The sequence below is a fragment of the Streptomyces sp. NPDC005017 genome, assembly GCF_042873115.1.
GTDB lineage: Bacteria > Actinomycetota > Actinomycetes > Streptomycetales > Streptomycetaceae > Streptomyces.
The window spans coordinates 1-115,343 of sequence record NZ_JBIALD010000014.1 but is presented as its reverse complement, the minus strand read 5'-3'; the positions used below and the strand labels follow the sequence as shown (position 1 = coordinate 115,343).

The 115,343-nt window shown below is 71.6% G+C and carries 85 protein-coding genes and 4 pseudogenes; 49 read left to right on the top strand and 40 right to left on the bottom strand.

The annotated features are described in order from the left end of the window. Nucleotides 1-73 precede the first annotated feature (73 nt). The 8 genes from ACFYR0_RS22250 to ACFYR0_RS22215 all read left to right on the top strand — a co-directional run bounded on the left by ACFYR0_RS22250 (nucleotide 74) and on the right by ACFYR0_RS22215 (nucleotide 9,007). Complete coding sequence (locus tag ACFYR0_RS22250; RefSeq protein ID WP_389330615.1) at nucleotides 74-1,270, top strand: radical SAM protein; 1,197 nt, start codon at nucleotides 74-76, stop codon at nucleotides 1,268-1,270. Then, nucleotides 1,267-2,058: an iron-containing redox enzyme family protein gene (locus ACFYR0_RS22245; RefSeq protein WP_389330612.1), complete on the top strand. Its 792-nt coding sequence runs from the start codon at nucleotides 1,267-1,269 to the stop codon at nucleotides 2,056-2,058. Before ACFYR0_RS22250 ends, ACFYR0_RS22245 begins: the two co-directional genes overlap by 4 nt. Nucleotides 2,059-2,071: 13 nt before the next feature. Then, the gene (locus tag ACFYR0_RS22240; protein ID WP_386380242.1) at nucleotides 2,072-2,281 is read left to right on the top strand and encodes an aroma-sacti cluster domain-containing protein; all 210 of its coding nucleotides are present in this window, start codon (nucleotides 2,072-2,074) and stop codon (nucleotides 2,279-2,281) included. A gap of 31 nt (nucleotides 2,282-2,312) precedes the next feature. Next, nucleotides 2,313-5,441: an adenylate/guanylate cyclase domain-containing protein gene (locus ACFYR0_RS22235; protein ID WP_389330609.1), complete on the top strand. Its 3,129-nt coding sequence runs from the start codon at nucleotides 2,313-2,315 to the stop codon at nucleotides 5,439-5,441. Beyond that, a complete protein-coding gene (locus tag ACFYR0_RS22230; protein ID WP_386380240.1) occupies nucleotides 5,438-6,271 on the top strand; it encodes a S8 family serine peptidase in 834 nt (277 codons plus the stop codon). Before ACFYR0_RS22235 ends, ACFYR0_RS22230 begins: the two co-directional genes overlap by 4 nt. Before the next feature lie 26 nt (nucleotides 6,272-6,297). Continuing rightward, entirely contained in the window at nucleotides 6,298-6,873 is a 576-nt protein-coding gene (locus ACFYR0_RS22225; RefSeq protein WP_389330606.1) for a GAF domain-containing protein, read from the top strand. A 96-nt stretch (nucleotides 6,874-6,969) separates the two neighbouring features. After that, on the top strand, nucleotides 6,970-8,400 hold the full coding sequence (locus tag ACFYR0_RS22220) for a hypothetical protein (protein ID WP_389330603.1): 1,431 nt from the start codon (nucleotides 6,970-6,972) through the stop codon (nucleotides 8,398-8,400). 19 nt (nucleotides 8,401-8,419) lie between these two features. Beyond that, complete coding sequence (locus ACFYR0_RS22215; RefSeq protein WP_389330600.1) at nucleotides 8,420-9,007, top strand: hypothetical protein; 588 nt, start codon at nucleotides 8,420-8,422, stop codon at nucleotides 9,005-9,007. Nucleotides 9,008-9,175: 168 nt separating this feature from the next. Here ACFYR0_RS22215 and ACFYR0_RS22210 read toward each other — a convergent pair whose 3' ends face one another. Continuing rightward, on the bottom strand, nucleotides 9,176-11,200 hold the full coding sequence (locus ACFYR0_RS22210) for a fibronectin type III domain-containing protein (protein WP_389330597.1): 2,025 nt from the start codon (nucleotides 11,198-11,200) through the stop codon (nucleotides 9,176-9,178). A 229-nt stretch (nucleotides 11,201-11,429) separates the two neighbouring features. After that, nucleotides 11,430-11,810 (bottom strand): HGxxPAAW family protein, encoded by a 381-nt coding sequence (locus tag ACFYR0_RS22205; RefSeq protein WP_389330594.1) that lies wholly within the window; start codon nucleotides 11,808-11,810, stop codon nucleotides 11,430-11,432. 155 nt (nucleotides 11,811-11,965) lie between these two features. Between ACFYR0_RS22205 and ACFYR0_RS22200 the strand changes: the two genes are divergently transcribed. Next, entirely contained in the window at nucleotides 11,966-12,463 is a 498-nt protein-coding gene (locus ACFYR0_RS22200; RefSeq protein WP_389330877.1) for a MarR family transcriptional regulator, read from the top strand. A gap of 245 nt (nucleotides 12,464-12,708) precedes the next feature. Continuing rightward, nucleotides 12,709-13,803, top strand: a complete 1,095-nt coding sequence (locus ACFYR0_RS22195) for a glutamate--cysteine ligase (protein ID WP_389330591.1) — start codon at nucleotides 12,709-12,711, stop codon at nucleotides 13,801-13,803. Nucleotides 13,804-13,986: 183 nt separating this feature from the next. On the opposite strand, the gene ACFYR0_RS22190 is transcribed toward ACFYR0_RS22195, so the two are convergent. From ACFYR0_RS22190 to ACFYR0_RS22165, 6 genes are all read right to left on the bottom strand, one after another. Beyond that, nucleotides 13,987-14,373, bottom strand: coding sequence for an STAS domain-containing protein (locus ACFYR0_RS22190; protein ID WP_389330588.1), 387 nt, complete (start codon nucleotides 14,371-14,373; stop codon nucleotides 13,987-13,989). After that, nucleotides 14,370-15,455: a B12-binding domain-containing protein gene (locus ACFYR0_RS22185; protein ID WP_389330585.1), complete on the bottom strand. Its 1,086-nt coding sequence runs from the start codon at nucleotides 15,453-15,455 to the stop codon at nucleotides 14,370-14,372. The genes ACFYR0_RS22190 and ACFYR0_RS22185 overlap by 4 nt, the downstream gene beginning before the upstream one ends. After that, the gene (locus tag ACFYR0_RS22180) at nucleotides 15,452-17,128 is read right to left on the bottom strand and encodes a SpoIIE family protein phosphatase (RefSeq protein WP_389330582.1); all 1,677 of its coding nucleotides are present in this window, start codon (nucleotides 17,126-17,128) and stop codon (nucleotides 15,452-15,454) included. Before ACFYR0_RS22180 ends, ACFYR0_RS22185 begins: the two co-directional genes overlap by 4 nt. A 606-nt stretch (nucleotides 17,129-17,734) precedes the next feature. Further along, nucleotides 17,735-18,169: a VOC family protein gene (locus ACFYR0_RS22175; protein WP_389330579.1), complete on the bottom strand. Its 435-nt coding sequence runs from the start codon at nucleotides 18,167-18,169 to the stop codon at nucleotides 17,735-17,737. 64 nt (nucleotides 18,170-18,233) lie between these two features. Continuing rightward, nucleotides 18,234-18,467, bottom strand: a complete 234-nt coding sequence (locus ACFYR0_RS22170) for a hypothetical protein (RefSeq protein ID WP_389330576.1) — start codon at nucleotides 18,465-18,467, stop codon at nucleotides 18,234-18,236. A gap of 178 nt (nucleotides 18,468-18,645) precedes the next feature. Then, complete coding sequence (locus ACFYR0_RS22165; RefSeq protein WP_389330573.1) at nucleotides 18,646-19,275, bottom strand: type III effector protein; 630 nt, start codon at nucleotides 19,273-19,275, stop codon at nucleotides 18,646-18,648. A 128-nt stretch (nucleotides 19,276-19,403) separates the two neighbouring features. Here ACFYR0_RS22165 and ACFYR0_RS22160 point away from each other — a divergent pair, with 128 nt between their 5' ends. The 4 genes from ACFYR0_RS22160 to ACFYR0_RS22145 all read left to right on the top strand — a co-directional run bounded on the left by ACFYR0_RS22160 (nucleotide 19,404) and on the right by ACFYR0_RS22145 (nucleotide 21,660). Continuing rightward, the gene (locus ACFYR0_RS22160) at nucleotides 19,404-19,835 is read left to right on the top strand and encodes an Hsp20/alpha crystallin family protein (protein WP_389330570.1); all 432 of its coding nucleotides are present in this window, start codon (nucleotides 19,404-19,406) and stop codon (nucleotides 19,833-19,835) included. 376 nt (nucleotides 19,836-20,211) lie between these two features. Then, nucleotides 20,212-20,655, top strand: coding sequence for a DUF2267 domain-containing protein (locus ACFYR0_RS22155; RefSeq protein ID WP_389330874.1), 444 nt, complete (start codon nucleotides 20,212-20,214; stop codon nucleotides 20,653-20,655). 240 nt (nucleotides 20,656-20,895) lie between these two features. Then, complete coding sequence (locus tag ACFYR0_RS22150) at nucleotides 20,896-21,258, top strand: STAS domain-containing protein (protein ID WP_389330567.1); 363 nt, start codon at nucleotides 20,896-20,898, stop codon at nucleotides 21,256-21,258. A 69-nt stretch (nucleotides 21,259-21,327) separates the two neighbouring features. Beyond that, the gene (locus ACFYR0_RS22145) at nucleotides 21,328-21,660 is read left to right on the top strand and encodes an ANTAR domain-containing protein (protein WP_386380263.1); all 333 of its coding nucleotides are present in this window, start codon (nucleotides 21,328-21,330) and stop codon (nucleotides 21,658-21,660) included. A 308-nt stretch (nucleotides 21,661-21,968) separates the two neighbouring features. Here the strand turns inward: ACFYR0_RS22145 and ACFYR0_RS22140 are convergent, their stop codons facing one another. Both ACFYR0_RS22140 and ACFYR0_RS22135 read right to left on the bottom strand, forming a co-directional pair. After that, nucleotides 21,969-23,645: a hypothetical protein gene (locus tag ACFYR0_RS22140; RefSeq protein WP_389330564.1), complete on the bottom strand. Its 1,677-nt coding sequence runs from the start codon at nucleotides 23,643-23,645 to the stop codon at nucleotides 21,969-21,971. 619 nt (nucleotides 23,646-24,264) lie between these two features. Then, entirely contained in the window at nucleotides 24,265-24,735 is a 471-nt protein-coding gene (locus ACFYR0_RS22135) for a hypothetical protein (protein WP_389330561.1), read from the bottom strand. A 535-nt stretch (nucleotides 24,736-25,270) separates the two neighbouring features. On the opposite strand from ACFYR0_RS22135, the gene ACFYR0_RS22130 reads away from it, so the two are divergent. Beyond that, the gene (locus tag ACFYR0_RS22130; RefSeq protein ID WP_389330558.1) at nucleotides 25,271-25,666 is read left to right on the top strand and encodes a hypothetical protein; all 396 of its coding nucleotides are present in this window, start codon (nucleotides 25,271-25,273) and stop codon (nucleotides 25,664-25,666) included. A 267-nt stretch (nucleotides 25,667-25,933) separates the two neighbouring features. Then, a complete protein-coding gene (locus tag ACFYR0_RS22125) occupies nucleotides 25,934-27,310 on the top strand; it encodes a DUF5685 family protein (protein WP_389330555.1) in 1,377 nt (458 codons plus the stop codon). Nucleotides 27,311-27,488: 178 nt separating this feature from the next. Here the strand turns inward: ACFYR0_RS22125 and ACFYR0_RS22120 are convergent, their stop codons facing one another. The 3 genes from ACFYR0_RS22120 to ACFYR0_RS22110 form a co-directional block, all read right to left on the bottom strand. Beyond that, nucleotides 27,489-28,499, bottom strand: coding sequence for a DUF2278 family protein (locus ACFYR0_RS22120; protein ID WP_389330552.1), 1,011 nt, complete (start codon nucleotides 28,497-28,499; stop codon nucleotides 27,489-27,491). 61 nt (nucleotides 28,500-28,560) lie between these two features. After that, on the bottom strand, nucleotides 28,561-29,541 hold the full coding sequence (locus ACFYR0_RS22115) for an endonuclease/exonuclease/phosphatase family protein (RefSeq protein WP_389330549.1): 981 nt from the start codon (nucleotides 29,539-29,541) through the stop codon (nucleotides 28,561-28,563). Between the two features lie 217 nt (nucleotides 29,542-29,758). Next, a complete protein-coding gene (locus ACFYR0_RS22110) occupies nucleotides 29,759-32,311 on the bottom strand; it encodes a hypothetical protein (RefSeq protein WP_389330546.1) in 2,553 nt (850 codons plus the stop codon). Nucleotides 32,312-33,822: 1,511 nt separating this feature from the next. Here ACFYR0_RS22110 and ACFYR0_RS22105 point away from each other — a divergent pair. Next, complete coding sequence (locus ACFYR0_RS22105; RefSeq protein ID WP_389330544.1) at nucleotides 33,823-35,025, top strand: NAD(P)/FAD-dependent oxidoreductase; 1,203 nt, start codon at nucleotides 33,823-33,825, stop codon at nucleotides 35,023-35,025. Nucleotides 35,026-35,108: 83 nt separating this feature from the next. Beyond that, on the top strand, nucleotides 35,109-36,005 hold the full coding sequence (locus ACFYR0_RS22100) for an RNA polymerase sigma-70 factor (protein WP_389330541.1): 897 nt from the start codon (nucleotides 35,109-35,111) through the stop codon (nucleotides 36,003-36,005). A 53-nt stretch (nucleotides 36,006-36,058) separates the two neighbouring features. Here the strand turns inward: ACFYR0_RS22100 and ACFYR0_RS22095 are convergent, their stop codons facing one another. After that, entirely contained in the window at nucleotides 36,059-37,957 is a 1,899-nt protein-coding gene (locus ACFYR0_RS22095) for an ABC transporter ATP-binding protein (protein ID WP_389330538.1), read from the bottom strand. A gap of 208 nt (nucleotides 37,958-38,165) precedes the next feature. Here ACFYR0_RS22095 and ACFYR0_RS22090 point away from each other — a divergent pair, with 208 nt between their 5' ends. Next, nucleotides 38,166-38,441, top strand: coding sequence for a hypothetical protein (locus ACFYR0_RS22090; protein ID WP_389330535.1), 276 nt, complete (start codon nucleotides 38,166-38,168; stop codon nucleotides 38,439-38,441). Nucleotides 38,442-38,512: 71 nt separating this feature from the next. Next, nucleotides 38,513-41,293, top strand: a complete 2,781-nt coding sequence (locus tag ACFYR0_RS22085) for a SpoIIE family protein phosphatase (RefSeq protein WP_389330532.1) — start codon at nucleotides 38,513-38,515, stop codon at nucleotides 41,291-41,293. A gap of 178 nt (nucleotides 41,294-41,471) precedes the next feature. Here the strand turns inward: ACFYR0_RS22085 and ACFYR0_RS22080 are convergent, their stop codons facing one another. The 3 genes from ACFYR0_RS22080 to ACFYR0_RS22070 all read right to left on the bottom strand — a co-directional run bounded on the left by ACFYR0_RS22080 (nucleotide 41,472) and on the right by ACFYR0_RS22070 (nucleotide 48,746). Beyond that, entirely contained in the window at nucleotides 41,472-42,350 is an 879-nt protein-coding gene (locus tag ACFYR0_RS22080) for an ABC transporter substrate-binding protein (RefSeq protein ID WP_389330529.1), read from the bottom strand. Nucleotides 42,351-42,924: 574 nt separating this feature from the next. Continuing rightward, entirely contained in the window at nucleotides 42,925-47,895 is a 4,971-nt protein-coding gene (locus ACFYR0_RS22075) for a hypothetical protein (protein ID WP_389330526.1), read from the bottom strand. Beyond that, the gene (locus ACFYR0_RS22070) at nucleotides 47,892-48,746 is read right to left on the bottom strand and encodes a DUF4132 domain-containing protein (RefSeq protein ID WP_389330523.1); all 855 of its coding nucleotides are present in this window, start codon (nucleotides 48,744-48,746) and stop codon (nucleotides 47,892-47,894) included. Before ACFYR0_RS22070 ends, ACFYR0_RS22075 begins: the two co-directional genes overlap by 4 nt. A 485-nt stretch (nucleotides 48,747-49,231) precedes the next feature. On the opposite strand from ACFYR0_RS22070, the gene ACFYR0_RS22065 reads away from it, so the two are divergent. Beyond that, complete coding sequence (locus ACFYR0_RS22065; protein ID WP_389330520.1) at nucleotides 49,232-53,500, top strand: HEAT repeat domain-containing protein; 4,269 nt, start codon at nucleotides 49,232-49,234, stop codon at nucleotides 53,498-53,500. Between the two features lie 58 nt (nucleotides 53,501-53,558). Here the strand turns inward: ACFYR0_RS22065 and ACFYR0_RS22060 are convergent, their stop codons facing one another. The 5 genes from ACFYR0_RS22060 to ACFYR0_RS22040 form a co-directional block, all read right to left on the bottom strand. Beyond that, on the bottom strand, nucleotides 53,559-54,200 hold the full coding sequence (locus ACFYR0_RS22060; protein WP_389330517.1) for a hypothetical protein: 642 nt from the start codon (nucleotides 54,198-54,200) through the stop codon (nucleotides 53,559-53,561). Nucleotides 54,201-54,392: 192 nt separating this feature from the next. Then, a complete protein-coding gene (locus ACFYR0_RS22055; protein WP_389330514.1) occupies nucleotides 54,393-55,775 on the bottom strand; it encodes an FAD-binding protein in 1,383 nt (460 codons plus the stop codon). Nucleotides 55,776-56,249: 474 nt separating this feature from the next. Further along, the gene (locus ACFYR0_RS22050) at nucleotides 56,250-56,705 is read right to left on the bottom strand and encodes a (2Fe-2S)-binding protein (protein ID WP_389330511.1); all 456 of its coding nucleotides are present in this window, start codon (nucleotides 56,703-56,705) and stop codon (nucleotides 56,250-56,252) included. Nucleotides 56,706-56,738: 33 nt separating this feature from the next. Beyond that, nucleotides 56,739-58,820: a molybdopterin cofactor-binding domain-containing protein gene (locus ACFYR0_RS22045; RefSeq protein ID WP_389330871.1), complete on the bottom strand. Its 2,082-nt coding sequence runs from the start codon at nucleotides 58,818-58,820 to the stop codon at nucleotides 56,739-56,741. Further along, nucleotides 58,790-59,629 (bottom strand): carboxylesterase family protein, encoded by an 840-nt coding sequence (locus ACFYR0_RS22040; protein WP_389330508.1) that lies wholly within the window; start codon nucleotides 59,627-59,629, stop codon nucleotides 58,790-58,792. The genes ACFYR0_RS22045 and ACFYR0_RS22040 overlap by 31 nt, the downstream gene beginning before the upstream one ends. 429 nt (nucleotides 59,630-60,058) lie before the next feature. On the opposite strand from ACFYR0_RS22040, the gene ACFYR0_RS22035 reads away from it, so the two are divergent. The 4 genes from ACFYR0_RS22035 to ACFYR0_RS22020 all read left to right on the top strand — a co-directional run bounded on the left by ACFYR0_RS22035 (nucleotide 60,059) and on the right by ACFYR0_RS22020 (nucleotide 66,260). Continuing rightward, nucleotides 60,059-60,928, top strand: coding sequence for an arpA protein (locus ACFYR0_RS22035; protein WP_389330868.1), 870 nt, complete (start codon nucleotides 60,059-60,061; stop codon nucleotides 60,926-60,928). 72 nt (nucleotides 60,929-61,000) lie between these two features. Further along, nucleotides 61,001-61,816 carry a class I SAM-dependent methyltransferase gene (locus tag ACFYR0_RS22030; protein WP_389330504.1) on the top strand — a complete coding sequence of 272 codons (816 nt, stop codon included), beginning with the start codon at nucleotides 61,001-61,003 and terminating at the stop codon, nucleotides 61,814-61,816. A gap of 122 nt (nucleotides 61,817-61,938) precedes the next feature. After that, the gene (locus ACFYR0_RS22025; RefSeq protein ID WP_389330501.1) at nucleotides 61,939-63,774 is read left to right on the top strand and encodes a choline/carnitine O-acyltransferase; all 1,836 of its coding nucleotides are present in this window, start codon (nucleotides 61,939-61,941) and stop codon (nucleotides 63,772-63,774) included. Nucleotides 63,775-64,097: 323 nt separating this feature from the next. Beyond that, nucleotides 64,098-66,260, top strand: coding sequence for a SpoIIE family protein phosphatase (locus ACFYR0_RS22020; protein ID WP_389330498.1), 2,163 nt, complete (start codon nucleotides 64,098-64,100; stop codon nucleotides 66,258-66,260). A gap of 75 nt (nucleotides 66,261-66,335) precedes the next feature. Here the strand turns inward: ACFYR0_RS22020 and ACFYR0_RS22015 are convergent, their stop codons facing one another. Further along, nucleotides 66,336-67,520 (bottom strand): type III polyketide synthase, encoded by a 1,185-nt coding sequence (locus ACFYR0_RS22015; RefSeq protein ID WP_389330495.1) that lies wholly within the window; start codon nucleotides 67,518-67,520, stop codon nucleotides 66,336-66,338. 347 nt (nucleotides 67,521-67,867) lie between these two features. On the opposite strand from ACFYR0_RS22015, the pseudogene ACFYR0_RS22010 reads away from it, so the two are divergent. Then, nucleotides 67,868-68,098: pseudogene (locus ACFYR0_RS22010) on the top strand (MFS transporter); the annotation flags it as partial. A gap of 86 nt (nucleotides 68,099-68,184) precedes the next feature. Here the strand turns inward: ACFYR0_RS22010 and ACFYR0_RS22005 are convergent. From ACFYR0_RS22005 to ACFYR0_RS21990, 4 genes are read right to left on the bottom strand one after another with little or no spacing between them, the layout of a single operon-like run. Then, on the bottom strand, nucleotides 68,185-68,493 hold the full coding sequence (locus ACFYR0_RS22005) for a hypothetical protein (protein ID WP_389330492.1): 309 nt from the start codon (nucleotides 68,491-68,493) through the stop codon (nucleotides 68,185-68,187). Nucleotides 68,494-68,497: 4 nt separating this feature from the next. Then, nucleotides 68,498-69,415: a RimK family alpha-L-glutamate ligase gene (locus ACFYR0_RS22000; protein WP_389330489.1), complete on the bottom strand. Its 918-nt coding sequence runs from the start codon at nucleotides 69,413-69,415 to the stop codon at nucleotides 68,498-68,500. Continuing rightward, nucleotides 69,412-70,248, bottom strand: a complete 837-nt coding sequence (locus ACFYR0_RS21995; protein ID WP_389330486.1) for a hypothetical protein — start codon at nucleotides 70,246-70,248, stop codon at nucleotides 69,412-69,414. The genes ACFYR0_RS22000 and ACFYR0_RS21995 overlap by 4 nt, the downstream gene beginning before the upstream one ends. Continuing rightward, nucleotides 70,245-72,083, bottom strand: a complete 1,839-nt coding sequence (locus tag ACFYR0_RS21990; protein WP_389330483.1) for a M6 family metalloprotease domain-containing protein — start codon at nucleotides 72,081-72,083, stop codon at nucleotides 70,245-70,247. Before ACFYR0_RS21990 ends, ACFYR0_RS21995 begins: the two co-directional genes overlap by 4 nt. Nucleotides 72,084-73,080: 997 nt before the next feature. On the opposite strand from ACFYR0_RS21990, the gene ACFYR0_RS21985 reads away from it, so the two are divergent. From ACFYR0_RS21985 to ACFYR0_RS21945, 9 genes are all read left to right on the top strand, one after another. After that, nucleotides 73,081-74,934 (top strand): hypothetical protein, encoded by a 1,854-nt coding sequence (locus ACFYR0_RS21985; protein WP_389330480.1) that lies wholly within the window; start codon nucleotides 73,081-73,083, stop codon nucleotides 74,932-74,934. Between the two features lie 98 nt (nucleotides 74,935-75,032). Further along, a complete protein-coding gene (locus ACFYR0_RS21980; RefSeq protein WP_389330477.1) occupies nucleotides 75,033-76,433 on the top strand; it encodes a hypothetical protein in 1,401 nt (466 codons plus the stop codon). A gap of 35 nt (nucleotides 76,434-76,468) precedes the next feature. Then, nucleotides 76,469-79,084 (top strand): hypothetical protein, encoded by a 2,616-nt coding sequence (locus ACFYR0_RS21975; protein ID WP_389330474.1) that lies wholly within the window; start codon nucleotides 76,469-76,471, stop codon nucleotides 79,082-79,084. A 31-nt stretch (nucleotides 79,085-79,115) separates the two neighbouring features. Continuing rightward, nucleotides 79,116-80,699, top strand: coding sequence for a VWA domain-containing protein (locus ACFYR0_RS21970; protein ID WP_389330471.1), 1,584 nt, complete (start codon nucleotides 79,116-79,118; stop codon nucleotides 80,697-80,699). A 312-nt stretch (nucleotides 80,700-81,011) separates the two neighbouring features. Then, nucleotides 81,012-83,576, top strand: coding sequence for a hypothetical protein (locus tag ACFYR0_RS21965; RefSeq protein WP_389330468.1), 2,565 nt, complete (start codon nucleotides 81,012-81,014; stop codon nucleotides 83,574-83,576). A 90-nt stretch (nucleotides 83,577-83,666) separates the two neighbouring features. Then, nucleotides 83,667-85,616: a PQQ-binding-like beta-propeller repeat protein gene (locus ACFYR0_RS21960; protein WP_389330466.1), complete on the top strand. Its 1,950-nt coding sequence runs from the start codon at nucleotides 83,667-83,669 to the stop codon at nucleotides 85,614-85,616. A gap of 826 nt (nucleotides 85,617-86,442) precedes the next feature. Continuing rightward, nucleotides 86,443-87,054, top strand: a complete 612-nt coding sequence (locus tag ACFYR0_RS21955) for a hypothetical protein (protein ID WP_389330463.1) — start codon at nucleotides 86,443-86,445, stop codon at nucleotides 87,052-87,054. Next, entirely contained in the window at nucleotides 87,054-89,318 is a 2,265-nt protein-coding gene (locus ACFYR0_RS21950; RefSeq protein ID WP_389330460.1) for an ABC transporter substrate-binding protein, read from the top strand. Before ACFYR0_RS21955 ends, ACFYR0_RS21950 begins: the two co-directional genes overlap by 1 nt. Next, nucleotides 89,318-91,546, top strand: coding sequence for a bifunctional serine/threonine-protein kinase/ABC transporter substrate-binding protein (locus ACFYR0_RS21945; RefSeq protein WP_389330457.1), 2,229 nt, complete (start codon nucleotides 89,318-89,320; stop codon nucleotides 91,544-91,546). Before ACFYR0_RS21950 ends, ACFYR0_RS21945 begins: the two co-directional genes overlap by 1 nt. A 51-nt stretch (nucleotides 91,547-91,597) precedes the next feature. Here the strand turns inward: ACFYR0_RS21945 and ACFYR0_RS21940 are convergent, their stop codons facing one another. From ACFYR0_RS21940 to ACFYR0_RS21930, 3 genes are all read right to left on the bottom strand, one after another. Next, on the bottom strand, nucleotides 91,598-91,885 hold the full coding sequence (locus tag ACFYR0_RS21940; protein WP_389330454.1) for a hypothetical protein: 288 nt from the start codon (nucleotides 91,883-91,885) through the stop codon (nucleotides 91,598-91,600). A gap of 265 nt (nucleotides 91,886-92,150) precedes the next feature. Then, on the bottom strand, nucleotides 92,151-93,077 hold the full coding sequence (locus tag ACFYR0_RS21935; protein ID WP_389330451.1) for a hypothetical protein: 927 nt from the start codon (nucleotides 93,075-93,077) through the stop codon (nucleotides 92,151-92,153). Then, entirely contained in the window at nucleotides 93,074-93,622 is a 549-nt protein-coding gene (locus tag ACFYR0_RS21930) for a GNAT family N-acetyltransferase (RefSeq protein WP_389330448.1), read from the bottom strand. The genes ACFYR0_RS21935 and ACFYR0_RS21930 overlap by 4 nt, the downstream gene beginning before the upstream one ends. Nucleotides 93,623-93,678: 56 nt before the next feature. Here ACFYR0_RS21930 and ACFYR0_RS21925 point away from each other — a divergent pair, with 56 nt between their 5' ends. Further along, complete coding sequence (locus tag ACFYR0_RS21925; RefSeq protein ID WP_389330445.1) at nucleotides 93,679-94,206, top strand: ferredoxin; 528 nt, start codon at nucleotides 93,679-93,681, stop codon at nucleotides 94,204-94,206. 207 nt (nucleotides 94,207-94,413) lie between these two features. On the opposite strand, the pseudogene ACFYR0_RS21920 reads toward ACFYR0_RS21925, so the two are convergent. From ACFYR0_RS21920 to ACFYR0_RS21895, 6 genes and pseudogenes are all read right to left on the bottom strand, one after another. After that, nucleotides 94,414-94,704, bottom strand: a pseudogene (locus tag ACFYR0_RS21920) (M23 family metallopeptidase); the annotation flags it as partial. Between the two features lie 111 nt (nucleotides 94,705-94,815). Beyond that, a pseudogene (locus ACFYR0_RS21915) lies at nucleotides 94,816-95,061 on the bottom strand (peptidoglycan-binding protein); the annotation flags it as partial. A gap of 15 nt (nucleotides 95,062-95,076) precedes the next feature. Continuing rightward, the gene (locus ACFYR0_RS21910) at nucleotides 95,077-95,769 is read right to left on the bottom strand and encodes a transglycosylase SLT domain-containing protein (RefSeq protein ID WP_389330442.1); all 693 of its coding nucleotides are present in this window, start codon (nucleotides 95,767-95,769) and stop codon (nucleotides 95,077-95,079) included. A 74-nt stretch (nucleotides 95,770-95,843) separates the two neighbouring features. Further along, entirely contained in the window at nucleotides 95,844-96,713 is an 870-nt protein-coding gene (locus ACFYR0_RS21905; RefSeq protein ID WP_389330438.1) for a peptidoglycan-binding protein, read from the bottom strand. Nucleotides 96,714-96,973: 260 nt separating this feature from the next. Next, complete coding sequence (locus tag ACFYR0_RS21900) at nucleotides 96,974-98,023, bottom strand: aminotransferase class I/II-fold pyridoxal phosphate-dependent enzyme (RefSeq protein ID WP_389330435.1); 1,050 nt, start codon at nucleotides 98,021-98,023, stop codon at nucleotides 96,974-96,976. Continuing rightward, nucleotides 98,020-99,360, bottom strand: a complete 1,341-nt coding sequence (locus ACFYR0_RS21895; protein ID WP_389330432.1) for a radical SAM protein — start codon at nucleotides 99,358-99,360, stop codon at nucleotides 98,020-98,022. The genes ACFYR0_RS21900 and ACFYR0_RS21895 overlap by 4 nt, the downstream gene beginning before the upstream one ends. A gap of 174 nt (nucleotides 99,361-99,534) precedes the next feature. Between ACFYR0_RS21895 and ACFYR0_RS21890 the strand changes: the two genes are divergently transcribed. The 7 genes from ACFYR0_RS21890 to ACFYR0_RS21860 all read left to right on the top strand — a co-directional run bounded on the left by ACFYR0_RS21890 (nucleotide 99,535) and on the right by ACFYR0_RS21860 (nucleotide 105,193). Beyond that, entirely contained in the window at nucleotides 99,535-99,888 is a 354-nt protein-coding gene (locus ACFYR0_RS21890; protein WP_389330429.1) for a hypothetical protein, read from the top strand. A gap of 955 nt (nucleotides 99,889-100,843) precedes the next feature. Beyond that, nucleotides 100,844-101,302: an SRPBCC domain-containing protein gene (locus ACFYR0_RS21885; RefSeq protein ID WP_389330426.1), complete on the top strand. Its 459-nt coding sequence runs from the start codon at nucleotides 100,844-100,846 to the stop codon at nucleotides 101,300-101,302. Continuing rightward, nucleotides 101,299-101,649 carry an ArsR/SmtB family transcription factor gene (locus ACFYR0_RS21880; RefSeq protein ID WP_389330423.1) on the top strand — a complete coding sequence of 117 codons (351 nt, stop codon included), beginning with the start codon at nucleotides 101,299-101,301 and terminating at the stop codon, nucleotides 101,647-101,649. Before ACFYR0_RS21885 ends, ACFYR0_RS21880 begins: the two co-directional genes overlap by 4 nt. A 2-nt stretch (nucleotides 101,650-101,651) precedes the next feature. Continuing rightward, complete coding sequence (locus tag ACFYR0_RS21875; protein WP_389330420.1) at nucleotides 101,652-102,095, top strand: SRPBCC domain-containing protein; 444 nt, start codon at nucleotides 101,652-101,654, stop codon at nucleotides 102,093-102,095. A 126-nt stretch (nucleotides 102,096-102,221) separates the two neighbouring features. Further along, nucleotides 102,222-102,800 (top strand): suppressor of fused domain protein, encoded by a 579-nt coding sequence (locus tag ACFYR0_RS21870; RefSeq protein ID WP_389330417.1) that lies wholly within the window; start codon nucleotides 102,222-102,224, stop codon nucleotides 102,798-102,800. An 80-nt stretch (nucleotides 102,801-102,880) separates the two neighbouring features. Then, the gene (locus ACFYR0_RS21865; RefSeq protein WP_389330414.1) at nucleotides 102,881-103,285 is read left to right on the top strand and encodes a hypothetical protein; all 405 of its coding nucleotides are present in this window, start codon (nucleotides 102,881-102,883) and stop codon (nucleotides 103,283-103,285) included. A 354-nt stretch (nucleotides 103,286-103,639) separates the two neighbouring features. Further along, nucleotides 103,640-105,193 (top strand): M28 family peptidase, encoded by a 1,554-nt coding sequence (locus tag ACFYR0_RS21860; protein ID WP_389330411.1) that lies wholly within the window; start codon nucleotides 103,640-103,642, stop codon nucleotides 105,191-105,193. Nucleotides 105,194-105,691: 498 nt separating this feature from the next. Here the strand turns inward: ACFYR0_RS21860 and ACFYR0_RS21855 are convergent, their stop codons facing one another. Continuing rightward, the gene (locus tag ACFYR0_RS21855; protein WP_389330408.1) at nucleotides 105,692-106,150 is read right to left on the bottom strand and encodes a DUF5707 domain-containing protein; all 459 of its coding nucleotides are present in this window, start codon (nucleotides 106,148-106,150) and stop codon (nucleotides 105,692-105,694) included. Between the two features lie 119 nt (nucleotides 106,151-106,269). Between ACFYR0_RS21855 and ACFYR0_RS21850 the strand changes: the two are divergent. Both ACFYR0_RS21850 and ACFYR0_RS21845 read left to right on the top strand, forming a co-directional pair. Further along, nucleotides 106,270-106,470 (top strand): annotated as a pseudogene (locus ACFYR0_RS21850) (hypothetical protein); the annotation flags it as partial. A gap of 38 nt (nucleotides 106,471-106,508) precedes the next feature. Next, nucleotides 106,509-106,778 carry a DUF5959 family protein gene (locus ACFYR0_RS21845; protein ID WP_389330865.1) on the top strand — a complete coding sequence of 90 codons (270 nt, stop codon included), beginning with the start codon at nucleotides 106,509-106,511 and terminating at the stop codon, nucleotides 106,776-106,778. A 95-nt stretch (nucleotides 106,779-106,873) separates the two neighbouring features. Here the strand turns inward: ACFYR0_RS21845 and ACFYR0_RS21840 are convergent, their stop codons facing one another. Then, on the bottom strand, nucleotides 106,874-110,074 hold the full coding sequence (locus tag ACFYR0_RS21840; protein WP_389330405.1) for an ATP-binding protein: 3,201 nt from the start codon (nucleotides 110,072-110,074) through the stop codon (nucleotides 106,874-106,876). Nucleotides 110,075-110,380: 306 nt separating this feature from the next. Here ACFYR0_RS21840 and ACFYR0_RS21835 point away from each other — a divergent pair, with 306 nt between their 5' ends. The 4 genes from ACFYR0_RS21835 (at nucleotide 110,381) to ACFYR0_RS21820 (ending at nucleotide 113,284) form a co-directional block, all read left to right on the top strand. Further along, nucleotides 110,381-111,856, top strand: coding sequence for a DUF6777 domain-containing protein (locus tag ACFYR0_RS21835; RefSeq protein WP_389330402.1), 1,476 nt, complete (start codon nucleotides 110,381-110,383; stop codon nucleotides 111,854-111,856). A 22-nt stretch (nucleotides 111,857-111,878) separates the two neighbouring features. Next, the gene (locus ACFYR0_RS21830; RefSeq protein ID WP_389330399.1) at nucleotides 111,879-112,400 is read left to right on the top strand and encodes a hypothetical protein; all 522 of its coding nucleotides are present in this window, start codon (nucleotides 111,879-111,881) and stop codon (nucleotides 112,398-112,400) included. A 135-nt stretch (nucleotides 112,401-112,535) separates the two neighbouring features. Beyond that, a complete protein-coding gene (locus tag ACFYR0_RS21825; RefSeq protein ID WP_389330396.1) occupies nucleotides 112,536-113,027 on the top strand; it encodes a DUF2975 domain-containing protein in 492 nt (163 codons plus the stop codon). Continuing rightward, nucleotides 113,027-113,284: a helix-turn-helix domain-containing protein gene (locus tag ACFYR0_RS21820; RefSeq protein WP_389330393.1), complete on the top strand. Its 258-nt coding sequence runs from the start codon at nucleotides 113,027-113,029 to the stop codon at nucleotides 113,282-113,284. Before ACFYR0_RS21825 ends, ACFYR0_RS21820 begins: the two co-directional genes overlap by 1 nt. A gap of 661 nt (nucleotides 113,285-113,945) precedes the next feature. Here ACFYR0_RS21820 and ACFYR0_RS21815 read toward each other — a convergent pair. Continuing rightward, nucleotides 113,946-114,848 (bottom strand): LLM class flavin-dependent oxidoreductase, encoded by a 903-nt coding sequence (locus tag ACFYR0_RS21815; RefSeq protein ID WP_389330390.1) that lies wholly within the window; start codon nucleotides 114,846-114,848, stop codon nucleotides 113,946-113,948. Between the two features lie 141 nt (nucleotides 114,849-114,989). Continuing rightward, entirely contained in the window at nucleotides 114,990-115,139 is a 150-nt protein-coding gene (locus tag ACFYR0_RS21810) for a hypothetical protein (protein WP_389330387.1), read from the bottom strand. Between the last annotated feature and the right edge of the window lie 204 nt (nucleotides 115,140-115,343).

Here is a 115,343-nt window from a genome sequence, read left to right as displayed (position 1 = left end):
CGCGCCCGGGCACGCTTCGGGCCATGCCCCGCGCGCGGCACGAGCACGCGGCGGTCGACCCTGAGGAGGCGCCGTGGAACTGGCGGAGCTCATCGGACTGCGCCCCGTCCCGTGCGGCGGCCTCCTGGTGGCGCTGACCCGCCGCTGCCCCATGAGCTGCGCGCACTGCTCCACCGGATCCTCGCCGTCGGCCTCCGAACGGCCCGACCAGGAGCAACTGCTGCGCTTCGTCGACTCGTTCGGCACCGACGACCGCCCCGAAGCGGTCATGCTCACGGGGGGCGAACCCCTGCTTCTGCCCGGCCTCGCCGCCCGGCTCGCTCGCCTAGCCCGGGCGAAGGGGTCGAGGGTGGCCCTGCTCAGCGGGATGTTCTTCGCCCGCGACGGACGCGTCCCGGAGCGGATCATGCGGGCGATCACCGCCCTCGACCACTTCTCGGCGAGCATGGACGTCCACCACGAGCGGGAGATCCCGCGCCCGCACGTACTGAGCGCCCTGCGCGCCGTGCTCGACGCCGGGACACCCGTCAGCGTCCACCTCACCGGCGACGGCCCCGACGACCCGTACACGGCGGACGTCGTCGCGGACGTCCGCCGCGCCTTCGACGGCCGGGTCCCGCTGCTGGTCAACGAGATACGGCCGCTGGGCCGCGCGGCCGCCGCCGGCCTCGCGCGGGCGACACCGCCGGGCCCCGCGGGCTCCGGCCCGGCACCGTGCACCCTCGCCGCCTGGCCGGTGATCGCCTTCGACGGCACCGTCACCGCCTGCTGCAACCAGTGGACGGTGGACCGGCGGCCCGTGCCCCCGCACCTGCGCCTCGGGCACATCGCCGACGACGACTGGCAGACCGTCCGCGCGCGTTCCCTCGCCTCCCCGGTGCTGCGCATGCTGCGCGCCGCCGGACCGCTGCGGCTGCACGCCCGCTCCGGCGCCCCGGCCCCGGCGGGCTACTGCCGCGCCTGCCACGCGCTCGCCGACCGGCCGGACCTGCTCGCCGGCACAGCCCGGGACGCGAGCGGCCCCGTCGGGGAACTCCTCGACCGGCTCAGCGCCCAGCAACAGCTCGCCGCCGGACCCGCCGCCCTGGTGCGCCGCATGGGCTGCGCCCCGTACGCGCACCTGGTCGAGTCGTCGGCCGATGTCGGGTCACCAGGCGACGTCGTGTCATCGGCCGTGGTCGAGTCTCCGGCCTCGGTCGAGTCTCCGGCCTCGGTCAAGTCTCCGGTCGCGGTCGAGTCTCCGGCCGTGCGGGAGGCGATCGGTCGATGACCGTCACCGCGTCCCAGGCGCCGAGCACCGAACCCACGCCCGAGGCCGAGGCCGCGCCCACCGTCGCCGCCTCCCTCGCGCCGAACACCAGGCCCGCGCCCACCGTCGCCGCCTCCCTCGCGCCGAACACGAGGCCCGCGCCCACCGTCGCCGCCTCCCTCGCGCTGAACACCAAGCTCGCGCCCGTGACTCCCGTGCTGCGGGCCGCGACCGCGGCCTTGTGGCGACCGGAGGGCCTGCGCCGGCGCTACCCCCGCTACCTGGCCGCCATGCACGCGCTCGTACGGGCCTCCGTACCGCTGCTGGAACGTGCCGCCGAGCGGTCCGCCGAGCTGGACGACCCGGCCGCGCGGCGCCTCGCCGCCTACAGCCTCCGGCACGCCGAGGAGGAGCGCGACCACGACACCTGGCTGCTGGAGGACCTCGCCGCCATCGGCGCCGCTCCCGCCCTCGTGCCCCACCCGGTCGTCGTCGAACTCGCAGGGGCGCAGTACTACCGCATCGAGCACGAGCACCCCGTCGCCCTGCTCGGCTACATCGCGGTCCTGGAGGGCAACGCGCCCGGTCCCCGGCTCGCGGACCGGCTCGCCGAGGCCACCGGACTGCCGCCCGCCGCGTTCCGCACCGTCAGGGAACACGCCGAGCTGGACGGCGGCCACGTCGACGACCTGCTCCGGGAGCTCGACGCCCTCGAACTGCCCGCGCACCGGCAGACCGCCGTCTGTGTCAGCGCGCTGCACACCGCCGCTCTGCTCACCCGTCTCTTCCTCGCCCTCGCCGCCGACTGACCTAAGGACACCCATGACCGACCACGCCGCGCCCCGGCCCACCCTGGAGGCTCTCACCGCCGCCGGATTCGACGTCCACGCCCTCAGCGAGGAGCAGTTGGAGGTGGTGGCGGCGCTGACCCCCGAGGAACTCGCCCTGCTCGTGGACATCAGGGGCCGGCTCGACGCGGCGGCCCCCGAGGTGCAGGCCCACGCCGACGTGGCGGGCGGCGCCCTCTTCTGACCCTCGCCGTCCCCGTCCCCCGGAGGAACCCATGACCTGCGCCTCGTGCCGCGGCGCCACTCCGCCCGGCGCCCGGTTCTGCCCCTCCTGCGGCAGCCCCTGCGCGCCGGCCCCCGCCCCGGCCAGACCGACCGGCCGCAAGGTGGTGACCCTCCTCTTCAGCGACCTGGTGGGCTCCACCGCGCTGTCCGGGGCCCTGGACGCCGAGACCCTGCGCTCGGTGACACTGCGCTGGTTCGACCTGATGCGGCAGCGGATCGAGGAGCAGGGCGGCACGGTGGAGAAGTTCATCGGGGACGCCGTGATGGCCGTCTTCGGCGTGCCGACGGTGCGCGAGGACGACGCCCGCCGCGCGGTCGCCGCCGCGCTCGCCATGCGGGAGGCCCTGGACGGGTTCAACGCCCGGCTGGAAGGCGCCGTGGGCGTACGGCTGGAGATGCGCATCGGCGTCAACACCGGTCAGGTGGTGACGGGTTCGGCCAGCGAACGGCAGGCCATGGTCTCCGGCGAGGCCGTCAACATCGCCGCGCGGCTCGAACAGAACGCCGCCGCGGGCGAGATCCTCCTCGGTCCCGGCACCCTCGCGGCCGCGGGCCCCGGGGTCCGCACCACGCCGACCGGCCCGCTGCTGCTCAAGGGCAAGCGCGACCGGGTCACAGCCCACCGCCTGCTCGGCCTCGACGAGGAGGACGGCCCCGAGGCGCTGCGCCGCTTCGACGTCGCCTTCGTCGGACGCTCCCGTGAACTCGGCCTCCTCGACGCGGCGTTGGACCGCGCGGCCCGCACCGGCCGGGCGGCCCGGGTGGTGGTGGGCGGCGAGGCCGGACAGGGCAAGACCCGGCTGGTGCGCGAATGGCTGCACCGCACGGCCGCGGGCGCCGGCGGTCTCCGCCACGGCGTCGGACGCTGCCGCGCCCGAGGCGAACAGCCCAGCCTCGGACCGCTCGCCGCCGCCGTGACCGATTTGCTCGAGACCGGCCCGGCCCCGCCGTCACCCGAACTGGAGCTGCTCCGCAAGGGACTGCTCCTGGACGGCACGCCCAACCCGTCGCCGGCCGACACATTCGCCGCGCTCGCCAAGGTCCTCGCCGACCTGGGCGAGCAGGGGCCCGTCGTGCTCGTCCTCGACGACTGCCACTGGGCGGCGCAGCCCCTGTTCGACGCCCTCGACCGGCTGCTGCGCGCGCTGACCGACACGCCCGTGCTGATCGTCCTGCTCACCCGCCCCCAACTGTTCGACACACGGCCCGAGTCGGCCCCGGACGCCGTCCTGCTCGGGGGTCTGTCCGACGCCGAGGCACAGCGGCTGGCGGCCGGGCTGACCGGACGCGAGGGCGACGACGAGCCACTCGCTCCCGCGGTCCTGGCCCGGGTGGGCGGGAACCCCCTGCATCTGGAGCAGCTGCTGCTCGCCGGCGGGCCCGTCGACGCCGACAGCGTGCCGCTCCCGCTCCAGGCGCTGATCGGCGCCCGCATCGACGCGCTCGACCCGCCCGAACACCGCGCGCTGGGCCTGGCGTCCGTCCTCGGCGGCGAGTTCACCGCCGGGGAAGTGACCGCGCTCGCCGGACCCGCCGAACAGTCGTGGACCGAGGCCGGACTCCGCCCCGTCCTGCACCGTCTGGTCCGGCACCGGCTGATCCGCCCGGACGGCGAGGCCTTCCGCTTCGCCGGAGGACTGATCCAGGAGGTCGTCTACGCCAGCCAGTCCAAGCAGGACCGGGCCGACCGGCACGAACGGGCGGTGCGCCTGCCGTCGGTCCGGGCGCGCGGCACGGCGGCGGTCGGCGCCCACCTGGAACAGGCGTACCGCTACCGCGCCGAACTGGGCGCCCAGGACGCGCACACCGACGCGCTGCGGCTGCGCGCCGCGGACGCCCTCGCGGAGGCCGGCCGGCTGGCGCTCGCGCACGCCGACCCGGTGTGGGCCGCCGACCTGCTCGCCAGGGCCGCCGACCGCTACAACACGGGCGAGCCCGGCGGCACGGCGACCCGGCGGCGGCTCGGACAGACCCTGCTGGACCTCGGCCGCGCACCCGAGGGCCGGGCACTGCTGGAAGAAGTGCTGAGCGACGACGCGCACCCGGTCGAACAGGCCCATGCGCGCCTCGCCCTGGCCTTCGCCGGGGGACACCCGGGACAGGCCGGGTCACCCGCCGACACCGCCGGTGCCGCCCTCCCCGTCTTCGCGGCCGCGGGCGACGAGCTCGGCCAGGCCAGAGCCTGTCTGCGGCTGGCGCAGCGCGCCCAGGAGCAGGGCCGGCACGGGGCGGCCGAGCAACTGCTGGCCCGGGCCACGGACCACGCCGTACGCGCCGACGCCGAACCGGAGCGGGCCGCGGCCCTCGGCGCGCTGGGCGTGTCCCTGTGGCGCGGCCCGCTGCCGGTCCCGGAGGCCCTCACCCGCTGCCGGGCACTCCTCGCCGAGCAGGGCCCCGACCGCAGGGCGGTCCGGCTGACGCTCAACTGCCCGCTCGCGGTGCTGCTGGCCCTGCACGACGACACGGCCGGCGCCATGGCCCGCCTCGCGGAGGCCGGACACCTCGCGCGGCGGCTCGGGTACGCGGAGGCCGAGGCCTTCCTGCCGATCTTCGCGGCGACCGTGGCCGACCTGGCGGGCCGCCCGGAGGACGCCCTGGACGGCCTGGAGCGTGCCGCCGGTGCCGCCCGCGACCTGGGTGCGACGGCCCTGCTGCGCGGCGCCCTGCTCGACATGGCCCGCATCCGGCTGGACCTCGGCGAGCCGGGCGCCGCGCTCGACGCCCTCACCGAACTGGACCCGGAACGCGCGGAACCGGCCCGGCCGCACGCGGAGTCGGCCGACCTGGACGGTCTGCGCGCCCGGCTGGCCGCCGCGCGCGGGGACGCCGCGACCGCCGGGCGGCTCTGCGCCCGGGCGCTCGCCACCGCGGCCGGCACCGACTCGCCGATCGTCCAGGGCCTCGCCGCCCTCGACCACGCCCGCGCGACCCTCGACCTGGGACGGCCGGCCGAGGCGGCCGAGGCGGCGGCACGGGCCCGCCGGTACTTCGACGCCAAGGGCCATCTGCCCGCCGTACGCCGGGCCGAGGCCGTGGCCGCGCGCTGCCGGGGCCGATCGCCGGGGCCCCGCCCCGTCGCCGTACGGGCCACCGGAGCCGGACAGGAGGCACCCCGATGACCGCCGCGCGACCACCCGCGCCCGCCCTCACCTGGGGCCTGCGGGGCAGGGGCATCGCGGACGTGCCCGTGGAGGCCGACGGCCCTCCGGACGCGCCCGAGGGAGGACTCGTCGGCGGCACCGGCCGGGGTGTCCGCGTCTGCGTGGTCGACTCGGGCGTCGAACGGGACCACCCGATGATCGGCCCGCTGGACGGCGCGTGGCGGGTCGTCAAGGACGACGAAGGGGTCCGCGTCGAGGAGACGGACGAGGGCGACGCCTGCGGGCACGGCACCGCCTGCGCCGGAATCATCCGCCGCACCGCGCCGGACTGCGAACTGACCAGCGTACGGGTCCTCGGTGAACGTTTCTCCGGCAGCGGGGACGTCCTGCTCGAGGGGATCCGCTGGGCGGTGCGGCAGCGGTTCGACGTGGTGAACCTCAGCCTGTCCACCAGCCATGAGCGTTTCGCGGCGGAGCTGCGCCGCCTGGCCGACGAGGCGTACTTCCAGCGCACGGTGATCGTCGCCGCCGCGCACAACACGCATGTGGAGAGCTTCCCCTGGCGGTTCTCCTCGGTGATCTCCGTCGGCAGCCACCAGGAGGACGACCCGGACCTCCACCTCTACAACCCCGAGCCGCCGGTGGAGTTCTTCGCCCCCGGGCAGCGCGTCGAGGTGGCCTGGCTCGGCGGCACGTCGATCCGCAGCTCCGGGAACAGCTTCGCCACGCCGTTCGTCGCGGGCCTGTGCGCACGCATCCTGTCCAGCCGCCCGCGGCTGACACCGTTCCAGCTCAAGAACGCCCTGTACCTGTCCGCAGCCAACGTCCGTGTCCACGGACGCCGGTGACGACCGGCGCCGGAAGGGAACCCCACATGGCCCAGACGATCACCCCCGCCGCGTCACCGACCTCCCGGCCGGACCCGGCCATGGCGGAGCTGCTCCAGTCGGTGGTCGACACCGCCCGTGCCCTCTTCGGCGCCCAGGCCAGTTCCATCCTGCTGCTGGACGACGCCGCGGACGAGCTGGTCTTCGAGGCCGTCTCCGGACAGGGCCAGGAGTTCCTCGTGGGCCGGCGGTTCGCGGCGGGCCGGGGCATCGCCGGATGGGTCGCCGCCTCGGGAGAGCCCATGGTGGTCGACGACCTCCACCGCAGCACCGCCTTCGACCGCGACATCGCCGAGTCCACCGGCTACGTCCCCGACGCCCTGATGGCCGCCCCCCTCGTGCGCGGCAGCCGCGTCCTCGGCGTCCTGGAGGTGCTCGACCCCTCCCCGCAGGCCCGGTCCGGCCTCCCCGAGCTGGATCTGCTGTGCCTGTTCGCCCGCCAGGCCGCCGTCGCCCTGCACGTCCTCACCACCCACTCCCCGCGCACACCCGCCCCGCCCGACCCGTCCCGCACCGAACTGCTCGACCTCCTCTCCCAGGCCCGTCGCCTGCTGGAGGAGTGAGCGCCGCCGCCAGGCCTTTGATCGCTTAGACTCCAGCAACTCGACCCCGTGTAAACCGGGGCAGCTCCACCGCCCCACCTCCTGAGTGAGCCCGCCTTGACCGACCGCACCACCCCGACGCTGGACGGGATCACCCCCGTCCCGCAGTCCCCGGCAGGCATACGCGCCGGGCGCCGCCGCATCATCGAGTCGATACGCGCCCTGCGCCGGCTGCTGAACAAGCGCGGCGCCTTCGAGACGGCCGACCGCCGCCGGCTGAACCGAGAGGCACGTGACCGCGACCGCGCGGAAACCGCCCACACCGGGGAACTGCACCGCATCGAGGCACAGCGAGCGCGCCAACAGCACTCGCTCACACTCGACTTGAACAGCCTCGACGGCAAGCGAGAACAGCAGGAGACCCAGGCCCTCGCCGTCCTGCGCCGCGGGTTCATCGAGCGGCGCCTCAGGAACACGCCACTCACCGTCAGCGAACTGAACGGCTTCGGCACCGGCCTGATCCGCGACCTCGCCGCCCAGGGCATCCGCACCGCCGCCGACTTCACCGGCGTGACCTGGGACAGATCACCGAACGGCGAGGGCGGCAACGTCCTCTACATCCACCGCGCGGACGGCCACCGGATCCACGTCAACGGCATCGGACAGCATCGCGGCCGCCCCCTGACGGAGTGGCGGCAGGCCGCTTTGGCCCGCGCCGAGGCCCGCGCACCCCACACCCTCCCCCCGGACGAACGTCACCGCGTCTCCGAGATCATCGAGGCGGAACGCACCCGTCTGCGCGAGGAGTCGGCCAAGGCCACCCGCGCCGCCGAGACCGCCCGCGCCGAGGCAGACCGGCACCACGCCGAGGCCCTCGAACGCCTCACCACGACCGAACGCGACGCCGCCCGCCTCGCCGCGGAACGCCGGGCCGAGTTCGACACGATGGCGGAACAACTCCTCGCCCTCCAGAGGGAACTGTCCGCCCACATCGACCGCCACGGCGACGCCGGCCTGCGCGTCCGCCGCGCCCAGCGCCGCGCGCTCCGGCCGATCCCCGCCGCCCCCACCCTCTCCGCGGTCCCCTCGCCCCGCTCCCCGGTCGACCCCGCGAGGACGGCAGGCGTCGCAGCCCCCTCTCCCTCACTCGGTGACCGCGCACGCCTCGGCTGGCTGCTGCCGATCCTCTACTTCGGCTTCACCACCGTCGTCGGCGTGGGTGAACTCGGCGACAACACCGCACCTCTCGCGGTGATGATCGCCTCACGGCTCCTCGCCCTCGCGATCACCCTGGAACTCCTCCGTCTGTGGCTCCCCCGCGTACGCCGACGATCTCCGGGCCCGATGCCCGCGGGGATCGGCTGGCAGAGCACCGGCGTGTTCCTCACGCTGGCCGCCGCCGGCATGTTCGCCGACGAGAAGTCCGACGTGTTCGCGGCGGCCTGCGCCGTCTCCGTACTCGCGGCGCTGCTGCTCCTGGCCGGGACCGGCCACCGCATCGGCAAGGCACAGGGTGGGCAGGACACCGACACCACACCTTCCGCGTGACCACAGAAGGAGCCGGCCCATGACCGACAACACGCCCGAACGAACCGAACCGACGCCCGCGCCCCCGTATCCGTCCGCGCCGCCGCCCGGTCCTCCCCTGGACATCCTCGCGTCGCCGAAGACCGCACCCTTACGCCGTCCCGGCAAGGGCGCTCTCGTGGCCGCGGCCGCCGTCGTCGTGCTCCTCGCCGGTGGTGGCCTCGCCTGGTGGGCGCTGGCGGGCGACGGCGACCCGATCGACCATGTCGAGGTCTCGGGCGGCAAGCTCACCTCGGACGACAACGAGGACTGCGACGACACCGACGAGTTCACGTACAACGACTGCGACTCGTACAGCGAGTCGGACGACACGGTGTACGGGTTCCACTACAAGATCACCAACAAGGGCGACGAACCCGCCAACTACTCCGTCATCGTCAACGCCTTCGACGAGGACGGCGACTTCGTCAGTCAGACCTACATCGGCTCGGTGCACCTGGCGGCCGGAAAGACCGACTCCGACGAGAGCGAGTTCGACGAGTACGCCACCCTCGAGGACGGCCATGAGCTGTCCGACATCGAGTCCGTGAAGGTCGCGTGGGTGGAGCGCATGGCCCTGGCCAACTGATCCCGGCGTGGCCGGTGTCCCCGCAACCGGCGCCTCCAGTCGGGAGATGCGTGGTTCTTCGCCGCCATGGTGGGGGTGGAGCCGTGGCGGGAGGACCGCCGGCCGGGCCGGGCGCGGCGGCGGTCGCCGTCCCGCCCGTCCGGCCGGCGGTCGTGGGCCTCACTGGTGTCAGGCTCCGCTCGGTGCGGTCGCGACCGAGGTGTAGCGGGCGGCGATCTCGGAGCCGTCCGCGGCGACCGCGGTGATCGTGTAGTGGCTGGTGGTGCCGCGCGGGGTGGCGGCGTCCGTGTACGCCCTGGTGGTGGCGGACAGGGGCTGCTGGGTCAGCCGTACCCACTCCTCCGTGACGCGGTCCCAGCGGTAGACGTGGAAGCCGGTGGCCGGGCAGGAGCCGGTGGTGCAGTTCCACGACAGCTGCGCCCGGGAGGACTCGTCCACGGTGGCGGACAGGGCCCAGTCGTAGGTGAAGGGGAGGTTGTACGCCGGGCCGAGGTGGTACTCGTTGGTCTCGACGTGGGCGACGTCCGACGGGGAGCCCGTCAGCCAGACGGAGTTGCCGGAGGTGTCGACCGCGTCGACGTAGTAGATCCAGGACTGGTCGTCGGCGACCTGGACGTCGGCGTAGCCGGTGGTGCCGGGTGCGACCTCCGCGATCCGCTCGATGGTGGCGAACGGGTCGTCGGCGGGGGCGCGGTAGACCACGTAGCGGGCGAGGTCGGCGGCGGGGCTCGCGTCCCAGCGCAGGACCGTGCCGTACTCCGTGGTCGTGTAGTCGAGGCCGGTGACGGCGGGCGGCGCGACGCGGTCCGCGCGGGTGATGCTGCTCGGCTGCGACGGCTCGGACTCGCGGCCCTGGGCGTCGACGGTGTGGACGCGGTACCAGTACGCCACGCCGAACTCGGCGGTGGTGTCGGTGCACGCGTACTGCGGCTTCGGGTCCTCGGGGTTGCCGGTGCGGCGGGGCTCGCAGGTGACCGGCTCCGGGACGGCGTTCTCGTCGAAGCGGTCCCAGCGGTAGACGCGGAACGTGGACGGGCCGGACGCGGGTGAGGTCCAGGCGACCTCGACGCCGCTGTCGTCGTCCGCGATCCGGGTGCCGTCCATGGCGGGCACCGCGAGCGGCCGGGTGAACTCCACCACCGGGGAGGTGGTGCTGTTCCCGGCGGCGTCGGTCGCGGTGACGCGGTAGTAGGAGGTCTCGCCGTAGGGCGCCGTCTCGTCCCGGTAGCCGGGCGTGCGGACCGTGCCCAGTGCGGTGAACTCGCCGTCGGGGGCGGACGCCCGCTGGACGTCGTACGTCAGGCCCTCCTCCTCGGCGGTCCAGGCCAGCGAGACGCCCAGCCAGTTGTCGTGGGTCGCCGTCGGCGCCGAGAGTCCCGGGGCGGTGCGGTCGGCGGTGGTGACGGTCGGCTCGGCGCCGCCCGTCGACTCGTTGCCGGCCAGGTCGACGGCCCGCACCTGGTAGGCGTACGCGGCTCCGGTGGCCGGCAGGTCCTGGGTGAAGGACGTCTCGGTCAGCAGGTTCGCGCCGCTCACCGGCAGGAGGTCGCCGCCTTCCGCGGCCCGCCGGTAGACGCGGTACCCGGCGAGGTCCATCTCCTCGTTCCGTGCCCAGGTCACCGAGGCGCGGCCGGCGCCCTCGTCGTACGACGCGGCGACACCGGCGGGGGCGAGCGGCGCGACCTGGTCGTCCGCCGGGGAGGTGCGCGGGGTGTAGGCGAACTGGACGGCCGCGGGACCGGACCAGTTGACGTAGTCGACGCGGAGGCTGTGCCGCCCGGAGGGGACGGTGACGTCGACGGTCCGCGAGACCGTCGTCGAGGTGTTCCGCCAGAGGTCGATCCGGAGCTCGCCGTCGAGGTAGACGCGAATGCCGTCCTGCCCGGAGGCGCTCAGGGCGAAGGGGCCGCCGGAGCCGAAGTCGCGGGTCACCGACCAGCGCACCCCGAACCGGTTCGACGGCAGTCCGGACGCTGGAGCCCCCGCGCCCCAGTTCTCGGCGATCGCGTCGTCGCAGTCGGTCTTCGCCGGGGTGCCGGAGAAGGTGGTGTTGGCGAAGAACTGCCGCTCGAACGCCGGCGCGGCGCAGTCGGCGGCGGAGGCGGGCGCGGCGGCGACCGTCAGCAGGCCACCGGCGGTGGCGAGTACGACGGAGGCCGCGGCGGCGGCTGTGGTGCGTCTGGGTCGGTACATGGGTTCCTCTCTCGGAGCGGTACAGCGATGACCGGGGTTCACTTCAGGGATCCATGGAGCCCTGAAGTGAAACCTTCGTGATCATGACTCTCGGAGAGACCCATTGGTTGTGCGGGATGGTACGGAACCTTCACACCGTCAGCAGTGCTTCCAGAAGGGCCCGTTGTCCGACACGGACCGGCCTGCCGTTGGACCGATCGGCGAACTTCCGTGCCCGGCGGGGCGGGTGTCACCCTGCGGGCTGTACGTCCGGACGCACTCGGGCGTCCGGCGCGGCGGGCTCGGCAAGACGCCGCGGCGTGGTGGCCGCTCGCCGCCCGGCGAGACGACAGCCGAGGCAGTCCGGGTGGCCGCTTCGCGCCGCGCGGTCCCGGACGCGCCAGTCCCATTGGTCTGCGGGGCGCGGCCCACTCGGCTTCCCCCATCCGGCCAGATGCAGCATCCAGGTGACCGGCAGCGCCCCCAGCACGACCGCGGCGCCCGCCACCGCGAGGTGCGCCGAGCCGGCGACCACGGCGGTTCCGGACAGGGCGAAGCCGGCCAGGGCGGTCGCCGAGCCCGTCCAGCCGGCAACGGTGTGACCCATGTCTACTTCCTCATGCACGAACATGGATGTCTCCCCTTCGATGGGTGGAACACCGAGATGACTGTCCGTGGTCGAGTCGAGCAGTTATCTCGCGAGCTAAGATACTTAGATGCTAAGGGAATATCGTGGAACGAGGCAAGAACCGCCCCGCGGCCGACGCCGACCAGGCCTTGCACGCCATGGACCGGATGATCGCGACCGCGCAGTTCGGGCAGCAGGACATCGCGCGAAGCCTCGGCCTCAACGTCACCGACGCCACATGCCTCGGCTTCCTCATCGAGGCTTCGCTGGCCGGCCGCTCGCTCGTGGCGGGAGATCTGGCCGAGCGTGCACGGCTGACCACGGGCGCGGTCACCGGCGTGATCAACCGCCTGGAAAGGGCGGGCTACGTACGCCGCGAGCCCGACCCCCAGGACCGCCGCCGCGTGCACGTCGCCATGGACGACAGCGCGCAGCAGCGCCTGATCGAGGTGTACGCCCCTCTCTACGGACGTCTGACCGCGCTGTTCGCCGACTACGAGGCCGAGGAACTCGCCGTACTGACGGACTGGTTCACCCGGGCCCGGAGCCTGTTCCTGGAAGCTCTGGAGGAGATGCGCCAGGGAGTCGGCTCGCCGCGCACGACCGCGCAGGCGGCGGGCGACGGGGATGCTGACGACGGTGCCCGACGCCGTTGACAGACGGCAGGCCGAGGGGAACGTCGCACGCCTTCCACAGGCTGCGTCGCTCGTGCCCGCAACCGGATGTCGCCGACGGGTCCGGCGTGCCGCCTCGAAGGTGATCGCCCGAGGTCCTCCGTTTCCGCACCGGTCGGCGGGGGACTCGGATGCTCGACAAGGCGCGGCCTCGACGAGCACCCGGGCCACGTGTTGACACCGGTCCGGCACCCGCGGGCCGGGACGGAGCCGACCAAGGGCGGGCCATGACGACGATCGGCGTCGAAGAGGAATACATGCTGGTCCATCCGGTCACAGGCCTGCCCGTGCCCTACGCGGAGAAGGTACGGAAGGCCGCCGGCCTGGAGCGTCTCACCGGCGGGCAGGAAGTACAGGGCGAACTGCTGCAGTCGCAGGTCGAGGTCGCCACCCCGGTGTGTCACAGCCTGGACGAGGTCGGAGGACACCTGCTGCGCCTGCGGCACGCCCTGGCTTCGGCAGCCGAGACGCACGGCTGCCGTATCGCGGCCGCCGGGACGCCCGCGCTACGCGACACACTGCACGCCGTGCCCGTCACCGACCACGCGCGCTACCGGGCCATGGCCGCTCAGGCGCCCCAACTCGTGGCGGAGCAACTGGTGAACGGCATGCATGTCCATGTCGCCGTGCCGAGCCGTGACGCGGGCGTGCAGGTGCTCAACAGACTGCGGCTGTGGCTGCCGACCCTGACGGCCATGGCGGCGAACTCCCCGCTGTGGGACGGCCGTGACACCGGTTTCGCCAGCTGGCGCACCGTCGTGTTCAGCCGCTGGACCGTGGCGGGCCTGCCCCCGGTCTTCGAGGACAGCGACGACTACGACCAGCGGGTACAACACCTCGTGGACTGCGGACTCGTGGCCGACAGGGGCCAGCTCTACTGGCTGGCGCGGCTCTCGGAGCGGTACCCCACCGTCGAAGTGCGCTGTACCGACGTTCAGCTGCTCGCCGACGACGCGGTCATGCTCGCCGGTGTCGTGCGGGCGCTGGTGCAGACCGCTCTCGCCGAGGCCTCCGCGGGTGCTCCCGTGCCGGACTGCGCCCCTGAGCTGCTGCAGGCGTCCCTGTGGCATGCCGCCCGCTACGGCCTCAGCGGCAGCCTGATGGATCCCGGCGGCGCGGCTCGCCGGGCGGGCGATGTGCTCTGGGAGCTTTTCCGGCACACGGCCGCGGCACTGGAGGAGTCCGGCGACACACGCGAGGTGAGCGCTCTGGTCCATCGTCTTCTGCGACGGGGCACCGGTGCGGACCGCCAGCGTGCCGCCTTCGCCGCGGGCGGTCCTCTCGCTGCCGTCGAACTCGTGGTCCGCGAGAGCAGCCCCTGACGCACGATGACGACGGGTGGGTGGCGTGCGGCGGCCGGGTCCGGCAGGCGCGCCGGTCGCCCGTCGGCGGCGGGAGCGCTCCTCCGTCGGTCCCGGGGCCGGGGACTGCGCGGCCGTGACGTGCGAGTGCCCCTGCCGGCTCGGCGAGGGCCCTCAGGGAGCCGGGCGCGGGTGAGGGGATTCCTACGTCGGCCACGCCTCTTCCTCGTCCGCCGGTTGAACCGTCACAGGGGGCGGCGGAGCGGTGAGATGGCCGAGGACGTTGGTGAGCCGGAGCAGTCGTTCGAGGTGAGCGGGCCGATTGTCCAGGTGCAGTGTGGCGCCGAGGGCACTGGTGCGGCGGTGGATCATCAGCAGGGTCGTCAGTCCCGAGGAGTCGATGTACGCCAGATCGTGGAAGTCGAGTCGGACGTCTCCGGGCGGCGTACGGCCCGCCGTGAGTTGTTCGCCGGCCATGCTGAGCAGGTCGTCGCTGGTGTCGTGGTCGAGTTCACCGCCGATCGTGATGGTCAGCACCGCGGGCTCGCGGCGGACGTTCAGGGTGAATTCGACGGGTGGCAGGTGGGTCATACGCTCGGGCGGGTGTCGGGGACGGGGCGGACGGTGTGCTCGGTCACGGCGGTGGCCGCCCGCTCGAGCAGCTTCTGGGTGCGGGGGAAGTCGTGCAGTTGGTCGGCCAGGGTGTCGAGGCCGGCCAGCAGCGAGCGGACGGGGACGCCTCGGGCTGTGAGGATGTCCGCGGTCCAGGTCGTGAAGGCGGTGAGGATCTCGGGGTCGGCGACGTAGAGCGCGGTGGTCAGGAAGTCGATGATGTGGGCGATGTCCTCGGCGGTGCGGTCCCGCTGGGCGATGCTGTAGCCGCTCATGGCCGGGAAACGGTGTTCCAGGTCGGCGAGAGTCCGTTTGACGAGCCGGGGCCGCGATTGGACGACCATGGTGTATTCCTGGTCGGCCAGATGCGGCAGGTCGTCCACGGCGTGCCGGACCGCCGGGGCGTCCGGTCGCGGGATGCCCGTTTCCAGCACGTCGGCCGCGGCCCGTGCGTCGGCCGCCCACCGGTCGGCGCCCAGAGCCTTCGCGTAACGGCCCGCAGGACCGAAGGCACGGCCGCCGACCAGCACGGGGACACCGATGGCCTGGCTCGCGGTGACGGCCGCGTGCGCGGCGGGCAGATGGGTGGTGATCGATCCGGACAGCAGCACGGCGTCGGGGTTGGTCAGATGCAGGTGGGCGACCAGGTGCGGGGTGGGCGTCTGGGCCCCCAGGTAGTCCACCCGCCAGCCGCGGAGGGTCAGGACCTCGGCGACCAGGCGAGCGGGCAGCGCGTGCCATTCCCCGTCCACGCAGCTCACCGTCACCCGGCCGCGATCGGCCGCGGGCCGGCTGCTGCCGGGGTGGTGGGTGAGCGTGGCGATGACCCGCTCGTTGATCGCGGTGGCGGCATGCTCCTGGGCGACGCTGAGACGGTCGGCCGCCCACTCCGTGCCGACCTTCTCCTGAACCGGTGCGATGACCTCGAGCAGAATCGATTCCTCACTCACCCCCCGGGCCAGTGCGGCGTGGACGGCCGCGGCAGCCCCGCGCTCGTCGCCGTCAGCCACGGCCAGCCACAGTTGCTGCACCGCGCGGGTGGTCGCGGTGGGCTCGCTCATGCGCCGCACCCGCCCGCCGGTCCGCTGTCCGCCTGCCCGTCGGGGACGGCGTACGCGTCGGATTTCGGGACTGTGATGGCTATGACGGCCATGTCGTCGTGGCGGCCGCTGCCCAGCCACTGGGCTGCCAGCATCTGCACCCGCTCGACCACGGCTTCCGCCGGGATGGCCGCGCACTCGGCGAGCACCTGCTTCAGCCGGTCCTCGCCGAAGAGCTCGTCGCCCAGCGGGCCGCCGCGTGCTTCGGTGATCCCGTCCGTGTACAGCAGGCAGGACTCCCCCGGGTCGAGGACTGTCGTCGCGGTGTGCGCTGTGACGGTCGGCAGGGCACCGACCAGGGTGCCGCGGGTGTCCGCTTCCTCCACGGTGCCGTCGGTGCGCACGATGAGGGGTGGCATGTGCCCGGCGCTGGTCAGCCGCAGCTGCGTCCGGCCGCCGTGGCGGCGCACGGAAGCCAGGGCGAGGGTGACGAAACGTGCGTGATGAGAGGTCAGCAGGGCGCTGTTGAGCAGGTTGAGGATGTGTTCATGGTCTTCGGCCAGGGGCAGCAGGGCGTGCAAGGTGTTGCGGATCTTGCCGGTCAGGACCGCCGCTTCGAGGCCCTTGCCCGCCACATCGCCCAGAACGGCGAGCGTCTCCTCGGAGGGGCCTGCACCGGGGTGGATGTCGTAGAAGTCGCCGCCGACGTGTTCGTGGTCCTTGGAGGCCCGGTAGCTGCCTGCGTACTCGACCCCGTGCACCGTGTGCAGCCTGGGTGGCAGGAGGTCTCGCATCAGTGTGGCGGTGATCGCGGCCTGCTCGGTGTACAGGCGAGCGGCGGACAGGGCCGCGCCGGCTCGGGCGGCGAACAGGCGGGCGAAGAGCTCCTCGCCCTCGGTGAACGCCTGCTCGGTACTGGAACGCAGCAGGATGAGTGCCCCGGCCGGGACGCCGTGGCCGGGCAGCGGAGCGACGATGACGGATCCGACAGGTCCCGCGAAACCGTCCGGGATCGCCCAGTCGGGGATGTCGGCGGAGTTGATCCAGCGGGCCGGCACCGGAGGAAAGCCCTGCAACGCCTCCCTCAGCCCCGGCACACCGGTCACGTCGATCTGACGGGTGCTCTGCACGACGGAGCCGCCCCGGCGCGCGTAGGTGAGTGAGCAGCGCCGCCCCTGGGGCGGCGCGACGAGGACGGCGGCCTCGGCCAGATGCTCCGCGGCCATGGAAGCGGTCACCTCCAGGCAACGCGGCACATTCAGCGTGGACAGCAGCGTGCTGGACGCCTCGGCCAGCACCTCAGAGCGTTTTCGCGCTTCCGCGAGCGCGTTCTCGGCCAGGCGGCGGGCGGTCTCGTCAACCAGCCACCACACGACCTGGCCCTCGGCGTCGAGAGTGGGGTGCGCCTCGAAGAAGCGGTCGTCGATGGCTCCGTGCGGGGCTTCGGCAGTCCCGCCCGGACCGGCACCGCCGATGATCTGCTGGTGGGCCTGGTCGAGCCACGCCGGTACCTGCTCGTGGAACCGGGCGCCGCTCGCGGCATTCGGCAGTATCAGCCGGGCGGCGTCGTTGAGGTGTACGAAACGGCCGTGCCGGTCGGCGACCAGGACGGGCCAGGGGGCCTCAGTCCACGTGGCGTCGACCGGATGGCCCGCCTCGGGCTGCGGGGCGGAACAGCTGCGGGGAGCAGTCACAAATGGAGGTACGCACGGTGCGCACCTCACCACCTTCCTGCCATGAGGGAACAGTTGTCTTTCGGCAACCGTCCCGCATGGCCCCCGCCGTTGCAACCCGCCCTGAAAACACGCACGTAAACGTCACAAACAGCTCGTCGACAGGACGGGCGTCCGGCGCGGAAATCACCGCATATCCGCATCTTTCGCCTCTGCCGCGAGAACCTTGTCACCTGGCTCGGCGACAGATCGCTGACGTGTTCTCATCAGCGCGGCGGCGAATTCGCAGCAGCCGTCACGGAGCTCCGCCGGCTCGCGCCGGACAGCTTCACGCGGAAGGCGGCGGACGCCACGAGGTCCGGGACACGCAGAGCGAGTCGCACAGGGGGCGGCCCGTCCTTGCGCGGGCCTCCAGGACCGTCATGCAAGGACTCGACGCCGACAGCGACGGTGGGGGGCTGGAGACGCGACACGTGCCGCTTCGGGCCGGGCGGACCGGCAGCCGAGGTCGGTGCGACCGGACTCAGCGCCGGCTGCCGCCCACCAGGGCAGGGCCACCAGGCGGTCACTCGGCAGAGGGCTCACCGGACCGCGGTGAGGCCCTTCATCGCACCGCCTGGAGCGCTCTCAGTCGAGGCAGAACTCGTTGCCCTCGATGTCCTGCATCACGATGCACGACTCGTTCTCGCCGTCGGCACGCAGCGTCCGTACGTGTACCGCGCCGAGTGCCACCAGCCGCGCGCATTCGGCCTCCAGCGTGGACAGGCGCTCCTCGCCCACGAGTCCGGTGCCGGCCCGTACGTCGAGATGCACCCGGTTCTTCACGACCTTCCCCTCGGGAACGCGCTGGAAGAGCAGCCGCGGTCCGACACCCGAGGGATCACTGCACGCGAAGTAGACGACCTGGTCCTCGGGCGGCAGCGAGCGGTGGTAGTCCTCCCAGGTGGCGAACCCCTCCGGGACGGGCGGTACGACGTATCCCAGCACCTCGCACCAGAAGCCGGCGAGGCGCGCGGGTTCCGCGCAGTCGAAGGTCACCTGGAACTGCTTGATCGAAGACATCGGCGCACCCTAGCAGGGGACTTCGCCGGCCGTCTCCTGGCGTGGACCGGCATGTTGGCGAAGGTCAGCGCCCTGACGGTCGGTCCATGCGGTGGAGGGTGACGCCGTGGTCGGCGAGCGCCTCCGGCAGGCGGGCCAGGGCGGGCAGTTGCTCGATGTGGTGGACGCCGGGCGGCAGGGGCCCGGTGAGCGGTTCCCGGGTGGCGTGGGCGGCGGCGAGGCCGGTGACGCGGCTCTGGGCCCGCCCGGTGAGCGCGTATGCCGCGTGGTGCGCGCCGCGGTGTGCGTCGGCGCGCACGGCGAAGCGGGCGCCGCCGAGGTGGATCCGGCGGAAGGAGGCCGCCAGGAGGCGCCGTACGACGGGGTGACGGGCGGCCGGGCGCAGGGCCAGCCCGCAGGAGGGCGGTACCGCTGACGGGCCCGTTCACGGCCGGGAACCCGGAACGCCACCGCCTGAGGTCGCTCCGAGCGGAGCGTCAGGGCGGTGTGAGCACGTCGAGCTGCGCGGCGATATCGGGGTGGCGGACGCCCAGGTGAGGGCGGGTGGCGGCCAGAGGCGCGATGAGGGCGGCGGGGTCGTCGTGGGCGAGGGCCGCGTGGAGCTCGCCGAGCGGGAGGCGGGCGGCGGGCGGAAGGTCGGTGAGCGCGGTGATCCGGCCGGCGAGGCGGCGCAGGTCGGCGGCGTTGCTGCGGGCCCAGGCGGCGGTGGTGCGGTCCGCGGCTCGGGCCTGGCGGGTGGCCCGGACGCGCTGTTCGCCGGTCGTTCCGGTCTCGCCGGGGCGGCCGCGCAGATAGCGGCGCTCGGCGGCCTGGCGGCTGGCGACCCCGAGGGGGCGGGCGAGGTCGGCCCAGCTGGCGCCCGCGTCGCGGGCCGTTTCGATCAGGGCCGTCTCCCAGCCGGCGAGTTGCTCACGGATCTGCCGCAGCAGCAACAGCGAGGCCAGGGCCTGATCCGGGGCCGGAGCGGCAGCGGGCTTGTCGGGAGCCGTGCGCAGGGCGGCGCGAAGGGCGTCGTCCATGGCGTGCAGGGCCGTGGTGGCGGCGAGGAACGACGCCGGGCTCGGAGCGTTCGCGCCGGCCGTGAGCGGCTGATCGGCCGAGGTCACGGGTACCTCCTTCCTGCTGTCATCCAGTGGATGACACCGTGTTTGTCATCCATTGGATGACATGCTACAACGGTAGCAGTGAGGCGCATTGGCAGTAACTGCCTGAACCTGCTGGAGGTGTTTTCACGATGTTGATGCGCACTGACCCCTTCCGTGAGCTGGACCGGCTGGCACAGCAGCTGATCGGACCGGGCACCTGGTCGAGGCCGTCGACCATGCCGATGGACGCCCACCGCGAGGGTGACACTTACGTCGTGGCCTTCGACCTGCCCGGTGTCACCCCGGACGCCATCGACGTCGACGTCGAACGCAACATGCTGACGGTCAGGGCCGAGCGCCGGCCGGCGACGAAGGCCGACGACGTGCAGATGGAACTGTCCGAGCGGCCGATGGGCGTCTTCTCCCGCCAGATCGTGCTCGCCGACACCCTCGACACCGAACACATCGACGCCGACTACGACGCGGGCGTGCTCACCCTGCGCATTCCGATCGCCGAACGTGCGAAGCCCCGCAAGATCTCCGTCGGCGTCGGACCCGGCCGCAGGGAGATCTCCGGCTGACACGGGCCGGACAGGTGCGGAGGACGGACACCCCAACTCTCCCTCCCCCGCCCTCCGCACCCCCTGCGGGGCAGTTCGGAGAAAGGGTGGCGGCCGAGATGACTCGGCGACGCGAGGCCTTCCCCGATCCCGTGAAGCGACGCTGCCGGTAAGGCACCGTGATCGAGCGGCACCGCGCGCCAGACCGTGACCGGGACGTCATCGCCGTTTCGTCCGCACTCGCCGACACCCGGGGCAACGACCGGCTGGCCGGATCCTGCCCCGGCTCCCCCGGCTACGGCCTGCGCTTCGCCCGCCGTCAGTCCGCCTGCCCCCTACATCGATGCCACCCGACGGCAGCACCATCCCGACTGGCTCCATGAAAGGCATGCACCACATGATCACCGATGTGCGCGCACCGCTCGAGCACCAGCAGCCCTACGGGACGGCGTACGAGCAGATGCTGGAGAAGGTCCGCTACGACGGCGCCTACCCCACCCGCGAGAAGGCCGACCAAGCCGTTCACCTGGTCCTTTCGGGGCTGGGACGCCAGCTGACCGGCGACGAACGCGTCGACCTGGCCGCCCGACTGCCCCTGGAGGCCGCACGACTGCTGACCGCACAGATTCCCGACCCCCGGCCACTCACCGGCTGGGCCTTCGTCAAGGACCTCGCCGCCCGCGCCGACGCCTCCCTGGCCACCACCCGCTGGGACACCGGCTCCGTGTTCGGGGCCGTCGCCGCCTGCGCCGGCCCCGACCTGATCACCCGCATCCTCCACCGGCTCCCCTCCGGCTACGCCCTGCTGTTCGGCCGCGCCGAACTCAACCCCGCCGCCTGAACGGGCCGTGACCTCCCGACGCCGACGGGGCCGGAGGCGGTGCCACCGGCAGGGTCGTCGAGACTCAACAGCCTCGCGCCGCTGCCGGGGTCGGCACCGCTACGGGCCCGGTCGGCTCCCTCCAGCCGGGTCCGCACCCGCCATGGCAGGCCAAGTGGCCCGCACAGGCGGCGGGTTGGACACCGCACCGCCGGGTAGCCGGGAAAGTCACCAGCCTGCCCCACATGAGGGAGGACCTCCGTGTCGCGTCACGATCCGGGGCAGTCCAGCCCGCCGTCGATCTTCCGCCGTACCACCGACGGCATCACCGTCGTCACCCTCCGCGGCGAGATCGACTACAGCAGCCGAGACCAGCTCCACGAACACCTCCTTCCGCCGCACAAGGCGGAAAGGCCGCGAACCGTCGTCGACTTCGCCAAGGCCACCTTCATCGACTCCGCAACCATCAACGCGCTCCTCGCAGCCCACCAAGCAGCCGACCGCGCACACGGATGGCTCAGGCTCGCAGGCCTGCAGCCGCCTACCCGCCGTGTCGTGGAGATCACCGGCCTCGACACGCTCATCCCCTGCTACCCGGACCTCGACCAGGCGCTACGCGCTTGAGCGCCCAAGCCGCCGCGCCCGGCGAGACTCCCTCGGCGCTCCGCCCCCACCGAACAAGGAGATCTGAAAGTGAGCGAGGAGCGTGGGGCCCAGAGACGCGCGACAGACCGGATCGTGGAACTCCAGGCGGAGGTCGAGCAGCTCAAGGAGGCCGTCGTCTCGCACGCCGTGGTCGACCAGGCCATCGGCATGATGGTCGCACTCGGACGCGTAACCCCCGATCAGGGCTGGACCGTGCTCCGCGAGGTGTCCCAGCACACCAACATCAAACTCCGCACCGTCGCCGAACTCGTACTGCAGTGGGGCCGCAGCGGAAATCTTCCGTCCGGTATCGGCGCCGAACTCGAGGGCGCCCTGGACCGCCACAGCCCCTCCCAGATCCCCGGCACGGACCACGCATAGCTCGCCACCCACCCCCGAACCCGGCATCGGCATCGGCATCGGCATCGGCATCGGCATCGGCAGGGAGCCTCACGCCGGCGTCGGGGACAGATCCTCCCGTGCAACTCCTGCCCTCGAGGACCACAGGCTTGCCGAGGCCACGAGTTTCCTCACGCCAGAGACCTGGAGAGACGCTCCGAAAAGAAGCGACCCGATCCGCCCCTCAGGCGCGACACGTCTCGTGCCGCGCCTGAAGAGCATGCTCCGGTGCCGCTCAAGCCACTCTCACTGACGGCCCCCGGCAAGCGACACCCACGTCACTGCGCTGTTCAGCGGGTCTTCTTCAGAGTGATCTTGCCGGCCTTCTTCGTGATCAGCGAGCCGCCCGTGCTCATGGAGACGTACAGGCTGTACCGCCCGGCCGGGACCTTCGAGACGTCGAGGCCCTCGTCCCCGGTGGTGAAGTATCCGGCGTCGTAGATGCCGAAGTCGTCCTCCGGCACGAGAGGCCGCACGCGTGCGGGGTCCTTCTTCGCCCCCAGCAGGAACGAGTACGACGAGGACCTGTCCTGGAGGACGAGGTAGTAGGCGGCGTGCGACTCCCGCTCGGCGTTGCGGCCCGGCAGGAAGAAGACACCCTCCGCGTGGAGCTTGCGGCCGTCCGCCTCGGCCTTCACCAGGGAGTAGCGCGCGCCCGGGGAGTCGGCTCCGACGATGTTCCTCTTGATGACCTTGAGGCCCGCCCTGCCTCCGCGGAAGATGACCTCCGAGTCGCCGAAGGGCAGACGCCGGTCGATCACCTTGTCCGAGGTCAGCCGGGTGCGTCGCTCGATTCCCTCGGCCTCGCTGGCCACGCACACCGACACGTCGAAGGTGCCGCGGGGCAGGGAGGTGAAGTCCAGGCCGCCGTCCGTCGCGAATTCACCGTCGGCGTACTCGCAGAAGTACTCGTCGTAGTACTCGCGGTAGAGCTTCTTGCCCGGCCTGTTGTCCAGGGGGTAGTCGAAGCTTCGGCCCTTCTCTTCCAGAATGATCCGCTTTGTCTCCGCGGTCGGCCCGTCGGGAGAGACGCCGGGCAGGAAGGCGTGGCCCTTGAGGTGCAGCTTGCCGTCGATACGCACAGCGCCGGCGAGGGCGGCCGCGACGGTGTCCCGCTGCCGGAGCTCGGCCAGGTACGCGGAGGCCTTCTCCGGGTCCTCGGTGCCCGCACCGATCCGGACCTCGCCGAAGCGCGGCGTGAGGCCCTCCGACAGCGCGTGGACGAGGCTCCACACCGACGGCAGCGCCTGCCGGGTCACCTGGTAGTGCTCCTGGACGGTGGGCGAGTCCAGGAAGAGGAAGTTGAAGTTCTCGTAGGCGCGCAGTCCGGGGAGGTAGTGCTTCACCTCCTGCTCGTACTGATAGTCGTTCGGGGAGGAGATGACGTAGATGTTCCGGTTGAAGTCCACCTCCTTCTCGATGAGGTCCTTCATCACGGAGTCCATGACGGCGACGTTCTCGTCCGACTGGCCTTCACCGAGGACGGCGTCACCGAGCTGGCCGTGGCCCTTGGAATAGCTGCCCAGGAAATACTGCGGCGTCGACGACACAATGTTCTTGTAGTCGTACTTCAGCCCGTAATAGAGCGCGGCGGCACCGCCCTTGGAGGTGCCGAGCAGGGTGACCTCTTCCCGGGTCACGCCCAGGCGCTGCATGTAATCCTGTATGAGGTCATGAATGGAGTCCGAAACACTGAAATCCATGTTCCGGGCGACGTAGTAAGAGGCGCCTTCGTCGAAATGGTCGCGAATCCTGAGGACATTGCACAGAACGCCGTCGAGTGCCGCGCCGAAACCGTACTTGCTGTCCACCGAGGAGAACACGACCAGCAGATGCCGGTGGTCACCGTGTGCAGGACGGAACTGGAACTGGACGGGCCACTTCCCGTAGACCTCCACATGCTCCTTGGCGACACGGGACCTTTCCGTGACGTAATTCGGAGACAGCGCGGGGAGCGTGGTGTTCATCGAGAGACAGACCTTCGAGCCGGGGGTAGTGCGGGGGGTGGCTCCGCAGTATACGTATGGTTAAAGGTTTGACAATAGAGGGCATGCCACACACCAAGCCGCGACCGCGTCCACGGCTCCAGCGAGGCGCTGCACCATGTCGAAACTTTCGACCATCCGGAGCAGATGCGGTGATGGTTGCGTGTGGAAACTAGAAACTTCGGCGCAACAATTCCACGGCGGGGAGGTGCTCTTGGCGTGCGCCGGCCACGACCCCGGTACGCCCGGGGACAGTTGCCGCCGCGCTCCGACGCCTGAGCCTTCGGGGCCTACATCCGAGGGTCTCGCCACCCTTGAAAACCGGACCAACCACCCCATGGATGCACATGGTTACGCCGAGTGCGGGGACATCTCGCGCAGGGCCAGGGGCACTCAGGGCCGAACCGCGGCAGCCCGCCACGACCGCCGGGGACGACATCCAAGCGCGGAGGCGGCGCCGGTCGACACCGAGCGCCACGGACGCTGACGCAAAGCATCCGCCGGTGAGCGGGGAGTGCCGTCGTCGGCCCTCCTCCAGGAACGCCGACGCCCGGCGGGCCGGGCTGCCCCTGCCTCTCCGCCCGCCGGGCACGGCCACAGCTCACACACACGCGGGCCAAAGCCGCACGAGATAGTGCTCCACGCCCTCGGGTACCTCGACCGGAGCACGACGGGCGACCTCCGCCCGGCCCCAGCGGTACGCCCTCACCGACCACGAAGAGTCCGCCACCCCGAGCTCGACACGGCCACCGCCCGCGCCTGACATGGTCTCCACCGTCAGGGCCCCGCTGGTGGAGTGGATCCCGGCTTCCCCCTCAGCCTCCCAGCATTCTGTGTCGTCGAGTGGCGGCTCTGCGGTCCACAGCTCGAAGACGAGAGTGGCCTCGTGCGTATGCCCGGCGCTCTCGAAGTCCAGACGCTTGTCGAAGACCGAAAGAAACGGACGCTGCCGACTCTCGTCCCTCGCCCCCGGGAAGGGGACGGGAACCTGAGTGTCGTCCTCTTCCTGCAGCGCGAACCCGTAGAAGCTCACCATCACTTCAACGGTCTCCCGCTTGACCAACTCCGCCATGGCAGCTCTCGCCCTCTCCACAGGTTCGCCAATCGCGCTCGACCCGGGATCCCTCGCACTCGGAGTCGGGCACAGACAGGCTGAGTCGATAGGTGGTTGGCTGTATCAGTCGCCCACAGAGAGTGTCGATTCGGGTCAGAGACCAGTCGACCGGCTTGTCCGAGGAACACAGACGGTGGATGTGAGCATGCCAACCCTGCTCGTCCTGGGTCTCGTACAGCACCTCCCAAAAGCCGGAGCCATGAATGGCAGGAACGGTGGCCCGCTGACTCCCGTCCCGCTGCTGACGCTTCCTCTTCTGCTGTCCTGGCACCGGCCAAGCATCACTGGGCCTGTGGCCGTTCGGCAAGGCCGTTGTGGGGGCTGGGCGCTTCGCGTCGCATGACGCGGATCGCGGCAGGGTGGAGTTGGCCGGGCAGGCCGCAGCGGGTGTGCAAGGTCGCATGGTCGGGCAGCCGGGACGACGTGGCGTGACTCATCTGGCCTGTAGCGCATGCATCAGCCACGGAGGCGTGACCGGCGGCCGGCTCGCCGCGTGCCGGCGGAGCCGGTTCAGCGTCAGGCGTTCCGTCTCCCGGCCGCGGGCGCTGCTGTGGTCCTGGTCGGCTACTTCTCTGCGAAGCAGAAGGACCACGAAGCGCTCATGGCTTCCGCAGCCGCGGAACTCGAGGCGCGTGGCGCTCGGGTAGTCGGGCGGATCGTGCAGCGGCAAAGCGTCTCGGCCGGCGGGGTCGGGAAGATGGGCCTGCCCCACTCGTCGCGGACTCTGCTCAGCTACGGAAAGGTCCACGAGGTGGCCCGGGCCTCGGACCGGGTCGACGCCGACGCCGTGATCTTCGTTGCCACGTTGACCGATCGCCGGCAGCGCACACTGACGGACATGCTCGGCCGCCCCGCCGTGAGTCTTGCCGACATCCTCGCCGCCGGGTGACCGCTCCTCGACGCCGTTGCCGACAGGCGGCATCGGGACCGGAGCCCACGCGGCCGTCGTCACCAACGGCGTGGGCCCCTGTGAAAGCACCGTTGCCAAACCGCAGCTCACACCCCGTACGGCACAGGCCTTAGCATGTCGCCCGTTGAGTGACGGGCGGTCCTGCGTATCACGCGGTCGTGCCTCGTGTGCGGCCGGGCTTCATGTGCGACGTCGCCGCCCGTCCGGCTGCGTGCCGGCAGCCGTGTCTACGGGGGGAGAACGCCGATGTTCGGAATCATCAGGCCGTGCCGTCATCGCCTGGGCGAGGGCATGCGTACCGAGTGGATGGCGCACCTGTGCGGGCTGTGTCTGGCGCTGCGCGGCGAGTACGGGCAGTTCGCCCGGGTGGCCACCAACTACGACGGTCTGATCGTCTCGGTGCTGACCGAGGCGCAGTCGGAGCGTACCGGCGACTGGCGGCGAGGTGCCGGACCGTGTCCGCTGCGCGGTATGCGGTCGGCGGACGTGGCGCAGGGTGAGGGTGCCCGGCTGGCGGCGACGGTGTCGCTGGTGCTGGCCGCGGCGAAGATACGCGACCACGTCGCCGACGGCGACGGCCTGTTGGGCCGCCGCCCGGTGACGCTGGCGGCGCGCCGGATCGCCCACGGCTGGGACCGCGCGGGTGCGGCGGGCGGCGAACGGCTCGGCTTCGACACCGCGGTGCTGCTCGGCGCGGTCGAACGGCAGTCGGACATCGAGCGGCTCACCGGCCCCGGCGACTCGCTTCTGACGGTCACGGAGCCTACGGAAACCGCGACCGCCGCCGCCTTCGCGCACACCGCGGTGCTCGCCGACCGCCCGGGGAACGCCGAGCCGCTGGCGGAGGCCGGCCGGCTGTTCGGGCGGCTGGCGCATCTGCTCGACGCGGTGGAGGACCTGGACGCGGACGAGGCGACCGGCGCGTGGAACCCGATCGCGGTGACCGGCGCCAGCCGCGCCGAAGTGCGCAGGCTTTGCGACGACGCGGTGCATGGGATCCGGCTCGCCCTGTCCGACGCCGAGTTCGTCGACGGGCGGTTGGCACAGGCGCTGCTGGGCGGCGAGCTGGAGCGTGCTGTGGACCGCGTCTTCGACCCGCGGCACCGTCACCACCAGCACCGTCACCAGGCTCGGGGCCCTCGCGTGCTTCCGTGGCTGGGACGCCGTACCGCGACCGAACCGCTCCCGGGGGCCGGCACGGGGACGGAATGCGGGGTCGGAGCGCTTGCGGGCGTGGCCCCGGAGGGCGCGAGGGCGTCGGGTCGGCCCTCGGAGGGACGGTGTCGGCGGTGTGAGCAGTGGCGCCAGCTGTGCCGTCATTGCGGGTTGTGCTTCAACTGCTGCAGCTGCGACGACGCCGGCGACGACGGAGAGGGCTGGCAGTTCGGCGAAGGCAACGGCGGCGGGGACTCTCGTCAGGGCGGTTCGGGCAGGGACGGTTCCGGCGGCGACGGCTGGTTCGGCGGCGGGGGCGGGGGCGGGGGCAACTCGGGTGGCGGCTTCGGTGGTTCCGGCGGGGGCGGCCGGGGGTCGGGGGGCTCCGGTGGTGGCTCGGGGGACGGCTGCTGCGATGGTGGGGGTTGCTGCAACCCGTGCAAGTGCTGTTGCGATTGCTGCGACTGAGCGCGGGTGACGCCCCCCGCTTGTAGGGGGATTCCGCCGGACGGCCGCGTTGTACGCGGCGGCCGGGCCCCCTTCCTGGTTCCGGCGGGGCGAGACCGTGCCTCGTCCCGTCGGCCACGGGGGCCCGGCCTCCCGGCGTCGGCGGTCTGTGTGGGGTGGTGGGTCGGGAGGGATCCGCTCAGAAGGACACGGTCCAGCCCTCGCGACTCGCCTCGGCGGCCGTGTACGACACTCCGTCGACCTTGAGCCCCTCGGGGTCGAGCAGGGTGATCGCCCCGCCGTGGTTGCCGAGGGCGAAGCCGTTGCCGCCCTGGACGACCAGGGTCGAGCCCGCGGCGACGAGTTCGGGGGGCAGTGGGAGCATGTGGTCCGCACTGTCGGCCAGTTGCCAGCCTCTGAGGTCGACGGGTTCGGGTGAGGCGTTGAGGAGCGTCACCGACTCCCGCTCGGGCGAGGGGCCCTTGGGGTTGACCATGGCTGCCAGGATGCGCACTTCCGCCTCGCGCCGGACGGGCCGCGCGGGTGCCGTCTCGATCGGGTCGCCGGTCCGGTCGTCGGTGTGCCAGGCCTGGGACTGGAAGGCGAGGAACACGGCCGCCCAGCGTGACTCGGCGGGGAAGTGGATGATCAGTGCGCCGTCCTGCCAGACTCCGTTGCTCGAACGGAATCGCCCCACGCTGCCCTGGTTCATGTGGATGTCGTGGACACCGTTGCCGGGCTCGAAGCCGAACACCTTGTCGCGCTTGTTGTGTTCCGGCCCCCATCGCTCTCCGAGGAGGTACACGGCGGCCGTGGAGTCGCCCATGGCCCGTCCGATGTAGTGATCCAGTCTGTCGGACAGGTCGTTGTCGGGGCCGACAACGTCGGGAGGCAGCTTGCGCATCGATTCCGGGGCGAAGAGGTTGCCGCGGATGAAGTCGAGACTCGCCGTGCCGGGCTTGGACGGGAGCTCCGTCCAGCCGCTCCCCGCCGGGGGAAGCTGCGCGGTCACGGGATGCCGGAAGTCGTCGATGGCCAGGAACAGCAGCTCGGAGGGAGCCTGCTGGGACAGGACGTTGACCGCGCCGCGGTAGTGCGTGCCCGCGCTGTCGGTGAGGTGCAGCTGGTAGTGCGGGGTGTCGTCGGGAGCGCCTTCACGGCGCCGGTCGACGACGCTGCACGCCAGCACTCCGTAGTTCTTCAGTGGCATGGGTCTTCCCTCCGCCGCTGGTCGAGCCGGAACGGATCCGGTATGTGGAAGGGGAACGGGGTCAGAGGTCGAGGACGACCCAGGCGGGATCGTGATCCGATCCGTCACCGCCGTGCCTGGTTCGCCGGTCGATGTGAGAGCTCTTGTGCCGCGCCGCGAGGCTCCTGCTGAGCCAGATCTGGTCGAACAGCTCATATTTGGCGGACTGTCCGGCTTCCTTGAACCGATGGGTCCACGACCCCGAGGCAGGCGGTGGAGGAGTGTCGGGCTTGGGTTCCCGGGTCTCCTGCGGGTGGGCGAGCGCCTCGGTCAGGCTCGACTGTGCTGTCGGCTCGGCGAGTTTGGCGAGCGTCGGCGCGTCAGGGCTGTCGTTCATGTCGCCGAGCACGATGTAGCGCCCGTCGGGGCGGGTGCGTTCGCCGACGATCCGGACGACGGCGTCGACCTGGCGGGCGCGACGCTCGTCGGCGAGGCGCTTGCCCTCCTCGGGGTCGGTGTCCCGGTCGACGAACTGGCTCTTGAGATGGTTGTTGAACACGGTCAGCAGGAGCTTGTCGGGGTCACGGGGATCCCGGATCTCCACTTCCAGCAGGTCCCGGCTGAAGACACGTTCACCGGGCACGTCCGGGTGGACGGCGTGCTGCCATGACGTCACCGCGCCGACCGGGAACTTGGACACGACGGCGACATCGATCAAGCGGGGGTCGTTGCCCTCGATCAGCGAGAGATATGGGTAGGCGCCGCCGAGGTACCGAGCGACGAAGAACCTCAGCGTGTCGATGTCCTCGACTTCCTGCAGGGCCAGTACGTCGAGGTCCATCTCGCCGATCCGCCGGGCCAGCACCTTCTGCTCCTCGGGATCTATTCCCTTGACCAGCTTGCCTTTGTACGTACGGATCCGGACGCTCTCGGGGTCGTCGAAGACGTAGCTGGAGGTCAGTCGTCCCTCGCCGTCAAGTGCGTGGACAGCCGATATCTCCGCCCGGAAGTTGAACCGGGAAAAGAGGTTGTTGAGGTTGAATGTTCCGACGGTGACATCCATGGTGACCTCCGCGATCGACCATCTGTCCCCTGCACCTCGAACATGTCAAGCGTAACTCGAACGGCCGGTCGGCGAAAACCGGTCCCGGCTTGCCTGTTGAATGAGAAACGAGGCATGAGGGTCCCAACTCGATTGTCCGGTGCAGGCAGAGAATGCAGGCGCCGGCCGGCCGGCGATCAGGTCCTGCGCGTCGGTCCAGGGGGCTGCCGGGACCTGATCAGCTGGCACGCCGGAAGTTGTGGGCACCGCCCGTTCTGATGACGGCGAGCGCACGCCACCACCGGTCGTTGGGATCATGGAAGCGGTGCATGGCCGTGAGCAGGGCCGTGTCGTCCTCGTCGGGATCGACCTGATCACGCAGAGCGCGCCAGGCGATCTCGTAGTCCCTGCACAGCAGCCTGACGGCGGCCTGGGTGACGAAATCCGACGATGCGCCCTGCCGCCGGACGGACGTCAGCCAATGGACGCTCAGGACGATGGGGGAATGGGGGTTCTCCGAACCGTTCAACCTCTCCGACACGACGGACTTCATGGAATCGAGGCGGTTCTTGATCTCCCGCTCGGCCTCCTCGACATGACTTCTCGCATCGTCGAAGCTCAGCCATGTGGCATTGTCCAGGAGGTCGTCCATCTCCGGCAGTCTCGCCGGAAGTCCGCACTTGACCAGCAGCGTGATGTCGGCGAACTCCCTGACCTTCTGCAGGAGTTTCTCACGATCACGCCAGTGACGGCCCTCGTTCTCGGCGATGCGCTGGACGCACCGCCACAGTTCGGCGTCGCTGGAGAACCACTGTGCCAGCTGGTGGGATTCGACCGGGAGCTGTTTTCCTCTGAGCCGCCAGGTGTGCTCCATCACTTCGGCGCAGCCGCTCAGCAGGTGCTGGTCGTACGCGGTCATCTCCGGCCACACCGGTCTCCTCGGCCGGTGTCGGTCCGGCGAGGCGTGCGGGTAGGTCTCACGCTCGAATCGGATGAAGTGGTCCGTCTGGCGCAGCTCCTCGAGGTCCGGGTCCTCGGCCAGCAGCCACGATCGCATGAGGGGATGATGAAGTCCGCTCGAATCGGAGTGCGTCGCGTTCTCCAGCTCCTCCACGGCCAGGTCCGCCAGGGCCCCGTGCTCGACGCCCTGGTCGGGAGCTCCGTGCTCGGCACCCTGGTCCGCGAAGCGGTTCATCCCCACCGCGTAGGCGCACGCGGCGTTGTAACTGTCCTGCCAGAGGTGCCACTCGGGCGCCAGCCATTGTCGCGGCACACGCAGCCAGCCCCTTGCCCTCTTCACCCTTCGCCGGAGCGTCTCGGCCGACAACGAGTCCCATCGCAGCGGGTTCTCCAAACCCTTGAACTCGCAACCGCCCTGGGCCTCCACCCGCGCCAGTCTCAGTGGCGCCCACACGTCCCGGTCGAGTCGCAGCGAAGTGCGGCTGAGTGTCCCGTGGGCGCGCGAGAAGGGGTGCCGGAGCTGGAAGAGATGCCGGAGCAGACGGGGGTAGTCGTCGGCGAGCTGCCGCATCTCCTCCCTGCAAGCGAGCAGGAAGATCACCCTGACGATCTCCTCTCGGCGTCCCCCCTCCCCGAGTTGCTTCTCGAGCCACAACTTGGCGTCCCTCTCCCGCGCCCAGCAGAAGGGACGGGTCTCACCCGGAGGCGTCAGCCCCATGAGGATGCGCCAGTGGCGGGCGGCGAGGGCGGGGACAAGGGCCTTCCGGATCTCCATCCGGGCGTGCTCCCGTCGTGGGTACTTGCCCGCTTCCGATCGGCACCACTGATCGGCGGTCCGTTCCGCCACCCCCAGGACGACGGCGTACCGGAATCGCGCCTCCAGCAGACCGCTGCGCCACCACCGGTATCGCCGCTGGAAGATCCGGCGCGGATCCCAGGAGCCCATGCCCATACGGGCGTTGCGCTGCGCGCTGCTCTGCCCGTCCAGCAGCAGGGCCCCGTAGTAGGTCTCCAGAGCGTCGAGATGCAGCCAGAGCTGCTCCTGGATCCCGGCGATCTGTGTGCGCAGATAGAGGTTCGTCGGGTCGATCCGCAGCGCCTCGTAGTAGCGGTCCAGCGCGTCGTCGAACTTTCGGTCCGAGCTCAGCTCCCTGGCCTGCTGATACGCGGCGAACAGCTCCGGCGGCAGATCCCGGCCGCGCCACTGCTGCCACGGTGGCCGTCGGCTGGCCCGGGTGACGGGCACGAGGGACGCCATCACCCAGTACCCGGCGTCCTGAACCGCCTCGTCCCACGTGATACCCCAGATCGCTTCCGTCCGGCTGCCTCGGATGGCATAGGAGGTGACAGTGACGGTGATACCGAAACGGGGCTCCTGCTCCCGCACGCGGAGGACTCCGCGAACGGTGTAGGCGATCTTCGGGCGCAGACGGCTGAAGAGCCTCAGCAGACTCGTCCACACCTTCCTGGGTTCGAGGTCGACGTCTCCCAGGAGGTCGAGGAAGTTGTCCGCCGGCGCCTCCGCGGGCAGCGCCGTCGGCGGGTAGAGATTCGTCTCGGACAGCTGCTTGCGGAACTGCGCCGTAAGACCTTCCAGATTCGGTTCGACATCCGGCACGGACGCGACGAGCATCTTCACGTCCACAGCGCCGGGCTTGTACGCGTAATACATCAGCATCCAGCGTCGCAGCGCGACGAACAGCACGATGAGCAACAACAGACAGCCGAGCCTGGCGGTGGACGAGGCTCCGTCGCCGCCGGCCTTCACCAGTCGGGCGATTCCTTCGACGAACTGCATGAAAAGCTCGGCGGGCCATTCAACGATTTCCATCCATCCTGTTGCCTCCCACGCCGAATTCTTGCCACCGACGGAACGGATCACGGCGAACAGAACGGCGAAGACGTACAGCGTCACGGCCGCTGAACGCATCACATGCGGCGTCCGCAGCGACGAGGCGTCAGTCGGGGCATGGCGCTCGATACGAGAGGACATGGCTCCCTCGGATCTGTCTGGCCTTCGGTGTGCAGCCTTCTACGATGCGTCTGCCGGGTTGTGGCATTCGAGAACAGGGTGTTTGCCCCGTCCCTCCTTCCACACGAATGTCACACAGGTGAGCATAGGAGCGCACCGTCATCGTGGCGTCATCGGTACGCCGGCCCTGGCCGCCGCAGGCCCCACATCGAGGGCACGCGCCCGAAACCCCGGGTGCGAACGTCCTTGATCCACCAGGTTCGCCCCTATCCAGAGCCCTGACGCATGGCGTGCACCACTCAAAGCGAATTCACCGACCGGTTTCCCTCGCATCGCATTGCGAGAGCCATTCCGGAACCATAGGAAGCTCATTACGCGAGAAGGGAACCACGGAAAGACAAACAACCCTTCATGCGCTCCGGAGTACTACTGACAGATCCGGAGTACTACTGACAGAGCTGCTTGTAGCCGCTCGCACCTGACCGGGCGCGGAAGTGGACCTCGTGTCCGGCGTCGTCGGTGAAGACGGCTTCCGTGGCGGACGTCAAGGTCATCTCACCACGCTGGATGGGGTTGCCCCACCCCTCAGGCGGGTTTCCCGAACCGTCGGAGAGGGGGACTTCCGCTTCGAAATATGTCGAGCCGATACGGAATTCGTCGATTCCGCAGTGTGTATAGAGGTCGAAGGGAAACGTACGACCGGACTGTGCCGACCGGACAGTCTCCCGGTCTTCACCACTGTCCGTCGCACAGCCCGTGAGTACCGCAGCAGCCAGCGCAGCGACAACAACGATTCGCCCGGTTTTCTCAGCCATGGCCCTTCGACGCACAGGTCGAGCCGACGGTTCCACGGCTCCGGTGCTCTCGCGAGCACCCACTCGCACGTGCTCGATCACCATCAGGCGCGGAGCGGCTCAGTGCTCGCAGAGGGAGAACTCTCGTTCGTAGAGCTGCTCGTTGTGCTCGTCGACGAAGAACTCGCGCTCCTGCACAAGCTGTTCGCGGTACTTCTCGGCCTCCTCGAGCGTCATGGTCGAGGAGGCGGACCATGAAACGCGATGCGTGAAAGGGCAGCGCGAAAGCGGGCAGGCCAGTCAGGTCTCGTGGTCCTCAAGGTCGGTTTGCGGCGGCGGGAAGGGTACTTCAGCGCACTGACACCGCCGCCGTGGGGCTGTCCTCGCTGGTCCGGGACGCGCCAGGGCTTCGACGCGGTCCGCGTACCGTCCCGTTGGCGCACATCATCGGCCCGAGAAGTCCCGGTCCCGCGCGCCTCCAGAAGGGTGACCGGATGTGATCCGAGCCACACCGTGTCACAACTTCCCTTCGCCAGACGCCTTATGTGCGAACCCGGAACGATGGGAGCAGAGACCATGACGAAGCACACCGGTGGCAAGACGGAGGTCGTCGTGATCGGCGGCGGATACGCCGGAGTCCTCGCGGCCAACCGCCTGACCGGCCGCGACGACGTGGCCGTGACCCTCGTCAACCCGCGCCCGACCTTCGTCGAGCGCCTGCGCCTGCACCAGCTGGTGGCGGGGTCCGGCGACGCCGTCGTCGACTACGAGGACGTCCTGAGCGACCGCGTCAGGCTCGTCGTCGACACCGCGGTCTCGATCGACCGGGAGGCGCGCACCGTCTCGCTCGCCGACGGCGACATCCTCGCTTACGACTACCTGGTCTACGCGGTCGGCAGTCGCAGCGGCGCGCCCCAGGTGCCCGGCGCCGACCGGTTCGCCTACCCGATCGCGGTGCTGGAGGAGGCCGAACGGCTGCGCCAGGCCGTGGCCGCCGCGCCCGCCACGGCGGGGGTGACGGTGGTCGGCGGCGGGGCCACCGGCATCGAGACCGCGGCCGAGCTCGCCGAGGCGGGCCGTACCGTCACCCTCGTCTGCGGTGGGGAGCTCGGCCCCTACCTCCCTCCGAGCGGCCGCCGTTTCGTCGCCAGGCGGCTGGCGGCCCTCGGAGTGACCGTCCTCGAAGGTCCCGGCACCAGGGCCGCGTCCGTGACGGCCGACGCCGTACGCCTCGCCGACGGCCGCGAGGTGCGCGGTGAACTGACCGTCTGGACCGTCGGCTTCGGCGTTCCCGATCTGGCCGCACGCAGCGGCCTCAGCACCGACGAGGCGGGCCGACTCCTCACCGACGAGACGCTGACCAGCGTCGACGACGACCGTATCGTCGCCGCCGGGGACGCGGCCTCGCCTTCGGGGCTCGCCTACCGGATGGGATGCCAGGCCGCCGTCAAGCTCGGCCCGCACGCCGCCGACGCCGTGCTCCGCCGCATCGAGGGCGGGCGACCCGAAGCCGTCAGCATCACCTTCGCCGGACTGTGCGTCAGCCTCGGCCGCGGCTCCGGCATCTTCCAGATCTCGCGTAAGGACGACACCCCGACCCGGTTCTACATCGGCGGCCGCGCCGGCGCGCGTCTGAAGGAGTTCATCGTCTCCCTCACCGTCAAACAGCTCGCCGACGAGGCGCACAAGCCCGGCGTACGCATGCAGAAGGCCAAGGACGGCGCGCGGCAGGAGCGCGTCCGGGCCGCGCACGCGAGTCGGCCCGCCCACACGGCGTAGCCCTCGGGAGCGGACGGACAGGGCGCCGCCCGCTCCCCCGATGCCCGGCGTCCCCGAACGGGCCACCGTGAAAGGATTCGAGAATGCGAGACCACGCCGAGGACCCCGCGACCGAGGCCTTCGTCGCCCACCGCAGCCTGCTCTTCACCGTCGCCTACGAGATCCTCGGCTCGGCGGCCGACGCCGAGGACGTCCTCCAGGAGACCTGGCTGCGGTGGGCCGAGGTCGATCAGGCACAGGTCCGGGACCAGCGCGCGTTCCTCGTCCGCGTCACGACCCGGCGGGCGCTCGACAGGCTGCGGGCCCTGCGGCGCCGCAGGGAGGTCTACGTCGGTCCCTGGCTGCCCGAGCCGCTGCTCACCTCGCCCGACGTGGCCGAGAACGCCGAACTCGCCGAGAGCCTGTCCATGGCCGTGATACTCGTCCTGGAGACCCTCTCGCCCACCGAGCGGGCCGTGTTCGTCCTGCGCGAGGTCTTCGACGTCGGCTACGACGAGATCGCGGAGGCGATCGGCAAGACCCCTGCCGCGGTCCGTCAGATCGCCCACCGCTCCCGCAAGCACGTCGACGCCCGCCGGCCTCGCGAGGTGGTCTCCCCGGGCAGGGCCCGGGCGGCGCTGGCCTCGTTCCGGCGTGCCATGGAGACCGGCGACCTTCAGGGTGTACTCGACGTGCTCGCCCCCGACGTCGTCCTGATCAGTGACGGCGGCGGCGTCAGGAGTGCCGCTCTGCGTCCGATCACGGGCCCGGCGAAGGTGGTCCGCCTCCTCCTCGCCAGCCTCGAGTCGGTGCACGGCACGCTCACCAGCGAGGTCACCACCGTCAACGGTGAGCCGGCACTCCTTCTGCGCGTCGACGGCGAGATCGACTGCGTCATGGCGATCCGTACCGAGGACGGCCTCGTCACCCGCATCTACGTCGTCCGTAACCCGGCCAAGCTCACCCACGTCACCGCCGCCGAACCGCTCACCCTGGACTGACACCGCTCGAGGCGGACACGGACGGCGGGCGAGGACGTCCGTGCCCGGCCCGGTCAGGTGGCCGCCGTGCCCGTTCGCGCGTGCGGCGGTGTCCTGCGGTCCGTGTCCGGCGCCGGGTCGGGCGGTGCGGGCAGCCCGCCGGCGTCGGGGTCCGGCTCCGAGTTCTCGCCGAGGAAACCGCCCGACTGGTGCTGCCAGAGCCTGGCGTACGCACCGTTCGCCGTGAGCAGCTCTTCGTGGGTGCCCTGCTCGACGACGCTTCCGTGGTCGAGGACGACGAGGCGGTCCATGCCGGCGACGGTGCTCAGCCGGTGGGCGACGACGAGGGCCGTGCGTCCGTCCATCAGCCGCCACAGGGCGTCCTGGACGAGGAGTTCGCTCTCGGAGTCCAGCGCGCTGGTCGCCTCGTCGAGCAGCAGGATCGGGGCGTCGCGCAGGATGGCCCTGGCGAGGGCGACGCGCTGGCGCTGGCCGCCCGACAGCTTGACTCCCCGCTCCCCCACCAAGGTGGCGAATCCGTCGGGGAGTTGGTCGGCGAACTCGGTGACGTGCGCGGCGGCGGCCGCGGCGTGGATCTCGTCGTCGGTGGCGCCGGGCCGGGCGAAGGCGATGTTGTCCCGCAGGCTGCGGTGGAACATCGCGGGTTCCTGGGGGACGTAGGCGATCAGCGAACGCAGGTCGGTCTGGCGCAGCCGGCTGATGTCCTGGCCTCCGATCAGGATGCGCCCGCCGTCGATGTCCGACATGCGCAGCAGAAGGCGGGTGAGTGTGGTCTTGCCGCCGCCGGACCTGCCGACCAGCCCGATCCGCGCGCCCGCGGGCACGTCCAGGTCGAGTCCCTCGAAGAGCTGCTTCGCACCCGCGTGGGCGAAGGCCACCGCCTCGAAGCGGACGCCGGTGTCCCGCGGTGCGAGCGGTTCGGGTTCCGTCGGGTCGAGCACGGTGGGCGGATCCAGCAGCAGCTCGGTGAACTGAGCGGCCTCGGTCATCGAGCTTTCCAGGCGCCGGTAGATCTGGTTGAACTCGAACATGATCTGGGTGGCGTTGGAGTAGTAGGTGAACGCGACGACGACCTCCTCCACCCCCTGACCCTGGCCGCCGAGGACGATGGCGACCAGCAGGCCCAGCACGTTGGTCAGCACGGACATGGGGGCGATCAGGGTGTCGACGCGCAGATTGCCGTAGTCCCACGATCTCAGAGTCAGGCGCCGGGAGTCCGCGACGCGGCTGCGGTGCTCTTCGGCTTCCCGCCGCTCGGCCGCGAACGCGCGGATCGTCTCCATGTTCGTGAGGCTGTCGGCGACATGGCCGGAGACCCGGGCGATCGCCGCCTCACGGTCGCTGACGAGCCGCTGCCGGCGCCGGATCAGCGGTGTCGCGGCGACCACGGTCAGCGCGATCATCAGCAGGAGGCCTACGACGAGCATCGGTTCGTAGCTCCACAGCACCACGGCGCCGAAGGCGAGCGGCACGAGGCTGCCCACGATCCGGTACGTCAGCGTGTCGACGAAGTCCTCGAAGCGCCTGCCGAAGCTCAGCACCCGCTTGGTCAGGGAGCCGGCGAAGTTGTCGTGGAAGAACGCGGCGTCCTTGGCGAGGAGTTCGTCCATGCCGCTGACGTACAGGTGCTCCATGCCGAGGGCGTCCACGCGGTTCAGGCAGTGCTGCCCGACCCGCCACACGGCCTCGGCGAGCAGCAGCGTCACGCCGAAGCCCAGCACGTACGGCAGCGCCGAGCCGAGGGTGAGCCCGCCGTCCTCGGCGGCCTGCCCGGCCAGCTTGGCGATCAGCAGGGGGGCGACGTAGCGGGTGCCGATGTTGCCCAGGGCCGGAAGCAGCAGCGCGGGCAGGGCGAGGCGTCGTAGTCGCAGCATCTCCCGGCCGTAGCGGCGTAACGCCAGAACGACCGCGCTCCTGCCCGGTGTCGGCCCTCTCGTGTCTGTCGCCCTCATCACACTCCCCCGGGGTTCGGAAGTCGGAAGTTTCCCGTCGGGGGAGATCCTCAGTCCAGGCATTTAACGCGGACTGGCGAGAATCGGACACCGTCGGCGCGGGCATGCGTCTGCCCCGCGTGCGCCGGGGCGCGTGATCGGCTCGGTTCGCAACGGTGGGGTACGGCCGAGGCGTCCGCTGTCAGGGTGGGAGCCGAAAGGAGGCCTCATGATCCCGGCACTCAACCAGCTGGTCGATCTCGTCGAGGAGCACCTCGCCGAGGAGCCCGACATCCAGAGGTTGACAGGGGCGCTCGGCACGATCGAGTACCACCTGCGCCGGATGTTCTCGTCGTTGGCCGGAATGCCGCTGTCGGAGTACGTGCGGCGCCGACGCATGACCGCGCCTGCCGGACCGGTGCGGGCTGGTCCTGAGCCGCGCCCGACGGACCGGTGCGGGCTGGTCCTGAGCCGCGCCTGCCGGGCCGGTGCGGGCTGGTCCTGAGCCGCGCCCGACGGGCCGGTGCGGGTCGGTCCTGAGCCGCGCCCGCCGGGTCGGTCACTGATACTGAGGAAATGGGCAAACTTGGACAATACGTCCCGGCGAGCCGACGGGACGACCGAGTGCCGCCGAAGACGGGGTCGCCGGAGGACGGCCCGGAGGCCCGTCACCGTTCGGCCGGCCGACGCGGGCTGTCGGCGCTGAAGCCCCGCAGCGTCGCCGGCCAGGTCTTCCTCCTGCAACTGGTGGTCGTCCTGCTGCTCATCGCCACGGCCGTCGTGGTGCTGGTCTTCCAGGACCGCAACCGCGCGATCCAGGAGGCCGGCGACCGGTCACTGGTGGCGGCCGAGTCGTTCGCGAACGCTCCGGGCACCGCGGAGGCGATGACGAGCGACGACCCGACGGCGGCCCTCCAGCCGCACGCCGAGGCGGTGCGCGAGAAGACCGGGGTCGACTACGTCGTGGCGCTGAGCCCCTTCGGCTTCCGGTGGACCCACCCGGACCCGGACCAGATCGGAAAGCACGTCTCCACCTCCTACGGCCAGGCCCTCGAGGGCGAACCCCACCAGACGACGTTCGACAGCAGCCTGGGCAAGGCGGTCGACTCGACCGTGGCCGTCTTCGACGACAAGGGCACCGTGGTCGGCCTCGTCACCGTGGGCGTCACGGTGGACAAGGTGACCAGCGTGGTGCAGCACCAGCTGCCGGTGATCTTCACCGCCGGCGGTGTCGCGCTGCTGCTGGCCGCGGGCGGGTCGGCCCTGGTCAGCGGGCGCTTGCGGCGCCAGACCCGGGGCCTGGGGCCGGTGGAGATGACCCGTATGTACGAGCACCACGACGCGGTGCTCCACGCGGTCCGAGAAGGCGTGATCATTCTGGACGGCGACGGAAAACTGCTGCTGGTCAACGACGAGGCCCGCCGGCTGCTCGCCCTGCCGCCGGAGGCCGAGGGCAGGCAGGTCACCGCGCTGGGGCTGAGCCCCGCCCTGGCCGGGCTGCTGGGATCGGGCCGGCCGGCCACGGACAAGGTCTTCCTGGCCGGGGACACCCTGCTCGCGGTCAATGTGCGGCCGGTGGGGCCGAGGGAGGGCAGCGTGGCCACCCTGCGGGACACCACGGAGCTGCGCGCCCTGGCGGGCCGGGCGGAGATGGCGGGCGGGCGGCTGCAACTGCTCTACGAGGCCAGCACGCGGATCGGTACCACCCTCGACATCAAGCGCACCGCCGAGGAGCTGACCGAGGTGGCGGTCCCGCGCTTCGCCGACTTCGCCACCATCGAACTGGTCGAGCCCGTACTGCGCGGCGGTGAACCGACCGGGGCGAGCATGGCCATGTATCGCATCGCGTCCACGGGCATCCGGGACGACGTGCCCCTCTACCCGGTCGGCAGGCGTATGCACTACGCCCCCGGCAACCCCGTGGCCATCGGTATGGCCACCGGCCGGCCGGTCCTGGTGGCGCAGCTCGCCAAGGCCGACGGCTGGCGGGTCCAGAACCCGGAACGGGCCCGGAAGGTCATCGAATACGGTATCCACTCCATGATCTCGGTGCCGCTCCAGGCCCGGGGCCAGCTGCTGGGGGTCGTGGAGTTCTGGCGTTCGGAGCAGGACCCCTTCGAGGCGGACGACCTGTCCCCCGCCGAGGAACTCGCCGCCCGGGCGGCCGTGTGCATCGACAACGCGCGCCGCTACACCCGCGAGCACACCACCGCCGTCACCCTCCAGCGCAGCCTGCTGCCCGGCGCGCTCCCCGAGCTGTCCGCGCTGGAGGTCGGTCATCGGTACCTGCCGGCCCAGGCGGGGGTGGGCGGCGACTGGTACGACGTCATCCCGCTGCCGGGGGCCCGGGTGGCCCTGGTCGTCGGCGACGTCGTCGGACACGGTCTGCACGCCGCCGCGACGATGGGCCGGCTGAGAACCGCCGTGCACAACTTCGCCGCCCTGGACCTGCCGCCGGACGAGCTTCTCGCGCACCTGGACGACCTGATCACCCGGATCGACCAGGACGCGGCCGCCGAGGGCAACACCGAGGCCGTCACCGGTGCCACCTGCCTGTACGCGGTCTACGATCCGGTCTCGGGGCGGTGTGTTCTCGCCCGGGCGGGTCATCCCGGTCCGGCACTGGTCTCGCCCGACGGCTCCGTGACCTTCCCCGACATCCCCGTCGCCCCGCCGCTCGGCGTGGGCGGGGGCCTGCCGGTCGAGACGGCCGAACTCCGGCTGACCGCCGACAGCCGGCTGGTCCTCTACACCGACGGCCTGGTCGAGGCCCGTGGCCGTGACATCGACGTCGGGCTCGGCATGCTGAGGGACGCCCTGGCCGCAACGGAGGGCGCCCCCCTGGACGACACCTGCCAGGCGGTGCTCGACGCGATGCTGCCCAGCGGGTCGAGCGACGACGTGGCCCTGCTCGTCGCACGCACCCGGCTGCTCGACCGGGAGCAGGTCGCGGAGTGGGAGGTGCCCGCCGACCCCGCGGCCGTCCCCCGGATCCGCGCCGAGGCCACCCGCAGGCTGGAGTCCTGGGGAGTGGGCGAGGCCGCTTTCACGACCGAGCTGATCCTCAGCGAACTGGTGACCAACGCCATCCGGTACGGAGCGAGCCCCATCAGTCTGCGACTGCTGCACGACCGAGGCAGCCTGATCTGCGAGGTCGCCGACGGCACCAGCACCTCCCCGCACCTGCGGCGTGCGACCCTCACCGACGAGGGAGGCCGTGGTCTGTTCCTCGTCGCGCAGATGTCCCGCCGCTGGGGCACCCGGTACACCGACCGGGGCAAGATCATCTGGGCCGAGCAGTCGCTCGAGGCGGGAGGCGCCGGGGACCTGGGCGCTTTCCTGATGGCGGACCTGTGAGGCGGGACGCGGCCCTGCCCGAAGGGGTGCCGCACCGCCTGGTCCGGGGCGCACCGACTGGCTCGGGGAGCATGTCCGGGGTGCGCAGCGGCTGGTCTGGGGGCGCACGCCGGGGGTGCGCACCGGCTGACCTCGGGGGCGCCCCGCCCGGCCTGGGCAGGGCGCATGCCCGGAGCGTTCAGGAGCCGTCGTCGACCTCGAGGTACGGAATCTTGGCCGGGTCCTGGCCGAAAGCGGCCCCCAGGTAGACGGCCGACAGTTTGGCGAGGGTCCCGTCGTCGATCAGCTGCCTGATGATCCGGTCCAGCTCCTCCCTGTTGGACGACCCCTTCGGGTACAGGGCGCCGTAGCCCTGGTCGGTCCTGTACTGGCCCACCAGGCTCACCCTGCTTTCCTCCTGCTGGGGATACGCGAGCAGAATCGTCGTGTCGTGGACGACCGCGTCGATCCGCCTCTCCTCCAGCGCCGTGATCATCTCCGGGTCGTTCGCGAAGGCGGTGACGGGCTTGGTCGGCTTGAGGCGGTTCTCGACGAACTCCTCGCCCGTGGTGCCCTCGGCCACTCCGATGCGGACGTCACGGATGTTGTTCTCGTCGATCCTCTCGCCGTCCCTGATCAGCACTCCCAGGGTCGAGGAGAGGTAGGGCGGGGAGAAGTCGGCGACCCTGCTCCGTTCCGGGGTGATCGTGATCTGCGCCAGGGCAAGGTCGAAGTCCTTGGTCCGGCCGGACACGACGTCCGGGAAGGGGGCGTTCTCCACCTTCACCCGGTCGAGTCCGGACCGGTAGGCGATGTTGGCGGCCATGCAGTACTCGTAGCCGCTCCTGACGGACTCCGGCGTTTCCCCGTTCCACCAGCCGGGAGCGGGCAGGGTCGTCTTGACCGTGAGGGCGCCCGCCGTGTCGGGCGACAGGTGGAACTCCCCGTAGCGCCCCGAGACCGTGCAGTCGCCGTATTCGGTGTTCTGCGACTCCGACCCGCCCTGGTCACAAGCCGATGTCGCGACGATGAGCGCCACGCTGACAGCCAGAGAGACGATCGCTGCCGCGGCGCGCATCATTGCACCTCCGGTAGGGGCGTACTCCTTGAGTCACCATAAATCACCACGAACCAAACGACTGCCGGAGCCACGGTGAGGACGCCCGGGCGCGTGATCGGCCCGGGCGGGTTTCCGGTGGGGTGCCCCGGGGCTCGGGTTTCTGGTGCCGGGATCGCTCCGGTGACGGACAACACTCCCCCCACGCCTCCGCGGCTACCGCTGACCCTGTTCCGGACGCGGGCGACCGCACGGGTCGCGTCCGAGGGGGCCGGGTCAGCCCGCGTCCATGGGCCGCTCAGGCTTCTGCTTGGTCAATCGGCGGTTGACCAGGGAGTTCAGGGCACAAGGGGGAGGCAGGGCGTGGGAGGACGACCGTCTGGCGCAAGGCGGCAGAGGAGTGCGGGGTGTTGACCTGGCAGGGCGGGGCCCGCTCGGCGAACGGGCAGGCGGTCTTTCCCGGCGTCACGGGCAGCGGCAGCACAATGGCCGCCGCTGCCCGTGAAGACCGTGACCACGGCACCGGTGTGACCAGGCACGGGCGTGAGCCGTCACGCGGGCGAGCGCTGCCCGTCGTCCCCGGCGGCAGCCGTTCTCATCGGCGCCGCCCCGTCCGCGCCGCCCGGGTGGTGAGTTCCTCGTAGGCGGGGGCGTCGCCGGATCGCACCCGCTCCCAGGCACGGGCGAACAGCTCGGGGACCGGGAGTATCGGAACGGTGCGCAGGCGGTCGTGGACCGGGTAGAGGCCCTCCTTCCAGGTCTCGACCGGCAGCGCGGCACCCTTCAGGTCGCGCCAGCCGCACGGCAGGAAGAGGGTGCGGCCGGCGCGCGCCCGTTTGGCCTCGACGACGAGGGCGGTCGCGGCCAGTTCGGCGCGGGCCTTCTTCAGACGGGCGGGCCTCCAGCCGGTCCAGCGGGCGCAGTTGCGGTCCGTGGGGTCGGGCAGGGCCAGCAGCTGGAGGTAGAGCGCCGCCGCGTCCTCGCCGAGGCCGTGGACCGAGGAGACCTCGGCGACCAGCGCAGGCGAGGCGACCATGGGGTTCTGGGCGTACCCGGCGGGCCCCTCGGGGTCGGTGCCTGCCGCGAGGGCCCTGGCGAGGTCGTCGTCCAGGATCGTGCGCAGCGCGCGCAGTCCGGCGCCCCGGAGCGGGCCGGCCAGCCCGTCCAGCAGCGCGAGGACCGCGTCGTCGGGGCCGGTGAGCCCGGCCGGCCGTACCAGCGTGGTCTCGCTGTCGCGGTGCCATGGCCGCAGCACGATCGCCTCCCCGACGCGGGTGAGTCCGTGCGGGTCGCCGCCTCCGGTGGCCGGGAGGCCGTGGGCCTTGCGGATCTCGGCGGCGGTCGGGCTGCCCTGCTGCGTCCACTCGACGTCCACGTCGAGCAGCAGCTCCGGGTCGGCGAGGCGACGGCGCAGCGCGGCGAGTGCCTCGGGCAGGGCGGCGCGCAGCGGGTGCCCGTACGGCAGGGCGTAGGCGAGCGAGGTCAGGGAGGTGACGGCCGTCACCAGGTCGCCTCTGCCGGGGAGGGCCTTGGGGTCCTCCGGGACGAGGTTGCCGTCCTTGTCCGGCCGCAGGACCGTCGTCCGGCTGATCCAGGGAGTGCGCCCCGGGTTGAGCACGGCCGCGGCGGCGGTGCAGGGCAGCCCGGCGAGGTCGGCCGAGACGTCCTCGGGCAGCCGTACGACGGTGCCCAGCCGTTCGGCCCACACCCGGCCCACCGCGTCGGTGTCCGGCCCGGTCGTCCACAGCTCGGCGGGGTCGGCGGGCAGCAGGGCCCCGAGCAGCTCGGTGCGGTCCGTGGCGGACAGGGAGCCCAGCATGCCGTTGGCCTGGTCCATCTGCCGTGGCTTCAGGCCCATGAGGGCGAGCGCGTCGCTGTCGCGGTCGTGCGGCCGGGCGGCGAGCAGCACGGTGGCCTGGAGCGGCCCCAGCCCGCCGCGCGTCGCCGAGGCCAACGCGTCGACCGCTTCGGGCCGCCACGGTGCGGCTCCCTTGTCCCGGACCAGCCGGGCGACGGCGGCGAGCCCGTCGGCGGGGAACACGGACGAATGCCGGGTCTCCTCCTCCAGGGTGAAGCGCGCGATCGCGCCGAACGTCCCGGTGGGGTCGTGGTCCAGGGCGAGCCAGGTCACCTGGCCGCGGGCATTGTCGATGCGCTGGCAGCCGAGGACGACGACGGTACGGCCGTCGCGGCGCAGCACCTGGCCCACGCGCTGCTGCTTCTCCGCCGGCTCGGCCAGGACGATCACGCGCACTGTCTCTCCGGCCCCGGCGAGCGGTCCCTCGGCCAGGGCCTCGAACAGCAGGAGCAGCGCCTCACGTTCGTCGTCGGGCACGGCCGGCGAGGCCGCGCGGTAGGCGAGCGGCCGCAGTGCGCCCAGCAGCGACGTCCAGATCGTCCCGATGGCGGGGACGGTGAGCTCGTCGCTGGTCCAGCCGTCGCCGAGCGGCGCCGGGCGTCCCTGTCCGGCGGGCAGCGGCATGCCCTCCGCGGGGTGCCCGGACAGGACGTGGTTGACCGCCCGGACCTGGCGGAGCACGGTCCACCGGTTCAGGTTGCCCCATCCGCCCCGCAGATGCGCGATGCCGGAGGTGGCCTGGTTCAGCGTCCGGTCGTCACCGTGTTCGGGGCTGTAGTCGGCGAACATGCCCTCGGTGCGGCGCTTGACCGGCGCGTGCTGTACGGGAGGCGCCGCGAGAGCGGCGGCGGCCTCGGTCAGCCGCAGTGCCGAGCGGACCAGACAGGAGATGCCGATGAGCAGCCGCTCGTCGGTGACTTCGGGCAGCGTCGTGGCCACGGCCCGCCGGACGAACCCGTCGGCGCTCGGGAGGGCGCCGCGGGTGGCCGCGTCGGCCGTGGCGAGCAGCGCACGGCACTCCTCCAGGGCCGCGGCTGCGGCGCGCAGCAGCTCGGCGGCCCGCTCGTCGCCGAGGGCGCGCAGCACCGCCGACGCCCGCTCGTCGCGGGGGCGCAGGGCGTGCCAGAAGGGGATCGGCGGTACGTAGCGGGTGCCGCCGGCGAAGTCGCTGCCCCGGTCGCCCAGTGTCACCTGGCCGAGCAGGCCGTCCTCGGAGGTGTCGTCGGCCGCGAAGAGGGCGACGTGCCCGCCGAGGAGCGCGGCGACGGGCTCGGCGCCGCCGGGCAGCCGCAGGTTCCCGAGCGGTATGGCGTGGGTGCCGCGCGTGGTGACGGTGCGGCCGTCCGGCGCGCCGGCTGTCTTCAGCGTCTCGTCGCCGTCGTTCCCGGTGCGCACCCAGCGTCCGAGGACGGTGCCGTCGGTGCCGAACGGGCTTTGTTCGAGGCCGGGTTGCAGCGGCAGGACCTCGCACACCGCGTGATGCAGCGACGCCTTCTCGCTGAGGCCCGACGCCAGGAACGCGGGCAGCGAGGCACGGCCGTGGGTACCGGTCGCCGGGTCGTACTCCATCCACACCTGCTGCTGGCCCTGCCTGCCCTGGCGCCACAGGCTGGTGCCGTCGCCGATCACCGGGCGGCTCGGCGGCAGCACGGTGTCCCCGGAGTGCAGGGCGCGGCCGCCGGTGGCCCGGCCGCCGCCGGGCAGCGGGATCGAGGGCAGGCCGACGTGCTGGCCGTAGCCGAGCCGCTCGCCGCCGAGGGGGAACACGTCCGAGGGGCGGGCGGACCAGTATCCGAACTGCTTGCCGTCGTGCTGCCACATGACGAGCAGGTTCCCGTCGGTGTAGCGGAACTGGGGGCGGCTCCAGCGGTCCGGTTGCACGGGCAGGCGCAGGTCGTGTTCGAGCAGCACCTTCTCCGGGCCGACGACGAACGCCTTGTTGCCCCGCGACACGATCAGTGCCGGCCAGGCCTCGGTGACCGACAACTGGTTGCGCTGGTCATCGGAGCGGGGCTCGTCGCCGAGCAGCCGCAGTGCCTCGTCGAGGGCGGGCCAGCCCAGCTCGTCCATGACGCCCGCGCGCAGGGTGCGGCCGAGCAGCGGTGCGATCTCGTGGCCGGCGACCCGGGCGACGGCGTCGGCGTTCACCTGGTAGGCGACCGCTCGGAAGGCCCGCAGCCGGTCCAGGGCCGCGCGGGCCCCGGGCAGTCCCTTCGCACGGGTGAACTGTCCGGCCGCGTCGGTGAGCCACTCCCGCAGAATCCCGCCCAGCACCGGGTGCGCGGCGAGCGCCGCCAGCACCTCGGGCGAGGCCCGGTTGCCGCCCAGGGCGCCGATCGCGTCGTAGAGCAGGCGCCGCAGCCGCGGGTCGGCTGCGGCGGCCTTCAGGTCGCGGCGGCCGGGCCGGTTCTCGCGCAGCCAGCGGTCGAGCCCCAGGTGGACGGAGGTGTGCGGGTCGGGGACCGACAGGGCGATGCCCTGTGCCGCGCACAGGTCCAGCAGGTCGAGGTCGGCACCCGCGTGCCAGCGGCCGGTGAAGAGGTCGACCGCCCGGCCGTCCTCGCGCAGGCGCGGCGCCATCCGCTCGACGAGCGCGAGGGTGGCCTCGGAGCAGGCGGAGAACGTGCCGCCGTGCTTGCGGTGTCTGGCCCAGCGGCCGAGCCACTCCACGGCGTCGACCGACTCGGCCGCTTCGCCGTCCTCGCCGGTCAGCAGGCGGTCCGCGCCTGTCTCCGCCAGCAGCGCGAGCCAGAAGTCGTCGTCCTGGACCGTGCGGCCCAGACCGCTCGGCGTGATCTCCAGCAGCCGCGTCCGCGTGGACGGCTGCCGCTCGGTGAGGGCGGCGAGCGTGGCCCGGTAGGTGTTCCAGAAGGAGGCGGGAGCGCGCACCGCGGCCGGAGAGGCGATCAGGTCGGCGACCAGGGAGCACTCCTCGGTGACCCGGGACAGTCCCGCCGCCTTGATCAGGCTCCGGGCGTCCTGCGGCAGCGAGGCGTACGGCGGCATGCCGGCCGCGCAGCGCTCCACCGTCAGCTGCCGGTACTGCGCCCACGCCGCGGCCGGGTCGAGCCGGCGGGCGAGGTCCCTCACATGCTCCTTGAGGGCCTTGACCGTCAGCGCCCCCGCGAACGCGAACTCCAGGAACACCGCCCGCTGCCGGTCCTCGTCGACGGCGAGCGCGTGCACCCGCTCGGCCTCGCGCGCCTTGCCGAAGAAGGCCGAGGCGTACGTCGTGTTGTCGTGCTGGAGGAAGATCCGCGCCGCCTGCTCGTAGAAGGTCGGCAGGAAGTGCGGGACGGCGCGCCCGAGCCGCGCGCCGAGGGCCTCGAAGCTCTCCTTGGCGGCGCCGGGCCGGGACTTGGCCTGGCGGGCGAGCCGTTCGACGTCCTTGACGAGGGCCAGCGCGTGATGGCCGTTGGCCGGGTCGTTGACCAGCGCCCAGGCGGGAAAGCCCAGGGCCTCCCGGCGCACCTGGCCCACCTCAGGGGCCTCCGGATCGCGGGCGAGACCGAGGAACTCCAGGGCGAGGTCCTCCGCCTCGCCGAGAGTGCCCGGCACGAGCCGCACGACACGCCGGTCGCCGAGGGCGGTGTGGGTGTACGCGCGGACGGTGAGGGCGTCGGCGTCCTCGCGGGCGGTCGTGGCCGGCGGCAGGATCGCCCCCGCGTCCAGCAGCGCGGCCGCGGTGGTCTCGTCGTACAGGCTCACGCGGCCTTCTCCTCGTCCTCGATGTCGCGTCCGGCGTAGAGCGCGGCCGCCATGCGCATGCCCTCCGACCAGACCACCGGCCCGACCTGACCGAGCCTCAGCGCCCGTCCCGAACCGTCCGCGAAGGTCAGCGGGCCGGTCTCGGTCTCCAGGTAGTTCTCGTAGTCGCCGATCCAGACCCGGGCCTCGACCGCGCGGCCGTCCTCGCGCAGGGAGCAGACGGCGTCGCCGCCCCGGACGCGGTAACCGAGCTGGGTGGCCCTGGCGTGCAGGAAGCGCAGCTCCTTGAACACCCCGCCCGCGTACTCCTCGACGGCGTGGGCCTCCGCCTCGAGACCGCCGGGCCGGTGCCACACCCCGCGTGTGAGCTGCTGGGCGCTCTGCTCCAGGCCGAGTTCGACGGCGAACTCCCGCAGGTCCTCCAGGTCGTCCAGGAGCACCGGGTGCGGGATACGGACCAGGTCGGGGCCGATGCGCACGGTGTCGCCGTCGAGGTCGATGAGCCCCAGCCCGCGGTCGAGGTCGGCGTCACGGAGGAATCCGGCGACCCCGCCGTCGGGTCCGGTGACGACGAGGTCGCGCAGCGCGCTCTGCCAGGCCGGATCGGGCCACACCCGTGCGATGACGGCGAGGGGAACCGGGAGCGACTGCACCATCCACCGCTCCACGTCGGCCAGGCACTGCCGCTCGTGCCGCTCCAGCCATTCGGCGAGCTGGCGCAGTCCCACCACGGCGGGATCGTCGGCGAGCTTGGCCGGTACGGACTTCAGCCGCCGCCCCGCCGCATTGCGGCAGATCACCTTCCCCGCGTCCAGCGCCACCTCGTAGTCGCCGGCCGTCACCCACCCCACACGTGCCTCCCCGCACTTCACTGATCAAGTGACGGGAACTCTAGGACAGGCCACTGACAACGCCGCCGACGGCCTCGTACGGCCGGTCGGCGCGGGGCGTCGAAGGCCGGTCCGCGTGGGGACGTCGAGCGGCCGGTCCGCGCAGGGCGTCGAGCGGCTGATCGCGGCCGGTGCGGAGGGCAGCCCTGGTGGGGCGCGCACTGCGGCTGCGCGGCGGCACGGCCGACCGATCATCACTGCGCCCCCGCCGCCGAGACACCGGGCCGAGGCCCCGTTCGCGGCATTCGGCTGTGCCTCCCGGGTCCGTCCGGCAAGATGCCGTTCGTGGGGAGATCACGGGTGGGATTGGATGACCGGGTCGAGTACGAGCCGACGTTCGACACCGAGTTGAAGGCCGCAGCAGGCGAGAGAGACGCGACACGGGTGCCTCTGAGCCGCGGCTCGCGCCGGGCCTTCGGCGGCCACGCACCCGCCGGGGAGGTCAGATGACCCGCAGCCACGGCGTGCCGTTCGACGCGGACGGGCACGGAGATCCGATCGCCGTGATCCTCACGGCCCTGCCTGTGGAGTACGAGGCCGTACGGGCTCATCTCACCGACCTCGAGAGCCTCGTGCATCCCTCCGGCACCCGGGCCGAGCGCGGGCGGCTCGCCGGGACCTCCTGGTACGTCGCCCTCGCCGAGATCGGCCGGGGCACGCTGGCCGCCGCCGCCCTCACCGAGCGCTTCCACGACTGGCTGCGCCCGCGGGCCCTGCTCTTCGTCGGCGTCGCAGGTGGGCTCAAGAAGGACATCAAGGTCGGGGACGTCGTGGTCGCCACCAAGGTGTACGGCATCCACGGCGGCAAACAGACCCCGGAGGGCTTCCTCGTACGCCCCGAAACCTGGCGCACCTCCCACCGCCTCGAACAGGCAGCCCGCCACGCCCTGCGCGGCAGAGCCCACTTCGAGCCCGTCGCCGTGGGAGACGTCGTCCTCGCCGACGCCGCCTCCGCGATCGCCCGCCACCTCCACGAGCACTACAACGACGCCGTCGCCATCGAGATGGAGGCCACCGGCGTCGCACAGGCCGCCCAGCTCACCCGCGACCTGGAGGCTCTGGTCATCCGCGGGATCAGCGACAAGGCCGATGCCCACAAACACGAACTCGACGCGGAGGGCTCCCAGTCCAGAGCCGCCAGCAGCGCGGCCGACGCCGCGATGACCCTCGTGCGGCAACTGGACAAGGACCGTGCTGCGGCGCAGACACGGCAGGACCCGGAGTTCGACACCGCGCGTCAGTCGTACTTTCGCCGGCTGAGACGGAAGTACGAGGAGGTCGCGGTCCTGGCCTCGCAGAGCGATCCGGTCCGTCCGCCGCTCCGGCTGAGTGACGTGTTCGTCCCGCCGACGGTTCGAAGGGAGCCGTGGGCGGTGGAACGGACTGCGGTGGAGCCGCCGGACGGTCAGAGGGGGAACGCGCCGGCCGCGGGCGAAGCCGGAGGGGACCGCCGGCCCGGGGGCGGCGACGACGTGTCGCAGGACCGCGTCCGGCAGGCGTACCGTGACCGCCCCGCCCGCCCGGTCCTTCAGGTGCTCGCCGAGGAGTCCGCCCAGCGGATCGTGCTGCTCGGCGACCCGGGCGCGGGCAAGTCGACGCTCGCCCGGTACCTCGCGCTCGCCCTCGCGGAGGCGACGGACGGCGACTCCGTCCTCGCCCCGCTCGCCGGATCGCTGCCCCTGCTGGTCGAGCTGCGCGCGTACGCCGACTCGCGATGGCGCACGAGCAGCCTCTTCGATCTCGTCGAGCACCGGTACCACACCGACGTACGAGGCCGGCCGCGCGACCTGCTCGAGGGTTATCTGCGGTCCGGGGGCCGCGCGGTGGTGCTGTTCGACGGGCTCGACGAGGTGTTCGACCCACGACTGCGTGAGCAACTCGCCGATGAGATCGCCGAATTCGCGGAGCGCCATCCGAGTGCCCGCGTCGTGGTGACGTCCCGGGTGATCGGGTACCGGCGGCAGGAACTCGAACGGGCGGGCTTCCGCACGTACCGGCTTCAAGCCCTGGACCGGGCACAGATCGACACGTTCGTGACTCGCTGGTACCGGCTGGCCTGTCCGCACCAGCCCGCCGAGGCAGCCCGCCTGCGCGAGCGACTGCTGGCGGCCGTCGACGACTCGCCGTCGGTAGGCGAACTGGCCGGCAACCCGCTGATGCTCACCATGCTGGCCCAGCGAGGGGAGCAGCGGGACCTGCCACGCGACCGGCGCGGAGTCTACGAGCAAGCCGTGAGCACCTTCATCGCACAGTGGGATCCGCGCCGCTACCAACGCGACGAACAGACGGCCGAGGACGCGGGCCGCCTCAACGAGTCCGAACGGCTGGAGCTGTTGCGCCGCGTGGCCCGTCGCATGCGGGGCGGCTCGGCCGGGGCGGCCGCAAGCCTCCTTTCCTACCAGGATCTGACAGAGGAACTCGCCGACTACCTGCACGAGCATCCCAGGCTCCCGCGTGAACGCTCCATGGCGCTCGCCCGCGCGATGGCCGACGAGTTCCGCGCGCGCAACAGCATCCTCAGCCACTTCGGCGACGAGACGTACGGCTTCGTCCACCGCACCCTGCTCGAGTACCTCGCCGCGGCGGACATCCAGCACCAGGTCACCGTCGAAGGCAGCCTGAGCGAGCACGCCCTCGTTCACCAGGAGTACGGCGAGAACTGGGCCGACCCCGCCAAGCACGAGACCCTGGTCCTCGTAGCGGGAATGGTCGAACCGCGCCTCGCCGGCCGGATCGTCGACCACCTCCTCGCGGCCGATCCGCTGTGGTTCGTCCAGCGGCCCGGTTCGTCGAGCGAGACACCGCACCACATCGTGCTCGCCGCCCGGTGCCTCGGCGAGGTCCGTGACCCCGGCCGGCTGCCCGACCAGTGTTCCGCCGTCGTCGACGCGGTCATCGCGCTGATCGAGCACATGGTCGAGCAACGGGCCCACCCCGGCTCCCCGGTCACCCGGGCGGTCGTGGAGACCCTCCCCCCGGTGCTCGGACGCCTCGCCACGCGTAACACCAGCATCCGCAGGCGCTACCACGACTGGTACCTGGCGCACGGCCAGTTCCTGAGCGTGACGCGTGAGGGGGAGAACTTCGCCTGGTCCGAGGTACCTCCGGCCGCTCGAGTCGGAGCTGCTCTGTTGCGCGACGACAGCGCCTTCCGCGAAAGCCTTGTCAGTCAGGCGGTCTTCGGATCCACGCCCGCCCGTCAGGAGGAGGCGGTGCGCGCGCTCATACAGGAATGGCCCAAGGATCCTGAGGTCGCCGGACTGCTCCGCGAACTCGCCGAGACGAACCCCGACGGGAACATCAGACACGGCTCGCTTCGGCTGCTCGCCATGACATGTCGTCAGGATCGTTCTTTTCTCGACTGGTTGCTGACATGCCTCGCCGACGACGACGCCTACTTACGGCGTGGCGCGCTGGCCGCGCTCGCCGACGGCTGGCGCGACGAACCCGAGACGTTCTCCGTGGTACGCCGGTCGGCAACCGATGACCGGGACGCCCAGGTCCGCCGCACCGCGGTGCAATGCGTCGCGACCTGCTGGCCGGGAGACCCTGACGCAGCGGCCGTGGTACGCGAGCGCGCGGCCCGCGATCCGGACCCGTACCTGCGGACCATCGTGTTCGACATTCTCGTCGACGGCTGGCCCGACGATCCGCGGACCACGGCACTGCTGCGTTCGATCGCCGCCGACACCGGTGGCATGACATGGGTCCAGGAGGCAGCCAAGCAGGCGCTCACCCGCGCCGAGACCCGCCGGGTCGGCCCTCCCGCCGTCCGCTCGGCACTCCCATCGCCCTCGGATGATCCGCGACATGCCGAGCTGAAGCACCTCGTCGTCGACCGGCGCGCCGATGCCAAGACCCCCATGTTGCTGCGCGAGCGGGCCGAGACCCACCCCGACGACAGGGTCCGTGTCGCCGCGCTGCGGGCGCTGGCCGCCGGCTGGCACACCGACCGACACACCCTGCCGTGGCTGTGCGAGCTGGCCGCTTCCGGCGCGAGCGAGCCGGTACGACACGCCGCGCTGCGGGCCGTCGGCTCGGTCTGGCCCGGCCATCCCGACGCAGCGGCACTGCTGCGCGCCGTCGCCACCGGCGAGGGCGAGTCGCACGCCCGTGAGACGGCCGTCCTCGCCCTCGCCGCCGGATGGCGTGACGCCCCGGGGACCGAGTCCTTCCTTCGAGAGCTTGCGGTCGCCGAGACCCCCGCGGACGTACGGGCGACGACGGTACGGACGCTCGGGGCCTGCTGGCGCGACCACTACGACACCGTCGCGCTGTTGCACGACGTGGCCCGGCGCGACCCCGAACCCTACGTCCGGTGGGCAGCCGTCCAGGCCCTCGTCACAGGCCGGCGCACCCCGCAGACCGCAGCCCTGCTGCGGCGCATCGCCGACAACGACCCCGACGAGCAACTGCGCTCGGGCGCCGTACACCACCTGGCGGCAGGCTGGCGCGACGATCCGGAGACCGGCGCGCTGCTCCGGCGAATCGTCACCGGAGGCGTCGGCAGCCGCGTCCGGCGCACGGCGATCCAGGCACTCGCAGGCGGCTGGCGCGACGACCCCCTCACCGGGGCACTGCTGCGCGAGCGGGCCGCCGACGACTCCGACTGGTCCGTACAGCGGGCGGCCGTGGACGCACTCGCCGAACGCTGGCCGCACGATCCGGAGATCCAGGAGCTCGCGGAAGCCTTCGCCGCGGACGACGACTGGTAGGTGGTCGGAAGGGTGTCGGTGTCGCTGTTGCACTACTGCCCGGCGAGGCGGGAGGCGCTCAGTGCTCCAGATCGGCACGCATGGCGACGAAGAGTTCTCCCGCGTCGGCGAGGGTGCTGTTCTCGAAGAGTGCGACGGCTGCCGTGCCCTCGTCGGCCCAGCCGCAGATGACGTTGCCGTCCTCACTGAGCGAGGCGAGCAGGCATTCCACCGAGCCGCCGAGCGGCCCCGGCTCCACCGGCTCCGCCTGCGGGTTGCCCAGTTCCGGGTCCCACCGGATGTACTCGAGCATGCCCCGGAACAGGTGCTCTCGGCGCTTGTTGGTGTCCTCGGGCACGTGGTCGACACCCTCGAACAGCACCGGCGCGTCCTGACTGCCGGCGGCACGGTAGTTGCCGACGACCAGCGTCATCCCGTCGCGCATCTCGCCCGGGTCCACCGGAACGTCCGTCACGGCTTCGCTGCCCGTCAGCTTGTCCAGACCGCCCGCTGTCGGCGCGTCCACCAGGGTGCGGGGGCCGCTGGGCTCCGGCTTGGGGTTCGGCGACGCCGGTTCCGAGGCGTCTCCGCTCGGAGAGGTGGCTCCGCTGGGAGAGGCGGCGGGGAGGGCCACGTCCTCCGTCCGGCAGCCACCGACCGTCAGGATCGTCAGCGCCACGACGGCCGTCAGACCCGCTCTTCTTGCGGATGCACGCTTCATGGGATTCCCTGTTGCTCGACTCACGGTGTCCATCGCCGCTCCGAGCGGCAACCATCGTCAGTGACGACCGATTCAGCCACGCGGTTCCCGCCTCCCCGGCTGTGCGGCGCGACCGCCCGGCTCCGGTCCCACACGGATCTCCGCGTGGGACCGGTTGACGGGCTGCCGACCGGGAGTGCCGTAGCCGTCGGGTCAGAAGATGCGCTGGCCGGGGGTGAGGATGCCGTCGGGGTCGTAGCGGTGGCGTGCCGTACGGAACTCGTCCCAGAAGGAGCCGAAGTGGTGGACCCAGTCGTCCTGGGTGAGCGGCACCGACCCGATCGGGTACCAGCGGCCGCCGGCCTCGCGGGTGGTGTCGTGCTGGTCGCGGTTCGCGGCGACCATCTCCTCGGCGGAGTCCGCGCCGGGTGATGCGGTCTTGAGGAGGGAGAAGAGGTAGACCAGGTCACCGTCCGGCATGACGGGAAGCGGCGTCCTGCACTTCGCGGTGAGCACGGGGTAGAGCAGGACGACCGCGGTCGCGCCGAGCGCGCCGGGCTTGAGGCCGGCGAGGGTCTTCGTGACGACCGCGTTCACGGTGGAGGCCGGGAGGAAGCTGTCGTACCACGGGTGGGGCCGCTGCCACTCGCCCATGCCCTTGAACGCCTCCACCGCGGGTGCGAGCCGGTTGAGGAAGTCGAAGTAGGGGACGTCCTGGGCCTCCACCGTGGCGGGTTCGAGGTCGTCGGTGAGCCGGGCGTCGTCGGCTGCGGTCCCGTCGTAGGAGGCGGCCTCGATCATGTAGGTCCAGCCGTCCGGGGTGGGAAGCGCCTGACCGACGAGGTAGTCGAACCTTCCGTCCTGCGCCAAAACGGCCTGCTGCGCGGTCATGGCCTCGACGGTCGAGTAGGTCAGGACGTAGTGCCGTACCGAGTCAGGCGCGGGGACCAGGGAGAGGGTGGCGCGGGTGATGATCCCGCACTGTCCCAGCCCGCCGAGGACGGCGCGGAAAAGGTCCGGATGTACGGTGGCCGAGCAGGTCTTGATCTCGCCTTCGCCGGTGACGACCTGAACCTCGAGCACGTTGTCGACCTGCCTGCCGTGGCGAACGATCTGTCCGCCGAGACCACCGGCCGAGAGCGTGCCGCCCACGGACAGTTCCAGGTAGTCGGTGAAGGCGGGCGGGGTGAGGCCATGGGACATGGAGGCGCGGACGAGGTCGCTCCACACGACTCCGCTCCCGACGACGGCGGTGTCCTCGTGTATCTCGATGGTGTTGAGCGAACCGAGTTCGACGACGAGTCCGGAGGGTACCTGGGCCTGTCCGTTCGTCGAGTGTCCCTGGCCCCGCCCGGCGACCTTGAGTCCGCGTTCGCGGCAGTGGCGGACCATCGCGGCGACGTCCTCGGCCGAGCCCGGTCTCAGGACCGCGGCGGGCTGTTGGTGGACCAGGCCTCCGAAGTCGGTGGCCGCCGCCTCCAGAGCGGCCTGGTCGAAGCGCAGCTCACCGTCCAGCGCGGGGACCGCGCCGAAGGGGTTGCCGACGCCGTCGGAGCTGGTCGGGTCCGGCTGGGCGGTGGGAAGTTCGGGTGTCATGGTTGCTCCAGATCGGGCTTGGATACGAAGGCTGCCCCGACGCCGTTCGAGTCGTGGCGGCGCGCGCGGTCCCGCAGGACGGGCGGCCGCTCCGGGTACCGGCACACTTCGCGCAGGGGATGCGCATTTCGGAGCACGGCAGCCTGACGTGCCGTCAGTCGCGGTGCTGCGAAGCGGACATGAGCCCCAAGCGCCTCCCGGCAGGTGTCGGAGTGACAGCCTTGACACGCTATCCGGGGCCGAGGGCTCATTGCCGCCGCTTTCGGCGGATTCCTGACAGAGGCCCGACACCTGCCGGATTGGGACGCTCCAGTTGTGGGCAGACCCCGCCCGCCTCACCTGTGGCGCCCTCGCCGTACACGGACGCGTCAAGCACGGACCCACGGCAATCCAGCCGCTGTCTCCGGCTCAGCGGGACAGCGCAGGAACCGCCGTGACAGGACGCTGGTTCGTGCCGTCCACCGCCCTCAGCGGTCAGTCCTTCACCGAAGCCCTCTTGATGGCCTCACGAATGCGGGAGTACGTGCCGCAGCGGCAGACGTTCTCGATGCGGTCGATGTCGGCGTCCGTAGGAGCAGAGGTCCGTTTCAGGAGGGCCGCCGCGGCCATGATCTGGCCCGGCTGGCAGAAGCCGCACTGGCTCACGTCGCAGTCCAGCCAGGCCTGTTGGACGGGGTGGAGGGTGTCGCCGTCGGCCAGGCCCTCGATCGTGGTGACCTCACGTTCCGCGCAGTCCGCGACCGGAACGACACATGGCTGGACCTCCGCGCCGTCGAGGTGACTGGTACAGGCGCGGCAGACTCCCACGCCGCAGCCGTACTTGGGGCCGGTGACGTTCAGCAGGTCACGCAGCACCCACAGCAGCGGCATGTCGGCGGGGGCCTCGACGGTGACCGGCTTTCCGTTGAGTACGAAGGAGTAGGAGGGCATCGGTACCTTCTCGGACGGTGAGCGGAGAGTGGGTCAGAAGTTGAGCGGGAAGCGGCGGGGCTTGGTGCCGGTGGCGCGGGCGTAGGCGTTGGCGACGGCGCCGGCGGCGGCCGGGACACCGAGTTCGCCTGCGCCGCCGGGCTCGCCCCGGGACGGCATGATGTGCGCCTCGAAGCGCAGCGGGGCGTGCCGTTGGCGGGCCCAGTGGAAGTCGGCGAAGCTGCTCTCGCGCACCGCGCCGCGGTCGATGTGCAGGCCGGCCTGGAGCACGGTGGAGATGCCGTCTACGGCGGTTCCCATCAACTGGGCCTCCAGGCCTCGCGGGTTGACGGCGGTTCCGACGTCCGCCGCCATCACCACCTTGGTCACGCGGGGGTTCTTCGGGTCGGTGGCGTCGATCTCCACCAGGCAGGCCACGCAGGAGCCGTACTCCTCGTGGACCGCCACGCCCTGGGCATGTCCGGCGGGCATGGTGCGGCCCCAGTGTCCGGCGGTCGCGACCTTGTTGAGCACGATCTTGACGGCCTTGCTTCTGAGTGTGGTCCGCCGGAAGACCACGGGGTCCTTGCCCAGTCGTGCGGCGACCTCGTCCACGACGATCTCCTCGGCGGTGCGCACCGTACCGGAGTCGACCGAGCGCCAGGCGCCCAGCGGCATCGCCAGCCCGACCGAGCCCGAATCGCCCGACAGACGGCCGAAGTTGTACAGTCCGCTGTCACTGGGCAGCGGGCCCGCCGCACGGGCGGCGGGCCCGCCCTGGGCGGCCACGCCCTCGAACGACTCGCTCACCGAGGCCGTCGCATGGGCGAAGGCGACCACCCTCCCCCGTGCGTAACTGGCCCGTATCCGGTGGTGGGAGGCGGGGCGCATGCGGCCGTGCCGGATGTCGTCGGCGCGGCTCCACATCAGCTTGACCGGGAGTTTCGCCTTCTTCGAGATCTGTGCCGCCTCGATCGCGGCGTCGTAGTCGAGCCTGCGTCCGAACGAGCCGCCGCCCCGCACCACATGGACCCGGACCTTCGACTCCGGCAGTCCGATCTCCCCGGCGATGGCGCTCCGCGCGCTCTGCGGTGTCTGCGAGGAGAACCAGATCTCGGCACGGTCGGCGCGCACGTCGGCCACCGCGGTCAGCACCTCCATCGGCGCGTGGCTGACGAAGGCGAACGCGAACTCCGCCTGGACCTGTGCCGAGCCGCTGGGCGCGGAGCCGAGCCGGGGGACGGCCGCCCGGAGCCGGGAGCGGATGGCGGCGTCGGACAGCCGTGCCAGCGGGCCGGGCGCCCAGGTGATCTTCAGCGCGTCGCGGGCCTTGAACGCGTGGTGGAAGGAGTCCGCCACCACGGCGACACCGCCCTCGATCCGGACGACCGCGCGGACGCCGGGCAGGGCGCGGGCCTCCCGGTCGTCGACCGAGACGGCCTTCCCGCCGATCGTCGGAGGCCGGGCCACGACCGTCGGCCTGGCCCCGGCCGGTGTCAGGTCTCCGGCGAACTGCGCCTTGCCGGTGACGATGTCGCGGGCGTCGATGCGGGTCGTCGGGCGCCCGATCACCCGGTGCCGGGACGGCGGCTTCGGCTTGCCCGGCACGGCCGTCCGGCGAATGCCGGCGGCGGCGGCCGTCAGGGACCCGTAGGTGGCCGTGCGGCCGTCGGGGGCGATCACCGCCGTGTTCACGGTGCGCAGGGTCCGGGCGGGCAGGTCCCATCGGCGGGCGGCGGCGGTCACCAGCCGGGCGCGGGCGACGGCGGCCAGCCGCCGGGCCGGCCCGTACAGCGAGCTGACCGAGCTGGAACCGCCGGTGAACTGGTTGCCTCTGGTCCGCGCGTCGGCGAGCGGGATGTCGACGTCGACGAGCCGGGCGTCGAGCTCCTCGGCGATCATCATGGCGACCGCGGTCGTGACGCCCTGGCCGACCTCGGCGCGCGGCAGCCGTACGACGATCCTGTTGGCCCGGGTGACCTCCAGGACCAGCCTCTCCTCGTCCTCGCCCGTCACGAGGACGTCGGACGGCCGGGCGGCGCCGTCCGCCTTCTCCTCTGCTCCCTGCGCGGACGGCGCGTCGCAGCCGAGCGGTGCGGCGATGGTCAGGGTCGTCGCCGCGAGGGAGTAGACCACGAACTTCCGGCGGGACAGCTGGCGGGCCAACGGACACTCCTCTGCGAGAACACGGCACCGGTTCTCCAGGTATGAGGTGTAGGTGCTCCCCGGGGTTCCCTGGGGGCGTCACCCACTGCCCCGAGGTTCCCTGGGCGCATCACCCACTGTCCCGGCGCACACGCACGAGCACCCGTGACGGGGGAGGGTCTCCGCGGCTGTCGGTCCCAGGACGAGCAGTTGTGCTCGGCGTGGGGATCGGCCGGCCGGATGCCGCCCGGTCCGTGAGCCGGCGACTGCACCGACGTCGAGGGCGGCGCCGAAGCGTGCAGGACAGGCCAGAGCGGGGCGTCGGGTGCGTTCGGGTCGCCGGTGTCCGCGAAGCGCGTCCAGTAGTCGACCACGCGGTCGGACAGGGCGCGCTGGGTCTCGGTCGGCGGCCGCTCGGTGGGCAAGGAGGAGAACAGGTACGGCATCTCGAAGCCGCGCGCCGCACCGAAGGGAAAGGCCGGGCCGGACGGCAGACCGGCGAGGACCGGAGCGTGCGGATCGTTGAACTCGTAGCCGTTCAGGGCAAGACCGGCAGCGTGTGCGGCCATCGTCCTTCCGGCTGCGAGTGTGGTGCAGGCGAAGGACCGGTCGGCCAGGACCGCGGCCCAGGCCAGTGCGGGCGTCGGGTGGCCCGATGCCGGGTACCGCGCCTCGACGGCCGGGGCCGAGAGCCCGAAGGCGTCCGACAGGCGGGCACGGTAGTCGCTTGCGGTGCGGATCGGGAACGCGGCGAGCGAGGGCCGCTTCCGCCCGTCAGCCTGCGGCAGGGGCGTCGGCATCGTGATGCTGGTCCCTCGTCGGCACCGTCACCGGTGGACGCGTACTGAACATGACGGCCGCTCACAAATGGCTGACAAAAGGACTGTCGCTCTCGATAGCCGATGCCGCCTGAACGAAGTCCGCCGATCAGGGGAAATTCGGCATCTCGCCAGTTGCCGTGTCATGTGGGCTTCATGACACGCCGCCAGTGTCGACGATCACACATCACGCCGTATCGGAGAACCGAAGCAAGATCATGTGTTAGACCCCTCTGAGGCTCGAAGAGGGAGGAGGGGAAGGCCGCGGATGGTCCACCTACGGGCGACGGCGAGTCCCACGAGGCGCGGACCATGACGCTCGCTCTTTATGGACCGGTGAAGACAGGAATCACCGAACTGACCGGGATGTCCCGACACGGGGCATCGAGCTTGCACGTGGAAAGGATCCTGATGGATGCATCGAATGTGCGGACGGTCGAGCAGGTCGTCGACACGGATCGCTACCCCCTGCTGGAGCCGGACAGCGACGCCTGGAAGGCCGTGGTTTCCCGCACCCGGCAGGAACTGGAGACCATTGGCTGCAGCATACTGCCGCAGTTCATCCGCCCCGCCCAGCGTGAGGCATTGCGGCGGGAAGGCGTGGAAGTCGCCCCGCGCGCGCATTACGAGGTCGAAACGGTCAACGCGTACAACATAGCCGTGGATTCCTCGCTGCCGGAGAACCATCCGGGACGCATTCCCATCCAGCGAGGCAACGCGTTCGTGGCGCGGGACCAGATTCCGCCTGACTCCATCATCCATCAGCTCTATACCAGCGAACCGTTCCAGAGCTTCGTCGCCGACTGCTTCGGGCTGCCGCGCCTTCATGAACTCGCGGATCCGCTGTCGGGGCTGTGCCTCAATGTGGTCACCCAGGGAATGGAACACCCCTGGCACTTCGACACGAACGAGTTCACGGTGAGCATGCTCACCCAGGAGTCGCAGGCCGGTGGGGTCTTCGAGTACTGCCCCAACATCAGGTCCGCCCAGGCGGAGAACTTCGACGACGTCCGGGACGTGCTGCTCGACAAGGGCGAGCGCATGATCCGCCGCCTCGCCCTTCAGCCCGGCGATCTCCAGCTCTTCAAGGGCCGCTACTCGCTTCACCGCGTCACCACCGTGCAGGGCGGGACCGCACGCCACTCGGCGATATTCGCGTACAGCGAGCGAGCCGGAGTCATCGGCAGCGTGGCGCGGACCCAGCAGCTGTTCGGCCGTGTGCTGCCCGAACATCGCGCCGCCGAGGGCCGCGCGGTCCGAGTCGACGAACTGCTGGACTAGCCGTCGACCAAACGCAGTTGACGCACCAACAGGCGGTCGCCCGCTCCGCAGAACACAGAGGAGTACGCCCCCGTGCAGTTCGACACCAGCGGTAAAGTCCTACTCGATCACATCTACACACAGCCCGACCCGAGGGCCTACTTCGGTACGCTGCGCGAACTCGGGTACGGCATCCCCCAGCTCGCCAAGCCCTACTTCCTCAAGGTCATCGACGAATACCGCGAGTCGCGGCACGTCACGACGCCCCGTGTTCTGGACATCGGATGCTCCTACGGCATCAACGCGGCTCTGCTGCGGTGCGACGTGTCCATGGACGACCTGTACGAGCGCTACTGCGACGAAGACGTCCGCATCGAGAGCCGCGACGCACTGCTGACCCGCGACCGGGAACTGGTCCGCACCCGCCGGCGGCTGAACAACGTGCGGTTCACCGGTCTCGACACCTCGCACGAAGCGCTGTCGTACGCCCTCTCGGCCGGATTCCTGGACGACGCGGTGCGAGCCGATCTGGAGACGAACGACCTCACGAAGCGCCAGCGCGAGAAGATCGCCGGGACGGATATCGTCATCTCGACGGGCTGCATGGGATACGTCACCGAGAAGACCGTCGCACGGGTCGTCGAGGCGCAGGACGGGCACAGGCCGTGGATGGCGCACTTCGTGCTGCGGATGTTCCCGTTCCACCGGGTCGAGGAGTACCTGGCCGCCTCGGGATACGAGACCGTCCGCGTCGAAGGCGTCTTCCCGCAAAGGCGGTTCGCCTCCCCGGAGGAACAGTCCCTCGTCCTCGACACACTGTCGTCCGTCGGAGTCGACCCGCAGGGTCTGGAGACCGACGGCTGGCTCTACGCGCAGCTTCACATCTCGAAGCCGCGCGGCACCGCGTAGTACACGGCGTGGCGACAGGCCGCCCGGTCCGGGAGATCCCCCGGCCCTCTGCGCGTCGCCGCACCCGACGCCCCTCCCGCACGTCCCCCGACCCCACACCACGGCACCGATAGAGGGTTTCAATGAACGGCAGTCAGGAACCGGCCACGACCACCTTCGCCCATGAGGACCATCTGCCCCGGGTGCCTCTGCCCGGGCTGGAGGAGACCTGTGAGCGATTCATCGACTGGTGTACGCCACTGCTGACCGCAGAGGAACTTGCCGCGACCGAGGCGGAGTTGACCTCGTTCCTGCGACCCGACGGTCCCGGTCGCACACTCCACGCGGCACTGGAGCAGTACAACGCCGGTGAAGGGGTGCACAGCTGGCTCGACGTCTTCTGGCCCTCCCGGTACCTGGGGCGCCGGGACCGCATCGCCCTCAACGCGAACTTCTTCTTCCTCTTCAAGGAATCCGGCGAGCGGCAGGTGGACCGGGCGGCCGGGCTCATCGCCTCGGCCGTCAACTACAAGCTGCGGCTGGACGAGGAGAGCATTCCACCGGTCGTCCAGCGGGGTCAGCCGCTGTCGATGGAGCAGAACAAGTTCCTCTTCTCCACGACGCGGATTCCCGGACGACTGCAGGACACTGTCCGAGCCCCCTACTCCGACGCCTGGCCCGGGCCGTCGCCGGCTCGCCACATCATGGTCTTCTTCCGCGGCAACATGTTCCGGATGGACGTGATGGGTCCGGACGGACGCCCGCACACCCTGGACGACCTGGTGACCGGGCTGCAGTCGGTGATGAAGGCCGGTGCGGTCCGGGCCCCCTCCGACACCTGCGCCGGACACCTCACCACAAAGGCCCGTGCGGAGTGGGCCGCCAGCAGGGAGGAACTGCTCGCCCACCACCCCGCCAACGCGGAGGCGCTCGAAGAGATCGAGTCGGCGCTGTTCTGCGTGTGCCTGGAGGACTTCGTACCCCGCAACACCCAGGACGCCTGCGACCATCTGCTCCACGGCGACAGCGGCAACCGGTGGTTCGACAAGGCGGTGTCCCTGATCGTCTTCGAGGACGGCACGGCGGGCATCAACGTGGAGCACTGCGGTCTCGACGGGACCACCATCCTCAGCTTCGTCGACGCGCTGCTGGGCACGCCGGCGGAGGAGCAGTCGCGGCAGTCCGGTGCCCTGTCCCAGGGCATGCCGGCTCTCGCGCCGGTCGAGCTGGTCCTCGACGACGGGCTGCGTGCCGACATCGGTGCCGCCGCCGAGTCCTTCGCCGCCTACGCCGCCGACACCGCGACCTCCGTCCTGTCGTTCGAGGACTTCGGCGGGAACCGGGCCAAGCAACTGCGCATCTCCCCGGACGCGTTCGTGCAGATGGCCTATCAACTCGCCCACCAGCGCGCCAAGGGGCATGTGGGCGCCACGTACGAGTCCATCGCCACGCGGCAGTACCGGCGCGGACGGACGGAGGCCATGCGCGTCGTCACTCCCGAGGTGCTGCGGTTCGTCGCCGCCATGGACGACCCCGACGCCGACGCGGCGACCCGCAGGGCGGCGTTCCGGGCCGCGGCCGTCAAGCATGTGGAGCGTGCGAAGCAGTGCCAGGCGGGGCAGGCGCCCGAGCAGCATCTGTGGGAGCTGCTGCTGATCCAGAAGCGGCGTGGTGACGAGCTCGGAGTGAACGAGCCGCCCGCGCTGTACGAGACCCCGGGCTGGCTGAAGATGCGGGACGACTATCTGAGCACCAGCTCGGCGCCGTCCACCAACATCCAGTTCTTCGGTTTCGGCTCGACCAGCAGCAAGTGCATCGGCGTCGCCTACGTGCTGCTTCCCGACCGCTTCAACCTCTACCTGAGCACCCCGCGCCCGGTGGCCCATGAGATGGCCCTGTTCGCGGACCGGCTCCGGGAAGCGGTGACCGAGCTCCAGGACCTGCTGTCCACCGAGGTGCCGGAGGACTCGGCAGCCTGACCGGCGCGCCCGTACGCCCCCGTGCCCGGCCGGGCACGGGGGCGTACGGCGTGGAGCCCGCGGCCCCGCCACCGGCAACCACGCCGCCGCAGGACCGGAGGCGGCCAAGGCCGGGGCAAGCCCTCCGTTCGTCACCGAACGTCACCACCGAACGTCACCCTCGATCACGTTCCGCGCCCACTGTGCGATCCACTCATGTGGGCGAAGCCGCCCGGGGTGAGTTTGAATGAGGTGTGCGATCAGGATTCTCGGGACCCTGCCGCCCGGGTTCTGGCAGGGCTCCGGCGCTGTGCCGGGGTCGGCGAGCGGGCTGAGAGATCCGTATGGACTCCACCCCCTCCCCGTCCCCCGCGTCGCCGTTCGACATGGTCAGCCGCGCTCTGGGGCGGTACATCCCGCGCCGCGAAGCGGCAGCGGCCGCCAGGCCTGCCGACCCGCGGGGCGAGCGCGCCGTGCGCCGAAGCGTGGAGTCCGACCCGACACCCGCTCGTCACGAGCAGATCCTCGGCGCGGTCAACCTGGACCGGGAGCTGCGCGTCACGCGCTGCAATCTGGACGCCCCCGTCTTCGCGGGAGTGGAGGCCCCGATCGGCAGCCCTCTCGTCGACCTCCTGCCTCCCTGGGACGTACCGACGGTCGTCCGGCGGCTGCGGCAGGTCCTGGAGACCGGTGAGCCGCACGTCGCCCGGGTGCAGCGCCTGAGGCGCGCCGACGGCTCGGAACTGGTGGTCTCGATGAGCATCCTGGCCGCCGCGGCGCCCCAGGAGGGCCTGACCGTCACTCTGATCGCCATGGCCAGGAGGCTGCACCTGTACGCCGCCGAGACCGCGATCGGCACCTCGCTGGACATCGGCGAGACCGCGCAGTCGCTGGCGGAGTCCCTGCTGGCCTGGGGAGACGTGGCCGCCATCGACCTGGACTTCGCCGTGTGGACCGGTGAGGTGGTCACCGGGCAGCCGCAGGGCCGCATCCGTCTGCGGCGGGCTGCCCTGGTGCCGGAGCGGGCGTGGCCCGACGGCTACGTGACTCCGGGCGACGACCTTCCCGGCGACGCGAGCCGCCTGCTGGCGCACGCGATCCAGCGCGACGACGCCGCGCAGGCCATCGTCATACCCGACCGCGAGGCGATCCTGCGGGTACTGGGCAGCGCGCGGCTGGTACGCGCCCTGGTCCCCGGCGACCGGGCGGCGGGCGTGGCGTGCATACCGCTGGTCCTGGACGGCACACCGCCCGTCGTGCTGGGTGTGGCGGAGGTCTGGCGGCGGACGGAGCGCCCCTTCCACGACAGCGAGCTGCTCGACCTCCAGGAGCTGGTGGCGAGGACCTCCCACCACGTGGACCTCGCCCGCCAGCACCAGCGCGAGCACACACAGGTGCTGGCGTTGCAGCGCAGGCTGCTGCCACGGTCCAGCGGCGACACCATCGAGACGGCCAGCGTCTACCAGCCCGCCACCCCCGACAGCGCGGGCGTCGGCGGCGACTGGGTGAACAGCTTTCCGCTGCCGGACGGCCGTACCGCGCTGGTGGTCGGAGACGTCGTCGGACACGGCCTGGGGGCCGCGGCGACCATGGGACAGCTGAGCATGGAGGCCCGCGCGCTGCTGTCCGCCGGGCTGGCGCCCGACGAGGTGCTGGAGCATCTGGACGAGACCGTGTCGCTGCTGGACGACGCGGAGTCAGGGCTGGCGGCCGGTTACAGCGCCCTCGGATCGACCTGCTGCATCGCCGTCTACGATCCGGTGAGCCATCAGGTGGCCCTGTCCAGCGCGGGCCATCTCCCTCCGGTCCTGGTGACGCCGGAGGGGTCGGCGGAGCCCGTCGCCGTGAGCCCCCACCCGGGACTCGGTGCCGAGTTCGCGCTGCGGGAGCCGTTCGACGTGCACACCTTCGCCGCGCCCCCGGGCTCGATGCTCGCCCTGTACACCGACGGTCTGGTGGAGGACCCCACCCTGTCGATCGACGACGGCATCCGCAGGCTGGCGGACGCCGCGGCCACGGTGCACCCCTGGGACGATCTGCCGCAGGCGGCGCGCCACCTGGTCTCCGTGCTGGCTCCGGTGCGCCAGCGCGACGACGTGACCCTGCTGCTCGCGCGCATGATCGGCTATCGCAAGGGGGACACCGCGACCTGGCGTCTGCCCGCCCGCGGCGACGCGGCCACCCGGGCCCGCACCCTGGTCTCCGCGCGGCTGAAGCAGTGGCGCACCAGGGCCGACACCCGGGACCACGTGCTGCTGGTGGTCAGCGAACTGGTCGCCAACGCGGTCCGCTTCGCCGACGGACCCGTCACGGTACGGCTGATCAGGGCCGGTCACGAACTGCTGTGCGAGGTGGGCGACACCGGCAACGGCAGGCCGCGGCTGGGCCGCAAGGGGCTCCTCGACGACGGCGGCCGTGGCCTGCACGTCGTCCACCGCCTCACCACGCGGTGGGGAGTGCGGTGGACGGACACCGGCAAGGTGGTCTGGGCGTCGGTCGCGAGGTGACGCGACCGCGGGCGAGCCGGGCGGCGGACGCTCGCCCGGCAGCGCCACCGTCGGCACGGGCCGCGCGGACTCGCGCTAGAGCCACTCCCCTTCCAGTGCGGTGGCCGTCAGGCCCGGCGCCGCCGCGAACAGGACGGCACGGCTGCCCGCCTCCTGACCGGCGTCGTGCGCCCTGCGCAGGATGTCGAACACGGCGGCGCCTCCGCGGTTGCCGCTGGTGTAGCTGTCCCTGCTGTAGTCCAGCAGCCCCGACGGCCACCCGGCGGGCATCGTCTGCTCCATGTACTCCAGCACGCGCGTCCCGCCGGGGTGCGCGAGCAGAACGTCGGGGTGCCAGGCGTCGGGGTCGTCCTGGTAACGGGCGCGCAGCCACTCCCACATCGCGGTGACCGTCTCCTGCACGGCGCGCGGCCCGCGCCGGTCCATCACGAAGTGGGTGCCGTCGTCCCGCGTCTCCAGGCGGTGCAGATCCTGGGTGTCGGGCACGGTGTGGTGCCAGGCGGCGTCCAGCCGCACCACCGACTCGGCCCTCGGGCGGCCCGTCACCACGGCGGCGACCGCGGTGTCCGCGAACAGCAGCCGCACGATCAAGGACTCGAGCGTGTCGTCGGCGGGCTGGTACGTCGTGCTCAGCGCCTCCGCGATCACGACCAGCACCACCCGGTCCGGGTCCGCGGCCACGAGATCCGCCGCCAGTGCCAGGGAACGGGTCCCGGCGATGCAGGCCCACTGCGTCGCCGGCAGCATCATCACGTCGCCGCGCAGCGGGAGCTTGTTGGCCAGAGCCACGTCAAGGCCCGGCAGTGCCGGGGTGGTGGAGTGGCTGGTGATCAGGCAGTCGACGTCCGCGGCGTCCAGTCCGGCGATCTGAAGGGCCCCGCGCGCCGCGCGTTCCCCGCCGGCCTGTACGGCCGCCCAGGCCGGTGCGGTGCGTTCCTGGACGGTCTGCGGCGCGGGTATCGCCTCCAGGGCGGCTATCACACGGTCCACGTCCCCTTCGCCGAACCCGTCGCCGACCAGCGCCTCTCGGGCAGGACCGACACCGGCGGCCGGCAGGACGCTCCCGTTTCCGGGCGCGACGGCGGCCTCCAGCGGCAGCATCCATCCGCGCGACTCGATGCCCGTGCTGGCCGCGATGCCGTCGATCCGTGGCGCCCACGCCGCATGGGGGTGCCGGCCGCGCACCTCCTCCACGATCTGGCTGGTCTTCACGGTGTGTTCGCCGTGTATCACGGCAGGCGGGCACAGGTAAGCGGCCATGGGGCAGCACCTTTCTACGGGGAACCAGACGGGGGATCAGGGGCGCCTGTCACGGGTCACTTGGGCGTGGTGTGCCCAAGTGAGCGACGGCAGGCCCCACTTCGGGCTTCGATGTCCGTTTCGAGCATGGACGCTTAACGGACATTTGCGCTGTGATCTGGGCAACTCTGGCGGGTACTGAAATGCGTGACACGCGACACACGCGGCCGCGCGACGGGCCCGCCCCGGCGTGAACGAGGTGCGGGGAGATCCGCCCGCACACCGTTCCAGCAGACGCCCGAGACCCCTTCTCCGAACTACGGCCTCGGCCTGCCCGGTTCGCTCAAGGCCGCCTTCCGCGTCGGGCCATGGCCGTCCGGCAGTCCGTCACCCCTGACGCGATGCAGGGCCGAGCGGCCGCGACCATCACGTTCGTCGGTATGGGCATGACCCCGCTCGGCTCTCTGCTCGGCGGAATCCTCGCGGAGCGGCAAGGGCTGCGCGCCGCCCTGCTGATGACTGCCGCGGGCAGGACGCCGTCTTCGGCGGTGACGGCCTGCTCACCGCTCTCACGACTGGGACGGGAGTGTCGGCCGCCCACGGCACAACAGGCCGCCGACAGCTGCTCGTTCCGGCCGACGACGGTCCTGGTTGACGGACAAGGGGACAACACGGGAAGCCCGAGTCAGGGACGCTCCACGCGGAAGTCGCCGTTGGCCGGGTGGGGTTCCGCGAGGATGTCGCCCGAGGAGCCCAGCTTCGCCCTCAGACGAAGCGTCGCGCCGGGCTCCACGCCTTGGAGGAGCTCGCGCCGGATGCCCAGACTCAGCCCGGAGCCGGTCAGGTTGGGGGTGATCAGGTCGGCCGTGCCCGGTACGGGAAGGGACTCGAGCACCTCGCAGGTGGCGAGGTCCCAGTCGTCCAGCCGTGGGTGGACGGTGAGGCCGAGGAGCCGCAGGGTGAGTGCGGTGAGGTTCTCGATGGCCTGGACCATGTGTTCACGCCCCCACGGGTGCCGGGGACCGGCGGCCGTCGAGGTACGCGACGAGCGCCGAGGCGATGGGCAGCCCGGTGTGCGCCTCGTAATAGCTGTACGCAGGCATGGGGTTGACCTCGAAGCACACCCACGCGCCGTCGGGTGTGCGGCGCAGGTCGATGCCCGCGAGCGGCAGTCCGAGCGAGGCGGCGAGGTCCACGCAGCGCCGGGCCGTGTCCGGGGGCAGGTCGTGCGGGGCGAGCCGGGCGGACTCCCCGCCCTGCCCGGCGTAGCGGTAGTCGATCGCGTCGCTGTCGACGGCCGCGGCGTAGGTGTCCTCTCCGACGACGTGGACGCGTACGTCCTGGCCCGGCACATAGGCCTGGAACTGGGTCGGGAGCCCGCGGACGAGGACGAGACGGCTCTCGTCGGCGTCGGTGAACTCCCTGACGATGGAACGGATGCCGCTGACCGACTTGTAGACGATCCGGCCGTGCCGGGCGCGGAACTCGAGGATCTCCTCGGGGTCGTCGCTGATCAGCGTCTGCGGTACGGCGAAGCCGGAGCGTCCGATGAGCTGGGCCTGGTACGGCTTGGAGGAGTTGGACTCCATGGCGCGGGGCCGGCTGACCACGACGGCCGGGGCCGTGTCGAGCCAGCCGACGAACCATTCCTGGAACGCCGCCGCCCGGGCCCGGGCCGCCGGGTTCCCGTGGGCCGGCGGCTCGAGCGGGCGGGCGTACACGGCCGACACGTCGGCGAGCGGAACCCGCATCCCCTCGACGGTCAGCCGGGCGTCCAGCGCGTCCGTTCCGACGACGAGGTCGTACCCGGCGGTGCGAGCCTGGTCGATCACCAGGTGCCGCAGACAGGCGTCGCGTGCGGCACCGATCGCGCGGGTGAGGGGGGGATCGTCGGTACGGCCGAAGAAAAGGATCACTCGGGCCTCCTCGTGGGTTGTCCGGCGACCGCCACCATGAAGGAGGCTGTGGCCTCGACGTGCGGCGGGTCGTCCAGGCGCGGGCACAGGTCCACGTCCGTCACGACGGCCCCGGTCGCGCGGGGCGCGAACCGCAGCTCGAAGTGCCGTGTGCCGAGCACTTCGGCGAGGCGTCGGCAACGTTCGCCGTGCTCGTCGGCCCGGGGTCCGATCACTCGGTCCCCGGCGACGAGCAGACTGTCGCGGTACCCCGGCGGCGCCTGCGGCAGTACGTCGACCGGTACCGGAGATCCGGCGCCGCCCGGCCACGCCAGGCGCGGCACGTGCCGCTCCCCGGGGTCGGGCCGGCCCACCAGCCCGCCGCGCGTCGCCCCGCCCCGCCGGCCCACCGGCAGTCCGCACTGTTCGGCGTGGACGAGGGCCGTCGTCCGGGAGACCGTGCCGTGGGCGGTTCCGAACGCGCTGATCAGGCCGATGACCCGGGGCGCCAGGGAGAGCAGCCAACTGGCGACCAGGGCCTGCCGCTCGCTGTGCGTGTACAGGGCGTCCTTGGCGCGGGGCCCGCGTTCGGCGCCCGCGGCGAGCGGCAGGCCCGGCAGGCGGTGGAGGACCGCGCCGATGTTCCCGTCGTCGAGCACCTGACCGGTGGGCAGGGTGATCCGGGTGGACGCCGCTCCCCCGCCGCTCACCCGGTGGCTCCACCGGGCACGGGCGAGGTCGGCGGGCGTGAGGGTGAGGACGCCCCCGTGGCCGCCCCGGGCCGACAGCGCGCGGGCGACCGCCGCCGCGCCGCCGTCGCCGGGTGCGGCCAGGACCAGGAGGGTTCCGCTCACTGCTGGGGGAGGCTGTCGTACGACCGTTTGGCCTGCGCGTCGCCGGCCTCGACCGCTTCGCGCAGTTCGTCGCCGCCCGTGCCGTACTGGGGTCCGCCGATCAGGTCGGGCCGCAGGTCGGTGCCGATGAACGGCTCGGCGGCCTCGCCCGCGCCACCGGCCCCGCCCGGGGCCTCCTCCAGCGCGGCGAGCCGAGTTTGAAGGTCCACGATGGCGGCGGCGGTGGAGTCGCCCTCGCCAGCCGTCGCTCCCGGCCTCACGGGCGGCGGAGGATTGTCGAAGTCGTCCTTGATCTCCTTGAACGGCGGCTTGTGGTCGGCCCGGTCCTTGCGCTCCTTGAAGGGCTCCTTGGACTTCACCTCCCCTTCCTTGACGTCCTTGAGGTCCTTCAGCTCCTTGGGCCGCTCCTTCGCCTCCTTGAGGGGTTCCTTGATCTCCTTGTGCTCCTTGATCTCCTTGATCGGGGGCTTTCCGCAGGAGACCGCCACGGAGGCCGTCATGGTCGCCGCCGACGGCGAGATCCGGGTGACGGAGACACAGGAACCCGCACCCGCGTGGGTATTCGAGTCGGGTGCGCTGGAGGAGGTGAACGTGGTGTTGCCGCTGCTTCCGGGGTAGGGATCGCCGTCGTCGCCGCGGTTCTGGTTCAGTTCGAGGTTGCGTCGGTTGTCGGCCTGGACCAGGCCGACCTTGTAGTGGTTCTCGTCCCGGTTGTTCGGCTGGTTCTCGTCGATGTGCCAGATCAGCAGTCCGTCCCCCGGCAGCGAGGCGTCGTACCCGGTCCGCTGACGGTTCTCCAGGAGGAAGTACTCGCTGCCGCCCGCGCCGTTCTTCCAGAGCCGGTGGACGGTGTGGCTGGACTTGACGTCCGGGAACGACTCGGTGCCGCCGGTGGTGACGACCTTGGTCGTGGCCCAGCCCTGGTTGACCTTGCACCAGGCGGACGGGTGCGTGGGGATGTCTCCGCCTCCGCCCCAGGAGCCGGCTCCCATCAGGCACCACGAGCCGACGCCCTCGGAGCTGTCGTCGGTGTCGTAGAGGTCGGGGAAGCCGAAGAGCAGATGCCCGAGTTCGTGCGCGCAGACGCCGATCTTCGCGTCCTCGGAGATGGTCAGATAGCCGAAGACCCTGGTGCCGTCGGTCTGGTGCACGGCGGGCAGGGTCGCCTTGTGCGACCAGATGTGGAACGGCTTGCCGGTCTCGTCGGCGGCGGGCCCGGCGTGCACCACGATGAAGGCGTCGACAAAGCCGTTCCCGTCGTTGTCGAACGGCGCGAAGTTCACGTTCGGATCCGCGGCCTGCACGGCGGACCTCGCCATCTGCGGTGACCGGAACGGCCCGCTGGGCCTGCCGATGCCGAAGTTGCCCGCCGCGTAGAAGTCCATGGTCTCGGGCATGCGGAACGGGCCGTGCACCTCGCCGACGAGGTCCACCATGCCGTTCGTGACCTCGCGGTAGTACTCGCGCACACTGCCGTGCGGCATGGCGCCGAGCGAGAAGAACAGCTTGTCGAGGTCCGCGGCCGCCTTCGTCATCGGCTTGTCCGAGAAGTCGACGAGGACGACGACGGCTCTGATGGTGCCGCGCAGCGGGGCCCTTTCGGCCGCCGCCGCGCTGATGGTGGCGCCGGGGGTTCCTGGCGGAAACTCCTCCGGCGGGAAGATCGTTCCATCGTCGAAGCCCAGCGGCGTGGGGGTGCTCGTGAACCCGAGCAGATTCGTGAGTTCGCCCGGACCACCGCGTACCTGGTCGAGTTCGTCCAGCATCCGCTGGCGCAGTTCCGGACTGGGGGCGACGGCGCAGAACGAGGAAGGGACGGCGACACGGTCAGCCATGGTCGACTCCAGAGAGTGATGGAATGTCACCTACCGTGTTCAAGGTAGCCGTCGCCGGCTGCGGGGCCACGCTCGGCGAACGGGCCCTCGGCACATGCACTCGCCTGGTCGGCGCACGGGCGCACCGCCCCGTACACCCTCACGCCCCCGCACGCCCACGACACCCCCAGCCCCCTTCCGGTTTGCCGTCCTCGACCTTGAACACGGACACGACAGGGGCACGCCGGTCGCCGTGACAGGGAGGGAACCCTTCAGGTCAGACGCGCAGCCCGAGCGTACGGACGTCACGGGCCGCAGAAGCCGTCGCATTTTCCGGCGTCTTCCGAAGCTGCCCGAAGTCCGTCGGGCGCCATACCGGGTCGCCGTATAGAAGCGACGCCTCGCGACCGATTACTTGCATATATGCAAAGCGGCCGAGTAAGGACGGTTCGGCGTCGCGTACCGAGCTGCGCTTCGAATAGGGCTCAGGTAAGCGATTTCCCGGTCACGCGCCTGCACCTACGGGTCGGGGTCCGGGAGAAGCGGCCCCGACGACCGCCCCCAGGGCCCGGGTGCGGGCCCGCGACTCAGCCGCAATGTCGACATGACCTGGTCAAAGAAGGTGTCGCTGTCGCCCGCTCGCATCCCCCGTCCGGCAGGTGCCCGCCGGTCACGTCCACCTCACCCGCATCCCTGCTCGATCAGATTCGACCTTCTTCGGTCACATCAAGTCCCCTCATGGCCTCGAAAAAATCGACTTCGACTCCACATCGATACGATCAGCGTCTCTTTCTTTCATCGCGGGATACGTACGCCAGATGCGGCAATAAAAGTCCACGAGGATAGGTCGCATACGCCCGACTGGCGATAATGTGAAACCTCAACCGGATAGGGGATTCCGGGTTCTGCTCTCAGTCATGGCCGCCTTCTCGACAGGGCTCGCCCATGCCTGATGTAGGTGCAACAGCGGTCGCAGCCGTCTGCCTCGACGGGGCGGCCGTATCGGGGGGTGCGAACAGTGCAGTCGAACCACGGGGCGAACTTTCTCGCGGCCGATCTCAGGGCCGCGTTGCGCGTCGCCGACCATCTGGCCGCGGGGCCGGGCGGCGAGGACGGGGGCGGGGACTCCCCCAAGGCGATACCGCCCCTCGGACAGCAGGTGGTCGCGCTGGTGGCCGGGTCGGGCCCCCAGCCCACCCGCTACGACTGGCGATCGGCCTGGCAGGGCGTGCGCGCCGAGGAGTACTCCCGGCTGACCCGGGCGGGTCTCGGATGGGCGCTCACCCGCTTCGCGTCCGGCCTGTTCCCGGCGCTGGACATCCTGGAGGTCGGTTGCGAGCGCCTGCGGCTGAGCCGGCTCGCCCACGCGCCGTCCGCCGCCGTGCCGGAGCTGATACGGCTCGCCGAGTCGTCATGGACGGCGGTGGCGCCCGCCGCAGGGGTACTCCCACCGGAGCGAACCGTGCGCCTGTTCACCCTCGCGGGCGGCGCACAGCACGCACCGGCGGGCGTGGACAAGGCACTGCGCGAGGCCCTGGCCGCCTTCGTGCGGGCCAACCGCCGCGACACGAAGGACCCGTTGCTGCTCGCCGTCCGCGCCACCGGCTGGGAGCCCGTCGAGCGGGCCGCCGAGGCGGTCCGGACGGAGGCGGGGGCCCTGCTGTCCCTGCGGCTGCCCGAGGGCTGGCCCATGGCACCCGAGGACCTGGTGGCCGAGCTTCCGCTGCGCGCCACGGTCTGGCTGGCGGCCGCCCGGGTCGACGGAGGCTCGGGGGCGGTCGGCCTGGTACGCCGACCACTGTTCCCGGCGGGCAGCCGCGCTGACGGCCGTACCGCCGGTCCCGTGGTGCACGTCCCGGTCACCGCCGCGCCGTACGACGTGACCGGCGGCGAGAGCGTCGCCGCCGTCGTCACGGCCGGCCACGACGAGCCGCCCTCCCAGTGGCAGGCCCTGCGGGTCGACCGGCTCCAACTCCCGCCCGGCTCCCGCGCCACACTGTCCTACGCGCTGCACGGACACCAGCACGTGGAACTGCGGCACGCCGGACACCACAGCCCCGAGCCCACCCCTTGGGCCCACCTGGCCGCCGCCACCCCGCGGCAGCTCCCCCGGCCCCGTCCCCTCGACCTCATGGTCGCCGTGGAGATCGCCGGCCCCCAGGGCGACGGGGGCACCGCCGTCGGGGAGCGGCTCCAGGAAGCGGCGGCCGTCGTCACCGCCGTACAGGACGCGGTCGGCACCGAGGACACCCTGCGGGTGGGCCTGATCGGCTACCGCGACCACGACCCGCTGCACCGGGCCGGCGAGAACGACCCCGTCGTACACCGCCTGGGCATGTCGGCCGCGCCGGACGCGGTGCACGTCCTGACGTCCTGGCGCCCCAGTCCGCTGCGGCACGACTTCGCCACGGGGCTGGAACACATACCCCGCGAGCTCTCCGGCTGGCGCCACCTGTGGCGGCCCGGCAGCCAGCGGGTGCTGCTGGTCGTCGGCTCCCGCCCGCCGCATCCGCCGGTCCGGCCGCCCCAGGTGCTGCGGCGCGGCGCCGCGGTGCGGATCTGCCCCGACCGGCTGGACTGGCGGACGGAGCTGGAGGAGGCGCGCCACTACGACGGCCTGGCCTGTGTGGCGGTCGTCGACGAGCCGTTCTGGATGGACCACCTGGCGGGCGAACCCCACCTGGCGCACTGGGCGAACCACGCCTGGGGCGAGTTCGGCACGGAGGGGCGGTTCGGCGCGGGGCACGATCCGCGGGTGATCGCCGCCGCCGTCGCGGCACCGGCCCTGAGCCTGCCTCAGGACGGCCCACCGATCCGCCTGGTCGTCGCCGACGGCGCGGCCGGTGACTGGGAACAGGCCGCGGCCGGCTGACCAAGACAACGCCCATCCCTCCGGTGCGCGCGGGCTCGCGGACCGGACCACCACCGCAGGCGGACGCGTTCCGCCGACCGTCAGGCAGGAGCACATCCATGGTCGACGACGACACACCGCCCGAGCGGGCCAGGAACGGCGAACCCGACCGCGGGCGGGACCGGGAGCAGTCACCGCTCGACATCCTGGGCCGGTCCACCCTCGTGGGACGCAACGCCCTACCGCCGGCACCGGCGGCACCAGCGGCACAGGCGGCGCCGGCGATGCCCTCCACCGCACCCGGGCCCGTGCCGCCCGGCCCGCGCCAGGAACCGCAGAGCGCGCCGAAGGACAAGGCGCGCGCCTCCGCCGCGCCCCGTGTCGCCCCCCGGGCGCTGCCCAGCGTCTTCCTGGAGAAGGCCGACGACCAGGACCCGTCGGACCCCGCCGACAAACGGGGGAAGAAGAACGGCAAGAAGTCGCCGACCCCGCCTGCGGACAGCCCGCCGGACCCCCGTCAGCCCTCGGGCGGCCGGGCCGTCGCACCCGCGTCCGCGATCACACTCTGGGGTGGCAACAGCAGCGGGAAGTCCACCCTGCTCGCCGCCCTGTCCCAGGCCGTACAGGACCCGCTGTACGGCAAGTGGGCCCTGTACCCCGAGGACCACGCCTCCCAGGCGGTGCTCGACAGGCTGGAGAGCAGCCTCTACCGCAACCGCACGTTCCCCAGCGCCACCATCAGGCCGGAGGGTCTGATCCGCTTCACGCTGGCCGGGGACCTCGGCGGCACCCGGTTCTCGCAGTCGAAGCGCAAGTTCCTCCGGCGGGGCGCCGACCGCGCCAGGGACCAGACCGAGTTCCAGGTCAGCGTCCGCGACATGCCCGGCGAGGCGTTCGACCTGCACTCGGACACGGGGAAGAAGTACGGGGACGAGCTGATCAGGGATCTCAGTGACTCCCGTGCCATGGTCTACGTCGTCGACCCGGTCCGCGAGTGGCTGGTCAACGGCGAGGACGGACCTCTCACCCACGACACCCGGCAGAGCGCCGACTTCTTCAGCGGGGTCCTGCGCCGGGTGGCCACCGAGATCCACATGCGCGGGGAGCGCCAGGGCAACCATCTGCCGCACAGCATCGCCGTGTGCATCGCCAAGTTCGACGACGACCGCATCTTCCGCCTGGCCTGCGACCAGGGCAACATCCGGATCAACCCGCGGACCGGGCAGCCCCAGGTCGTGGACGCCAAACGGCTCTACGACGGGCTCTGCCACGCCATCCCGCAGAGCAGCCTGCCGGAGATCCAGAAGCTCATCGGCCAGTACTTCGCGCCGGAGCGTGTCGGCTACTTCGCCTGCTCCGCCGTCGGCTTCTGGGTGGACCCCGACCGGGGGTTCGACATCGAGAACCCGTCCCTGATCAACCACGCCGAGGACACCGTCCGCTTCCTGGCGACACCCCGGCCTGTGAACGTCCTGGAGCCGTACCTCTTCCTTCGGGGATTCGGCCCCGTGAATCCCTGATCAGGCAACCGACAGCGTACGAGGAGGAGCACACCATGGCATCGGGGCTGATCGCCGACTGGGCGCTGTGGGGCAAGGTGCCCCGCACGACCCGCGGTTACGAGGTTCTCGCCGCCCATCCGTCGGACCGCAGCGGCGAGTTCAACGACGCCATCCAGCACTGGACGCCCGGCACACCGTCAGCGGGCGACCGGCTGCCCTGGATCACCATCGGCTGTGCCCCGCAGGGTGCGGGCACAGGCACGGTCGGCGTCTTCCTGCTGGACGAATCGGCCGACTTCGACATCTCGAACCGCGTCATCCACCGGATCAGCCACTTCGCCGTGCCCTACCCGCAGGTGCGGGACGCGGGGGTCGGCTGGTGCGCCCTGGCGCGGGCGACCAGCACCGCCGCCGAGGGCCTGAGCAGGCGCACAGGCCCGGTCGAGCTGGCCTACGGCGAGGAGGACCTGCTAGTCAACGACATCGCCGCGAACATCACCACGAGCGTCTCGGCAACCACCAGGTGGCTGGCGGCCGCCGCGGCGTATCTGCTGGACGGCCCGGTGGCGGTGACCGGCAACAGCGGCTCCGGACCGTTCGGCGTGCTGCGCATGCTGGACACCGTGGCCGCCCTCCTGCCCTTCGGGGTGCGCAGCACGCTGTCCGCGGCAACCTCGATCTCCCCCGGCGCCCAGGTGCCGATGCGCCTGTTCTGGGGGGATCCGCTCGACACGCCCGGGGTGACCAGCCTGCCCCTGAGCGGTGAACTGCCGGACCTCGGCGGACTGTCCCAGCAGGCGCGTACGTATCACGACCTGCTCCTCGAGAACTGGACCGAGCACGGCGGCGACGCGGTCGTCCGCCATCTGGCCGACGTGGGCGAACCGCTGGACATCGCCGACGAACGCACACCCGAATACGCCTTGGAGGTACTGACGGATCTCAACCCGGCGCTGGCCGCCGCCCAGGAGATCAGCGAAGGACGACCGGTGACCCGCGAGCGGATGCGTCACGTCCTGCTCAACAGCCCTCAGATCAGCACCGGGCCCCTCACCGTCCTGATGGGCCAGGTGATGGCGGACCCGAACCCCGACCTGGAGGCGGTGGCGCCGCGTCTGGCCGAGAAGGTCGTCTCCCAGGCCTTCCGGGACCAGCTCCGCAGGGACCTGCTCGACGGTCAGACGCGGGCGGCCCTGGCCTCCTTCGAGAACATGCGCGCCGCCCGCACCGCGGCAGGACTCGACCTGGACCCCCTGGACGAGATCCTGGCCGGTGTCATGGACGAGTCCCTGGACGTGTGCGGACCGGGCGAGCCCGACCCGGTGACCGAGTGGCTGCTGCCCGGCGTCGCCCCGTTCGCCGAGGGCACCATGGACCTGACGCAGTCGATGCTGCGCCAGAGGCCCGGCCTGGCGAGCCGACTGGTCCGCGCCCTGTACGACCAGCCCGAACCGGGCCCGCTGGTACGGTCCTGGCTGGACTGGCTGTGCGGCGAACGAGATCCCCGCCGAAGCGTGGAGATCGCCGGCAGCGCCGAACTGCCGTTGCTGTACTCCGTGCTGAGCACCGGCGTCGGTCTGGCCGGGGCGAGCCGCAAGTGGGACGCTGGCCAACCCGGCGCGTCCGCACTGCTGCTGGAGGGCGCGGTCGTCTGCGGCCACGGGAACGAGGTGCTGCAACACCCCGGTTTCCTCGACACCCTGGTCGGCACCCTGCGCCCGGGCGCCGCGGGGCCGGACGGCACGGACCCCGGGGAACTGCTGACCCGTGCGCTCGCGCGGCGACCCGACGGGCTGCGGCCCGAGGCCGCAGCCCTCTGGGACGTCCTGTGCGCACTGAAGGGACTGCCTCCGTCCGGCTTCACCACCGTGATCGCCACGCCGCCCGGTACGAGCGGCCCCGAGACCCGGGTCGCCACATACGCCAGCGCGCTGAAGGCCGTACTCGAGGGCAAGCTGCTGCGCCGGTACGCGGCGGACATCGCCCGCAACCTGCTGGCCGGTGTCCTCGCCGTCGACCCGGACACAGGACAGGGCCCCGGCCCGGCCGGCCGCACCCTGACCCTGCACATCCTGGACTGGTCCGACTCGTATGCGCAGCCCGTTCTCGACTCGGTGCACGCGCTGGCCGCCGAGACACCGCACTGGGACGAGACCGACAAGGACGCGGAGTGGCTGGACAAGATCGCCCTCCGGCTGCCCCCGCTGAGATCCGTGCTGGTTCTTCGCGAAGTGCTGCGTCTCGCGCAGCAGGCCACGGACACGGCTGAGGACTGCGACGCCCTGGCCGCCCGGGCCGGCGCCGCCCGGCGTGCCGGGGCCGGCAGCGACCAGCTCTGCGCGGCCCTGATGTTCTGGGCCGTCCGAGGCGAGGGGCGGATCGGGGAACGGACGCTCGCCGTGTTCGACGCCTATCAGAAGGACCTGACCCGATTCGTCGGGGCGGGCCGCGCCTTCGAGGAACGGGCCGAACTGGAGAACGCCATCGCCGGTGTCCACTCGGAGCACCCGCTCCTCACGTACTACTGCGACCACGTGACCCGGCTGCTGACACGGCAGGACTCGGAAGCGGTCGGCGAGATCCGGAAGCTCGAGGACCAGCGGTTGCTGTTGAAAGGCGAGATGGAACGCCTGCGCAAGCTCAAGGCCTCCGGCCACACCCGTACCTGAACCACGTATGCCTCAGGGGGACTCACACCTCATGCTCACCATCCGGGCAACGGCCCGCCGCGCCGTGCTGCTCACCCTCACCGTCCTGATGGCCGTCCTCGGCCCGGTGCCCGCGCTGGCCGCGGACCCATCTGTCACCCCGGACGGCATATACGGCTCGCTCAAGGTCGACGACGTCCCGGCGGCCTACGTCGTCCTCGTCGACGCCTCCAGCTCCATGAAGGACAAGGGGCCCGACGGCGTACCGCTCTACACCACGGTCAAACGCCGGCTGGCCGACTTCCTCGGCTCGCTCAAGCCCGCCGACCAGGTGGCCGTCATCACCTTCGGCCGGGCCACCAGCGTCGTACACCCGCTGTCGCCCGCGAACCGTACGGGCGACGTCGTCGACAAGGAACTCCCGCGCTCCGCGGAGGAGTCGGCGAGCAATCACGGCGACGCGCTGAACGTCGCCGCCGAACAGCTGGAAGGCACCACCGCACCGGTGGCGGCGGTCCTGATGCTCACCGACGGTGCCCTCAAGGCCGAGGGCACCCCCTACGCCCGTCTGGGAAGCCCCGCCTGGAAGGATCTGAAGAAGCGCTACGCCGCGCTGAGCGCGGACCGGCAGATCATGGGCTACGGACTGCCGCTCGCCGAAGGCACCGGGCTCTCCGACATCCTCGGCAGCGCCTTCGCCTCACCGCGGATCCTGCCGGTCGACCCGACGGCCCTCGGCTCCCAGCTCAACGACGCCAAGAACCAGGTCCGCAAGCAGAAGGCGCTGAGCGTGCTGCGCCCCGACCGCGGCCGCGGCGTCGCCGTGTCGCTCGGCGGCGACGGGGTGCGCCCGGCCGGGAACGGGAAGGTCACGGTGGCGGCCGGGTCGGCCACGGGGTCCCACAGCCGCACCCTGGAGGTGACACTGAGGTCCAGGGCCCGGCACGTGCCGCTGACCGTCCGGCTCTCGGCCGACGCCGGCGCGGGGTCGGCGCGGGTGAGCGGGGCCGGTCCCGTCACCCTGCAGCCGGGCAGGAGCGAGACCGTGCGTGTGCAGCTGACCTGGCGTCAGGACTCGCAGTTCGGACTGTTCTCCGGGTCCAGCGACTTCCGGTCACAGGTGACCCTGCGCGCCGAAGTCTCCTCGGAGTGGACGAAGGTGGTCCAAGGCTCCCTCGGGGAGGCGAAGTTCTCCCCGGGCGAACCGGTCCTGACCGAGGTGGAGTTGCAGGGCACGGTGCCCGACCACACACCCGGCTGGCTCTACCCGCTGGTGCTGCTCGTGCTGCTGCTCGGCGCAGCGGCCGCCGTACAGGTCCGCAACCGGCGCAACCCGCAGCTGTCCGGAACGCTGATCGTCACGGACCTGCGGTCCGGCAGTCGCCAGCCGATCCCCCTGCACGGCCGCAAGGTCGTCCACGAGATGGATGCCGGGCAGGCGCGCGCCCAGGTCGTCGTGCGCGGCCGCCGGAACGCCGATCGCGTGGTGCTGTGGCTGCGCTGCGAGCGCGCGGCCGCGCAACAGGGCGGTGAACGGCTCGTCGACACCGGCATCTGCGAGCTCGGCAAGTCCACCGTGCTGTGCGGCATCGGCTTCTCGCACGAGACGGAGAGCGCGATGGCGGAGTCACGGTGAGGCGTCCGGGTCGGCCGCCCGAAGTCCGCCCAACGGCAGGGACGTGGGCCCGGCCGCCCGAAGTCCGCCCGGTGGCAGGGACACGGGCCCGGTGACACCACTCTGACGCGAGCGATGCCTCGACGGCCGCCAGGAGACGACACCTTGGCGGCCGTGAAGCCGCTCGCGCCCGAGTCGACCACCACGTCGAGCATGCCGTCGTTTCCTGGCGGCACCCCGGCCTGTCACGTCCTGGAGCCGTACCTCCGCCTCCGGGGACGGGGCCCCGCGAACCGCCGATGCGGCAACCGACACCGTACGAGGGGGAACACCATGGCAGCGGGGCTGACCGCCGACTGGGCGCTGTGGGGCAAGGTGCCCCACACCGCCCGCGGCTACGAGGTCGTCGCGGCCCATCCACCGGGCCGCAGCGGCGAGTTCAACGCCGCCATCCAGCACTGGTATCCGGGAACACCGTCCGCCGGTGACCGGCTGCCCTGGATCACCATCGGCTGCGACGCGGGGGGTGCGGGCGGCGGCACCGTCGGAGTCTTCCTGCTGGACCGTGCCCGGATCACCCACTTCGCCGTGCCCTACCAGCAGGTGCGGGAAGCGGGTATCGGGTGGTACGGCATGGCCCGGGCGGCCGGCGCCGCCGCCGAGCACCTCGACGAGACCCGTACCGGCCCTGCCGAACTGGCCTTCGGCGAGGACGACCTCCTGGTCGACGACGTCGCCGGTCACATCACCCCCGGTGTCTCGGAGACCACCCGGTGGCTGGCGGCCGCCGCGGCCTATCTGCTGGACGGCCCGGTGGCGGTGACCGGTGCCGACGGATACCAGCCGTTCGGCGTGCTGCGCATGCTGGACTCGGTGGCCGCGCTGCTGCCCTTCGGGGTGCGCAGCACGCTCTCCGCGGCCACCTCGACCTCCCCGGGCGCGAAGGTGCCGATGCGCCTTTTCTGGGGAGACCCGCGCGGCGCACCCGGCGTGACCAGCCTGCCCCTGAGCGGCGAACTGCCGGATCTCGGCGGGCTGTCGCCGCAGGCGCGCACGTACCACGACCTGCTCCTCCAGAACTGGACCCGAGACGGCGGCGAGGCGGTCGTCCACCATCTCGCCGAGGCGCGCGAACCGTTGGACATCATCGACCTGCGCACACCCGAGTACGTCCTGGACGTACTGGAATCCCGGAACCGTGAGCCGGCCGTGAGGCAGGCCCCCACGGACCTCGACCACGTCCTGAGCGCCACCCCTCGGACGGACGCCGAGAAGGTCTCCGCCGTCCTGGTGACCCGGGTCCTGCCGTACCCGGACGCCGACCTGGACGCGGTGGCCCCGCACCTGTCCGAGGACGTCGTCTCGCAGGTCTACAAGAGCCGACTCGTCAACGGCCTGCTCGACGGTCAGGTGGAGGCGGCCTCGGCCTCCTTCGAGCGGATGCGTGCCGCCCGCGCCGCGGCCGGGCTGGACCTGGGCCCGCTGGACCAGGTCCTGACCGGTGTCATGGACGAGGTGCTCGCCGTCGGCGGACCGGGCGAGCCCGACCCGGTGACCGAGGGACTGCTGCCCGGCATCGTCCCCTTCACCGAGGGCACCATGCCCCTGACGCAGTCGCTGTTGCGCCGGAGGCCCGGCCTGGCGAGCCGATTCATCCGAGCTCTCTACGACCGGCCCGAACCGGCCCCGCTGGTACGGGCCTGGCTGCTCTGGCTGTTCGGCGGACCGAACCCCCGCAGACGAGTGGACTTGGCCGACAGCGCCGAACTGCCGGTGCTCCACGCCATCCTGAACACCGGCACAGGCCTGGCGGAAGCCGGCCGCAAGTGGGCGGCCGGCCAGCCCGACGCGCCGACCCTGCTGCTGGAAGGCGCGGTCGTCTGCGGCCACGGTGACGAGGTGCTGCAACACCCCGGCTTCTTCGAGGCGCTGGCCCACTCCGTGCGCGGCACGTCATCCGCGCACGGCACAGAACCCGGGAAACCGCTGGGACGCACCCTCGCGCGGCGGCCGAACGGGCTGCGGCCGGAGTCCGCGGCCCGCTGGGACGTCCTGTGCGCACTCAAGGGGCTGCCTCCATCCGGCTTCACCGCCATGGCAGCGGCGCCGCCCGGTCGGAGCGGCCCGGAAAGCCGGGTCGCCGCCTACGCCGCCGCGTTCGACGCCGAACTCAGGACGAAGCTTCTACGGCGGCAGGCCGCGGTGATCGTCCGTGACCTGCTGGACGGCGTCCTGGCCGTCGACTCGAACACCGGCGAAGGACCCGGCCCGGCCGCCCACGCCCTGACCCTGCACATCCTGGACTGGTCGGATGCGTACACACAGCCCGTCCTCCACGCCGTACACCGGCTCGCCACCTCGAAACCCCACTGGGACGAGACCGACCAGGACAGGGAGTGGCTGAGGCGGATCTGCGACCGGCTGCCCGCACTGCGGTCCACGCTGGCCCTGCGCGAGCTGACCCGCTTCGCGGCGCAGGCCACGGACACGCCGGAGATCTGCGACGCGCTCGCCGCCCTCGCCCGCGCCGCCGCTCGCGCCGGGGCCGCCAAGGACGAGCTGTGCGCGGCGCTGATGTCCTGGGCCGTCCGCGACCGGGACCGGATCGGGGAACGGATCCTCGCCGTGTTCAACGCCTACCAGGCGGAGTGGGCCCGAGACGCCGGGACGGACCGCGCCGCGGAGGAGCGGGCCGCCCTGGAGACCACCCTCGCCCTGACCGAGACGGACCACCCGGTTCTGAAGTACTACTGCGACCACACCATCCGCCGGCTCACCCAGCAGGGTTCGGACATGGCCGACGAGATCCGGCACCTCCAGGCGCGGAAAACACTGCTCGATGAAGAGATCAACCGGTTGCACCGGCTCAGGGCCTCAGCCGCCCGAACCCGCACCTGAACGACGCACCACCCAGGGGGACACACACCTCATGCCTATCGACAGGGCGACAGCCCACCCTGCCCTGCGGCCGACGGAGAGGACGCTGCCATGGTGACCCCGCTCGACCCGGACACCGATCCGCCCGAGGCGGCGGGGTTCCGGCTGCTCGGAAAGCTCGCCACGGGCGGCTTCGGCAAGGTCTACCTCGGCCGGCGCTCCGACGGCCGTCACGGCACCGACACCCTGGCGGCCGTCAAACTGCTCAAGCCGGAGTTCACCGAGGACTCCCAGCACATGCAGCGCTTCCACCAGGAGAGCAAGGCGCTGAAGCGCTGCGAGGGAGCCCGCATCCCCGAGTTGCTGGCCCTCGACTTCCGGGTCGGCGAGCGGCCCACCCTGGCGACCCGTTTCATCCCGGGCCTCTCCCTCTACCGCGTCATGGACGCGCACGGCCCCCTGCCCCGCGACGCGGTCCACGCGGTGGCGGCCGAGCTGGTGGACACCCTCCGCACCGCGCACGACAAGGGCCTGCTGCACCGGGACCTGCACCCCGGGAACATCCTGCTCACCCAGGACGGCCCGTGGATCATCGACTTCGGGCTCACCCGGATCAGGGGCCAGCGGGTCACGCTGGCCCTCGGCACGGTCATGGGCCACCCGGAGTTCTGCGCTCCGGAACAGATCCGCGGCCTGGACCGGACCGACCAGGCGACCGACGTCTTCGGCATCGCGGCGATCCTGCTCTACGCCCTGACCGGCCACGCTCCCTACACCGGGGAGGCCGCGGGCCACGCCATGCTGATCCGCCGCCTCACCGGGATGGAGCCCGACCTGTCCGGGCTGCCGGACGACACCACCGGCCGCCTGATCCGCGCATGCCTCGACACCGACCCGGCCGCCCGCCCGAAGCTGGACGAGATCGCCGACGGCTTCGGCCCGCCGGGCACGCTGCGGCTGCCCAGGGAGGTGGTCCGCAGCCTGGCCGCCTACCGGGCGGAGCTCCAGGACTTCCTGGCCGCGGCGGGCAACGCCGCCGAGCTCACCGTCCCGTTCCGCCCGGGGCGGCGCAGTTGGAGCGCCCGCGTCGGGGAGTGGCCGCAGAGCGTGGTGGCCACCGAGGACGGCGGTGTGGTGACCGCCGACGGAAGCGGCGCCGTGCGCTGGCTGGAAGCCGCGACCGGCGCCGAGGTGATCCGCCGCACGGACCTCGCCGCACCGGTGCAGCTCTGCGCGGACGGCGATGTGCTGGTGATGTGCGACGCCGACGGCCGGCTGGAGTCCTGGAACAGCCGGGACCGCCGCATGTGGTGGTCCCGGTCGGCCGGGACCGTCGTCGGCGCACGGGTGCTGCTGCGCCGGCAGAGCGTGTTCCTCGGCGAGTCCACCGGCCGCCTGCATCACTTCGACGCGGTGACGCGCCGCATGTGGTGGGCGACCGGGCCCTTCACCGACGCCTCGGGCGCTCCCGCGCTGCCCGTGGCGGCCGGGCCCCGGCACGTGTACCTGTCGGCCGCGGGCAGCGGGGAGATCCTCTCCGTCAACGACGAGGACGGCACACTCACCTGGGAGTCCCCGGTGGTGCTGCCTGCCCCCGTACTCGCCGCGCCGCTGCCGCTGGATGACCGCCTGGTGGTCGCGGACGGCGAGGGCACTCTGCGCTGTGTGTCCGCCGCCGACGGCTTCCCCGTCTGGGAGGTACGGCTCGGCGCGCCGGTGCTGACACCGCCCGTGCGGGTGGCCGACACGGTGATCGTCGGCGACGCGGCGGGCCTGGTCCACTGCCACAGCGCCGCGACCGGCGAGGGGGTCTGGCGCACACCGCACTCGGGGCAGGAGGAGTTCTTCGCGCTGTGCACGGACGGCGCCGCCGTCTACGCGGGCGGGTGGAGCGGCCGGCTCCATCTGCTGGACGCGGCGGACGGGACGTCGTTGCAGAGTTTCGACCTCGGCGGACAGATCCTGGCCACGGTCTGCGCCCCGGGCGGCACGAACGTCCACGCGGCGTCGTCCGGCGGCACGCTCCACGCACTGCCCTCGGCGCTACCGGGGCCACGGTAGCGCCACGGCCTCGGGGGAGCGCCCCGCCGCGGCCCACTCCCCCGAGGCCACCCCATCGCGTGGGCCGCCTCGGTCACGAGCTCCTCCAGGTCCTCCCCCGACGCCTTGCGGTCGAAGGGCGCGAGGGGCCTCGGCGATCGCCCGCCGGACCGTCCCCGCTCCGTTGGCGGCAGACAGACGGTGAGTGCTTCCCGGGCCGAGAGAACTCCCTTTCGCCGAGCCCTGGATGGTCGCACACGTCGACGTTCCCGGCACGGCGCAGCCCCATGGCACTCGGCCCACGTCGCCGCGCCCGTTCCATGAGCCCTTCCTCACAATTCCAGTCATTGTCGACGCATTTGCATTCGGCCAGCCCGAACCCTGTTATGTGCCACAGGGTTTGGGATCGTGCGGGCCGGAACTCCGGTCGTCCTGCCGCTACCTGCGAAGCAGGCCTTCCGAGGCGGCGGTGTCGACGATGTGGTCCTCCGGGGCACCGACGAGGGCGGGGCCGACGTATGCCGCCCGGACTCGTACTCCCGTTCGTGCAACCGCGCGTCGGCTCTCCGCGTCCGTCGGTACGATCACCGAGCGCGAGCGGGGGCTCGTGAGCGAGGGGGCGGGGATGGGCAACGACAGCATCGTTGTGCGCAGAAGGACTTGGCCGTGGGGGGTTACGGCGTCGGTCGTCACGGCGGGCCTGGTGCTCGGCGGCTGCAGTTCCGGGGACGACGGCAAGGCGGCCGAACCGAGCGCTTCGGCGCCGTCGAAATCCGCGGCCGCGTCCGCGTCGCCCTCGGGTGGTGACGCGTCGCCGCTGTCGCCGCTCGAGGCGGACCCCGCCAGGGTGCCCAGGACGAAGAGCCGGGCCGAGGAACTGGCAGCGGCCGTCACGCTCGAACCCCAGGGCTGGGGCGCGGGTTTCCAGGCGCAGCAGTCGGCCGAGAGCACCCCGGGCACCTTCGCCGTACTGGACGAACAGTGCCGGTGGGAGCGGCAGTCACTGCCCCGGAGCGTGCTGGCCTCCCTGACCCGCTACAGCGAGATTCCCGCCGCCGGCGGCAAGGGCGAGCTCAAGGTGAGCGCGTCGGTCACCGTGCACACCACCGTGGGCGACGCCGACGAGCGGCTGGCCTCCACCCTGGAGGAGCCGTTGCGCTGCCGGGAGCAGCAGGTCCGTGCCGATGAGTGGATCGCGGGACTCCAGTCCACCGCCACTCCCTATGGCCAGGGAAACAACACCTACGCCGACGACCAGATCGTGGAGATAGGCAAGTACCTCGACGGCAAAGTCGAGCAGTCCTATTTCTGGTTCGTCACCCGCCTCGGCACGGTGACCGTGGCGGTGTCGGTGAAGGGCGCCAAGGGCTACTCGGACAGCGAGTTGAACGTCTACGCGTCGTCCGCCACCAACGCGATGCTCGACGGCGTGAAGTTCCAGCTCGAAGGAGACAACTGATGGAGCCGCTGCGTTCGTCGGATCCCGCGCGTATCGCGGAGCACCGCCTGCTCGGGCGGCTCGGCGCCGGAGGCATGGGCGTGGTGTACCTCGCGCGTACGCCGGGCGGCGCGCTGGTGGCGCTGAAGGTGCTGCTCGCCGAGTACGCCGAGGAGCCGGGCTTCAAGGAGCGGTTCCGTCGCGAGGTCGAGGTGGCCCGGCGGGTCGACAGCCCCTGGGTGGTACCGCTGGTGGACGCCGATCCGGACGCCGAGGCGCCGTGGCTGGCGACGGCGTTCGTGCCCGGGCCGTCGCTGGCCGAGGCCGTGAGCTCGTACGGGCCGCTGTCCGAGCGCGGTCTGCGGGTGCTCGGCGTCCGGCTGGCCGAGGCGCTGGGCGAGGTGCACCGGGCCGGGCTGGTCCACCGGGACCTCAAGCCGGGCAACGTACTGATCGGCCATGACGGGCCGCGGCTCATCGACTTCGGCATCGCCCGCGCACCGGAGGACCGGACGCTCACGGCGACCGGGATGGTGGTCGGCACGCCCGGCTATCTGTCTCCCGAGCAGGCCGAGGGGCGTGGCGGTGACGGCATCGGCCCGGCGAGCGACGTGTTCTCTCTCGGGTGTGTGCTGGCGTTCGCGGCGACCGGCCGGGCGCCCTTCGGCAGCGGGGCGCTGGACGCCCTGCTGTACCGGGCCGTCCACGACCCGGCGGACCTGGAAGGGGTGCCGACGGGGCTGCTCGACCTGCTGGGCCGCTGCCTGGAGAAGGATCCTGCGAGACGGCCGGACGCCGGTGAGCTGGCCCGGGAACTGACGGCCGACGCAGCCGTCCAGAGCGAAGGGCCAGGCGAGGCCGCGCCTCAGGACGAAGGGGCGTCCGCGTGGCTGCCCGAGGCGGTCTCGCGGCTGATCGCCGAGCGCTCGGCCGCCGCGCTCGCGCTGCCGGACATCGAGCACACGCTGGCGCCGACCGAGACGCCGGCCGAACCGCCGACCGCTACGGGCAGCCCGGCCGAGCCCGAAACGCGTGAGACGTCCGCGGCGGCGGAGCCGCGGGACTCCCGTCCGGCCGGCCGGCGCCGCTTCCTGCTGCTCGCCGGCGGGGCCGTGGCGCTGGCGGCAGGCGGGGGCGGTGCCTGGTGGGCGGCCGCCCGCGACGGCGGCTCCGGAGGCAAGGGTCCCGCTGCCACGGCGTCCTCACGCGGGCCGGTGCACACGATCGCGCTGCACGGCGACCTCAGCGGCCCCTACCGGGCGACGGGCCGGGCCCAGGAGCGTGGACTGCGGCTCGCGGTAGAGGAGTTCAACGCGCGCGGCGACGCGCCGTTCACCGTGAAGGTCAAGGCCGTCGACGACGGGGGCGATCCGGCGGCATCGGCCCGGGTGGCCAAGGATCTCACCGGGGATCCCACGGTTCTCGCCGTGGTCGGCCCGACCACCGACGACACCGGGCAGGCCGCGCTCGCGACGTACGACGCCGGACTGCTGCCGGTCGTCGGCCTGTCCCCCGGCACGACCAATCTGACCATCCAGGGGTTCCGCTCTTTCCTGCACGCACGGCTGCTCGACGCCGTGCTGCCCATCTTCGCGAGCAACTACCTCCTCGGTACGGCGCGTTCGCGCAAGGTCGGCATCGTCGTCGACCGACCGGCCGGCGCCTACGGGACGAATCTGGCGAGTTCCCTCAGCAACACGCTCGCCAACGTCCCGCACCCGTCCGTGCCGGAAGTGGTCAGCGCCATGCGCCGCGACTTCGGCACCGCGGTGGACGGGGTGCTCTCCGCAGGCGCCGACTCCGTGTTCTTCGCCGGTCTGCCCGACCGCGGAGCGCTGATCGCCGCGACACTCCGGGAGCGCGCCTTCCAGGGTGCGCGGGTTTCAGGCCCGGCGCTGCTGGACGACCAGTTCCTGACGCAGGCCCAGGAAGCCGCCGAAGGCTGGGTGATGGTGGCCCCGGTCATCGACGCGACCCGCAAACCCGAGGCGCGGAAGTTCGCCGCCGCCTACCGCGAACGCTTCGAGGAGGCGCCGCCCCGGTACGCGGCGGAGGCCTACGACGTGACCTCGATGCTGCTCGAGGCCCTCGCCGCGCTGCCGTCCAAGGGCCGCACCCGGCAGAACCTGCTCGCCTCCGTGCGGGAGGGGAAGTACGAGGGCATCACCAAGAACATCGCCTTCCAGGAGAACGGCATGATGGCCATCGACGGCAGCGGCGCCTACGTCTGGCGGGTGGACCAGGGCGGCTTCGTGTACGACGGCCCCGCGCCGCTCACCGCCTGATGGAGCCCCTGCGGACCGGCGACCCGTCCCGGATCGGCCGCTACCGTCTGCTGCGGCGGCTGGGCGCCGGCGGCATGGGCGTGGTCTTCCTGGCCCGTGCGCCGGGCGGGGCGATCGCCGCGGTGAAGACCGTCCGGTCCTCGTTCGCCGACGAGAGCGGTTTCCGGGCCCGTTTCCGCCGTGAGGTCGAGGCCGCACGGCAGGTCGACAGCCGCTGGGTGGTCGCGCTGCTGGACGCGGACGCCGAGGCGGAGACACCGTGGCTGGCGACCTCGTACGTACCGGGGCCCTCGCTCGCGGAGGCGGTGGACCTCTTCGGACCGCTGTCGCCAGCCTCCGTGCGAGTGCTGGGCGTGCGGCTCGCCGAAGCGCTGGAGACGGTGCACGGCGCCGGACTCGTGCACCGCGACGTGAAGCCGGGGAACGTCCTGCTGGCCCCGGACGGGCCGCGGCTCATCGACTTCGGCATCGCCCGCGCGCCGGAGGGCACCGCGCTCACCTCCAGCGGAATGATCGTCGGCTCCCCCGGCTTCCTGTCGCCCGAGCAGGCGCGGGCGCGGGGCGGCGAGATCGGCCCGCCCAGCGACGTGTTCTCGCTGGGCTGCGTGCTGGCGTTCGCCGCGACCGGGGTGCGGCCGTTCGGCAGCGGCGCGGCGGCGGGGGTGCTGCTGCGCACGGTCTACGAGGAGCCCGACCCCGCGGCGCTGCCGGATGCTCTGGCGCCCCTGCTCCGAGCCTGTCTGCACAAGGACCCGGCCGACCGCCCGAGCCTCGCGCGGCTCCGGACGACGCTCGGGGAGGAGGCGGCGGCCAGTTCCGCCGAACCGTCCGACTGGCTGCCCGCGGCGGTCACCCGGCTGATCAACGACAGATCCGCCGCCGTGCTCACCCTCGGCGCGATCGAGCCGACCCAGGTGTCCGCGTCCGCACCGTCGGACGCGGCGAGCACCGCGTCGGCGGAGGCCCTGACGCTGACGGCCGTCACCGCCACCCGCCCCACCCCGCGTACCGTCGGCCGCCGGGGGTTCCTGCGCCTCGGCTCGACGGCGGGACTCCTCGCGGCGGGCGGCGGCGGGGCCTGGTGGTGGAGCACCCGGACGGAACCAGGACCGTCCACGCCGTCCGGAGCCGGCCGTCCGCGCCCCGAACTGGCCGTCGCGTTCCACGGCGACCTGACCGGCGCCGACAAGGAGAGCGGGAAGGCCCAGCTCAACGGCGCCCGGCTGGCCGTCGAACAACTCAACGCGCAGAGCGACCGCCCCTTCCGGCTGAAGCTGCGCCCGTACGACGACGGCGGCGACGCGGGGCGCGCCCGCGAGCTCGCCGCCCGGCTGTCGAAGGACGCCGAGGTGCTCGCCGTACTGGGCCCCACCACCGACGCCTGCTTCAGCGCCACCGAGAAGACCTACACCCGTGCGGTGATGCCCGTCGTGTCCGTCTCGGTGGGCGCCGACACACAGGGTTCACCGATCGAGTCGAACACCTTCCACTGCCATGCGGCCCTGCGCGTCCCGCACGGCCTGCTCGCCGCCCCCTGCATCCGCTACCTCAGCCGTCACGCCGACTCCCGTCAGGTGTTCCTCGTGGACGACCGGGCACAGGACCAGTTCGCCTGGGCCCTGTGCGACCAGACCGAGCGGGCGCTGAGGCGGAGCGGCCGGGACGCCACGGTGACCCGTGTGGCCGCCGGGAAGATCGACTACGCCTCGCTCGCCGCCGAGGTGAGGGCCGCCCGCGCGGACGCGGTCCTCTTCACCGGCGACGCGCCCCGGGCCGCCGGATTCGCGTCGGCGCTGACCGCCGCCCGGTTCACCGGCGCCCGGCTGGCGACCGAACGCGCTCTCGACCCGCGCTTCCTCACCTCGGCAGGCGCCGCCGCGACGGGCTGGGTCTTCGCCACCTCGTTCACCGACGCGACGGCCGACCCCTCCGCCCGCGCCTTCACCGCGGCCTACCGCGCCCGCTTCGACACCGACCCCGGCTGGTACGCGGCGGAAGCCCACGACGCCGTGATGTTCCTGGCCCAGGCCTGCGACAAGGACGGCACCCCCCTGACGGAACGCGGCGCGATCGCCCGCCGGATGCCCGAGATCACGTACTCCGGCATCACCCGCACGGTGAAGTACGAGCAGGGATACGGCTACAACCACGACGCGATGTTCTGGTTCCGCGCCGACGACGGAGAGTTCCGGTATCTGGGGCAGTATCTGGACGCGGCGGTGTCGTGACGGGGGACTTCTGATGCTCCACCGCTTCCAGGGTCACGAGCCCAGGACCCGTCAGCGTTCTCTTGTCCTGGTCCACCACCACCCCATCACCGCCCACTCCACGTTGTTGGGCTCCGGCAGGGTTCGGCGCTCGAATTCCTCGTCGATGCGCGCAATTAGGCGGCCCAGGTCCCTTTGGGCACCTGGAGGAAGGTGCCGCATCACCCTCTCCAGGTCATCGCGGGCATCCTCCACCTCAAAACCCGGCGAACAGACCTCGGAGGCGTTCAGGTAGCGGCCGGGCTGCTTGAAGGCCCACTCGAAGCGGGAGAGCGCAACGGCAACCGCGTTGGGCCACATCTCCTGGTCTTCAACTCGGCGGATCGCTGCCCGAGTCCGCGCGGAGACACCACGGACCCTGAGGACCGGCCCCTGCCATCGTGGCCGCCACCGCTCTGCACGGACGGCCTTGGGACGCCTACGCGGCATCGCCCTTTCGGATCAGCATGAGGGCATCTTGCCATGGCTGGGCGCTGGAGTAGGCGCCTCATTACGCTGCCTGTGGAGTACGAGGCCGTAGGGGCTCGCGGAAATCGGCGAAGGCGCGCTGACCTGCAGCGCCCTTTCACACGGATCGCTCAGCGCCGTAATAGCCGTGGCGCATCCGGAACCTCATCGGGTCGGTGCCGGACGCCTCGATGTGGGCGATCAGCGTCGACCGCACCGGCTCCGGCAGTTGCCTGCCGTGCGCCTCGGTCCACTCCAGAGAGGCGAAGACCTGTGCCGCGCCGTCGAGTTGGGTCGCGCTTGGCGACTGGGCGGCGAGCGCGCTGAGGATGAGGGCGGGGTCTTCGGCGAGCAGTTGCTGCTCGACCGCGATGTCGTACCACTTCAGGCCGCCGGTGGACCCTCTGGCGGACACCCCGGCCCAGGCCAGCAGGACGCTGATCCGCTCGATCCCGTCGGGGTAGCAGGCTCGGACGAGTGCGGCGAGGCGATCCTCGGCATCGCCGACTCGATCCGACCAGGCTTCCATGTCACTCCCGGGCGGTTCGGAGAGTTCCATGGCCGCGTCGCGCAGGGCGTCGGGCGCCGCCTCGAGCCAACGCAGTCGACGCCGGTCCTCCTCGGCCTCTTGCACGGCCAACTCCGCCTGAGCCTCGCGCGATCCGGTCAGGCCTCGCTCTGCCAGCCATTCGGTGAGTGCGGGACCATCCAGCAGGTCGGCATCGCAGTCACCGATACCGCGAACACCGGTCTGGTGATGCAGCGTCCAGCAGGCGATCAACTCGTCGTCCACGTCGTGAACCAGGATCGTCGGCCAGCCCTGGCACCGGCACCGATCTCCGGTACCGCCGTCCACGATGGCCAACAGCTGAGCCAAGTCGGCGATCTCGGCGCCGGTCACCACGATCCGCGCCACGCCCGCGGAGTTGACCTCGCTCGGAGGCCCCTCGGTGATCAGGACGCGCTCAGCGCGGTTCAGCACTTCGCGGAGGCGCGCAGTCGTCGGCGCACCCTCGTCCGTACCCGTCGTTCCCTCGTAGATCACGTCCGTGAGGATACCGGCGGGACCGGGGACCGCAGGCCGAGCCACTGCTCGGCGTCCCAGGCCCGGAACCGCTCCACCTCGGTGAATCCCAGCCTCGCTGCGAGGCGCATCGAGCCGACGTTCGCGGTCTGGGTGGTGAGCACCACCGGCTCGCCGGGAAGTACACCGTCGAGCCAGGCGAGGGCCGCCGTACACGCCTCGGTGGCGTATCCGAACCCCCAGGCTCGCGGCAGGAACAGGTAACCCAGATCAGCCTTCCCCACAGCCGCCGGACGGCGGTGCCCCGTGGCTCTCCTCAGCAGAATATGGCCGATCATCGCCCCGTCGAGATCGACGACGAAGCTCCCGGGCCACCGCGCGGGCACTTCGGGCATCTCGCGCTCAACCTCTTCACGCGGCCGGGGACCGCCGAGGTAGGAGTGCACCTCTGGCGAGGTGAACAACTCGAGGAACGCCGCACGGTCCCGGGCCTCGGACTCACGCAGCACGAGCCGCCCGGTCCGGATCGGGGCGGGTGGCCAGGCGACGGGTCCAAGCTCAGTCATCCCTGGCAACCTACCTCACGCCAGGGCTCCTACCGACTCCCGGCCAACCTTCCGCAGTGGACCTCTACTTCGATCCGGTGTCCTTGCTCGGCAAGGCACGCACCGTCTTCCAGGGGCAGTGGGCGGACCGGCAGTGGCTCAACGTGCCCGGTCCGTTCTACGGAGCCGAGACCGACAACTGCGGGACCGGGCGCATCCACGCCCCTGGACTTGTCCTGTACGAGGGCGAGCACTTCACCGAGTACGTCTACCGACAGCCGCGAACGGCACACGAGTTGCGGCAGCTGGTGAACGCCGCAGAGGTCGAGGTGTTCTCCGCCTACGGCTGTGACGGCGATGCTCACTGGACGCCGGAAGCGGTTCGGCGGTGGTGGCGCGACCGGGCGCGGGTCGTGGAGCACCTGGTGACCCGACGCGCCGACTGGGAGGCCGACGACGAGAGGTCGGGCCAGGGCACGGCCGCCGCTGCGCACGACTACGCTGCATACATCGACGGAGAGCTGGCCACACACCTCCGGATCTACCTCCTCTGGCTGGAGGAGCGCCGCTCCCCCACGACCGCGGACCGGCTGCCCCACCTCTGAACTACCCCGGCCCTGCGCTCGGCCCACCGGCAGCGGTACCCGTCTTCGCCGGTGAACCCGTCCCTGACCAGGTTCGGGGCAGGGTCGGGAAGTTCCGGTCAGGTAGCGGCGTCCTCCCGCGGACGGCGCGGATCTCCCTGACGTCGCCGGTGGAAACCTTGGATGGAAGCCTTGGACCAGGCCGCCGCGGTCGAGCGTGCAGGTCGATTACCAGGTGGGCGACACGTCCGATCCGAAACCGCCTCCGGCCGGACGCTTCTCGAAGTGGAGGTGGGGGCCGGTGGAGTTGCCGGTCGAGCCCACTTCGCCGATCTTCTGGCCGACACTGACCGAACCGCTCTTGACGGTCTGCTCGGAGAGATGGCAGTACCAGTAGTCGAATCCGTGGGCGCGCAGCACCAGGAAGTTGCCGAAGCCCTTCTTATCGAATCCGTGGCGCACGATGGAACCGCTGAGCACCGCGACACAGCGGGTGCCGATCGGAGCGGCGTAGTCCACGCCGGTGTGGTAGCCCAGGCTCCAGCGAGACCCCTTGATCCGGTAGGCGGTGGTGATGGGACGGCCCGGTACGGGTGATGCGGCGCGACCGCCGCCGGGAGAGGGCGCCGGGCTCGGGACGCGGAGGCGGTCCCAGGAGGTCTTGCCCGGTATGCCGTTGGCGTCGGCCCCCTCGAATCCGATCTTGCGCTGCCAGGCGGCGTACGACTGCTGGTCCGCCTCCGTCCAGTCGGGTCCGGGACCTGACCGGTACTTGCCGCACCCCTCCGCCACCAGGCGTTTGCCCATCGAGGCGATCAGCGCGCTGTGTCGTCCCTTGCGGAAGAATGTCGTTCCTGGGAATGGTGCCAGGGCAGGCATGACCTTGTCCCTTCAGTATGGAGCCGGATCCAGGTTCGGATTGGCCTGTTGCACGCGCGAGATGTCGCCGTACCGCCGCCAGATGTAGTTGATCGCTGCCGAGATGTTCGCCACCGGGTCGTAGATCCGGTCGGACGTACCCGCCTGGTGGTTCTCGGCGAAGGTCCCGGGAATCACCTGGGCGTAGCCGCGTGAGCAGTTGAGCCTCGCACCGTCCGACTGGAAGGGACCTGTCGCGTTCGAGTCGTTGAGGTTCACCGCGTTCGGCTTGTACGCCGACTCCCGGCGCACGAGGGTCTTGAGACTCGCTCCGTTGGCGACTCCCGTGACCCAGCTCCTCGGCGCGCCGGTCAGGTCACACGCCTGCTCGGCGAACGCGAGGGCCGTGGGCTCGCCGAGCGCCAGGCCCGAGTTCCTCGAGAAGCGTACGGAACTCTTGGCGATGGCACCGGGGTGGCGGCAGTCGACGGTGAATCCGGCTCTGGCTCCGAGTTTGGCCAGTGAGGCGCATCCCGGGAATCCATCGGCGGCCGAGCCGGTGAACCCCAGCATGTGCTGCCATTTCCTGTAGGCCGTTCTCGTCTGCTCGCCGAAGAATCCGGTGGCACCGGCGGGGATTTCTATGCCGACTGCGATGAGTGCGTTCTGCGTGGCCTTGATCTCGCCGTTGGTCTTGCCGAAACGCACGTTGGACAGAGCAACCATGTCGCCTCCTAGGGCATATGGAGGTCGCTGGTTCAGAAGCGCACCTGGGCGGTCACGGCCTCGCGTGGGAGGCCTCAGACGTTGGGGACCGCGAGCCTGTCCCAGCTGAACGGGCCGGGGACACCGTCGGCGGCGGCCCCGTCGAAACCCAGCTTCTCCTGCCAGGCGGTGTACGACCTCACGTCGCCCGCTCCCCATACGTCGAACGCGGTGCTGGACGTGTAGCGGCCGCAGTCCTCCGCGACGAGTCGGCCGTGCATCGCCGCGATGACGGGCGACTTGCGCCCCGCCGAGAAGAACGACGCACCGGGGAAGGGCTCGAACCGCAGCTCGGTCAGGGGCGGTTCAGGTGGCTGGGACCCGAACTCCGGCCAGGAACCGGGGTCTACGTGGTCGTTCTCCGGGACGTGGGCGTGGGCGTACCACCCTCCTTGCGCCCGCCACTTGTCGGCCGGACACGTATTGCGGGACAGAGAGGTCGGGCGGCCCATGGGCCAGACGTCCGGCACGTCCCACGAACTGATCCATGCGTGGAGTTCGTCCCAGCCCCTGCAAGGGGTGTCGACCAGCCTCGCGAACACCTTGCCGTTCACACGGCAGTGCGGGAAGAACAGGGACTCGACCTGGATCACGACTTTGCCGGCGCGGTTGGTACGCGTACCCCCGTCCTTGTCGGCCACCGCTTTGCTGCGGGATGTGGCGGGGAAGAACTGCGCGAACGCCCCGGTGAAGGGGTCCCAGAGGATGTGCGGGGCCTTGCCTCTGCCGCTGCCGGTGAAGAAGCCCTTCAGATTCGCGAACGGCAGCAGATCCAGGGGGTCGTCGGCGGTGGCCGTCAGGTCCCCTGTGATGTGCGCTATCGCCTTCGCCGGGAATTCCGGGTCGCACGGCGCGTGGTCTCCGATGTCCGTCTTGAGGGCTTGGGGCATCCATGGACTGGGCATGGTGGAATCCTTCCCTCTCGCGTCACACGTGATCGCGGGGCGGAACGGAGAAAGGAGGCCGGCGGACAAAGGACTGTGCGGACCCTTCCCCTCTCCCGGGAAGACGGGCACGCGCGCGCGGCACCGTCAGCCACGGCCGCCATTCGACGCACGCCGGGCCGAGCAGCCCGTCTCCGGGCCACCCGCCGGGGCCTGTGGCCGGCCCCGGCCGTCACGCTATGACCGTACGAGACCGGTGTCAGCGGAGCGTCATCACGTCGTCATCGGTGCGGGCCCGAGGAGTGACCCCGGTGTCGTCGGGCCATCGTCGGGGTCGGGCCGAAGGCGTCGGCGAGGCCGGTCAGGACGGAACCGGACCAGTCGCTCTCCCCGAACACGCTGACCGGCATCGCGAGCACGCCGTACTCGTGCTGGAGCGTCTGCGCCGGGATGTCGGCCGGGAAGAAGTAGTTGCCGGGACAGGTGCGGCTCGCCGTGGGAATCGCGCCGAGCACGTCGTCCGGCAACCGTTCGAACAGCCGCTCAGCCCGTGCGGCCAGTGCGCCGGCGACCTGCCGGGGCACGTCGCTGTGCTCGGTCAGCAGGCGGTCGGCGAGCCTCAGCTGTGCCGGGGTCGGCGGTTCCGCCCGGAACGCCTCGGCCCATTCGGTCTGCGCCGGACCCAGCAGGACCACACCGAACGTGCGTGGCCACAGCCATCCCTTGGTCACGGAATGCAGCAGGATCGCACGACCGGTGTCCAGCAGTCGCCGTGTGCCGGCGGCGAACGGTGCTCCCAGGTCGTAGACGCTGTCGATCAGCACGTGGCGGTGTGGTGACTCCCGCAGCCACGAGATCACCGCGGCGCACTCGGTGTCGGACAGGTACCGGCCGAGCGGCTTGCTGGGGTTGGCGAGCAGCAGATACTCGGGCCGGTGGTCCACCGGCGACCTCGGCAGGTCCGGAGCGGGCAGCGTCGGGTAGGACACGGGCGCCAGGCCCGCGGCACGGGCCAGCTCGAAGTAGACCGGGTACACGTCGCCGGGCAGCCACAACCGCGCTCGCGCGGCGCGCAGCCGTTGGAACACCACACCGAGTCCGTGCCGGACCCCGCGACAGACCATGGCGCGACCGGACCACTCCTCCGGCAGCTCGAAGCGCCGCAGCCAGGCACGGGCGAGATCGCACCGATGCACTGTGCTCAGGTCGCCCGGCGGTTCCGGTCGCATCGGAGCGAGCGCCCGGTAGACGTTGGTCTCGGCGGCGTCCAGGAGCGAGGGTGAGGCACTGAGCCGCCGCTGCCGGAGTTCCTGGAACTCGGCGAACCTCATACCCCCGCACCTTCCGACACGATCTCGCTGGCCCGGTCTTCCAGGGAGGCGTAGCAGCGTCCGTCGGCCATGACGTTCCAGCTGCGTGCGATCCCGGTGGTGCGTTCCCAGAGCAGGCTGGGCTCGGTGTACGCGGCGATCCGGATCGGCCGTCCGTCCCAGCTGCCGTGGTAGACCGGCGCGCCCCAGGGCAGGCGGCTCGCCAGTTCGAAACCGTGCTGCTCGGCGAACCGGGTGACGACGGACAGCGAAACCTGGTGTTCGCGGCTCCAGACGTTGGCGGTGCGGTCGAAGTAGAGCGATTCGGTACTGGTGGACACGTAGAGCTCTTTGAAGCAGACCTCCTCGACGCCGAGAGCCGCGGCCCACGAGAGGTAGTCCGCGACGCCGGACGCGTCGGCGACGCCGCCGTGCTGGAGCACGCAGATCAGCCTCGTCCGCAGCCCCGGCCAGCGGTCGCGTTCCGCGCGCCAGGTGCCGATCACCTCGCTGACCGGTGTGCGCAGCATCATCAGCCGCTCGTTGACGGCGTCGTCGTGGTGGTGCCGGGAGACCGCCAGCACGCTCAGGCCCGCGGCGCTCAGAGCTGCCAGGCGGCCGGCCCGGTCAGCGTGCTCGCCCTTCGCCAGGGTGTGCGCGTTGGTGATCAGGACGACCTTCGGGAAGGCCGCCGAGCAGGCGGACACCAGTCGCAGCTGCTGCTCGAACGGTATGAGCGTGGGCTCCCCGCCGCCGGTGATCACCGCACGCTCGGCACCCGCCGCACGGGCGCGCTCCAGCCAGTGGGCGACCGCGTCCCACGGGACCCGTGCCGGCGCCTGGTCGCTGGAGATCGAAGCCGAGGAGAAGCAGAACGAGCACCGGGCCTGGCAGGCGGAGGCGACCGGCAGCACCGAGACCGAGCGCGGCCGCGTGTCGGCGTAGCACCGCTGTGACGCCGGGTGCAGTTGCAGGGAGGCCGCCATCGCATCCTCAACGGTTGTCGGGCGCAGGGTGAACTCGTCGCCTGCTCGGTCGAGTTCATGGACCGCTGACAACCGGATGCGCGCCTCGTGCAGTTCCATGCCGAGGCCGGTCGACACGTTGGGCACCAGCTCGTCGGGGTCCACCATGGTTTCCAGCACCAGCAGCCGGTCGCCCGGAATGGCCAGCCGGTCCAGCAGACGTCCCGCCTTGCCGACACCGATTCCCAACTCCGCACGGGTCAGCAGGTGGAAACGGTCGGGGAAGGTGCTCTCCGGAATCCCCGCCTTGCCGTAGGAGAACGCGTACTTGTCGAAGCCCTTCGCGAAGTTCGAGAGCACGATGACGTGGAAGCGCTGGTCGCCATGGTTCATCCCGTCATCATGCACGAACGGGCCCCGGACGACAGGGGCTGAACTACAGGCGGAACGCGGTACCCCCGTTCCGATCTGTCGTCGTCGAAACCAGGTGGCCACAGCTCTGGCACCGCCGGTACCGTCAGGGCCCCGCCAGTCGCCCCCGCGGCTGCCAGTGAGAGAGCAGATCCCGTGGCCGACCAGCGAGCAACGACGACCCTGTGGCGCCCCACCGGCCCCAAGGAGCTGGAACTGGTGCGGGAGACGGACTGGCGTGCGTGGCCGCCCCGGCTTCCCGAGCAGCCGATCTTCTATCCCGTTCTCAACGAGGAATACGCTGTCAAGATCGCCCGGGACTGGAACGTCGAGCAGGACGGCGTCGGCTTCGTCACCCGGTTCGAGGTCGAGTCGGAGTTCCTGCGCAGGTATCCGGTCCGGCAGGCAGGCGGACGGACCATCCTGGAGCTGTGGGTACCGGCCGAGGAGCTGGAGGAGTTCAACGCCCACATCGTCGGCAAGATCAAGGTGGTTCACGAGTTCCGGTGAGCCACGGCCGTCCCGGCGGCACTGCATGTCGGGAAGCCGTGCCGGGGGCCTCGTCGGCGGCCTTGCCGGCAGTCGGTGAGAGTCGCCGCCGGGTCAGGTGAGATCGGCCCAGGGAGTCGGCGGAGCCGAGGCGAAGAAGCGCAGGAGACCCAGGAGTCGACTGGCCGGGGGCGCGGTCCAATGGCACGTGACGACATCCGGAGTGCGCACGCCGGCGCATCGGGCGGCGGGGTGACCGCGGCCTCCTTGACCAGGTCGGGGAGGAATCGCCGGGCTCGCGGAATACGCAGTACCAGGCCGTCCCCGAGAAGGTAGGCGCGATCGGCCGCGCCCGAGGGGATAGGCCGTACGTCTGCGGCAGCGGTTCCGTGCCGGGCGGCGACGGCGGCCGGCGTCTCGTGACGTGCCTCGTAGTCCTCCATGGTCAGGGATGTTCACACGGGTCCGCCTCACGCGTTCGTGTCCGGCACCTGAACGCCCTTTACCGCGACTACTACCAAGGGCACACGCAGACGACAGCAAGAGGACGACGCACGTCGGTGCCGTGCCCGCGCGGATCGCGCGACGCGACGGCCGGTCGACGCGGACGGCAGCGAATGGGAAGTCCGGCTCTGACCTGGATACTGGTGGCGGCCGCCGCGCTCGTACCCGTCGTGAGCACGCGCGACTGGCCGCGGCCGGCAGTGGGGAGGCCCGGTTCGCGGAGAAGGAGGTCGCCGACATGCTCGAGGCTCCGGGCCTCGCCTGCCGGGACAGGCCCGGCCTGATCGGCGGCGAGCTCGTGTGGGGCAGTCGGCTCGACCCCTCACAGGAAGGCCTCTGGCGGCCCCTGACCGGCTGACCTGGCGGATCCTCTCGACCTGGCAGATCCTCGCGGATCCGCAACCTTTTGTTGCGCATCGGCATCCGTCGGCGTAGGCTGATGTGCAACCAAAGGTTGCGAAAGGGTCGAGTCATGGAGTACGGCAGCATCGAGCGCGACATCCACGTCGACGCGTCACCCGAAGTGGTCTTCGAGGTCATCAGCCGCCCGGAGCACATGCGGGAGTGGTGGCCGGACGAGGCCGGCTTCGAGCCCGTCGCGGGGGCGCCCGGTGAGCTCTTCTGGCGCGACGACACGACCGGCGAGACCATGACGGTCGCGCTCACCGTCGTCGAGGTCGACCCGCCGACGCGGTTCTCCTTCCGGTGGTGCTACACCGGCGCCGAACGCGACGGGGACTCGCTGCTGGTCACCTTCGACCTGGTACCGAAGGACAACGGGACCGTCGTGCGGATGACCGAGACCGGGTTCCGCGAGATGGGCTGGGAAATCGCCGTACTCGAGGAGCGGTACCGCGATCACACCAGCGGCTGGGACCGCTACATCCCCCAGCTGGGCACGTACGTCGCGCGGCTGGTGTCGACCCCATGAGCACGCCCGCGGACGACGAGCTGTGGTCGGCGATCGGCGATCCGACCCGACGCACGCTGATCGACCTGCTCCTCGCGTCCGGACCGGGCACGGCCACCTCGCTGAGCGCGGGCCTGCCCCTCACCCGGCAGGCCGTGTCGAAGCACCTCGCCGTGCTCGACCGTGTCGGCCTGATCCGCGGAGAGGCGGCGGGCCGCGAGCGGCGGTACCGGATAGACCAGGCACAACTCGCGCGCGCCGCCGCGCAACTGGCCACGGTCGGGGCCACGTGGGACGCCCGACTGCGCCGGATCAAAAGCATCGCGGAGGCGATCGAACGCAGCCGCACCGACACCGAAGGAGCATGACAATGGTCGACATCCTGCACCGGATCGGCGCCGTCGCGCCGCTGGACGACGTCTACCAGGCCATCGCGACGCCCGAGGGCCTCGCCAACTGGTGGACGACCGACACCACCGGCAAGAGCGAGGTCGGCGGCACGCTGCTCTTCCGGTTCGGTGACGTCGGTGGCTTCGACATGGAGATCCTGGAGCTCGACCCGGCCGGCCATGTGCGGTGGCGCGTCACGGACGGCCCGGCGGAGTGGGTCGGCACCGAGATCGACTGGCGCCTGAGCCGTCACGAGGACTACACGATCGTCCTCTTCAAGCACGAGGGCTGGCGCGAACCGGTCGAGTTCATGCACCACTGCAGCACGAAGTGGGCGACCTTCCTGATGAGCCTCAAGGAGTTCGCGGAGTCCGGCCACGGCAGGCCGGCGCCCGACGACGTCCGGATCAGCGACTGGCATTGAGAGCGGAGCACCGCACCGTGGCGTCGCACCGGGGGCGACGCCACGGCCGCCCGCCATGCGTGTGCCGGGCGGCAGCGCGGACCGACGGGTTTCCCGGACGGCCGGGCGGTCTGCCATGATCGCGCGGTGAGTGACGAGAGGCCGTCCGCGACGGAGGCCGTCGAGACGCATGTCCCGTCGTTCTTCGCGGGGCACTCCGTGGAGGCCGTCGTCCCAGCTCTCGGGTCGCAAGGGCAAGACAGGGGGTGCGACCTGCGCGTACTCGTCGTAGGCCCCGGTCCCCGCGCCGACAGCTGGGCCTACGTGACCGCCGGATGCTGGGCGCTGTCGGAGGAGGACGGTCACGGACTCGAGTTCGTCATGACCGCTCACGTTCGCGACCAGCGGTTCACCGAGCTCCTGGCGATGATCGCCTCCTACCACGGCGGAGGACACCGGCTGGAACTGGAACACAGCATGCCGATCGGGGAACCGTGGGTTCCGGGCTCTGCCTGCGACCACCTCCTGATCAGCCTGCCCTACCTCCACGGGCCGGACCTGGAGCACTGTCCGCTGCCCCGGGGCGACGCCCGCATCCTGTGGACCCTGCCCGTGACCGCCGCGGAGGTCGCGTTCCGCAGGCAACACGGCACCGAGGCGCTGGAGCAGTTGTTCGACGCGGCGCAGATCATTCCCACTGATCCGTTCAGGAGATCTGTCGTCTGACGCAACGCTTAAGCCTCCTGTCGAACGGACCCAACTGCCGCGTCCGCTGTGCGGGATCACCGCTCCGGGACTGGGAGGTCATGCCGATGGAGAGGCCGCGGATACTCCTCGGCGGCGACGAGGCGTGGCTGGAGCCGGCTCATGTCGACGGGGACGACTGGCGGGTGACCGCTGATCGGGCCTCGTGCACGACAGCCGACTTCCCCGCCTGCCTCACCGTCGAGGAGGTCGCCGACTTCGCCGCCCGGATGCTCTCGCATCTTCGGGCGCCGTCGGGCCGCCGCTTCTCGGCGGCGGTGACTCCAGGACGGAACAATCCGCTGACGCTGAGAGCCGAACCCGTCGACGACGGCTACACCTTCTTCGTTCGCCTGACTCCGAACGGCGACGACGACGCCTGTCACTTGCAGATGGAAATCGACCCGGTCCATGTCGCGGAGCTTCGTGACGTGTTTGATGGGTTGCGGGTGTCATCGGGGGTCTGAGCGCACAGGTGTGACCGCGACAGAGGTGACCGTGCCTCGAGACACAGGCGTGGCTGCGCGCCCGCATCGGCGCCGCGGCCCGGCCGGCCGTCGTGCACCTGTTCCTCCGTCACGGGTTCGACAGGGGGCCCTCGACCAGGTCCGCGCACGTCTCCGTGTCTCCAGCCGCGCCGGCGAGCAGCCGCCAACGTGGTGGTCCTCAACGGCTCCTGAGCCGAGCAGTCAGGCGCTCGACCAGTTTGGGTCTTCTGCTTGGCAGCGGGCCGTCGCAGGGTTAACGTGCCTCAACCTCATCCCGCTGAGCGTGTTCTTCCGACTGTCGATCGATCATCGGCCTGCCGTGAGAGGACCTTCATGCCCACACGTCGTAGCGCGACGGCAATCGCCACCCTGACCGCCGCCGCACTCGTCTCCCCCCTGCTCCTCGCCGGACCGGCCACCGCGGAGGCCGACAACCCGAGCTGGGCCAACCGGGGCGACGCACTGGCCAGGAAACTCGTCAAGGAGTCCACGGCCAAGGACGCCTTCCGCCATCTGAGAGTCTTCCAGGCCATAGCCGACCACAACGGCAGTACCAGAGTGGCCGGTTCGAAGGGCCACGCCCTGTCGGCCGCCTACATCGAGGTGGTCCTCAAGGCCGCCGGCTACAAGCTCTCCCGCCACGAGTTCGACTTCGTCTACACCGACGAGATCGCCGAGTCGCTCACCGTGGTCTCGCCCGCGCCGCGCGACATCCCGATCGAGCTGATGACGTACACCGCCAGCGGGCCCGAGGGCGGGGTGACCGCGGACCTGGCCGTCGCCCCCGTGGACGCCGACAACACGCACGGCTGCGACGCCACCGACTTCGCGGCCGGCGCCTTCACGGGCAAGATCGCCCTGATCAAGCGCGGTGGCTGCACCTTCGCCATCAAGCAGGCCAACGCCCACGCGGCGGGCGCGGTCGGCGCCATCGTCTACAACAACACCGCGGGTGCGCTCAACGGCACCATCGGTGACTCGACCCTCGGCAAGATCCCCACCGGCGGTATCACCCAGGCGGACGGCGAGGCGTTGGCCGCCGAGGCCGCCCAGGGTCCGGTGAAGGTCACCCTCGACGTCCGCGAACTGCGGGAGAACCGCAAGACCTTCAACGTCGTCGCGGAGACCCGAGGCGGCGACGCGGCCAACACCGTCTTCCTCGGAGCGCACCTGGACTCGGTCTCCGAGGGCCCGGGCATCAACGACAACGGGTCCGGCTCGGCAGGCATCCTCGACGTCGCGCTGAAGCTGGCCAAGTCCCAGCACAAGGTCAAGAACAAGGTGAAGTTCGCCTGGTGGTCCGCCGAGGAGTTCGGGCTGCTCGGCTCGGAGGCGTACGTCGCCTCGCTGACGGAAGAGCAGAAGAAGCAGATCAAGCTCTACCTGAACTTCGACATGATCGCCTCGCCGAACGCCGCCTACTTCGTCTACGACGGCGACGACTCGGACGCCACGGGCGCCGGCCCCGGCCCCGAGGGTTCGGCCCAACTCGAGAAGGGCATCACCGACTTCCTCGACTCGAAGAACATCCCGCACGAAGGCACCGACTTCACCGGCCGCTCCGACTACGGCCCGTTCATCGAGGTCGGCATCCCCTCCGGCGGCACCTTCACCGGTGCGGAGGGCATCAAGACCGAGGCGCAGGCCGCGAAGTTCGGCGGCCAGGCCGGTGTGGCGTACGACGTGAACTACCACGCGGCCGGTGACGACATCAACAACATCGACATGCGGGCGCTCGACGTCAACGTCGACGTCATCGCCGACGCGGTCGGCCACTACGCCTACGACCTCTCCCCGCTCACCCGGCCGGTGGTCTCCACCCCGACGGACGGTGACTCGGGCAGTGGCGGCGGCCTGCACGACGGCCACGCGCATGTGAGCGAGTAACCGTCCCGACCCGTGTGGTGCGGCCTCCCGCCAGAGGGCCGCACCACACGCGCGTCCGGACATACACGCGTCCGGTTCACGAAGCCGTCCACGACAGTGCCCGTCGTGAGAGCGTGAGGCGGAGGGTTCGGCGGGCGGCTTGTTCGCTGTGGCCCAGGGCAGGGCGGCGACCGCCGATTCACGTTGGGCACGGAAGGAGAAGGCGGCGGTGTCCGACGGCCTTGCGTGGATCGCCGACGCGTGGCGTGGTGCGAGTCCGAGCGCCGGCGAGCTGTACGTCACCTGCGCCCGTGGTCTCACGCCTCGGCAACCGGCAGAGCGCACGGCCGACCACGAGCCTGTCGAGATCGGGCCCGAACTCACCGTCCAGGAGGCGTCCGCAATGGTCGACCTCGCCGATGTCTACTGTGTCGGCCGCACCGGCTCGATGGTCTGTTGTCCGATGCCGTGCGGGGATTCCCCGTCCGTCAAGGGGACAGGGGCCGAGGCGCCTCCACGTCACCTCGTGCGCAGGGTGAAGTCCGCCGCCCTCGTGTCCAGGGTGGTGCTGCCGTCGGCGGCAGTGGCCAGGACCGCGACGTGCCAGGAACCCTGCGGGGACGACGCGGCCTCGGCGGCGGTCACCCGGACCGTGTACGTGCAGCGCGCGGTGTCCGTGTCGACGGTCATGCAGATGGCCGACTCCTCCGCGGTCATCTCTTCGGCGGTCGGCGCCTTCTCGGCGAGGGCGGACTGCGCCGGATAGGCCAGCACCTTCACGCTCTTGACACCGCCGGACGCCGTGACCTCGGTGCTGAAGGAGAGCGAGCCGTCCCGGCCGCCGTCGGGGGCGGTGTAGCGGGCGGTGCTGTGGGCCAGGGCAGGGGGCTGGTCCCCGGCGTAGGCGAGGGCGAAGGCTCCTGCGCCGCCGAGGACGACGACACCGGCGGTCAGGGACAGGGCGACACGGCGGGACATGAGGATTCTCCGTAACAGTCTCGGTGGTGTGGAGCCGACGCTCTCGGTTGCGCCGCTGCACCGATACTCGCCGCGCGGGGCGGTCCCGGACGTGAGCACGGATACTCAACTCGGGCTGAGTGGTCGGAACGGGAGCGGGGTGTACGTACCCGCATGGGTCCGGGTCCGGAGTGAGGCAGTCAGAGCCGGACGACGATGAGGGCGACGTCGTCGCGGCCGCCGCCGGCCACGCCGAGGCGCTCCAGCACCGTGTCGGCGATCTGTTCGGCGCCCAGGCGGCCGACGCGCAGGCCGTCGTCACCAGCGACTTCGTGAACGGAACGGTCCGCGTCCAGCTCGACTCGGACGACCTTTCCGACTGGGGGCGGCTGCTGGAGGCCGAACAGGAAGCCGGCTCGACGAACCGTTCACCGCGGACTGGCCCCGGTCGGGGCGTACGGCCTACCTCCGATTCGTCGCCGACGACCCCTACATCGTTGAGGTCCACGACGGCGTCGGCGCCCAGATCTTCGTCTCCGTACCGCTCGACATGGGCGAAGGCTGGGTCACCGAATCGAGAGAACGACTGGCTGCCGCGCGAGCCGCCCTGAAGGAGGACGCGGACGAGTCCCTCCACACACGTCCCTGACGAGGCCGGTCGCTTCGTTCCCTCGGCTTCCAGGCCTCGCCTACCGCTAGCCGGCGTTGCCGCAGCGGGCCGAAGTGGGCGCGCGTCCCTGCCGCTCACCCCTTCGCGGGGCGGTGCCGCCAGGGGTCCGATCCGTTCGTGCTGCGCAGCCTCGTCTGCACGGGAGTGGGCGGGTCGGCGTCCGCCCGCAGTGCGGCGATCTCGTCGACGAGGCGTGCTGCCGCGGCGGCCGGGCCGGGCTGGTCGAGCTGAGCGGCGAGGGTGAGTGCCTCTCCGGCGTGGGCCGCCGCCTCGGCCAGGGCACCTCGGTCGCGTTGGACGGCGGCGAGGTCCAGGCAGGTCAGCGCCACGTACGGTCGAGCGCCGAGGACCCGGTTGCGGGCCAGCGCCTCGCGCAGCAGCACCTCGGCCTCCGCCGGGCGGCCGGCGGTCAGGGCGAGGCGGCCGAGTTCGCGACTGACCGTGCCGGAGAAGTACGCCGTTGACGTGCCGATGGCTCCCGGGTACGGCCGGAACAGGGCGAGCTGGTCGTACGTCAGCCGCGCGGCCTCGGCGTCGCCGATGAGCTCGATCAGGTCGACCAGGTGCATCAGCACCGCCGGCCACGTCGGGGTCGCGATCGGGAGGGGCAGCAGAGGGCGCAGCTGGGCGTAGACCTCCCGTGCCTCGTCCAGCCGCCCGGCGACGAACAGCACCCGAGCCCGCACCGAGAGGATCAGCGGCTGTCTCGGCACCCGGTCGAAGGCACCCCACATCTCCTCGGGCAGTTCCTCGGCGTCACCACGGACCAGGGCCAGTTGCTGGCACAGTACGTAGCTCATGGCGATCGCGGTCGGGTCTCCGCTGGCCCGGGCGAGTCCGGTGGCTTCCTCGTTGCATTGGCGGGCGGCGGCGAACCGCCCTTCCTGGGCGGCGCGGGAGGCGCTGACCCGGAGCAGGTGCCAGCGGGTCAGCGGCAGTGCGGATCGGGCGGCGATCGCCTCGATGCCGCGGATCGCTTCGTCGACCAACCCCATTCGGCCCAGCAGGTATCCGGCTTGGATACGCCAGTGGTGGCCCAGCACCGCCGCGAGCGGGTCGCCGAGCTGCTCGGCGCGGAACACGGACAACTCGCCGAGGCGCAGCCGCTCCGCGGTGTCGTCCGGGTGGGCCAGGGTCATCTCCCTGGCCCGTGCCGCGTCGAGTTCGGCACGCGGGTCGCCGGTGGCCTCGGCCAGAGCGAGGGCCGCGCGGGCGTGCTCCGCCGCCTTTTCGGGTGAGCCGAGATCGGCCAGGGCGGTGGCGAGCTGGGCGAGCAGCCGGGAGCGCACGGTGTCCGGCAGGCCCTCGACGGCCAGCGCCGCCCCGCACAGTCGGCTGATCGTCTCCGAGGCCTGCGGGAAGGTGACACCCCGCAGCACCAGGGCGGCCTCGGCGAGGAGTTCCGGCCGGCCGGTCGCTTTCGCCGCGTCGGCGGCTTCGACGCTGTGGCGCAGGCTGGCGTCGTAGCGCCCGGCAAGGTACTCGGCGCGGGCCAGCTCGATGAGCACCGGGGTGTGCAGGGGGTCCGTCGGGCCAAGTACGGCGGTGGCGTCCGCCAGGTGCCGGGCGGCGTCGGCGTAGGCGTGCCGTTCGCGGGCCTGATCGGCGGCGATCCTGGACCAGTGCGCGGCGGCGGCGCGGTGGGCGGGCTCCTTTCCGGCCCGTCGCCAGTGCGCCGCGATACGGGCCGCCTCGGCCGGGTTCTCGGCGTTTTCCAGTGCGCGCGCCGCGGCTCGATGCAGGGCACGGGCGGCGGCGGGGTCGGTTCGGCCGAGTACCTCGTCGCGTACCAGGTCGTGGGTGAAGCGGTAGGCGCGTCCGGGTCTGGTGGTGTCCGCCGTGGTGAGGACACCGGCGTGCCAGGCCGCCGTCAGCGCCTGGGCGACGAGGCTCTCGCCCAACTCCGGCAGGACCGCGGCGAGCTGGGTGGTGTCCAGCCGTTCGCCGAGCACGGCGGCGGCGCACACGACGCCTCGCTGCTCGGTGGTGAGTCCGGTCAGTAGCCCGCTGACGACGGTGCCGAGGTCGACGGTGTGCGTGCGCAGTGCCGTGACGAGCAGTGGCAGCCCGCCCGTACGCCGGTAGGACTCCGCCGCGTTCGGCTCGCCGACGCACTGTGCGACCTCCTCCCGGGTGAACGGCGCCAGCCGCAGCACGGCGGCCTCGTTGCGGCCGAGGTCCGCGAGCGCTCCCGCGGTCTGCTCGGGCCCGGGTTCCCGGTAGGTGCCGAGCACGAACAGCCCGTGTTCGGCCGCCCCGTCGGCGACCTGCCACAGCAGGTCGAGGCTGGCCGTGTCGGCCCAGTGCAGATCGTCCAGCATCACGGCCAGGGGTCGTTCGGCCGTCGCTTCGGCCAATGCCTGTCTCATTCTGGTCAGTTCCTGGAACCGGGCCGCTGCCGCGGCCGACTCCGTCGCCTCCCAGGGTTGTTGTCCCGTCTCGGTCCCGACTCCGTTCAGGAGACGGGTAGTTGATTGTTCCGCCGGCCCAGGGGTGACACCGGAAAGTCGTAGCGCCCGCTGCCAGGGCCACAGGGGTGGTGCCACCGCGTCTCTGGGGCAATGGCCTCGTACGACGGTGAAGCCCGCGGGATCGGCGTAGCGGTGCAGTGCCTCGGCGGCGAGGGTGCTCTTGCCGATGCCCGCCGGGCCCGCGAGCAGCACCACGGATCCGGTGCCGCTCGCCGCTTCCTCGATCCGCTCGGCGAGAAACGCGAGCTCCGTCTCGCGCCCGACGAAGTCTTCACGCGGCCGACGGACCGGACGCGGGCCGCGGGGGCGGGTGGGGGTGTGGGTGGGCGGCGCTGTCGCGGCGCCTGGATGCGGTTCTCCCTGTGACTGGTGGGACGCAGGCTGCTCGGCCTGCCGGCTTCGCGTGTGGGGCTGTTGGCCCGACGACTCGGCCCGCCGGGCTTCTTCCTGGGGTTGTTGAGACGTCGGCTCGGGCGGAGCCGCGCGGGCGGCGCGCAGCCAGCGCCGCCACTGCTCCTCGTCCAGCAGCCCCGCGTCGATCGCGCCGACGGCGCTGGGCCGGCCGCGGCAGTGTTCGAGCAACACCCGGACCAGGACCAGGAACGCCACCTCCGACCCAGGCAGATGCCTGCCCTGCTTCCAGTCACTGACCCGGCGTCCCGAGATCGGCCTGCCCCGCCCGGCGGGACGGCGTCGATTGGCCTCGGCCACCGCGCTCTTGACCGGAAGGTCCGCCGCCAGTCCCAGCAACTCGCCCAGCCGGTCGGCGAACACCTGCCGCGGTGTCGGCTCCGTCTCCCCCATACCCCGCCCCCAGAACGCCGTGTCCGGACCGGACCGGACCGGAAAACCACCCTAGGTCCTTCACCAGCGGTGACACACCCGCAGTGACGGAACCGCCACCCAACCAGGGGCGCGACTGCGTCAATTGGCGTGCGCCGGCCACAGGGCCGTGCAGGACAGCCAACACCCGTGCCGGGCGCCGCACTTGCAGCCGTTCATCCGCTCGGGGGAAGCGAGACAGGGAGGGGAAACATGGTCTGGCCATCGGCGCTACGCCAGTTGTTGAGGCGGCGCGCATCCCGGCGCCGGGCAGTGGGGGTGACCGCCGTGGGCGTGGTAGTCAGCATGCTGTTCGCCCTCGGGGCCACGGGCTGCGGCCCAAGCCCCAAGGTCACGGTCAAGGCGCTCGCCCGGGGCGTCACGAGCGCTTCGCCGTTCTTCCGCGGGGCCGGCCTGGCCGTCGACCTCATCGGCACCCTCTCCGCACTGGGCGGCGGATCCAAGTCGGGTGCCACGCCCGGGCTCTACGGCGGGACGCGGCGGAAGTCCAGCTGCGACAAGGGGCGGCTCATCGCGTTCCTCAAGGAGAACACGGAGAAGGCGGCGGCCTGGGCGGACGCTCGGGGTATCGACGTCGACCAGATCGAGAGCTACATCGGCGAACTCACCCCGGTGCTCCTGCGCAACGACACCTTGGTCAAGAACTTCGACTACGACGCACGGAAGAAGCAGAAGAGGTCCTTCTACGCCCTGCTCGAAGCCGGAGTGGCCGTCCTCATCGACGCCTACGGCCTGCCCGTGGTCCAGTGCCGCTGCGGCAACCCGCTGCAGAGCTTCGACAAGCCGCGGGACGACGTCGAGGTCGACTTCGACACGGACGTGGACGTGGACGTGGACGGGGGCAAGAAGAGCAAGGACGGAAAGGGTGGAAAAGGCAAGAAGGGCAAGGCGTGGAAGGGCTTCGACAAGAAGCGGATCGTGAAGGTCGAGCCCGCCGAGAAGAAGCTCGACGCCGTCCTCCTTGTCGAAGACAACCGTGAGGGAAGCGACACGGGCCTCGCGCGGCCGTCCGGTACGTCGGGCGAACAGGACAAGGTGGTGGAGGTCGTCGACCCGGAAACCCCCAAGGACGCCGAGGTGCCGGACGTCGTGGGCAAGTCGGCCGAAGAGGCTGAAGCGGCCCTGCTCGAGGCCGGGTTCGAGACCGAGACCGCCGCCGCGGACCCGGGTGAAGCGGAGTCCGCCGAGCCCGGCCAGGTGATCCGGCAGGACCCGGAGGCCGGCACGGTAGCGGCCCGAGGCTCGACGGTCACGCTGTACCGGGCCGAGGGCCCGGCGGTGCAAGAGGCCGATTGCGACGAGGTGGGCGTCGGCTTCGCCTCGTACGACGCCCTGGAACCCGGATCGAGCGGCGCGCTCGTCACCGCCGCGCAGTGCCTGCTGAGGGACGCGGGCTACGATCCGGGCCCGGTGAACGGGGAGTTCGGCGAGGAGACGGCGACGGCGGCGGTGAGTCTGCAGTCCGACCACGGACTCGAGACGTTGGGCGTCGTCGGGCCGAAGACGTGGACGGTCCTCCTGGCCCGCGGGGACACGCCTGAACTGCGGGCGGGCTCCAGCGGCGAAGCCGTCACCCGGCTCCAGCGCGCCCTGACGGCCACCCTCGGGAAGACCGTCGCCACCGACGGCGACTTCGGCACGGTGACGGAGGACGCCGTCCGCTCGTACCAGACCGCCCTCGGCATGGAGTCCGACGGCGTCGTGGGACCACAGACCTGGGCGGCTCTCCAGGCGGGGCAGTAGACGACGGAGGGACGGGACGATCATGGCGGAGAACGTCACACGGCGAGCGGCCTGCGCCGGCGCGTTGCTCGCGCTGGGCGCACTGCTGGGACCGGCACCGCAGGGAGCCGTCGCCGCGACCGGGGCACCGGACACCGCCCACATGGCGTGGCGCGGAGCCGGAAGCGACCCGAGCATCTACTGGTCGCGCCTGGTGAACGGGCAGTGGACGCGACAGCAGGGCTTCCCTGCGACCACCGCCCGGGAGCCCGACCTGGCGTACGTCAACGGCAGGGCGTACATGGCCTGGCGGGGTTCCGGGGCGGACAACCACATCTGGTGGTCCACCTTCAACGGCGCCTCGTGGTCCGGGCAGCGGGTGCTGGCCGACCGCAGGACGGCGAACTACCCGGCGCTGGGACGAGGGGCCGGTCGGCTGTACATGGCCTGGCGCGGGGCGGGGGCGGACGACCACATCTGGTGGTCCTCGTTCAACGGGTCGGCCTGGTCGGGGCAGCGGGTACTGGCCGACCGCAGGACGAGCGGTGCGCCCGGCATGAGCTGACGGAGCAGATCCGTCGCCCGAGGCCGGCTTCGCCGAGTTCAAGAGGGCTCGGGTGAACGCCTTCCTCTCCCACCCCCTTGCCCCACCTATCGAAAATCGATAGATTTCCATCGTGAGTCGTGGAAAGGGTGGGTCATGGGAAAGCTGACCGTGCGCGCGCTGCGTGCCGTGCTCGTGGTGGTGCTCGCCGGCACCGTGTTCGTGCAGGCGTTGATGGTGTGGACGTTGGTCAGTGGGAACGACCCGGAGGACGGGTCGCTCCCACTGACCCCGTTCCGGGTGCTCACCGTCATGGGCATGGTGTCGGCCCAGGTCACCCTGGTGTGTGTATGGCGACTGGTGGCGATGGTGCGTCGCGGAACGGTCTTCTCCACCGCCGCCTTCCGGTACGTGGACGGGATGATCGGCGCGATCGTGGCGGCCGCCCTCGTGTGGTTCGCGGTCACGGCGTTCAACGCGCCGGGCCAGCGGGAGGACCCGGGAGTCACCGTCATCATGGGCGGGGTCGGCGTGGCTATCCTCGGGGTCGCGCTCATCGTGCACGTGCTGCGGATGCTGCTCGCCCAGGCGGTCGCGCGCGACGTCGAGGCGGCGCGGATGCAGGCAGAGCTGGACGAGGTGATCTGATGCCGATCGCCGTCGACATCGACGTGATGCTGGCCCGGCGCAAGATGTCCGTGGGCGAGCTCGCGGAACGGGTGGGCATCACGCCCGCCAACCTGGCCGTCCTCAAGAACGGCCGCGCCAAGGCGGTGCGCTTCTCCACGCTCGCCGCGCTCTGCGAGGTGCTCGACTGCCAGCCGGGTGACCTGCTGCGCTGGGAGGCCGAGGACGCCGTGGACGAATCGGCCGAGCGCGCCGCGGAGGCCGTCGGCGGCGAGTGAACCGTGCTCGCCGCGCCAAGGTCGTCGCTGGTGAGCAAACCGTGCTCGCCGCGCCAGGGGCGTCCCCGGCAAGCGAACCGTGCCCGGCGGCAAGGCATCGCCGACCCCGCCCGCCCTCGGCCGTCGCGGCCTCGCGCCGTATCTCGGTCGCAGGTCGCGGATCCGGCCTGGCAGGCTGCCCGCCATGAGTTCCGAGCCCGTCCACCCCGACCCGGTCCGCCACCGCGACCACGGCACGTGACTCGTCCAGTTCACCGGCCGGGTTCTCGTGGTCTGCCCGACGTGCGGCGGCCGCGCGCTCGTCGCTCCTCGGCCCGGCGTCGAGGCGCCGAAGTACTTCAGCGCCCTGCTCTTCCAGTCCCGCCGTCTCGTCTGCGCCGGCTGCGGCGCGGTCGCCTACTGGACGGCCGAGGAGTGGGGCAGGGGCCTGGTCGGCGCGGTGCCCGGCGGCACCGAGGACCCGTTCTTCCGGCGGCCACTGTGGCTCCAGACCCGCTGTGCGGGACGGATTCTGTGGGCCTACGACGAGCAGCACGTCGACGCCCTGGCCGCCTACGTGAGCGCCCGGCTGCGCGAGCGTCGTGCCTCCCCGACCATGGCGGTGTTCGCCTCAGCCGTATTGGGCGGGTCACGCCGTGCCAAGGCGTGGTGTGGCCGCGGGTCAGCCCAGTTGTCCGACGGCCTCCGTGGCGATCCGCTCGAAGACGGCCTGGTCGGCCGCGAAGTCGGAGTCGGGGATCGGCCAGTGGACGACGATCTCGGTGAAGCCGAGTTCGCGGTGGCGGCCCGCGAAGTCGACGAAGGCGTCGACCGACTCCAGCGGGCGGCTCCGGTCAGGGGTGAAGCCGGTCAGCAGGATCTTGTCGAGCTCGGCCACGTCCCGGCCGGTCTCCGCGCACGCCTTGCCGAGCTTCTCGACCTGGCCGCGCAGGGCCGCGACCGACTGCTCCGGCGTGCCCTCCTCGTACAGCTTCGGATCGCCGGTCGTCACCCACGCCTGCCCGTAGCGGGCCGCCAGCTTCAGCCCGCGCGGCCCGGTCGCCGCCACCGCGAAGGGCAGGCGGGGGCGCTGGACACAGCCGGGGATGTTCCGGGCCTCCTCCGCCGTGTAGAAGTCACCCTGGTGAGAGACGGCACCCTCGGTGAGGAGCCGGTCGAGGAGGGGCACGAACTCGCCGAAGCGGTCGGCTCGCTCCCTGGGCGACCACGCCTCCTGCCCGAGCGCCGTGGCGTCGAAGCCGTTGCCGCCGGCGCCGATACCGAGGGTGATCCGCCCGTCGGAGATGTCGTCGAGCGAGATCAGTTCCTTGGCGAGCGTCACCGGGTGCCTGAAGTTCGGCGACGTGACGAGGGTGCCCAGGCGCAGGCGGTCGGTGGCCGTGGCGGCGGCGGTGAGGGTGGGCAGGGCGCCGAACCAGGGGCCGTCGCGGAAGGTCCGCCAGGAGAGGTGGTCGTAGGTGTACGCGGCGTGGAAGCCGAGTTCCTCGGCCCGCTGCCACTTGGCACGGCCGCCCGCGTGCCAGCGGTCGACGGGAAGGATCACGGTGCTCAGGCGCAGACTCATGCCACAGAGCCTACGTCGGAACTCAGAGGCCTCTCCTCCTGGCTCCACAGCGCCATGGCCTCACGGCCTCACGCATCAAGCGGGCCCCTGGCCCGGGCACATCGCAGCCGTGTGGCTGCACGAGCCCCGCGACCGAACGGCTCACGACGCCGCGTCGCCCTCATCCCCGTTCCCGAACCACCACTCGAGATCGTCGGAGCCCGCCACCCAGGCGTCCATGGCCTGCTCGGTCACGAGCGGACCGGCCGCCCGGCCGACCGTCGCCCGGACCTCCTTGCCCTCACGGGTCAACGCGCGAATCAGACTCCGGCCGGTACGGCCGCAAGACGCGACAGAGGGCCTGCCCCCACCGACGTCCGGTGGGGCAGGCCCTCTGGTCACGCGTCTGCCGTGGAGACTGGGGTCAGTGGGCGGCCACCGGGACCGGGACCTCGTCGCCGGCGCCCTCGCCGGAGGCCACCGGGGTACTGCCCGGCCGGCCCGCGTCGACCAGGG

Excerpts from the sequence above, each read along its gene's own strand:
- ACFYR0_RS21880 (WP_389330423.1), top strand. The coding sequence starts at position 101,299 with ATGAGCACGCCCGCGGACGACGAGCTGTGGTCGGCGATCGGCGATCCG.
- ACFYR0_RS22210 (WP_389330597.1), bottom strand. The coding sequence starts at position 11,200 with ATGTACCGACCCAGACGCACCACAGCCGCCGCCGCGGCCTCCGTCGTA.
- ACFYR0_RS22245 (WP_389330612.1), top strand. The coding sequence starts at position 1,267 with ATGACCGTCACCGCGTCCCAGGCGCCGAGCACCGAACCCACGCCCGAG.
- ACFYR0_RS21875 (WP_389330420.1), top strand. The coding sequence starts at position 101,652 with ATGGTCGACATCCTGCACCGGATCGGCGCCGTCGCGCCGCTGGACGAC.
- ACFYR0_RS21900 (WP_389330435.1), bottom strand. The coding sequence starts at position 98,023 with ATGAGGTTCGCCGAGTTCCAGGAACTCCGGCAGCGGCGGCTCAGTGCC.
- ACFYR0_RS22115 (WP_389330549.1), bottom strand. The coding sequence starts at position 29,541 with ATGGATGTCACCGTCGGAACATTCAACCTCAACAACCTCTTTTCCCGG.
- ACFYR0_RS21940 (WP_389330454.1), bottom strand. The coding sequence starts at position 91,885 with ATGTGGCCCAACGCGGTTGCCGTTGCGCTCTCCCGCTTCGAGTGGGCC.
- ACFYR0_RS22120 (WP_389330552.1), bottom strand. The coding sequence starts at position 28,499 with ATGCCACTGAAGAACTACGGAGTGCTGGCGTGCAGCGTCGTCGACCGG.
- ACFYR0_RS21905 (WP_389330438.1), bottom strand. The coding sequence starts at position 96,713 with ATGCCCAGTCCATGGATGCCCCAAGCCCTCAAGACGGACATCGGAGAC.
- ACFYR0_RS22100 (WP_389330541.1), top strand. The coding sequence starts at position 35,109 with ATGCGAGACCACGCCGAGGACCCCGCGACCGAGGCCTTCGTCGCCCAC.
- ACFYR0_RS22050 (WP_389330511.1), bottom strand. The coding sequence starts at position 56,705 with ATGCCCTCCTACTCCTTCGTACTCAACGGAAAGCCGGTCACCGTCGAG.
- ACFYR0_RS21945 (WP_389330457.1), top strand. The coding sequence starts at position 89,318 with ATGGAGCCCCTGCGGACCGGCGACCCGTCCCGGATCGGCCGCTACCGT.
- ACFYR0_RS22095 (WP_389330538.1), bottom strand. The coding sequence starts at position 37,957 with ATGAGGGCGACAGACACGAGAGGGCCGACACCGGGCAGGAGCGCGGTC.
- ACFYR0_RS21855 (WP_389330408.1), bottom strand. The coding sequence starts at position 106,150 with ATGTCCCGCCGTGTCGCCCTGTCCCTGACCGCCGGTGTCGTCGTCCTC.
- ACFYR0_RS22155 (WP_389330874.1), top strand. The coding sequence starts at position 20,212 with ATGATCACCGATGTGCGCGCACCGCTCGAGCACCAGCAGCCCTACGGG.
- ACFYR0_RS21860 (WP_389330411.1), top strand. The coding sequence starts at position 103,640 with ATGCCCACACGTCGTAGCGCGACGGCAATCGCCACCCTGACCGCCGCC.
- ACFYR0_RS22175 (WP_389330579.1), bottom strand. The coding sequence starts at position 18,169 with ATGTCTTCGATCAAGCAGTTCCAGGTGACCTTCGACTGCGCGGAACCC.
- ACFYR0_RS21970 (WP_389330471.1), top strand. The coding sequence starts at position 79,116 with ATGCTCACCATCCGGGCAACGGCCCGCCGCGCCGTGCTGCTCACCCTC.
- ACFYR0_RS22065 (WP_389330520.1), top strand. The coding sequence starts at position 49,232 with ATGACCCGCAGCCACGGCGTGCCGTTCGACGCGGACGGGCACGGAGAT.
- ACFYR0_RS21895 (WP_389330432.1), bottom strand. The coding sequence starts at position 99,360 with ATGAACCATGGCGACCAGCGCTTCCACGTCATCGTGCTCTCGAACTTC.
- ACFYR0_RS22085 (WP_389330532.1), top strand. The coding sequence starts at position 38,513 with ATGGGCAAACTTGGACAATACGTCCCGGCGAGCCGACGGGACGACCGA.
- ACFYR0_RS22230 (WP_386380240.1), top strand. The coding sequence starts at position 5,438 with ATGACCGCCGCGCGACCACCCGCGCCCGCCCTCACCTGGGGCCTGCGG.
- ACFYR0_RS21950 (WP_389330460.1), top strand. The coding sequence starts at position 87,054 with ATGGAGCCGCTGCGTTCGTCGGATCCCGCGCGTATCGCGGAGCACCGC.
- ACFYR0_RS22125 (WP_389330555.1), top strand. The coding sequence starts at position 25,934 with ATGTTCGGAATCATCAGGCCGTGCCGTCATCGCCTGGGCGAGGGCATG.
- ACFYR0_RS21865 (WP_389330414.1), top strand. The coding sequence starts at position 102,881 with ATGCCGATGGAGAGGCCGCGGATACTCCTCGGCGGCGACGAGGCGTGG.
- ACFYR0_RS22110 (WP_389330546.1), bottom strand. The coding sequence starts at position 32,311 with ATGGAAATCGTTGAATGGCCCGCCGAGCTTTTCATGCAGTTCGTCGAA.
- ACFYR0_RS21990 (WP_389330483.1), bottom strand. The coding sequence starts at position 72,083 with ATGGCTGACCGTGTCGCCGTCCCTTCCTCGTTCTGCGCCGTCGCCCCC.
- ACFYR0_RS22225 (WP_389330606.1), top strand. The coding sequence starts at position 6,298 with ATGGCCCAGACGATCACCCCCGCCGCGTCACCGACCTCCCGGCCGGAC.
- ACFYR0_RS21960 (WP_389330466.1), top strand. The coding sequence starts at position 83,667 with ATGGTGACCCCGCTCGACCCGGACACCGATCCGCCCGAGGCGGCGGGG.
- ACFYR0_RS22090 (WP_389330535.1), top strand. The coding sequence starts at position 38,166 with ATGATCCCGGCACTCAACCAGCTGGTCGATCTCGTCGAGGAGCACCTC.
- ACFYR0_RS22140 (WP_389330564.1), bottom strand. The coding sequence starts at position 23,645 with ATGAACACCACGCTCCCCGCGCTGTCTCCGAATTACGTCACGGAAAGG.
- ACFYR0_RS22080 (WP_389330529.1), bottom strand. The coding sequence starts at position 42,350 with ATGCGCGCCGCGGCAGCGATCGTCTCTCTGGCTGTCAGCGTGGCGCTC.
- ACFYR0_RS21820 (WP_389330393.1), top strand. The coding sequence starts at position 113,027 with ATGCCGATCGCCGTCGACATCGACGTGATGCTGGCCCGGCGCAAGATG.
- ACFYR0_RS21825 (WP_389330396.1), top strand. The coding sequence starts at position 112,536 with ATGGGAAAGCTGACCGTGCGCGCGCTGCGTGCCGTGCTCGTGGTGGTG.
- ACFYR0_RS22055 (WP_389330514.1), bottom strand. The coding sequence starts at position 55,775 with ATGACACCCGAACTTCCCACCGCCCAGCCGGACCCGACCAGCTCCGAC.
- ACFYR0_RS22040 (WP_389330508.1), bottom strand. The coding sequence starts at position 59,629 with ATGCCGACGCCCCTGCCGCAGGCTGACGGGCGGAAGCGGCCCTCGCTC.
- ACFYR0_RS22105 (WP_389330544.1), top strand. The coding sequence starts at position 33,823 with ATGACGAAGCACACCGGTGGCAAGACGGAGGTCGTCGTGATCGGCGGC.
- ACFYR0_RS22185 (WP_389330585.1), bottom strand. The coding sequence starts at position 15,455 with ATGAGCGAGCCCACCGCGACCACCCGCGCGGTGCAGCAACTGTGGCTG.
- ACFYR0_RS22015 (WP_389330495.1), bottom strand. The coding sequence starts at position 67,520 with ATGGCCGCTTACCTGTGCCCGCCTGCCGTGATACACGGCGAACACACC.
- ACFYR0_RS21830 (WP_389330399.1), top strand. The coding sequence starts at position 111,879 with ATGGCGGAGAACGTCACACGGCGAGCGGCCTGCGCCGGCGCGTTGCTC.
- ACFYR0_RS22135 (WP_389330561.1), bottom strand. The coding sequence starts at position 24,735 with ATGGCGGAGTTGGTCAAGCGGGAGACCGTTGAAGTGATGGTGAGCTTC.
- ACFYR0_RS21840 (WP_389330405.1), bottom strand. The coding sequence starts at position 110,074 with ATGGGGGAGACGGAGCCGACACCGCGGCAGGTGTTCGCCGACCGGCTG.
- ACFYR0_RS22160 (WP_389330570.1), top strand. The coding sequence starts at position 19,404 with ATGTTGATGCGCACTGACCCCTTCCGTGAGCTGGACCGGCTGGCACAG.
- ACFYR0_RS21885 (WP_389330426.1), top strand. The coding sequence starts at position 100,844 with ATGGAGTACGGCAGCATCGAGCGCGACATCCACGTCGACGCGTCACCC.
- ACFYR0_RS22005 (WP_389330492.1), bottom strand. The coding sequence starts at position 68,493 with ATGGTCCAGGCCATCGAGAACCTCACCGCACTCACCCTGCGGCTCCTC.
- ACFYR0_RS21930 (WP_389330448.1), bottom strand. The coding sequence starts at position 93,622 with ATGACTGAGCTTGGACCCGTCGCCTGGCCACCCGCCCCGATCCGGACC.
- ACFYR0_RS22195 (WP_389330591.1), top strand. The coding sequence starts at position 12,709 with ATGACGACGATCGGCGTCGAAGAGGAATACATGCTGGTCCATCCGGTC.
- ACFYR0_RS22060 (WP_389330517.1), bottom strand. The coding sequence starts at position 54,200 with ATGAAGCGTGCATCCGCAAGAAGAGCGGGTCTGACGGCCGTCGTGGCG.
- ACFYR0_RS21975 (WP_389330474.1), top strand. The coding sequence starts at position 76,469 with ATGGCATCGGGGCTGATCGCCGACTGGGCGCTGTGGGGCAAGGTGCCC.
- ACFYR0_RS22020 (WP_389330498.1), top strand. The coding sequence starts at position 64,098 with ATGGACTCCACCCCCTCCCCGTCCCCCGCGTCGCCGTTCGACATGGTC.
- ACFYR0_RS21965 (WP_389330468.1), top strand. The coding sequence starts at position 81,012 with ATGGCAGCGGGGCTGACCGCCGACTGGGCGCTGTGGGGCAAGGTGCCC.
- ACFYR0_RS21815 (WP_389330390.1), bottom strand. The coding sequence starts at position 114,848 with ATGAGTCTGCGCCTGAGCACCGTGATCCTTCCCGTCGACCGCTGGCAC.
- ACFYR0_RS22235 (WP_389330609.1), top strand. The coding sequence starts at position 2,313 with ATGACCTGCGCCTCGTGCCGCGGCGCCACTCCGCCCGGCGCCCGGTTC.
- ACFYR0_RS22200 (WP_389330877.1), top strand. The coding sequence starts at position 11,966 with ATGGACCGGATGATCGCGACCGCGCAGTTCGGGCAGCAGGACATCGCG.
- ACFYR0_RS21910 (WP_389330442.1), bottom strand. The coding sequence starts at position 95,769 with ATGGTTGCTCTGTCCAACGTGCGTTTCGGCAAGACCAACGGCGAGATC.
- ACFYR0_RS22025 (WP_389330501.1), top strand. The coding sequence starts at position 61,939 with ATGAACGGCAGTCAGGAACCGGCCACGACCACCTTCGCCCATGAGGAC.
- ACFYR0_RS22240 (WP_386380242.1), top strand. The coding sequence starts at position 2,072 with ATGACCGACCACGCCGCGCCCCGGCCCACCCTGGAGGCTCTCACCGCC.
- ACFYR0_RS22205 (WP_389330594.1), bottom strand. The coding sequence starts at position 11,810 with ATGTTCGTGCATGAGGAAGTAGACATGGGTCACACCGTTGCCGGCTGG.
- ACFYR0_RS22190 (WP_389330588.1), bottom strand. The coding sequence starts at position 14,373 with ATGACCCACCTGCCACCCGTCGAATTCACCCTGAACGTCCGCCGCGAG.
- ACFYR0_RS22215 (WP_389330600.1), top strand. The coding sequence starts at position 8,420 with ATGACCGACAACACGCCCGAACGAACCGAACCGACGCCCGCGCCCCCG.
- ACFYR0_RS22035 (WP_389330868.1), top strand. The coding sequence starts at position 60,059 with ATGGATGCATCGAATGTGCGGACGGTCGAGCAGGTCGTCGACACGGAT.
- ACFYR0_RS21980 (WP_389330477.1), top strand. The coding sequence starts at position 75,033 with ATGGTCGACGACGACACACCGCCCGAGCGGGCCAGGAACGGCGAACCC.